This window comes from Streptomyces sp. NPDC020780 (genome assembly GCF_044334475.1).
Classification (GTDB): Bacteria; Actinomycetota; Actinomycetes; order Streptomycetales; family Streptomycetaceae; genus Streptomyces.
The window spans coordinates 173,014-282,896 of record NZ_JBIRTB010000004.1 but is presented as its reverse complement, the minus strand read 5'-3'; the positions used below and the strand labels follow the sequence as shown (position 1 = coordinate 282,896).

Sequence of the window (109,883 nt, the reverse complement as noted above, 5' to 3'; positions counted from 1 at the left end):
GCTGCTGCTGATCCTGGGGCCGGTGCTGCTCCCCGAGTACCGGGACCCGAACCCCGGCAGGATCGACCCCGCGAGCGTACTGCTGCTGGTGACATCCCTGCTGGCGACGGTGTACGGGCTCAAGGTGCTGGCCGGCAAGGGGTTCGACGTCCTGCCGGTGGTGCTGCTTCTCGCCGGACTCGCTCTGGCCGTGGTCTTCGCGGTACGACAGCGGCGCCTCACCCACCCCCTCCTTGACCCCGCTCTGTTCCGCGAGCGCACCTTCTCCGTCTCCCTCACCACCATGAGCCTCGCCCTCTTCGTGATGTCGGGCTCGCAGTTCTTCGTCGCGCAGTATCTCCAGATGGTGGTGGGGCTGTCGCCGCTGGAGACCGGGCTGGCATCCCTGCCCGGCAGTGTCGGCGGGGTGGCGGGTGCCCTGCTGGCCCCGCTGGCACTGCGCTGGATGCGGTCCGCGTACGTGATGACGGTGGGACTCGCCATGGCCGTGGTCGGTTTCGCCGTACTGACCCAGGTCGAGACGGAGAACGGACTCGTCCCGGTGATGGTCGCGCTCGGGATGCTCAACTTCGGAGTGGCACCGACCATCGCGCTCGGCACCGACATGATGATCGAGTCCGCGCCGCCGGAGAAGGCCGGGGCGGTCTCCGCGATCTCCGAGACCTGTCAGGAACTCGGCCTGGGCATGGGTATCGCGATCCTCGGCAGTGTCGGGACCGCCGTGTACCGCGCCGAGGTCTCGGACACCCTGCCCGCCGGCGTGGCCTCCCGGGCCCAGGACACCATCGGATCGGCCGTGTACGAAGCCGGTCGACTGCCGGACGAGGTCGGCGCGGCGGTCCTCGCCGCAGCCCGGGAGGCGTTCACGGACAGCCTCTTCTACGTCAGCGTCATCTGCGTGGTGGTCACACTGCTGGTCGTGACGACCATCGCGGTGTTGCGCCCGACGCCGGGGGGCGGCGATCACGGCCTGGACGGCGCCGAGGAGTTGGACGGCCACGGGGCCGCCGGTGGTTCGTCGCGTACCGGTCCCTGACAGGAATCGATGCGTCGGCGCGTGGCCCGCCGCCGGACGGCGGCACCGGATGACCGGAGCCATCGACCGACGTCATCGTTCGGTGCCACCAACGGTCCCCGCCGATCCGGTGAGGCGGGACTGGGGGAGGGGGAGGGCGGCGCGCGGGACCACGTCTTCTGCCGGGTGGCGATCGTGCGCGGGCGCCGGCCCGCGCCTGGCGCTCTCCGTTCGTACCTCACCACAGAGGGGTGTCCCGCACGTCCCGGTGGCTGAGAGTACGGCGTCGCCGGATGTGGTGCTTCGCCCGGCGGAGGAACGTCCGCGTACGGGAGGTAGGGGGCGTTCCTCCGACGCGGCGAGAGCCGTAGCTGTCGTCGCACGTCCGCCGGGAATGGCGAGACATCCCTCAGGCAGGTGGCCGGCGGATACCGGCCGACCGGTCGCCCGCGTCGCACACACCATGCCCCCTTGGGGCCGAGTGGATTCCCGCGTTCCGCCCGTGAAGGAAGGTCCGTGTAACAGCACCCGGCCGGAGCTTCCTTGAGGATTGAAACATCGTTAAAACTGACACGTTTCGACGCCCCCGGTATGACGTAGGCTTCCGATCTGCCGATGTCGGGCCAGTCGGTGAACGGTTGAGATCGAGTTGCGCCCAATTCCCGTTCGAAGCAAGGAGTCGCGTCAATGTCTGAACTGAACCGCCGGGGATTACTCACTCGTGCCGGACTTGTCGGGGCCGGTCTGGTCTCGGCGGACTTCTTAGCCGGAGGTGGCACCGCGGTCGCGGCGGGGACGAGTGCCGGGGAGTGCACGCCGGCGTTCGGCTCCGTCACCGTGCAGCCCGGGGACCCCCGGTACGACAGCTTCATGCGTGCGCACAACACCCGCTTCAGCAACCGTCCGGACCAGGTCACCATCGCGACCTCCTCGGCCCAGGTCGCCGAGGCGCTCGGCCGCGCCGTCGCGGCCGGCCGGCAGGTCGCCGTCCGCTCCGGCGGCCACTGCCTGGAGAACTTCACGACGTACTCCGGGGTCAAGCACCTCATCGACCTCTCGCAGATGTCGGACGTCTACTACGACGAGCGCCGGTGCGCCTTCGCCGTGGGCCCCGGCGCGATCGTGGCCCCGACGCAGAACACGCTCTTCAAGGGCTGGGGCGTGACGATACCCTCGGCCGGCTGCTCGGAAGTGGGTCTCGGCGGGCACATACTCGGCGGCGGTTACAACTTCTTCTCCCGCATCCACGGAATCGCCGTCGACCACCTCTACGCCGTCGAGGTGGTCGTGGTGGGCGCCGACGGTCAGCCCCGCACCGTCGTGGCGACCAGTCGGGCGGACGACCCCAACCGTGACCTGTGGTGGGCGCACACGGGCGGTGGCGGCGGCAACTTCGGGATCGTCACGCGGTACTGGATGCGTACGCCCGGGGTGGTCTCCACCGACCCCGGAAAGCTCCTGCCCCGCGGCTCGAACCAGCGGGTCCGCAACGTGCAGTGGTCGTGGGACAACCTGTCGCCGCAGGCGTTCAAGACGCTCGTGCGCAACTACTCCCAGTGGTACGAGCGCAACAGCGCGCCGGGCGCCAAGGAGGTCCAGGTGTGGGCCTCCTTCTCCGCCTCGCACCAGGCCGCCGGTGTGATCGGCCTGATGGCCGGTGTCTCGAAGGACATCCCGGACGGCGAGGCACTGCTCGACGGTCTCTTCGAGGCCACCACCGCCGGAGCCGGTGTCACCGCCGTCGCCGACACCCGGTACGAACTGCCGTGGCTCGACCGGGACAACTGGTTCTGGGGTCCTCCCGGACGCCAGAAGGACAAGACGTCGGACCTCAAGAAGAGTTACACCGACGAGCAGTTGGGCACGATCTACGACTACCTGACCGACGACTCCATCAGCAATCCGGGCGCCCAGGTGAACCTGGCCGCCCTCGGTGGGAAGATCAACTCGGTACGTCCCGACGCGACCGCCTACGTCCACCGGGACTCGATCCTGCGCGTCTACTTCACTCCCGGTGTGTGGCGCGAGGAGGCGGACGACGCCACGCACGTCGGGTGGGTGCGCAGGCTCTACCGTGACGTCTACCGCAACACCGGCGGCGTTCCGGTGCCCGACGCCATCAACGCCGGGGCGTACATCAACTACCCGGACGTCGACCTCGCCGACCCGGAGTGGAACACCTCCACCACCCCGTGGCACGGCCTGTACTACGGCGCCAACTACGCGCGGCTCCAGCGGGTCAAGGCGGCCTACGACCCGCGTGACGTGTTCCGCCACGCACTGTCGATCCGCCCCGCCTGATCCGGCATCGGCGCGGATTGCCCGCCGGACGGCCTCGTCCGTCCGGCGGGCACACCGGCCCCCTGCGCGGGGCCTGTCCCCCTCCGGACCGTCCCGCACCTCCCGGTGGATCGGCGGGCGGTGCCGGCTGTGGTGCAGCACACGGCGGAGGGACGTCCGCACACGGGATGCGCGGGGGGCGTTCCGGCAGCCCTCGGCTGCTCCTCGCTGTCGTCCCGCGTCCGCCGGGAAGCGCGGAGCAGCCCCCGGGCAGGTACGCCCGGGCATCGGCGACGGGAACCCGGGGAAGACCGCACCCGCACACCGGATTGCCCGGTGGGCGAATCCGGGAAATTCGCACATTCCCTTCCGCCGAACCGCCTTCTTTCGGCCAGAGAAATGCGAACGGGAGTATCGGGTCCGCCTTGACACCCCGTGCCTGCTATGAATTCGTTTGTGCTTGACAGAAAGTCTTCGAGCGCCCCGGCAGACCTCCGGCCTCGTACTCCGCACCGGACCCAGGCGGGCCCGACGGTGGTCCGGCCGAGCGTCCGGGGCCAAGGTGTCGCAGACAACAGGGAGATCGAAATGACTGCCGAGACGTCCGGCGTCGACAATGTCGCGAGTTTCTACGAGGGCCTCGGCCAGGTTCTCAATATCGCCTGGGGTGAGAATCTGCATTACGGCCTCTGGGAGAACGACGCCGACGACAGCACGGTCGAAGTCGCCACAGCCCGGCTCACCGACCTGCTGATCAGCATGCTCGACCCCGCGCCCGGCGCCTGCGTCCTCGACATCGGCTGCGGTGTCGGCAAACCCGCCCTGCAGCTCGTCGCGGCCAGGAAGACACATGTCACCGGCATCGATGTCAGCGATGCCGAGGTGAAGCAGGCCACCGAGCGCGCCGCCCGGGCGGGCCGGTCGGAGCTGACCACCTTCCGGAACGCGGACGTGAGGGAACTGCCCTTCGGCGACGACTCGTTCGACGGCGCATGGGCGGTCGAGTCCCTGCTCCACGTGCCGGACCGGAGCCGCGCGCTCGCCGAGACGGCCAGGGTGCTGCGGCCCGGCGGGCGGCTGGTGATCGCCGACACCGTCGAGCGGCCGCCGGTGGGGCCTGAGGCCCGTGCGGTTCTCGACGAGATCTGCGCCTCGTACCACGTGAGCGCCTACGCCACCGCCGACGAGTACAGAGGACTGCTCACCGCGAACGGGTTCGTCGACATCGACATCCGTGACATCAGCGACAAGGTCGCCCGGACAGGGATGATCATGGCCGATGCCGTCGAGGCCCGGCGCGAAGAACTGGCGCGCATTGACGGGCCGGAGCCGGTCGACCAGTACATCGGCCTCATGCGTCGCGCCGCGGCCAGCCCGGAGATCGGGTACCTGGCGATCGTCGCGACGCTGGCCCCGGCGTCCGGCTCCTGATCACGTCCGGCACGCGCCGGCTGCCCGGCACCCCTCCGTCACGTGGGGTGCCGGGCAGTCATGCTGCCGACCTCGGCGCGCCGGGCCCGGAGGGGCGGCCACTCGCGCACGTCCCAGGGCTCGGGAGCCCGTTCCCGAGCCCGTGCGCCCGCACCGCGGCGCGGGCGTCCCGTCCGGTCGGGTGAGGACCGACCCCCGTCAGCGCCCCGGCCCGTAAACGGTTCCCGTCACCGGTAGCCGGACGCGTCGGCGGGCTTGCCCGCCTCCTCCACCTCGACCAGATAGCGCCAGCAGTCGGGACGCGAGCCGTCGAGGTCGGTGAAGCCGTACTCCTGCGCGAGCTGCCCGCTGGACACCGACTGGCCGTTCCAGCGCGCGACCTCCGCGTCCCCCGCCAGCGCCGCCACCGCACGTCCTACGTACGAGGGGCTCTCCGAGATGCAGAAGTGCGGCACCTCGGTCAGCGCGTCGCGCCAGGTCTCCTCCGTGACACCGAGCGTTTCGAGCATCATCTCCGAACGCATCCAGCCCGGCGTGAGCGTCACCGCCGTCCCACCGTACGACTTCAGCTCGTGCGCGAGCACGAAGCCCATCCGCAGCACACTGTTCTTGACCAGGTCGTAGAAGTACGAATTGCGGTAGCGGCTGCCGTTGTACGCGGAGGTCCCGTCGGTCATCTCCACCACGAGCCCGCCGGGCCGGCGCACCAGAAGCGGCAGCAGGAAGTGGCTGGAGATCGCGTGGGTGTCCATTCCGAGCCGCATCAGCCGCAGCCCGTTGTCGAGATCGTGCTCCCACACCTTCTTGTCGAACTCGAACAGCCGCTCCCCGCCCCAGACGTCGTTGACCAGCACGTCGAGCCGCCCCTGCTCGGCGTCGACACGCTCGGCGAGCGCACGGACCTGCTCGGGAACCAGATGGTCGGTCGGCACCGGGATCCCCGTCCCACCCGCCTCGGTGACCAGCTCCGCGGTCTCCTCGATCGTCTCGGACCGGTTGTACTCCGAGCGGCTTTTCCGGGTCGTACGGCCGGTGACGTAGACCGTCGCACCGGCCGCGCCCAGTTGGACGGCGATGGCTCGTCCGGCTCCCCGGGTCGCACCCGCGACCACTGCGATCTTCTCCTGGAGGTCCGGAGCTGGTGTGTCGGACATGAGTCCCATGGAGTTCCCTCATCTGTCTGTGCGTTTCCGGCCCGCGTTCGTCCTGGACGCGAGCGGCTTCACACCATGATCACCTCTAAACCCGACAACCCCTGTCGTCTTTTTCGGCCGTTCTGCGCGAGCGGGGCGGAAGGGCCTTGTTCACCGCGTCGGCCGGGCGAGTCATCGGCCGTGTACTCGGGAGAGGCCGCGTCGGCGTCCCGCACAGCGGGACCCGGCCCGTGGAAGTCCCAGGCACCCTACGGAGGGAAGAGCGGGGTGGCTACAGTGTCAGCACGATCCTGCCGAAGACCTCACCCGCGTCCATCTTCCGGTGCGCCGGCGCGGCTTCGTCCAACGGCAGCAGTTCGTGCACCACCGCTTCGATCTCTCCACGAGCGGCTGCGGCGAACTGCTCGCCGCGCCTGGCAGGCCAAGGGGGCGTGCTTCGAGCTCGTCTCCCTGCACGTGACCGCCGGAGCGGACGTCGCCTTTGCCCACGCCCTCATCCGCTGCGGCACGCCGCAGGACCTGGCCGCCCGCCCGGACCGACGCCTGCGGCTCACCCTCGGGCTGCGCAAGGAGTCGGGCCGCTGGTGTGTCGCACACGAGCACCCCTCGTTCCCTCTCGATACCGGCGGCGAGGCCGAGCGGGTACTACAGGCGCTGCATCAGCGCTGGTTCGATGCCACTGCGGCGAAGGACCTGGACGTGATGACGGCCGACATTGCCGATGACGTCGTCTCGTACGAGCATGGCACGCCGTTGCGGTACATGGGGCTGCCGGCCGTCCGCGAGGTCTTCGACGCTTCCGGGGCCGTCGCGTGGACCAAGCCCGACCTGCAGATCCTGGTCCGTGGCGATCTCGCCGTTGCCTGGGGGCTGGACCGCATCACCGTCGAGCAGGGCGATGCGAGCGCCGAGAGCTGGTCCCGGGGCACACGCGTCTTCCGCCGGGCGGAGGACGGACAGTGGCGGATGGTCCTACCAGCATCTGTCCTACCCCGCGACCGGCGGACCGGCGAGGCTGGAACCGACCTGCGCCCCTGAGGAGCCGGGCGGGCGCGTGCCCTTCGACATCTGATGGCGGACCCCCGGTCGGCACGTCCGCCGACGGGCCCACCGAAACGGCCGGCCGATGGGGCCGGTCGGTCCTCCAAGGGGACCAGCGGCCCCTGCCAGGGGATCCCGCCGCAGGGAGAGGCTGAAGCCGGATCACCGACACAGGAGGTGGGCATCATGCCCCGCACGATCACCGTGGGACTCGACGGATCGCCCGAGAGCCGCGCTGCCGCCGAATGGGCCGCCCGCGAGGCGGCGCTGCGCGGCCTCGCGGTGAGGCTGGTCCAGGTCTGGCAGCCGGTGCCGGAGCCGATGGCCCAAGCCCCGCTCCTGGGTCCTGACACCCACCAGCACTGGACCGAGCGCATTCTCCGCGAGGCCGCCGGGGGCCTGAAGTTGCGCCACCCCGGACTGGACGTGGTCACCGAGCAGTGCTCGGGGACACCGGCCGAGGCTCTCGTGGGCGCGGCCCGCGAGGCGGAACTGCTGGTTCTCGGCTCCCGCGCGCTGAGCGGACTCGGCGGCTTCCTGGTCGGATCCGTCGGCCAGGCCGTCGTCGCCCGGGCCGATGTCCCGGTAGTCCTGGTACGGGCGGGGGAGCAGGCCGCCGACGAGCACGTCATGGACAGCGCCGGTATCCCGTCCGCCGCCACCGCGTTCCGGCCCGTCGTCCTCGGCCTGGACACCGGCCGCCCGGACGACACCGTCGTCGCCTTCGCCTTCGAGGAGGCTCAGCGCCGCGAGACCGCCCTGTACGCGGTCCAGGGCTGGAGCCTGCCACCGTACTTCGTCTACAGCATGGCCGCCGATGTCGACACCGCCGACGTCATCGCCCGGGAGGAGGCCGCGGCACTGTCCGAGGCCCTGCGCCCCTGGCGACAGAAGTACCCGGACGTCAAGGTCGCCGAAATATCTCGTCTCGGCAGCGCCGCCGGCCTCCTGATCGACGCCTCCCGCGACGCCTCCCTGGTCGTCGTCGGCCGGCGCGTGCGCCGCAGCCCGGTGGGCGCGCACATCGGTTCCGTCGCACACGCGGTGCTGCACCACTCGAGCGCACCCGTCGCCGTCGTCGCCCATTCCTGACACCGCCGATCACAGAGGGGAGCAGACTCCATGAAGGCAGCAGTGGTACGAGAGTTCGGTAAGCCCTTGGTCATCGAGGAGCGGCCCGACCCCGAGCCCGCCCCCGGCCAGGTCCGCGTACGCGTGGAGGCTTGCGGACTGTGCCACACCGATATCCACGCCGCGCACGGCGACTGGCCGGTCAAGCCGGCCCCGCCGTTCGTGCCGGGCCACGAGGGAGTCGGCCTCGTCGAGAAGCTGGGTGACGGTGTCACGCATCTGATCGTCGGCCAACGGGTCGCCGTGCCATGGCTGGGCCGGGCCTGCGGGCGGTGCGAGCACTGCCTGTCCGGGTGGGAGACGCTGTGCGAGAGCCAGGTCAACACCGGATACGGGTGCGACGGCGGATATGCGGAGAAGATGCTGGCCTGGGCGGACTTCGCCCAGCCCGTCCCCGACGGCATCAGCGCTGTCGAAGCGGCCCCGCTGACCTGCGCGGGCGTCACCACGTACAAGGCCCTCAAGGTCGCGGACGTCCGGCCCGCCCAACTCGTCGCCGTATCGGGTGTGGGCGGCCTCGGGCACCTGGCGGTGCAGTACGCGAAGATCGCCGGTGCTCGGGTGGCCGCCATCGACGTCAGCGACGACAAGCTCGAACTCGCCAGGGAACTCGGCGCCGACATCATCATCGACGCCCGAAGTCAGGACGTCGGGGTGGAGCTGAAGCGGCACGGTGGCGCCCACGCCGCCCTCGCCCTGGCAGTGAACCCCGCCGCCTTCGAGGCCCTCAACTCCGGTCTGCGGCGGGGCGGGAAGCTCGTCATGGTGGCGATGCCCGCGCACGGTGTCGTGCAGGTCCCGATCTTCGACACCGTACTGAACGGCACCTCGGTGATCGGTTCCATCGTCGGCACCCGCCAGGACCTCGCCGAAGTCTTCCAGCTGCACGCGGCCGGGCGGACGAGGGTCATCCACGAGACCCGCCCGCTCGCCGCCGTGAACGAATCCATCGACGAGGTCCTGCGCGGCCAGGTCAAGGCCCGGATCGTCTTCGACCTCGGCGCAGGAGGCTGAGAACGCGGTGCGTGCCGCGGTGCTCCCGCCCGGCCCGGGAACCGGGCTACGGTGGCGGGAGAGCACCGGTGCCGCACGGCATGCACGGCATAGCGGCGACGGCGATCACCTCCCCCTCAGGAAGGCATCCGAGGGGGAGGTGTCCGCACGTCAGGTGGTGGGTCGCAGTGAGTCCTTCCCGGCGCACTTCCTGCTCCCGGCCAGATCCAGGGTGTCCCGGGCGAAGCAGTCCCACGCACGGCCGAGCCCCGTAAGGCGTGTGCGCCGGTCGCGCGAGGATGTGCGGACGGCGGGCCGAAACACGCCGCCGTGCTGCTCGCGCCCCTGAAAACACTTGGACGCCGACAGTTCGGCCACGGGAGACTCTTCTCTCCGGATTTCCTGCCATGGACGCCCGGTGAGCCGTGGCCCGATGCGGAGGCGTGCGCCCTCAGGAGCGGCGTGCGCCACCTGACGGAGCCCGGAGCAACTGCCCGCGAACGGACGTGAGGTCGGCATGGGATCGCAGCAGTTCCGCAGTACCGGACCGGGTGAAGGCCCGGTCCGTATCGCTCTCCGCCACTATCTCCGGGAACTTTCCCGCCAGCGCTTACTCTCCGTACCGGCGCTCGCGCTCCCGGCTCTCGGCAACATCGGCATCACGTACGTCGCGCCCCTGGTCGTCGCCAAGCTCGTGGGCCGGATCGCCGACGACGGGCCCCTGGGCATCCGTGACGCTCTTCCCTACGTCGGCGTGTTCGCAGGCGTACTGCTCCTGGCGGAAGCCCTGTGGCGGCTGGGTCTGCACTGCCTCAACCGCGTCGACGCCCGTGGCATCGAGCACCTGTACGTCACCGGCATGGACGAGCTGTTCGCTAAGGACGCCGCCTTCTTCCAGGACAACTTCGCCGGGTCACTGACCAAGCGGGTGCTGAGTTTCGCCTCGCGTTTCGAGGAGTTCGTCGACACCCTCACGTTCAACGTGGTCGGAAGCCTGGCCCCGCTGCTGTTCGGCACGGTGATCCTCTGGAGCTACGACCCGCTGCTCGTGGCCGGACTCCTGATCATGATCACGTTGACGGCGGTGTGCGCCGCACCTCTCATCCGGCGCCGCCAGAAACTGGTCAACCGTCGCGAGGATGCGATCGCCCGCGTGTCGGGTCATGTGTCCGACGCGCTCATGAACATGGACACCGTGCGCGCGTTCGCCGCCGAGGAGCGCGAGGCCGCCGAACACCGGGCACGGGTCGCGGAGTCCCGTCGGTTGACGCTGCGCTCCTGGGACTACGGAAACCTCCGCATCGACACCCTCGTCGCGCCGCTCTCCGTCCTGACCAACGGGCTGGGCCTGCTCCTGGCCGTCGGCATCGGAGCCGGCGGCGGCAGCGTCGAGGCGATCGTGGTCGCCTTCACGTACTACACCGGTTCCACCCGCATCATGTTCGAGTTCAACCAGATCTACCGCCGCCTCGAGAGCTCGATGACCGAGGCGGCCCAGTTCACCGAGCTGTTGCTCACCCCGCCCACCGTGCTCGACCCGGTGGCACCCGAACCGCTGGACCCTCGGTCCGCGGATGTCCGCTTCGAACGCGTCACCTTCGCGCACGACGGGGGCGCCCCCATCTTCGACGGGCTGGAACTGGACGTGCCCAGCGGAGCGAGGATCGGTCTCGTCGGACGTTCCGGCGGCGGCAAGACCACACTCACCCGGCTCCTGTTGCGGATGGCCGACGTCCAGTCCGGCCGCATCCTGATCGGAGGTCAGGACATCAGCCGCCTACGCCAGTCCGACCTGCGGAGCCTGATCGCGTACGTCCCCCAGGAACCTGCCATGTTCCACCGCACCCTGCGGGAGAACATCCTCTTCGCGCGCCCGGACGCCACCGAAGCGGAGATCCGCGCCGCGGCCGACGCCGCACACGTCACCGAGTTCGCCGACCAACTGCCGGCGGGCTTCGACACGATGGTGGGGGAGCGTGGCGTCAAGCTCTCCGGCGGGCAGCGGCAGCGGGTCGCCCTGGCCCGTGCCATCCTGCGCGACGCGCCGATCCTGCTGCTGGACGAGGCGACCAGCGCGCTGGACTCCGAGAGCGAGACCCTCGTGCAGCAGGCTCTGTGGCAGCTGATGGAGGGCCGGACCGCGTTGGTCGTCGCGCACCGCCTGAGCACCGTGGCAGCCATGGACCACCTCATCGTCCTCGACCGCGGCCGCATCGTCGAGCAGGGTACCCACCACCAACTGCTGCGTACGGACGGCGCCTACGCCAAGCTCTGGCATCACCAGTCCGGCGGCTTCCTCGTCGACACCGTCGCCGGCCGGCCCGCCGACGCGGCCGAACCACGCTGACGGCCCGGAGCCCCGGACCGAGGGAGCCGAGCCCTCGACGCGGCAGGACAACAGGACGCGGAGGCTCGTTCAACGCTGCGACGCGGGGTTCCCACAGTCCCGTGGGAGCCCCGCGTCGTGCGGACAGGCGGAGCCTCAGCTCAGCGGTTCGATGCGGATGTTCCGGAACCGCACCTTGTTCCCGTGGTCCTGGAGGCGGATCGCTCCGGCTGACGGCCCTTCCGGCCGACCCGCGCCGGTCGGTCCGTCGATCGCGATGTCGTCATGGACCTTCCGGCCGTTCCACACCACGGTGACGCGCGCGTCGGCGGTCTTGCGGCCGCCCTCGTCGAAACGCGCGGCGCGGAAGGTGACGTCATACGTCTGCCAGGTCTCCGGGGCAGTCGCCGCGTTGATGTCGGGCGCCTTCTTCTGGTAGATCGCCCCCGCCTCGTTCGTGTCCGGGGTGGTGTCGCCGAACGAGTCGAGGATCTGGAGCTCGTAGCGGTCCTGGAGGTAGATGCCGCTGTTGCCCCGGTCCTGGCCGGTCACCTCGTCCGGAAGCAGGGGCACCCGGAATTCCAGGCTCAGTCTGAAGTCCTGGTAGGCGTCCTTGGTGCGGATGTCACCGCAGCACACCTCCATCGACCGCTCGGCGGTCAGCGGCCATTGGACGCGACGGCCGTCCGTGTGCTGCCACTGGTCCTGGGAATCGCTGGTGCCGTCGAAGAGGGAGACGGGCTCCCCGTGAGGGCGGACGGTGATCAGGTCGAGGTTGACATGACCGGTGTCACCGGCATCGAAGCGGTACGAGACGGTGTTCGCCCCGGCGTGCAGGCGGACCCGCTCGGTCCGCGTCGCCCAGTCGTCCCATGTGCCGGTCGAGGCGAGCGGGGTCTGTCTCACCTTCTGCCCGTTGACGTAGAGCGAGAGGGACTTGGTGCCCTGGTAGGGGTTGGGCCCGTTGGCGTAACGGAGGTTCACGTCGTAGTCGCCGACCGCGGGGACCGTGACGTCGAAGGTCGTGGCGGCCTTGCCCTCGGTGTTGTAGCGGTCGACGAAGCCGCTGCCCGAGTAGCCGGGATGATCGGTGTTGATACCGGCCGTACCGGTGAGACGTGCCTCCTCCGCCTCGTACAGGGTGGCCGCAGGCGGCTGCTTGCCCGGCAGGGCGTTCAGCGTGTACCAGGCTTCCGTGCTCCACAGCGCCTCGCCGGACGCGGAGGCGAAGGGGCGCGGCGAGCGCAGGTGCACCACCCGGCCGGGCTTGAGCCCGTCGAGCCGCAGACGTACCGTACGGCCGTCGTCGGCGAGTGCCGCGGAGCTGATGGAGAGCCGCTCCTCGGCGATCTTCGGGCCGCCGTAGTCGGACGTCGGGGTGTAACGCCACTGCTCCGCCCGGTAGCGGGACGCCAACTGCTCGGCGGTGTCCGCCGACAACGGCTGGGTGTACTCGAGGTCGAAGCCCCCCGGGACCGCCCGCATCTCCTTGATATCGAAGGTGTTGCCGCCGTTCGGTGTGAGCTTCTGCAGGCCGAACTTCAGCTTCTCCTGCTGGCCCCAGTTGCCGTCGGCGCCGAGGCCGCCGGTGTAGAGGGCACCGTCGGGTCCCATGGTGATGCGGTTGACGCCGGCTTCCAGCCCCTGCGTGTAGCGGAACACGGCTCCCTGGTACTCGCCCTTCACCTTCTCCAGGTACGCACGCTGGAGTCCGCCGTAGGTGACGTCACCGATCAACAGCTGACCCGCGAACCGCCCCTTCGTCAACTGCAGCGGAGTGCTGGGTGAGTTGGCTATCTCGTTCTGCGGCAGCCAGAGCACGGGCTGGGAGACGGGCCGGCTGTCGAACGGGCCCGACGGCTCGGTGTAGTGGTTGAAGAAGCGGTCCTGCCTGATGTGGACGAGCTTCGACGCGGGGAGCCAGCCACCCTGGTTGTCGGTGGTGAAGATGTCACCGCCGGGGCCCCAGCCGATCCCGTTCGGAGTCCGCAGGCCGCCCGCGACCGGCTGGATCCTGCCGGTCTTCCTGCTGACCTTGTACGTCGTGCCCCGGCCCGGTGCCGGCTGCGGAGTGGTGGTCGCACCACCGTAGTTGATGGCCACGGACAGGTTGACGTAGAAGTATCCGTCCCGGTAGAGCAGCCCGAAGGCGAACTCGTGGAAGTTGCCGCCGTAGGGCCAGGTGGCCACCGTGCGGTACTCGTCGGTGACGGAGTCCTGGTCCGTGTCGACGAGTTGTGTCAGCTCGTGCTTCTGCGAGACGTACAGCGATCCGTCGACGTACTTGATGCCCATCGGCTCCCGGAGGCCGCCGGCGACCTTCTTCACCGTCACCTTGTCACGGCTGGTGTCGCCGGTGACATGGTCGAGGAGGTACACCTCCCCGGCGCGATTGTCCGTACCGCCCCAGGTGGAGAGCGCCAGACGTCCGTCGGGAAGCCAGTCCATACCGGTGACCTGTGGTTCGAAGCCGTCCGGGCGCAGGTCGGTGAGGTCGAGGTCGGGGCGCACACCGGCGAGCGGCAGGCCGTCGCCGGGGCTGTCCGCCCCCGATTCGCATTCCTTGCGGCCCGGCGCCGTGACCCGGACGACCCCGGCGTCGGTGCTCAGGGACTCGCGCGGGACGACGGCGAAGTCACTCGCACCCGGGGGCCGCCACGCCAGAGTGAGTTGTTGCCCGCCGCCCGCCTCGAAGTAGTCGATGCGGAACGGGTGTGACCCGGCGCTGAGGTGGACGGACCCGTCCTTCGACTCGGCGCCGTGCAGACCGTCGTGGTCGATGACCTCCTGGTCGTCGACGGTGAGGCGCGAGCCGTCGTCGCTGGTGAGGCGGAAGGCGTACGTGCCGTCGGCGGGTACGACCAGATAGCCGGAGGCCTGGGCCATGAAGTTGTCCGCGTAGCCGCCGAAGTCGGCGACCGTGGACCAGTCCACGGTGGGCATCAGCGTGTCGTGGTTGGGCGTCTGACCCGGCTTGAGCGTGCACAGCGAGCTGAGTGGCACCTGGGTGTCGAAGACGCGAAGGGTGACACCCGGTTCCTGGGGCGGAATGTCGTCGGGGGCGGCGGCGGCCGGGAGGGCGGTCCAGACGCCTCCGGTCAGGAGGCTTCCGACGAGCAGGGCGGTGAGTCGTCTTCGGGCACGTGGGAACAGCCGTGGATGCATCGGTCCTCCAGAAGGGGGTCGCACTCCGGTGGGGCTGAACGGATCCGCGAAACAGCAGAACACCTGCGGTTGCGCCGCCACGCTAGGGGACTTCTGCTGAGGAAGTCCATACTTTGTCATCTCCGAACTCAAAGTGACCTCTCGGGCACCGGAGTTCGCGGTACGGGCGGTCCTGCGACCGGCCGACGCGGGCTGAGCGGGGAGAAGGCTGCGCCCCGGACCACGCCGGATGAGGGACCGGACTCCAGTGGAGGACGCGGGAACGACCTGACCGCGCACGTGCGGTCGCCGTACGAGGACGCCCCCTCTTCGGCGCCCCGCGGCCCGCCCGGGAGGTCGGCAACACGCCTACCCCCGGACACACCGAGGGCACCCACCCCGGACCTGCCCTGACCCGCGCTCTCCCGTGGTCGGAGGCCGCCGAGGAGCCCATCGAGCGGGGCGGGTGCGCGATCGGGAGCGAGCGCCTCGACGAGCACCCGACCGCGGCGCATCGTTCGGCCCTTCTTCGCCCCGAGGAAACGCAGCAACCGCCGCCGCACGGTGGGCCTTTGCTGCGCCGACCGACGCGTGAAGGTCAGCAGGGCACGGAGGTCGCCCTCCGCCGTCGCGCGCGTTCGCCGGGTCCAGGTGCGGTGACTCCCGTCGGTGGCCGCAGGGACCGAGCCGTGCCCCGCGCTCAGTGCCTGAGGGCCGACATCACGTCACGCATGTCGCTGATCATGGCCGCCCCGTAGGGGGACAGGTTCGGAACGCCCGGTGCGTCACCCCCGTCGGCCACGCCGCTGCCGTGCTGCTCGAACTGCAGGAAAGCGGAGAGGCTCAGCGAGAGGACCGCCCCACCCTCCCGCACGCGCAGCTCCGAGAAGCCTTCTTCCCGGGTCAGCAGATACGCCACGTCGCCGAGGCCGGGAACGGACTCCAGCTTCACGTCCGGGTCGACACCGACTTCGGTCACCCGTTGCCGCGCCTCGAACTCGGCACCCGGGTCGGTCTTCTTGTGCAGGGCCACCGTGATCCCGACCGTGTACTCGACGGACCAGCCCTTCCCGGATCTGTCCGCCCCGGCCGGAGGCCGAAGGGGAATAGAACACGTGATCTGGTCGAGGGCGGCATGCCGCAACATGTCCGCCCCGGTCCTGGCGGTGGGCTCTCTCGGCGCGAGCGCCGCGCCGATCGACTCCAGTCGCAGAGACGGGCACGGGTCCTGTTTCAGCCGGTACCCGTGCATATCGGGCTTCCGATCGCCCACCCCGTACAGGAACAGCGCCGCCGTCCAGAGAGCCGACGCCACCAGCATCCCGCCCATCGCCCACTCCCAGGGCCTGTGCGGACGCTGTTCCCCGAGGAACTCCTGGTCGAAGTCACCTATGTCCTCGCGGGTTCCGGCTCCACGGGAATCCCCCGCCATCTCCGGCTCAGAAATCATCCTGCTCCCCCTCGGCTGCGGCATCCGCCCACGCCACGATGATCGCAGAGGCGACGGCCAACGGAGTCGCGGACCTGATACGGACACGGCGCCGGCGTCCGGGGCATCCGACGCGGGCACGCTTCCGTCGAGCCCTGCCAGGTGGGCCGGGGCGCGCGGGTAGCCGAACCCCGGGATACGCGCAGGGCGGACAGGATGCCGTGAGGGCGGTGGTCAGGCCGGTACGTCGATCGGGAAATGGGCCGCGGGGAGCGCGTCGCCGCTGGGCAGGAGGTGGCCCCGCGCGATCGGGGAGGAGACCGTGCGCCCCGCCGGAACGAGCGTGAAGACCGTGGGCTCCGCGACGAGCGCCGAGCCGGACCGGTCTCCGCGTCAGGCCGGGTACGCGGGCGGAGCGCAATGGAGATCAGCGAGCTGAAGGCCGGCTTCCGCGTCAGGCCGGGTACGCGTGGGTCTGCGTGGCCTTGACCGCAGCCCAGACCGGTGCGCCCGGATGAAGGCCGAGTTCGGCGGCGGCGACGGCCGTCAGGTCGGCGACCAGCGGGAGCCCGCCGGTGAGGTCGGCGCGGATCCGGTCGCCGTGCGTCTCGAGTCCTGCGACCTCGCAGGGCCACAGGTTGCGGGCACTGGAGCCGGTGGGGCGCTCCCGGTGGAGGGTGACGGCGCTCGGCGGGAAGGCAACGAACGCCGGACCGGTGAGCTCCTCCGTGGTGGTGATCACGGGACCCGCTTCGAGCCGCACCGCCTGACCCTCGGCCCGCCCTTTGTACAGATTCAGGCCCACCAGTTGGGCGACGTAGTCCGTACGCGGACGGCGGGCGATGTCCGAGGGCGTGCCCTCCTGGACGACCAGGCCGTGCTCGATGACGACGAGCCGGTCGGCCAGCACCATGGCGTCCAGCGGGTCGTGCGTGACCAGTACGGCCACCGCCTCGAAGTCGGCGAGGTGCCGGCGGAGCTGGGTGCGCACGTCCAGGCGGGTACGGGCGTCGAGCGCTGCCAGGGGCTCGTCCAGGAGCAGCAGCCGGGGGCGGGTCGCCAGGGCGCGGGCCAGGGCGACGCGCTGGGCCTGACCACCCGAGAGACGGCGCGGTTTCACCCCGGACTGCTCCGCGAGGCCCATGCGGTCCAGCCACCGGGCGGCCTGCGCGCGGGCGTCGGCCTTGGAGGCGCCCTGGCAACGGGGGCCGAAAGCGACGTTGTCCAGAGAGGTCAGGTGGGGGAAGAGAAGGTAGTCCTGGAAGACCACGCCCACGGGGCGGCCCTCGGGCGGCGTTCCGTCCAACGCCGCTCCGTCCAGGCGCAGATGGCCGGCGCTGAGCGGGGTGAGCCCGGTGAGGGCACGCAGGGCGGTGGTCTTGCCCGCCCCGTTCGGCCCGAGCAGGGCGACGACTTCGCCGGGAGCGACCGACAGCGCCACATCGAGGCGGAAGATGCCCCGGTCCACGACGAGTCGAGCGTCCAAGCCCTCCGCGCGGGCCGCGCGGGAGCCGGATTCCTTGCCGATGTCGGTCATGAGACGGGCATCCCGTGGTCGGACGGTCCGGGGGAGACCGTGAAGGGTGGAGCGACGCCGCTCATGACACGGTCGCCCAGCGGTCCCGCAGCCCCGCGAGGACGGCGATGGACACGGCGAGCAGGACCAGGCTCAGCGCGATCGCGGCTGCGGGGTCGTTCTGCAGGGCGAGGTAGACGGCCAGCGGCATGGTCTGGGTACGGCCCGGGAAGTTGCCCGCGAACGTGATCGTCGCGCCGAACTCGCCGAGCGCCCGTGCCCAGGCCAGGACTGCACCCGCCGCGATGCCGGGCATGATCAGCGGCAGGGTGACCCGCCGGAACGCGGTGAAGCGGGAGGCGCCCAGTGTCATGGCCGCCTCCTCGAAGCGCGGGTCGGCGGCCCGCAGCGTGCCCTCCACGCTGATCACCAGGAACGGCATCGCGACGAACGCCTCCGCGACCACGACCCCCGCGGTGGTGAACGGCAGGGTGATGCCGAACCAGGAGTCCAGCCACTGCCCGACAACCCCGTTGCGCCCGAGCGCCAGCAGCAGCGCCACACCGCCCACCACCGGGGGAAGAACCAGAGGGAGCGTCACCAGGGCCCGTACGAGACCGCGTCCGCGGAAGTCGGCGCGTGCGAGCAGCCACGCCAGCGGCACTCCGAGGACCAGGCTCACGGCGGTGGCCGCGGTCGCGCAGATCAGGGACAGCCGCAGGGCCTCCCAGACTTCCGTGCTGGTCAGTTGTTCCGGGAGACTGCGCCAGGGGGTCCGTAGGAGGAGGGCGGCCAGCGGCAGCAGCAGGAACACGAGGCCGACGAGGGCGGGCAGCAGCAGCGGCAGGGGCACCCCGCTCCGTGCGCCCGCCCGGGCCCGCCGGCCGCGCGGCCCGCGCCGGGGCCCGGCATCCGTGCGGACCTCGGTCCCGGGGTCCGACCTGTACGGCGTACTCACGGCGTGAGGAATCCGGCTCCGGTCAGGACCTTCCGGCCCTCGGCGGACCGTACATAGGCGACGAACTCCTTCGCCCCCGCAGGATTGGGCGCGTCCTTGAGGAGCGCGATCGGGTAGTCGTTGACGGCGTCGGCCGACTCGGGGAAGTCCACACCCTCCACCTTGTCACCCGCGGCCTTGACATCGGTCCTGTAGACCACCGAGGCGTCTGCCTCCTTCAGCTCGACCTTCGTCAGCGCGCTCTTGACGTCCTGCTCGTAGGAGACGGGCGTGAGCTTCAGTTCCGCCGCGTCGAGGGCCTTCTGCGTGGCGGCGCCGCACGGCACCGTCCTGTCGCAGAGCACGACCTTGAGACCGTCTCCGGTGAGGTCCTGGAGTGAGGTGATCCTGTCCGGATTGCCGGGCAGGGTGGCGATCTCCAGCTGGTTGCGCACGAAGGTGGAAGGCGTCCCCGACACACCGCCCGCGTCGGAGACGACGGCCATCGTCCTGGGACTGGCGGCCGCGAAGACGTCGGCCGGCGCTCCGCCGGTGATGCCGGCGGCCAGGGTGTCGCTGCCACCGAAGCTGAAGGTGACCTTCGTTCCCGGGTGCGCCTTCTCGAAGTCCTTTCCCAGCACCGTGAAGCTCTCCTTCAGGGAGGCGGCGGCGAAGACCGTCACCGGGCCGGAGACGGTCCCGGACCCGTCCACGGAAGCCGACGACACCGACGAGCCCGACCGGGAGGGGGCGCCGGGGGAGGAGCAGGCACTCAGCGCCAGCAGTGCGGCTGCGCCTGCGCCGGCCGTCCGCAGGATCCGGCGTACAGCACGGGGTGTCATCACGGGTCTACTCCCTCTGACTCTTTCGGGTGCTCGCGTGTACGGAGTCCCGCTCCGCCGATGTCCGTCGGGCGGTCGCATTCCCGCCCCGATACGTGGGCATGCGCCGATCATACTGTCGCAGATTCGAGGCGGAAGCCCCTTGGAGCATCGCATGAGCTGGGAAGGAGGCGAACATGGGCTGCATGTGCGTTAGCTTGAGGGGCTGCCCCTGCGGCCCTTCCCTTGGAGGCGGCAGCCGTGAACCGGCCGCCGGTGGCGCACCGGACCGCGTGGCCTCAGGCGCGCGGCCCGGGCTGAGGGTGGCCGATCCGTTCGAGGGATCCCGGTGCCGACCGGGGGTCGACTGTGTCTCCAGCGGTATCCGGCACCATGCCCGGGGAGGCGTGACTGTACGACGTCCTCCACGCCGCAGGATCCGGCTTCGCCCTCTCCGACGCGAGGACCGGCCCTGGTCCCTGACCGCCGGGACGGGCGCGGACGGCCACCGTGTCCTGCTCTCCTGGGCGAAGACCGACCCCCGGACCTCGGACGGGCTCCGATGCCGCTCGCGGTGAGCATCGACGGCGTACCCACCGATCGGGCCGGCGCCCAGCTCGTCCTTCCCCGGATTGCTCCGTGCCAGGGTGCATCAGTGCCGTCAACGCTGTTGAGGCGGAAAGCCGTTACGTGCTGAGAGTGTGGAACCGGACAGAGACCGGCTTTCGTCCGGCCAGGCGAGCGCCGGGTCCGGAGCGCGGGAGTGCCGGCACCGGTACACGTGTGCACGGGGTGCACTCTCGCACAGGGCCCCGCCGGAGAGGTCAGGTCCGGTCGATGTGTACGTTCGTCGACTTCACGCGGGCGGTGGCCTCCATGCCGACCTCGAGGCCCAGCTCCTCCACGGCCTCCCGTGTCAGCAGGGACACCAGTCGGTGCGGCCCCGCCTGGATCTCCACCTGGGCCGCGACATCGCCCAGTTTGACGGCGGTGACGATGCCCGAAAAGGCGTTCCGCGCAGAGGTGTACGGGGTGTCGTCCTCAGCGGTGCTCCCGGCGATCTCCACCGAGAAGGCGGCCAGATCCCTGCCGTCGACGAGTCGACGCCCGCTCTCGTCGCGGTGAGTCGCCACCTTGCCCGCGTCCGCCCACCGGCGTGCCGTGTCCGGGCTCACGCCCAGCAGTCGCGCCGCCTGGCCGATCGTGTAGAACTGCATGCCGGTCAAGATAGCCTTGGGCGCTTGCATATGCAAACTAATAGGGGTCCGATAGTGGGCAGAAGCGGCGGCAGGGTGGTGCAGGGAGGAACCCTCACCGCGTTCGCGAGACCCGCAGCTCATCTCCGCTTCGAGTTCCCCCAGCCGACGCACGGTCCGATCCCTCCAGCCGCGCTGTACGTGAGCACCAAGGGGACGGGGCCCCGGGCGGCCCTTGACCGCCCGCGACCTGGGCGGCGTATCACCGGTCGGTGGAGGGACGACCGGCGTGTCTACGATGGGCCCATGCCCAGTCACGAGCTGTTCGCAGAGCCGCGCCCCCGGTCGTGGCACCGCGGGCTGCTGGTGCTCGGCCTGCTCGTCGGGCTGCTGGGCATGCACGGCCTCGGCTCCGTGCCGCAGGCACACGCGCGGACACACGCCCAGGCCCCGATGCGCGCGCAGACGCCCCAGGCGCACATGTCGCCGCTCCGTACGTACGCGCAGACGCACGGACCGCGGTCTCGCGCGTACGCGCATCCGGCCTCCGTCGCCTCCGGAGGCGGAGCCGGGCACACCATGGCGCCCATGGACCCGCCCGACGCCCGCGATCACGATGCCGGCGGGAAGGGCGGGCACCCGGAGCACGCCGACTCGACCTGCGCGTCGGGTGCGATCACCGGTTCTCCCGCGCTCGCCGCGCCCCCGGCCTCGGCGATCGGTGACGTCCCGCGCGCCCAGGAGTCGGAGACCGTTTCCTGGATCAGTACCGACGGGGGCCGCGCGCCGCCCTCCCTCGCGCATCTGCAACTCCTACGGATATAGGCGGGGCCGCCCGTCGCCGCAGCCGTGTCCCGCCAGGGGCCGTCGCCGCGGTGACGCCCGACGCCATGCTCTTCCGAACAGGAACCACAGGAGTGCTCCGCATGAACGCGCACCGACAGCTGATCCGCCGCACCGCCCTCGTCGCCGCCGCAGGAGTGGCGGCGCTGGTCCTGGCCGCCTGTGGCGGCGAGGACGACCACGACATGGGGTCCATGGGCGACTCCGGCTCGTCCCCGTCCGCCTCCGCCTCCGCCCCGGCCTCGGCCGAGGCCGGCGGGCACAACGCGGCTGACGTCTCCTTCGCCAAGGAGATGATCCAGCACCATCGCCAGGCGGTGGAGATGGCCGAACTGGCCGACACCCGGGCCGCGTCCGACGCGACCAGGCAACTGGCCTCGAAGATCAAGGCGGCCCAGGACCCGGAGATCAGGACGATGTCCGGCTGGCTCACCGCATGGGGTGAGGAAGTCCCCGCGGACATGTCCGGCATGGGCCATGACATGGCCTCCGCCATGCCCGGAATGATGAGCGGCGAGGACATGCGCCAGCTGGGCGAGGCGAAGGGCGCCGAGTTCGACACGATGTTCGCCGAGATGATGATCGAGCATCACGAGGGGGCCGTCGAGATGGCCCGGACGGAGAAGGCGGACGGTGCCTACGGCCCCGCCAAGAAGCTGGCCGACGCCGTGATCAAGACCCAGACGGCCGAGATCGACGAGATGAAGAAGATGCTCGGCACGAGCTGACCACCATCGCAACGGCGGCCGGCGGATCGCGTTCCGTCGGCCGCCCGGCGGCCCGGGGACGGACGCCCTACCCGTCCGTCCCCGAGCCGAAGCGGTCGCGGGACGACAGCGCCGGCCCGGGACACCTGCGACCGCCCCTCGCACGCGTGGCCGGTACGGGAGCACCATGCCGCCACCCGCCACCCGCCACCCGCCACCCGCCGCACAACGCGCGGAAGACATGCGGCGCCGCGCATACCCCTACGCCAGGGCCGCCGTGGATAATGCGGCGCATACCCCCCGAGAGCGAGCCCACGAAGGAGCCGTCCGTGGCACTGACCCGCGAAGAACGTGAGCGGTTTCTGGCCGAACCGCATGTCGCAGCCCTCGCTGTGGACTCGGGACAGAAGGGACGGGCTCCCCTCAGCGTGCCGATCTGGTACCAGTACGAACCGGGCGGCCATGTCTGGATCATGACGGGCCGCAACTCCCGCAAGGGGGTGCTGATCGCCGAAGCGGGCCGCTTCACGTTGATGGCCGACCGCCTGACGCCCACGGTCCGCTACGTCTCGGTCGAAGGCCCCGTCGTCGCCACGCTTCCCGCTACCCGCGAACAGCTGGTCGAGATCTCGGCGCGGTACCTCCCCGCCGAGAAGGTCGACGGTTACGTCGAATTCGCCTGGGCGAACCACGGTGAGCAGGTGGTCATCCACATGCGGCCGGAGCGCTGGCTCAGCTCGGACCTCGGCGAGACCTGAGGACGAGGGGCGGGAGGGCAGCATGGCGGCGGCGGTCCGGCAGCCGGCCTTGACGGCCGCACGGGTACGGCCGAGGCCGTCCGCACCGCCCCACTGCCCACGCCGCCCGCCCGGTCAGCCTTCGACGTCCGTCTCGTCATGTGCGGCACCCACAGGCTTCGACTCGGGCGATCCTTGCTGCCGCAGATAGATGGAGAAGACCGCCATCGAGGCGACGGCAAGCAGTTCGGGCTGCCGGTTCCGCAGCGTACGGCTCCAGAAGTCGGGCGGCACGAGGTAATCGGCCCACATCTGGGACGCCTCGTCCGTCGCCGCCCTGGACGTGATGCAGACGAAGTACGCGCAGCGCGGCAAGACGGTGGAGATCACGGGCCGCAACGCTCCCAGCGCCCGTATCCACGCCACCCTCAGCGGCGAACTCACCGGCGGCCACTGACCCGCCCCCGCTCACCGGCGGAGTCTCACCCGCGGAGACTCACCGGCGACCGCCTCCCCCGCCGGACCTGACTGACGGGCCGGCACGTCAGTCAGGTCCGGAGCGGGAGGCGGTGCAGCCGCACCTCGACGAGCCGCCCGCCCGCCACCTCCGCGGTCATGTAGGTGCAGTGCGGCTGCCGCCGCCTGTCGGTCGGTGATCCGGGGTTGAGGAGCCGTAGCCCGCCCGGAGCAGTCGTGTCCCACGGGATGTGGCTGTGGCCGAACACCAGGACGTCAAGACCGGGGAAGCGGTCCGCGCAGCGTCGCTCACGGCCCTTCGACGGGCCCGTCTCGTGCACGACGCCCAGGCGCAGCCCGTCGCACTCCACACGGGCCACCTCCTCCAGCCGGGCCCGCAGCTCCGGCCCGTCGTTGTTGCCGAACACACCGGCGAGCCGCCGCGCGCGGGCCTCGAAAAGGTCGAGGGTCGCCACGTCCACCCAGTCGCCCGCGTGGACGACGACATCGGCCACGTCCAACTCCGCGAGGAGGGGTGCGGGCAGCTCCCGGGCCCGCTTGGGCACGTGGGTGTCCGATGTCAGCAGCAGGCGCACGGCCCCGCTCCCGTCCGTGTGCTCAGCGGTTGACGACGTGCCGCTCGTCGGGCACGCAGTGCGTCATCGTCAGGCCCTCGACGTCACGCGGCGGGTTCTTGCCGAGGTTGGCGAGACGCTTGCGGTCGTCGTCCGACAGATCCTGGCTCGCCAGGGGCCGCAGCCCCGAGACGTCCTGCGGAGTGATACCGAGACCTTCGCCGACCCGCAGCCCCAGGTCGTTCTCGACGAGGAGGAAGTGCCACACCATCCGCTCCTGCACCGGCCGGTCACACTGCGAGAGCATGTCGACGAAGTTCGCCACCAGATCGTCCCGCTCCCAGTCCTCCATGAGCAGGTACCGCTGGCCCGCCTGCAGGTAGTCGTTCGTCCGGGAGATCCTCTTTCGAGTGAGTCGGCCGCGGATCTCGGGCCCCTGCTCGTCGTGGGCCGGATACTCGCCCTCGCGGAGCCCGCCGGTGATCGACGGCTCGTAGTTCACCTCGGGGTTCGCACCCTTGTGGCCGTTGTCGTACGCCATCAGCCCGTCGCGCTGGTTGGTGGCCACATGCGCGTTCTTGGCCTGGTTGACGGGGAGCTGAAGGTAGTTCGGGCCCACCCGGTAGCGCTGGGTGTCGCTGTAGGAGAAGGTCCGGCCGACCAACATCTTGTCGTCGGAGAAGTCCAGACCGTCGACCAGGACACCGGTACCGAAGGAGGCCTGCTCGTTCTCCGCGAAGTAGTTGTCCGGCACCCGGTTCAGCACCATCCGGCCCACCGGCTTCGGCGGGAAGTCCTGCTCCGGCCACGTCTTGGTGTCGTCCAGGGGGTCGAAGTCCAGCTCCGGGTGCTCGTCGTCGGACATCATCTGGACGACCAGTTCCCACTCCGGGTGGTCGCCCCGCCTGATGGCCTCGTAGAGGTCCTTGGTCGCGTGGCCCAGCTCTTCGGCCTGGACGTTCGCCGCGTCCTCGGCGGTCATGCTGCGCACGCCCTGCTTGGGGAGCCAGTGGTACTTGACCAGGACGGACTCACCCTCCGCGTTCACCCACTTGTACGTGTTGACGCCGAAGCCCTGCATATGACGGTAGTCGGAGGGGATCCCGCGCGGGCTGAAGAGATTGACGAGCATGTGCATGCTCTCGGGGGTCTGCGACATGAAGTCGAAGATCCTGCCCGGCTTCTGCTCGTGGGAGACCGGGTCGGGCTTGAGGGCGTGGATGACGTCGGGGAACTTGATCGCGTCCCGGATGAAGAAGACCCCGAGGTTGTTGCCCACGAGGTCCCAGTTGCCGTCCTCGGTGTAGAACTTCACGGCGAACCCGCGTGGGTCCCGTGCCGCCTCGGACGAGTCGCGTCCGCCGATGACGGTGGAGAACCGGACGGCCACGTCGGTGCGCTTGCCGGCCTCCTGGAACAGCTTGGCGCGCGTGTAGCGCGAGATCGGCTCGTCGCCCCACTTCCCGTACGCCTCGAAGTAGCCGTACGTCGTCACGCCCCGCGCGTGGACGACGCGCTCGGGGATGCGCTCCCGGTCGAAGTGGCTGATCTTCTCCAGGAACTGGTAGTTCTCCAGGGTGGCCGGGCCGCGGGCCCCCACCGTGCGCTGGTTCTGGTTGTCGTAGACGGGATGACCCTGCCGGTTCGTGAGTACCGGACGGTCGTCGTTCCGATCGGGCCCTGAGCTCGCTACGTCTGTCACAGCCACCTACTCCTTGTCGCTTCCGGGTGCGCGGCAGAGGTTGTGCCTCGTACCCCTGAGTCCGCTCGTGATGCGGTGGGGGCCGTCCCGGACTCCGGGGGCGTCGTGCCGTTCCGCCCGCTCCGCCGGGGGAGCGGGACTCCGGAACGGGTGCAGGCGGTCTGCCCGGCCCCGTGGCGGGGCAGGGCAGGGCCTACACGTGGACGGTCTCCGGGCCTCATGCTCGTGCCGCCGCCTCGGCCCCACCACCGGAGTGGCGCGAATGGAGGAGACCACCGGACCGGCCGCACACCCCGGGCGCCTCACCGTCCGGGGCGGTGGCCCTGCACACCCCCTCGGTGCCGGAGGTGCTGCGCGGGTCCTGCGAACCCGGGGTGACGCCACCGCGTCCCCCGGTTCCCCTTCACTGGCAGACGAACGCCTTGGCGGACAGGCCCCCGCTCAGCGCGCACGTCTTGCCCAGTACCGTTCCGCCCGCGTCCCGGAAGGCAAGGGTCCAGGTTCCCCCGGCATCGCGGAGATCCGCATATCCGAAGATGCCCAGGCCGCCCGGGGTCTGTTCCTGGGTGATCGACTGACGAACGGCCTGCGCAGGCGTGCCGATCATCTTCCCGACGACCTTGGAGTCGTCAGGCCCGTTGTCCAGCGGGCCGCCCGAGGACCCCACGGTCAGCTGGGGCGGACGGTGTGTGCCGAAGTCCAGCATCTGGTAGAGGTGAACGTGGCCCGACAACACCAGCCGTACCCTGTCGGCCAGAGCCTGCTGGTTGGTCCGGGCCACGGCCGCGTCGAGTACGTGCGTCAGCCATTCCACGTTCGAGGGCAGTGTGCCGGCCGACTTGACCATCCACAGGGGCTTGTGCGTGAACAGGAAGTAGTCGCCGTTGTGCTGCGACACGTCCTGGTTCACGGCGTTGAACTGCCTGGCGTAGATGCCCGCCTGCGCTGTGCTCCCGTTGTCGTTCGGGTCGGCGAGCGCGGAGTCCACCGAGACGAGGTTCAGGCTTCCGGCCCGGATCGGCGCGACGGGGCTGTAGAGGCTGCACGTGCCGTTGGAGCGGAGATCGTCGGCGAGGTAGCGGAACCACGCGCCTCCCGCGCCGCCCACCTGGGCCACGTTGCAGTCCTCGTGGTTGCCCCGTGTCAGCGCGATCGGCGCTGTGGCCAGCAGCGCTTCGGCGGGTCTGAAGAAGTCCGCGACCACACAGGCCCAGCTGGCGCTGTCGGTGGACTGCGTGCAGCCGGGATTCGCCGCTTTGTCGTTCTCCCTGCTCGGATCCTCCCGGTAGAGGTAGTCGCCGACGTGGATCACGAGGTCCGGCCGGGTGACGGTGGCGGCACTGGCCGCGACCCGGGGGAAGGGCCAGCCGGTCTGGTGGTTCGCGCAGTCCTGCACGGCGCCCGTCGTCGGCACCTCGCACCCGGTGTCCCCGAGGACGGCGATCCTGCCGGGACGCGTGGCGGCGGTCCAACTCGGCAGCGGAAGCTGACGATTCGCGGGGTGCACCGTGGCAGCCTGGACCGTCGAGGCTTCGATCACCGCGTCGGAGGCGGTGAGGGGCACCGCCAACTCGCAGACGGTGGTCGGGAACTGCTGCCCCATGGGGGTGCTCACCACGGTCATCCGGAACGGGGCCCTGGTGCCGCGCAGGGTGTAGCGCACGGCAGGACAGGTCTGGCTGGTGTCGGTGGACACATAGCGGATACGGGTCCCGCCGCTGGTCAGTTGGGTCCATGCCCAGGCCTCCCCGTTGGCTCCCCCGGGTGGGGGCGGCGTAGGGGGAGGCGAGGTCACGGGCGGACGCGGGCCCGTACCGCCCGGTCCGGTTCCCGCGGGCGCGGCGGCGGCCGCCCCTGTGACGAGCACCCCCGCCACGGCGAGAACGGCGATCCGATGAATCATGTGCACATACCTCCGGTCGCGTATCCCGGTCATCGGTCCCTCTCGTCGCCGGGGTCACACGTCGAATGGTCACCGGTGTTCCGGGCGCGCGCAGCGCCATGGAAGCGAACGGCTGACGACCGGATCCACGAGTCGGGCGGCCCCGGGGTCCCGCCGCTGCAGGTGGGTGGCCGGCCTCGCGTGACGAGGCCGCACGGAGTGGTTCCGCTTCCCCCGGGGCGCGCGGGTGGGAGTGACCGACTGCGGACGTGGGCTGCGCATCCGTACGCATGTCCGTGCGGATGCCGGGCATCCGGATGCATGACGCTCCCACGTGACGGAAGGGAACCACCGTGCTGATGCCTCACCCCACGATTCTCCGCGGACTCGTCGAACGGTACGCCGACCTCAGCGAGGCCCCCGGACGGGCCGGTGCGCTGGAGGACATCAGCTACACGCTGTGCGTCTCCACCGGCACCCGGACCGTCGAGGACGCACTCGCCGTCGCCGAGCGGTACCTGGACGAGGTGCTCGCCGGCGGCACGCCGGCCGGGCAGGCACTCGCGGGAGACGCGGCGGACCCCGACACGGTGATCCTCACCGCCTGACAGCTCGACGGCCGGGTGGCCGCGAGCGTCGGCCGCGGGCACCCGGCGGGGGGGACACGACCCCGATCCGAAAGGCCCACGCTTCATGCAGAAGAAGAACATCTTCGTCCTCGGCCTCGACGAGGCGAACCTGCCGACCCTGGAGAACGTACCCGGAGCCGAGTCCTACCGGTTCCATCCCCTCCTGAGCATCGCGGAACTGCAGGAGGGCGAGGTGTCGGTCTCCGCCCTCGCCGACCGTGCGCGCGGCGTGCTCGACGCTCACGAGGGCAGCATCGACGCCATCGTCGGCTACTGGGACTTTCCGGTCAGCACCCTCGTTCCGATTCTCGGACAGGAGTACGGCACCCGCACGACCAGCCTGGAATCGGTCGTCAAGTGCGAGCACAAGTACTGGAGCCGGCTCGAACAGCAGAAGGTCGTCGACGCGTACCCGCGCTTCGGCCGTGTGGACCTCGACAGTGACGATCCGCAGCCACCCGAGGGCGTCCGTTTCCCCATGTGGCTCAAGCCGGCCCTGTCGTACTCCTCCGAACTGGCCTTCGGTGTATCGGACATGACGGAGTTCCGGGCCGCCGTGGACGAGATCCGCGCAGGTATCTCGCGGGTGGGCAGGCCCTTCGAGGCCATCCTCGACCTCCTCGAACTGCCCCCGGAGATGGCCGACGTCGGCGGGCAGGTCTGTCTCGCCGAGGAGGCCATGACCGGCCTCCAGGTAGCCGTCGAGGGCTACGTGCACAACGGTGAGGTGACGGTGTACGGGGTCCTCGACTCGATCAACTACCCCGACTCCCCGTGCTTCCTGCGCCACCAGTACCCCAGCACCCTGCCGCCGCAGGTGATCGCGCAACTCCACGACGTCAGCAAGCGGACCATGCGCCGGATCGGCATGGACGAGGCGACCTTCAGCATCGAGTACTTCTACGACCCGTCCACCGGGCAGGTGAAGCTGCTGGAGATCAACCCGCGGCATTCCCAGTCCCACGCCGAGATGTTCGAGTACGTCGACGGGGTCGCCAACCACCACCGCATGATCAGCCTCGCGCTGGGTGAGGACCCGTCGGTGAAGGGCGGCCGGGGCGACTACCGCATGGCGGCCAAGTGGTACTACCGCTGGTTCGGCGACGGATCGGTGCACCAGGTGCCCACCCCCGAGGAGATCGCCGCGATCGAACGCGAGATACCCGGGGTGCGGATCGACGTCGTGCCCGCCGAAGGACAGAAGCTCTCGGCCCTGTCCGGCCAGGACAGCTACAGCTACGAAGTGGCCCACATCTTCACCGGCGGGGACGACGAGGAGGACCTGCGCCGTAAGTTCGACCGGTGCGTGGCGGCCCTCGGCCTCACCTTCGACGACACCGCACCGGGCGGACGCGACCGCAAGTCGGCCTGACCGCACCCGGCCGGAAGGAGCACCACACCGGTATGCGCTACGTGAACCAACTGCCGTACGCGACGAAGGAAGAGAATCACGTCACGATCCCCATGGCCGACGGGGTCCGGCTCTCCGCCCGTATCTGGCGCCCCACCGCCTCCGACCAGGAACCGGTGCCCGCCGTCCTCGAGTACATCCCGTACCGCAAGAACGACCTCACCTCCGTCCGCGACGCCATCCACCACCCCTACGTCGCCGGCCACGGGTACGCGTGCGTCCGCGTCGACATCCGGGGCACCGGCGAGTCCGAGGGCGTGCTGCGGGACGAGTACCTGGAGCAGGAGCAGCGCGACGCCGAGGAGGTCCTCGCCTGGCTCGCCGACCAGCCCTGGTGCGACGGCAACACCGGGATGATGGGCATCTCCTGGGGAGCGTTCGCCGCCCTCCAGGTAGCGGCACGGCAGCCACCGGGTCTGCGCGCCATCGCCGTCGCCTCCTTCACCGACGACCGCTACGCCGACGACATGCACTACATGGGCGGGGCGATGCTCTCCGACAACCTGGCAGAGGCCGGCACCATGTTCGCCTACGCCACCTGCCCGCCCGACCCGGCCCTCGTCGGCGACCGCTGGCGGCCCATGTGGCAGGAACGGCTGGAGGGCACCCGCCCCTGGGTACTGGAATGGCTGCGCCACCAGCACCGAGACGCCTACTGGCAGCACGCCTCGCTCTGCGAGGACTACGCGGCCCTGCGCTGCCCCGTCCTGGCCTCCAGCGGCTGGGCCGACGGCTACTCCAACGCGGTGACCAGGCTGTTGGGCAACGTCGACGTCCCTCGCAAGGGGCTGATCGGCCCCTGGTCGCACAAACTGCCGCACCTGGGGGAGCCCGGCCCGGCCATCGGCTACCTGCAGGAGGTCGTCCGGTGGTGGGACCACTGGCTCAAGGGCGTGGACAACGGGGTCATGGACGGGCCGATGCTCAGCGCCTGGATGCAGGAGAGCGTGCCGCCGTCCACGTCGTACGAGGAGCGGCCCGGCCGCTGGGTCGGCGAGCCGGCCTGGCCCTCACCGCACGTCAGCCAGGTGGCCCACCCGCTGCGCAACCGCACGGTGGTCCTCCCCGGGGCCCCGGGGGCCCAGGAGGGGCCGGCGAACCTGCCTGCCGCACGTGTGCACACCGTGCAGTCCCCCCTGTCCGTCGGCCAGTTCGCCGGCAAGTGGGCCTCGTACAACGCCCCGCCCGATCTGCCCTACGACCAGCGCGAGGAGGACGGCGGTTCGCTCGTCTTCGACACCCCGCCGCTCACCGAACGGATGGAGATCCTGGGCGCCCCCAGCGTCGATCTGGAGGTGTCGAGCTCGCAGCCGGTCGCCCAGGTGGCCGCGCGCCTCTCCGACGTCGCGCCGGACGGCCGGGCCACCCGCGTGACGTACGGGGTGCTCAATCTGACCCGCCGCGACGACAGGGAGACCTCCGAACGGCTGGAACCGGGCCGACGTTACCGGGCGACGCTCCAGCTCAACGGGGTCGCCCAGGCGTTCCCGCCCGGCCACCGCATCCGGCTGTCGCTCTCCACCTCGTACTGGCCGCTGGCCTGGCCCCCGCCGCGGCCCGTCCTGCTCACCGTGTACGAGGAGGGCTGCGCCCTCAACCTGCCGGTCCGCCCCCCGGACGAGCCCGACGACGTGCCCCGCAGCCCCTTCGGTGAACCCGAGGGCTGCGAACCGCCCGCCGTCACGCGGCTCTCGGGTCCCGAGGAACGTTGGGAGGTCTCCCGGGACCTCATCCACTACCGCTCGGCACTGGACATCGTCAAGGACCGCGGCCTGAACCGCTACGAGGAGAACGGCATCGACGTCGGACTCCGGGCCTGTGAGCGGTACACCAGCGTGGCCGACGACTTCGGGTCGGTGAGCGGTGAGTCCGCCTGGACCATGACGTTCCGGCGCGAGGGGTGGGACGTCCGCGTCGAGACCCGCACGGTCCTCACCTCGGACGAGGAGGAGTTCACGGTCTCGGCGACCCTGGACGGATACGAGGGCGAGCGGCGGGTGTTCTCCCGTACGTGGAACGAGAAGGTCCCCCGCGAGGACCTGTGAGACCGGCCGTCCCGGCCACGCGGCGGGCCGGGACGGCGGCCACCAGCCGGTGGCGCGGCGTCGGTCCGGGCAGTGCGGTGGCCCGCACGGGCGGCGCCCGTGGTGAGGCCTGCGCTCACCGCGCGGTCCCCGCAGGTGTTGCCGCGCCCGGATACATGCCGTGCCCGCCCTGGCCGGCCGTGACCAGCCTGGACAGACCCTCGGCCGTGGTGGGGCCGGCCCCCGGCCCCAGTCCGCCGGCCCGGCTCGGTGTTTCCGCGACAGCGGCACCCGAGCCGGGCCGGCCGCGGTCAGACCTTGCGGCCGGTGACCAGATCCCGGGCCCGGTCCACCAGGCCGGCGCCCGGGGCGAGGATTTTGTTGGCGGGCGGGGTGTCCGGGGCGGAGGGATGGGGGCGGGTCGGCGCCGTCTTCTTCGCCTTGCGGATCCGGTCGCCCAGTTCGTCCAGCGCCGCCGGGGAGCAGGCCGCCGCGAGCAGCGGAAAGAGCCGGTCCTCCTCGTCCCGCACGTGGGCGGTGACCTGGTACCTCAGCTTCGCGACCAGGTCGTCGAATGCCGGTTCGTCGGCGGCGCGTCCCTCCAGGTCCTTGAGCAGCCGTTCGACGGCGGCGTGGTCCTCGATCTCCTTGTCCGCCATGTCGTCCCCGTCGTCGACGTATCTCCGGACGGCGGGGTAGAGGTACTGCTCCTCGGCGACCGCGTGCCGTACCAGTTCCACCGTCAGTTCGTCGGCGAGTTCCCGGCGGCGCTCGTCGCCGACCGGCTGCTCCTCGATCCGGGCGAACAGGGAGTCCACCTCGCGGTGGTCCGCCGTGAGTTCGCTGATGACGTTTCCGCCGTGTCCCATGCTGGCTTTCCTCTCTCGATGGTCCGGTCGGGGGTGGCCGGACCGCCCCGCCGTCCGCCCGGTGCGTACCCGTCCCGGCGGCCTGCATCCACGCGCCCCACAGGACGGCAGTGCTGCCTCCCATCCCACCGCCCGGCCCCGGCACGGGCGACCGTCCGCGTCCACTCGGCCCAGGGACACGCCCGGCATCGGGGGGAGCCGGCGTACCGGGGCTCCTTCGTGCAGGGGGCCACCGTCCGGGCCCGGACCGTTCCGGCGGGGGCCCTTCAGGCGGTGGCGCCGGTCCGGGAAGGACGGCGAGCGGTACGGGGCCCTTCCGCAGGGGTCCGCTCGGCCGCGCGCCGCCAGGCCGACTCACGTAGCAGGCGCAGGCCGTTCAGGCCCACCAGGACCGTGGACCCCTCGTGCCCCAGGACACCGAGCGGCAGGGGGAGGTGGCCCGCCAGGTCCCAGACGACGAGGACGGAGATGAACGCACCGGCGATGACCAGGTTCTGCACGACCAGCCGCCGGGTCGCCCGGGACAGCGCGACCACGGTGGGCACGGCGGCGAGTTCGTCGCGGATGACCACCGCGTCCGCCGCCTCCAGTGCCAGGTCGGACCCGGCCCGCCCCATGGCGATCCCCACGTGGGCGGCGGCGAGGGCGGGCGCGTCGTTGACCCCGTCGCCGACGACCAGGACCCTGCGTCCGGCGGCCTCCCGTTCGCGTACGGCCGCGGCCTTGTCCTGGGGGAGCAGCCCGGCGCGGACGTCGGTGATGCCGGCCTCGGCGGCCAGACGGGCCGCGGCTCGCGGGTTGTCCCCGGTCAGCAGCATCGGTGGCCGGCCGGTCAGTGCGGCCAGCGCCGTGACGGTCCCGGCGGCGTCCTGCCGGAGACGGTCCGCGATGCCCAGGATCCCCACCGGGCGGCCGTCCCGCCGTACGAGCACGGCGGTGCGGCCCCGTTCCTCCAGTTCCGCGGCGACCACCGAGGCGAGGGCCGCCACGGGCGCCGAGGTGTCACGAAGGAGCCGGGCAGGGGCGCCGGCCTCGACACGGTGGCCGTCGACCGAGGCCGCCACTCCCGTGCCGGGTGCCGAGGTGAACTCCGTCGCGGGGGAGAGCGCCAGCCCGCGCTCCCGGGCGGCGGTCACGACGGCGCGGGCCAGGGGGTGCTCACTGGGGTGCTCGGCGGACGCGGCAAGGGCCAGGAGCGCGTCCCGGCCGAGCCCGGAACCGTTCAGGGGGCGGACGTCGGTGACCCTGGGCGTGCCTTCGGTGAGGGTGCCCGTCTTGTCCAGCGCCACCGCGTCGACCTGCCCGAGGCGCTCCATCACGACGGCGGACTTGACGAGGACCCCGTGGCGTCCGGCGTTGGCCATGGCGGAGAGCAGTGGCGGCATGGTCGCCAGGACCACCGCGCACGGGGACGCGACGATCATGAAGGTCATGGCTCGGAGCAGGCTGTCGGTCACGTCCGCGCCGAGGAGGAGGGGAACCAGGAAGACGGCCGATGTGGCGGCCACCATGGCCAGCGAGTACCGCTGTTCGACCTTCTCGATGAACAGTTGGGTGGGGGCCTTGGTGCGGGCGGCCTCCTCGGTCATGGCGACGATGCGGGCGATCACGGACTCCGAGGCGTCACGCGTGACGGCGACCCGCAGGGTTCCCGTACCGTTCACCGTCCCGGCGAAGACCTCGTCCCCCGCCTCCTTCGTCACAGGCAGTGGTTCGCCGGTGATGGTGGCCTGATCGACCTCGCTCGCCCCGTCCAGGACCCGGCCGTCGGCGCCCACCCGCTCACCCGGCCGGATGCGGATGAGGTCGCCGACCGCCAGGTCCTTCGTGGCGACCGTCTCCTCCCCGCCGTCGGGTGTGAGCCGGGCGGCGGTGGGCGGGGCCAGGTCGAGGAGGCCGCGGACCGCGTCCTGCGTACGGGCCGTGGCCAGCGCCTCCAGGGCTCCGGAGGTGGCGAAGATGACGATCAGCAGGGCGCCGTCCATGACCTGGCCGATCGAGGCCGCGCCCAGCGCCGCGACGATCATCAACAGGTCGACGTCCAGCACCTTCCCTCTCAGTGCCCGCACCCCGGCCAGGGCGGGCTCCCAGCCGCCGGCCGCGTACACGAGGGCGTGGAGCGGGCCCCACGTCCAGACGGGAGCGCCGGTGAGCTGCAGCGGCATGGCGATCAGGAAAAGGAGGAGCGCGGCCCCGGCCCAGCGGGCTTCCATCAGGGCGAACACCCGCGTACGGCGTCGTGGGACTCCGTCCGTACCGGAGAGGGCTCCACCGGGGCCGGCGGTGCGGGCGGACCGGGCGACGGCAGGAGACATGCGGGAGCAACCTTCGGAGGCAGAGGCCAGGGCGACACCGCCACCGTACAGGAATATATGAACAGGTCTTCATGTGTCATCCGTAGAATGGACGGCATGGGCCACGGACGCGACCAGCAGAGCACCGCCACCACCCGCGAGCGCCTGGATGCCGTGGGGGCGGCCGGCGTCGCCGCGACCCTCCAGGCGTTGGCCACCCCGTCCCGGCTCCGCATCCTGGCACGCCTCCAGGAAGGCCCCTGCGCGGTCGGCGACCTGGCGGAGGCCGTCGAGATGGAACCGTCCGCCTGCTCCCACCAGTTGCGTCTGCTGCGCAACCTCGGCCTGGTGGCCGGCGAGCGGCAGGGGCGCTCCATCGTGTACGCGCTGTACGACCACCACGTGGCCGAGCTGCTCGACCAGGCCCTCTTCCACGTCGAGCACCTACGCCTCGGACTGCGTGACGTGCCCGCCGAACCGGCGGCGGCGACCTCCGCCCGGTAGTAGACCCGGTAGATCCGGTCGGCCGCCCGGACTCACCGGAATCCACGGTCTGTATCACTGCCGGGTCAACGGGCGCTCACGCGTCGTCGGCGGCTCCGGGGCCCGGGGACGTGTTCGCCGAGCCGCTGCCAGGACGCCCGAACAGCAGGTCGTACCCCGGAGGGAGCTGCAGCAGCAGGCGCTGCAGCAGCTCCTCACCCGCCGCGTCGGCCACTACGCTCAGGACCGCGCCGGTGTCCCAAGCCGCGGTCTGCTCGCTGGCACCGTCGATCCAGGCGGCCGTCGCGCGTACGAAGCGGTCGGGCGCGAGGGGCTCCGCGGCCTGGAGCGGGTTGAGGAGGATGAGGGCGAAGGTCTCCGGCAGTCTGGCCGCCAGTTCGTTGCGCTCCTCACCGACCAGATGCGCCCCGAGCAGGGCCAGAACCACCCGGGACGCCCGCTCCGCTTCCATGGCGGAGGGATACTCGCCCCGCTCCCGGACCGCATCCAGGAACGCCTGCCATCTCATGTACGTCACCGGGTCCCCTTCGCGAGGAGCGGGGGCGGAGAACGGGGTGGGGGAGGGGAGACCGCACCCCGCCCTCCGCGTGTTCCACAGACGTCACCACAGTTCCGGTGATAACACCGCGGGCCGGGGACGGCAAGCCCGGCGGGTCTCTCCCGACCCGCCCGGTCCCCAGGACGACCCGGGGGCGGGGGACCGGGGGCGACTACTCGCAGGGATAGATGTCACCGCTCGCCATGCCACTGGCCTGCTCGCTCCGGGCCCGGAGGCGTCGGGCCTCGTCCCTGAGCCGCTGCTGTTCCTCGGGGTCGGCGGTGCGTTCCGCCGTGTTCTCGAGATCCTTCGCCCTGTCGCGCATCTTCTGCGCGCCGCCATCACTCATGATCACTCCTTCGGCCGTGCGGGGAGCACACCTCCACGGAACCAGGCTCCGGGGGGTGACCGCATCTCAGCGGGACCCCGCGGAGCGCGGAGTGGACGGAGTGCCCACGCCGGAGTGTCCACGCCTGAGCGGCGGGCGCCCGGACCGGCTCGGTCACTCGAACCGGGAGGTGTCGCCCGCGCCCCGGCGTACGATCTCCGTCTCGCCGCCGGAGAAGTCGATGACCGTGGTCGGCCGGGTACCGCAGTCGCCGGAGTCGAGCACGATGTCCACCACGTGGTCGAGGCGCTCCTTGATCTCCCAGCCCTGCGTCAACGGCTCCTCCTCGTCGGGCAGCAGGAGGGTGCTGGACAGCAGCGGTTCGCCGAGCTCGGCGAGAAGCGCCTGGGTGACGGCGTGGTCCGGGATCCGGACACCGACGGTCTTCTTCTTCGGGTGCAGCAACTGCCGTGGCACCTCTTTGGTGGCCGGCAGGATGAACGTGTAACTACCCGGCGTCGCCGCCTTGATCGCGCGGAAGACGTCGTTGTCGATCTGGACGAGCTGGCCGAGCTGCGCGAAGTTCTCGCACATCAGGGTGAAGTGGTGGCGTTCGTCGAGATCGCGGATCGACCTGATCCGGTCGATGCCGTCGCGGCTGCCCAGCCGGCAGCCCAAGGCGTAACAGGAGTCCGTCGGATACGCGACGAGCGCGCCGGACCGGATGCTGTCGGCCACGTTGCTGATGGTGCGCCGCTGGGGGTTCTCGGGGTGTACGTCGAAATACTTCGCCATCCGCCGAGTCTACGGCGGACGGCGGACCCGCCGCCCGGGGCGGGACCGCGCCCCCGCAACCCCCTGTCCGGGAGAGTTGCGGGGGCGCGGACGGCCGGCGGGTCAGGCTCCGGACGCGTCCAGCATGGCGCCGCGCTCGACGACCTTGATCCGCTCGCGGCCCTGTTCCGCGCCGAGGGCCTGCTCGTGGGCATCCAGACGGTGCCACCCGTCACGGGTGGTGTACCTGACGCCCCGCTGTTCCAGGAAGTCGACGACCGCGTCCGGCCCCGGCTCGGCGGGTTCCGGCAGCCGGCCGGCCGCGTGGTCCTCCAGCAGGCAGGCCACCGTCTCGTTGGCGTCGCCCTTGGTGTGCCCGATCAGACCGATCGGGCCGCGCTTGATCCATCCGGTGACGTACACCGAGGCCATCGGCTCCTCGCCGGCCAGGACGCGCCCCGCAGCGTGCGGGACGGTGCCGGAGACGATGTCGAAGGGCAGCTTCGGCAGCTCCTCCGAGTAGTAGCCGACCGCACGGTAGACGCTCTGCACGTCCCAGTCCGTGAAGCGGCCCGTGCCCTTGACGTTGCCCGTGCCGTCGAGCTCGGTCCGCTCGGTACGCAGGCCGGCGACGCGGCCGTCCTCGCCGATGACCTCCACCGGGGACTCGAAGAAGTGCAGGAACAGCTTGTGCGGGCGGTCGCCCGCGTCCCGGATCGCCCAGTTCTCCAGCGTGGAGGCGACCATGTTGGCCTGCTTGTTCTCCCGCCGGGTGGCGATCGAGCCCTCGTCGTAGTCGATGTCCTCGGGGTTGACGATGACCTCGATGTTCGGCGAGTGGTCCAGCTCGCGCAGCTCCATCGGGCTGAACTTGGCCTGCGCCGGGCCGCGCCGCCCGAAGACGTGCACCTCGAGCGCCTTGTTCGCCTTCAGCCCCTCGTACACGTTCGCGGGGATCTCGGTGGGGAGCAGTTCGTCCGCCGTCTTGGCGAGCATGCGGGCCACGTCCAGGGCCACGTTGCCCACGCCGAGCACGGCGACCTTCTCGGCCTCCAGCGGCCAGGTGCGGGGGACCTCGGGGTGCCCGTCGTACCAGGCGACGAAGTCGGCCGCGCCGTACGAGCCGTCCAGGCCGATCCCGGGTATGTCGAGCGCGCGGTCCGCGTCGGCGCCGGTGGAGAAGATCACGGCGTCGTAGAAGGACCGCAGATCGTCCAGGCCGATGTCGCGCGGGTAGTCGACGTTGCCGAACAGCCGCAGCTGCGGCTTGTCCAGGACCTGGTGCAGCGCCTTGACGATGCCCTTGATCCGCGGGTGGTCCGGAGCCACTCCGTAACGGATCAGACCGAAGGGAGCGGGCATGCGTTCGAACAGGTCGATGGATACACCCGGGTCCTGTGCGGCCTCGGACTTGAGCAGGGCGTCCGCCGCGTAGATTCCGGCGGGACCGGCTCCGACGATGGCGACGCGGACGGGGCGTGTCATGGAGTGTTGTTCCTTCGGGGCGGACGGGCACGGGCAGAGTGCGGCGGAGTAAGGCATGGCTTACTCCGCCGCATCTACGGTATGCCCTCCGGCCGGGCATACTCTGGCCGGGGCAAGGTCGCATATGGGTAGCAAGGACATGAAAGTGCCCATATCGTCTCGGATTCCCGGGCTGAGTGACGCCGGAAGCAGACATGAGATTCTCACCTTATGAGACAGTGTCTCATAAGGTGAGACGTCTGGGGGCGTGGAACGTTTCGGACGCCCTTGCGTGCATGCGTGATCACTGATGCGGCCATGATGGGGTGGAGACGCAGAATTCCAGGAGTGGACCTGGCCGGGCAGGACTCCGTGACTCGCGGCGGGGTGGCCGCACCGGCGAGGCGGGACCGCGCGCGACCTCAGCACTCCGACAAGCAGCCCGAGCGACTCGAGAGCTGTTCCGACGAAAGGACACGTGCCATGCCGATCGAGGGCGAGTACGAACCGAGCCCGACGCCCTGGGTGCGCGAGCAGGTCGAGCTCATCGAGAGCTCCGGCGGCACCGAGGGGATGACGATGCGGGGACTGCCCGTCGTCCTTCTGACGACGCGCGGTGCCAAGAGCGGCAAGATCCGCAAGACCCCCCTCATGCGGGTCGAGCACGAGGGCGAGTACGCCGTGGTCGCCTCCCTCGCCGGTGCTCCCAAGCACCCTGTCTGGTACTACAACGTGCTGGCCGACCCCCACGTCGAACTCCGGGACGGCACGGTACGCAAGGACATGGTCGCCCGAGAGGTCACGGGGGAGGAGAAGGCCGTGTGGTGGAGCCGCGCCGTCGAGGCGTTCCCCGACTACGCCGACTATCAGACCAAGACCGACCGGGAGATCCCCGTCTTCGTCCTCGCCCCCGCCCCCGCCCAGGACGAGTAGTCCGAACAGTCGAACAAGGCGCGCGGTCACTCCGCCCCCACGGCTCCAATGGACGGGTGACCGCGCCCCCCGACGACTGCCTCGCGCGCAACGAGTGGATCTGCGGCGCCTACCTCACCAGCCGGCGCGAGATCCTCTGGGACGCCACGCTCCAGCACCTCCAGCTGACGGCCGCCTCCGTCCTGCTCGGGCTGGTGATCGCCGTACCCCTCGCCCTGGCGGCCCGTCACCGGCGCTGGGCGGCCGGGCCCGTGCTCGCGCTGACCACCGTCCTCTACACGATCCCCTCGCTGGCCATGTTCTCGCTGCTGCTGCCGGCGTACGGGCTGTCCGCCGCGCTCGTCGTCGCCGGACTCGTCCTCTACTCGCTGACGCTCCTCGTCCGCAACATCCTCGCCGGACTGCGCGCCGTACCCGAGGAGACCCGGCAGGCGGCGCGCGGCATGGGCTACGGCCCTCTCCGCATGCTCCTGACCGTGGAGCTCCCGCTCGCCCTGCCCGCCGCGATGGCGGGGCTGCGCATCGCCACCGTCTCGGCGGTCTCCCTGGTCACCGTCGGCGCCATCGTCGGCTTCGGCGGGCTCGGCAACCTCATCTACGCGGGCATGAACACCTACTTCAAGGCCCAGGTACTCACCGCCTCCGTCCTGTGCGTCGTCATCGCCGTCGCCGCCGACCTGCTGCTCCTCGCGGTGCAGCGGCTGGCGACACCCTGGATCAGGAGAGGCCGGTGAGCACCCTCGCGGACGCCTGGTCCTGGCTCACCGCACCCGCCCACTGGCCGGGCCCCGACGGCATCGGGAGCCGGCTGGCGGAGCACCTGTTCCTCACCGTCGTCTGCCTGCTGATCGCTTGCGCCGTCGCCCTGCCGGTCGCCCTCGTACTCGGTCACCTCGGCAGGGGCGGTGCCCTCGCCGTCAACATCTCCAACATCGGCCGGGCCGTCCCCACCTTCGCCGTCCTGGTCCTCCTGCTGCTCACTCCGGTCGGCAGGTTCGGGCAGGGGCCGACCGTCATCGCGCTGGTCCTCTTCTCCATCCCGCCGCTGCTCACCAACGCCTACGTCGGGATGCGCGAGGTCGACCAGGACGTCGTACAGGCAGCCCGGGGCATGGGCATGACCGGTACGCAGGTGCTGCGCCAGGTCGAACTGCCCCTCGCACTCCCGCTCGTGATCACCGGAGTACGTATCGCGGCCGTCCAGCTCGTCGCCACCGCCACCCTGGCCGCACTCGTCGGTGGCGGTGGGCTCGGCCGCATCATCACGGCGGGCTTCAACCTGGCCTCCACCCCGCAGGTCGTCGCCGGAGCCGTCCTCGTCGCCGCGTTCGCTCTGGTTGTCGAAGGGATCTTCGAGGCGGGGCAGAGGCTGCTCCCGGACCGGACCCGCTCCCGGAAGCGGTCATGAGCCGGCCGCGACAGGCCGCCCGCACGGTGGCGGCGCTCCTGCTCCTCGTCCTCACCGCGTGCTCCACCGGCCCGAGTCTGGAGAGCCGGGCAGACGTCACCGCGCCGCCCGGGGACAGCAGGCACCTGACCGTCGGATCGGCGGGCTTCACCGAAAGTGACCTGCTCGCCCGGATGTACGCGCTCCTGCTGGAACGGGCGGGCTACTCGACCAGGATCCTCTCCGTCGGCAACCGCGAGATCTACGAACCCGCCCTGGAGAGCGGCCAGATCGACGTCGTACCCGAGTACGCCGCGACCTTCGCCGACTGGCTGAACGCCAAGGCCAACGGCGCCGACGCCTCCCCGGTGGGCTCACCCGACCTCGCCACCACCATGAAGGCCCTGCGCGCCCTCGCCGCACCCCGCGGCCTCACCGTCCTCCCCCCGGGCCGCGCCGTCGACCAGAACGCCTTCGCGGTCACGGAGCGGTACGCCGCCGAACACCGGCTGCGCACCCTCAGCGACCTGGGCCGATCCGGCCTCCCCGTACGCCTGGCCGCAGGGGACGAATGCGTACAACGCCCCTACTGCGCCCCCGGGCTGAGGAAGACGTACGGCATCGACATCACCGCCGTCGACCCGAAGGGCGTCGGCACCACCCAGGCCAAGCACGCCGTCCGGAACGGCGCCGACCACATGGTCCTGACCACGACGACGGACGCCACCCTCGACGACTTCGGGCTCGTCCTCCTCGCGGACGACAGGCACCTGCAGAACGCCGACCACCTGGTACCGGTCGTCAACCGGTCCCGGGCCGGCAGCGCCGGGGTGCGCGATGCCCTCGGGCGGCTCAACACCGTACTGACCACGGCCGACCTGGCCCGGATGAACGAGCAGGTCGACAGCTGGCGCAGGCTTCCCGAGGACGTCGCCCGCACCTACCTGGAATCCAAGAAGCTCGTCCCGAGGAGCTGAGCCGTTCCAGCCGACGGGAGGGGCCGTCGAGGGGCCGGAGCTGACGGGCGGCCGGTCCCCGTGGCCCGCGTACGGCGGCGAGCACGACGGGGCGGACGGGCATGCGACGCCGCGCGCCTCCGGCAGGTCGAGAGGGGTGTGCCGGGCCCAGCCGTCAGCCCTTCAGCAGCCTCGGCAGCCTGGCCAATTGCACCGCCTGCTGGAACGGGCCGCCACCCTCGTGGTCGTTGAAGTCGTAGACCTCGATCTCCTTGTCCGGGTGCGCGTACGCGTTGAAGGCGGCGAAGACCGTGGAGGGCGGGCAGGTCTGGTCCTCCAGCGCCGCCGAGAAGAGCGCGGGCGCCCGCCCGCGGGCCGCGAAGTGCACCCCGTCGAAGTAGGCCAGCGTCGCCCGCGCCCGCTCGGCGCTGTTGCGGTGCGTCTTCAGGTAGTTGCCGATCTCCCGGTAGGGGAGCCGGTCGGTCAGCCTCGTCGCCCGGGGGAAGTCGCAGAGGAACGGGACGTCGGGGGCGATGGCCGCCAGGTCGGGTATCAGCCCGCCGACCGCGACGGTGAGGCCGCCGCCCTGGCTCACGCCGATCACGGCGGTGCGGGCCGCGTCGGTCAGCGGATGCGAGCGGGCCGCCTCCACCGCGCGTACGGCGTCCGTGATCAGCCGCCGGAAGTAGTACGCGTACGGGTCCTCGATGCCCCGCGTCATGAACCCGTTGAACGCCGGCCCGCTGCCCACGGGGTCGGCGGTGTCGCCCGGCGCCCACCCGCTGCCCTGGCCGCGGGTGTCCATCACGAAGTGGGCCGTACCTGCCGAGGCCCAGAGCAGGTGCGAGTGCGGCAGGCCGCGCCCGCCTCCGTAACCGAGGAACTCCACGACCAGCGGCAGCGGTTGTGTGGTGCCCGCGGGCAGGACGAGCCAGCCTTTGACGGGGTGGCCGCCGAAGCCGGCGAACGTCACGTCGTACACCTCGACCGTCGACAGGCCCGTGTCGGCGAGCAGCTCGAAGCGGGCGTCGAGGTCGTGGGTCCTGGCCTCGTCCAGGGTGGCCGACCAGAAGGCGTCGAAGTCCTCCGGCTCCACCGACCGGCTGCGGTAGGAGCGCAGCTCTTCCAGAGGGAGATCGAACAGGGCCATGCGGGACCGCCTTACGTCATCAGCTCAGGTGAACGGTCATACCGTACGGCGGACGACCCGGAGCAAGAAGTGGTGTCCGGCCTCCTGGCCCCGGCGCGAGCGGCCCCCTCCGACCGCCGGGCGGCCGTGGCGTCGCACCGGTACCCGCGCCAGCCGTGACGGGACCGCCCTACCGGGCGGGTGGGTGCGGCGGAGGCCCGGGGGGACCGCCCGCGCGCGGTCTCAGTTGACGGTCTCGGGGTTCGGGCCTGTGCGCATGCCCCGGTCCAGGCCGGCAACGGCGTCCATCTCGGCGTCCGAGAGCTCGAAGTCGAAGACGTCGATGTTCTGCCGGATGCGGGCGGGCGTGACCGACTTGGGGATCACGACGTTGCCGAGCTGGAGATGCCAGCGCAGCACGACCTGGGCCGGCGACTTCGCGTGGTGCCCGGCGATCGTGGTCAGCACCTCGTCGTCGAGCAGCGCACCCTGGGCGAGCGGGCTCCAGGCCTCGGTGACGATGCCGTAGCGGGCGTGCAGAGCGCGCAGTTCGGTCTGCTGGAGACCGGGGTGCAGCTCGATCTGGTTCACCGCGGGGACGAGGGAGCTCCCCTCGATCAGACGGTGCAGATGGGCCGGCTGGAAGTTGGAGACCCCGGCCGCCCGGATCCGGCCGTCGGCCGTCAGCTTCTCCAGGGCGCGCCATGTCTCGGGGTAGAGGCCGCGCGCCGGAGTGGGCCAGTGGATGAGGTAGAGGTCCACGTGGTCGAGGCCGAGCTTGCGGAGGCTCACGTCGAAGGCGGCGAGCGTGGCGTCGTAGCCCTGATCGCTGTTCCACACCTTCGTGGTGACGAACAGGTCGTCCCGCGGCAGTCCGGAGTCGGCCAGCGCACGGCCCACGCCGACCTCGTTGCCGTAGACGGCGGCGGTGTCGATGGAGCGGTAGCCGGCGTCGAGCGCCTCGGTCACCGCCGTGGTGGTCTCGTCGTCGGGGATCTGGAAGACACCGAAGCCGAGCTGGGGGATGGTGACACCGTTGTTGAGCGTGAGCGTGAGGGTGGGGACCGGGGGCATGAGAGGCCTTTCCTTGGGGTGCGGGGGTGCGGGGGTGCGGATATCCGGGCGGACCCGGCGGCGACCGCACTTCGCATTTACTTGCGTGCGATGTTTACCGCTGCTGACAATAATTGCATACGCGGGCTAGATGCCCGATCGGGGGACACCTCTCCGGTTCGGCGGATCCGCTACGCGTCCGCGATGGAGTCGAACGGCACCTGCACCCGCCGGACGCCCCGCGCGTCCGCGTCGACCGACCGCCGCAGCGCCTCGTGCAGCTTCGCCGGGGTCAGGACGCCGAGGAACCGTGCTCCGTCGAGTACGGCCACCCACCCGGCGTCGTGCTGCAGCATCTCGCTGAACGCCTGCTTCAGCGGCGAGCCGACAGGAACCCACGCGTCCATGCGCCGGGCCAGGTCGCCCACGGTGCCGTGCTGCCCGGCGGTCCGCAACGCGTCCGCCGCCACCCAGCCGTGCAATTCCCCCGCACCGTTCAGTACGACCGCCCACCGCGCGCCCAGCGCACCGAGCCTGGCGGCGGCCGTGCCCGCAGGCTCGTCCAGGCGCGCGGTCGGGGGCTCCTCCAGGTCATCGGGCTCGATCGCCGTGACCGACAGCCGTTTCAGACCGCGGTCCGACCCCACGAACCGTGCCACGTACGGGGTCGCGGGAGTCCCGAGCACCGCTCCCGGAGTGTCGTACTGCTCGATGCGCCCTTCGCCGTACACGGCGATCCTGTCGCCCAGACGCACCGCTTCCTCGATGTCGTGCGTCACCAGCAGCACGGTCTTCCTGACCGCCGCCTGCAGGGTGAGGAACTCGTTCTGCAGCCGCTCGCGCACCACCGGGTCCACCGCCCCGAACGGCTCGTCCATCAGCAGCACCGGTGGGTCGGCCGCCAGCGCGCGGGCCACCCCCACCCGCTGGCGCTGGCCGCCGGAGAGCTGGGCGGGATAGCGGGAGCCGTACGTCTTCGGGTCGAGCCCCACCAGGTCCAGCAGCTCGGCCGCCCTCGCCCGGGCCCTGGCGCGCTTCCAGCCGAGGAGGACGGGGACGGTCGCGGTGTTGTCCAGCACGGTCCGGTGGGGGAAGAGGCCGACCTGCTGGATCACGTAACCCATCCTGCGGCGCAGCACGACCGGGTCCATCGCGGAGACGTCCTCCCCGCCCACCAGGATCCGTCCCGACGTCGGTTCGATCAGCCGGTTGACCATCATCATCGTGGTCGTCTTCCCGCAGCCGGACGGCCCGACAAGGGTGACCAGCTCACCCTCTCCCACCTCGAAGGACAGGCCGTCCACCGCGGTCGTGCCGTCCGGGAAGACCTTGCCGACGTCCTCGAACCGGATCATGAGTGCACGGTAGGAGCAGCGGCGGCCGGGCGCACACGGGCCGGGGCCGCCCGGGTCACGGCCCGTGTGCTGGACTGTCCGGGAAGCACCGGACACAGGAGCACCTTTGAACAGCTATCGCCATCCCGGCCTCGTCCTCACCGACCACCGGTTCACGGTCCCTCTCGACCACGCCGACCCGGGCGGGAAGACGATCGAGATCTACGGCCGGGAGGCCGTCGCAAGCGAGAAGGCGGACGGGGACCTGCCGTGGCTCCTCTACCTGGAAGGCGGCCCCGGCTTCGGCGCCCGCCGCTTCATCGGCACGGAGGCCTGGCTGGGACGCGCGGTGCGCGAGTTCCGGGTCCTGCTCCTGGACCAGCGCGGCACCGGCCTGTCCACCCCGGCCAACCGGCAGACCCTGCCCCTGTGCGGCGGCCCCCGCGAACAGGCCGACTACCTGGCCCATTTCCGCTCCGACAGCATCGTCCGTGACTGCGAACTGATCCGCCCGCGGCTCACCGGCGGCACACCGTGGACCGTTCTCGGGCAGTCCTTCGGCGGGTTCTGCGCGGTGCGGTACCTGTCAGCCGCTCCCGAAGGCCTGGAAAGGGTACTGATCACCGGCGGACTGCCGTCCCTGGACGCCCACGCGGACGACGTCTACCGGGCCGCCTACCCGCGGATCGAGCGAAAGGTCGCCGCGCACTACGCCCGCTACCCGCAGGACGTCGCCCGGGCCCGGGCGATCGCCGCGTACCTCGCCGAGCACCGGCCCGACTACGGCGGCCACCACCTGACACCCGAAGGATTCCGGTCGCTCGGCATCCTGCTGGGCGGCGGCAGCGGCAGCCACCAGCTGCACCACCTCCTGGAGAACGCCTTCGTCACGGGTCCGGACGGCACCGAGCTCTCCGACGCCTTCCAGGAGGCCATGCGCGCGGCCACCTCCTTCGCCGGCCACCCGCTGTACGCGCTCATGCACGAGGCGATCTACGGTCAGGGTGCTCGACCCACGGCATGGTCCGCCGAGCGGGTGCGCGCCGAGTTCCCGCAGTTCGACGCGGGCGCGGGCGAGGGCCCCGTGATGTTCACCGGCGAGAGCATCCACCCGTGGCACTTCGAGGTCGACCCCGCGCTGCGACCGCTGCGCGAGACCGCCGAACTCCTCGCCGCCCGGACCGACTGGCCCGCCCTGTACGACCCGGAGCGGCTCGCGGCCAACGAGGTACCCGTGGCGGCGGCCGTGTACCACGACGACATGTACGTCGACACGGCTCACTCGCTGCGCACCGCCGCCTCGATCCGCGGGCTGCGCACCTGGGTCACGAGCGAGTTCGAGCACGACGGACTGCGAGCGGGCGGGCCCCGCGTTCTGGACCGGCTGCTCGCCCTCGTCCGGGGTGAGTGCGACCGCTGAGGGCTGTCCGTGACGGGGGATCCACGCGCGGCGTCGGATGCGGTGCCTCGCACGGCGTCCGCATGTGCGACAGAGGGGGCGTCCGGCGACGCGGCGAGGTGCCGTGGCTGTCGTCGGGCGCCCGTCGGGAAGCCGGTACAGCCTCGGCCAGGCCGGACGTCCTGATCACGAGCGTCGTCGACTCGGCGGCTGACCCCTCGTCCGGACCCGGACCCGCGAACCGGCCCGGTCCGGATGGGAACCCTGGGCGGGGGTTCCGGCGCGGGTCAGCGCTGCAGGGCGTCCAGGGTGGCGTCCAGGTCGTCTGCGCCGCGCGGCGCACGGTTGTACGGGAGCCTGGACAGCGCGGCCGCCATGCCGCAGGTGTTGCTCACCGCGGAGTAGACGAGGCCGGCGCCGATGCCCGCCGACAGCCAGCGGGCCGCCGGGAAGCGGGTGCCCGCCAGGAGACCGGCGACCACGAGGGAACCAGCGGCGAAGCGCACCTGGCGCTCCATCGCCCAGGTCACCGAGCCGCCCTCCGGCCGGTCCAGGCCATGCCCGTCGTTCTCCCACGCGGACGTCCCGCCGGACAGGGTCGCGGCCTGGATGTCGGCGTCGGACAGGATCTCGCAGGCCCGGGTGGAGCGGACGCCGGAGGCGCACACCACCAGCAGCGAGCCGCGGGCCGAGGCGGACTTCAGCGCCGGGACGGCCTCGGGGAGACGGTCGAGCGGGATGTTCAGAGCGCCGGGCACGTGGCCCGAGGCGTATTCGCCCGGCGCGCGGACGTCGATGACGGTGAACTCCGTCAGACGGGCTGCGGCCTGGGCGGGGGAGAGGGAAGCGGTGCTGGGCACGAGCGGGTTCCTTTCGTTCGCCGGAGCGGAGCAGGGGCAGGGCGGGTGCGGGGCGGTGCCGGTCCCGCCTGCTCCGGCCACCCACGATACCCGGAGGGGTATGGGAACCATCGCCTCGCGCGGATCCGGCCGGTCCGTGCCCCGCCCGATGTCACTGCCCCTGCCCGGATCCGCCTACGGAATGCGCCGTCCGTCACACCCGCCGTGGATAGCCTGGCCGGTATGACGGAACACCTGGAACCCATGCCCTCGGACTGGCGGCGGGCGCTGGCCGTCGTCGCGCACCCGGACGACCTGGAATACGGCTGCGCGGCGGCCGTCGCCGCCTGGACGGACGGGGGGCGGGAGGTCACCTACCTGCTGGCCAGTCGCGGCGAAGCCGGCATCGACACGATTCCGCCGCAGGAGTGTGCCCCGCTGCGGGAGCGGGAGCAGCGTGAGAGCGCGGCGGCCGTCGGCGTCCGCGCCGTCGAGTTCCTGGACCACCGGGACGGAGTGATCGAGTACGGACCGGCACTCCGCCGTGACATCGCGGCCGCCGTTCGCCGCCACCGTCCCGAACTGCTCATCACCCTCAACCACCGCGACACCTGGGGAGGGACGGTGTGGAACACCCCCGACCACCGTGCCGTCGGCCGGGCGGCCCTGGACGCGGCGGGCGACGCGGGCAACCGCTGGATCTTCCCGGAACTGACCGAGCAGGGGCTTGAACCGTGGGACGGGGTGCGGTGGGTGGCGGTGGCCGGTACCGACCGGCCCACCCACGCGGTCGACGCGGCCCCCGGATTCGAACGGGCTGTCCGCTCGCTGCTGGCCCACCGCACCTACATCGAGGTCCTCACGGACGAAGACCCGGAGACGTACTGCCGCACCTTCCTGACCGGTACGACCGGTGCTCTTTCCGAACGCTTCGGCGGCCGTCCGGCCGTCGCCTTCGAGGTCTTCGCCCGCTGAGGCGTACCGCGCGCCGGTCCTGCGGCGGCAGGTGACGGCCCCCGCTCATGGCCACGAGCGGCGGACAGGCCGTCCTGCCCCGGCGGCGAGCGCGTACGGCTTGGTCCGCCCGCCCGCGCCGGGAAGGCGGAGCGCCTGGACGACCACGAAGAGGCGGGCACACCCGTGGTCGGGACCGGCCGGCGACGAGACCGCCGGCTCGTGCACCGTCGCCAGGCCGGTGAGGAGCGCGGTGGCCGACGGAAGTCCCGCGGGCCGCGACGCGGAGCGGGCGCGTCGGACCACCCCCGTCGTCGGGCCGGGAGAGTGGACGATCACGCGTACGGTGACCGTGACCCGGAGCAGGTGGGAACAGCCCGGTGTCCGTACCCGGCCGACGCGTCGCCTCCAGCCCGCCGGGGCGCCCGGACCGGCCAGGGTCCCCTGCGGGCCGACGTGTCCTCCGTGCTCCTGCCCTTTTCCGGATTGACAAAGGGGTTTGCCGAACCTGCAATGGCCTCATGAAGGAACGAACCCAGGACGAACCGGAGCTCGACGCCGTACTCTCCGGAGTCGGCCCCAGGCTGCGCCGACTGCGCAAGGACCGGGGGGTGACGCTCTCGGCCCTCTCCGAGGCGACCGGCATCTCCGTCTCCACCCTGTCCCGGCTGGAGTCGGGCGGCCGGCGCCCCAGCCTCGAACTGCTGCTCCCCATCGCCCGGGCCCACGAGGTGCCGCTCGACGACCTGGTCGGGGCGCCGCCCGTCGGCGACCCCCGGGTCAGGGCGAAGCCGATCGTCCACGGCAGGAAGACCTCCCTGCCGCTCACCGGCCGGCCGGGCGGCCTGCAGGCGTACAAGGTCGTGCAGGAGGCGCCCTGCGAAGAGGTGCCCGAGCAGCGCACCCACGAGGGGTACGAGTGGCTGTACGTCCTCTCCGGGAAGCTTCGGCTCCTGCTCGCCGACCACGACCTGGTGCTGGTCCCCGGTGAGGCGGCCGAGTTCGACACCCGGCTGCCGCACTGGTTCGGGCCGGTGGGCGACGATCCGGTGGAATTCCTCAGCCTGTTCGGGCCGCAGGGTGAACGGATGCACGTCAGGGCGAGGCCGAAACGGGCATGAAGGGACTCCGGTCCGCCCGCCCCGAAGTGTTCCCAGGGAGGCAAGCGACTGCTTAGTATGCGCCGGAGCAGTGGTAACGCCGACAGTGTTGTGGAGGCCCCTCATGCAGGCATGGCGAGTGCACCGGAACGGCGAGCCGGGCGAGGTGATGGAGCTCGAAGAGACGGACCGGCCGGTCCCCGGCGACGGACAGGTGCTGCTGAAGGTGCGCGCGGCGAACATCAACTTCCCCGACGCCCTGCTCTGCCGCGGCCAGTACCAGGTCAGGCCCCCACTGCCCTTCACCCCCGGCGTGGAGATCTGCGGCGAGACGGCGGACGGGCGCCGGGTGCTCGCCACCCCCGCCCTGCCGAACGGCGGCTTCGCCGACTACGTCGTCGCCGACGAGGCCTCCCTGCTCCCCGCTCCCGACAGCCTGGACGACGCCGAGGCGGCCGCCCTGCACATCGGCTACCAGACAGGCTGGTTCGGGCTCCACCGCCGCGCACGCCTGCGGGCGGGCGAGACGCTGCTCGTGCACGCCGCGGCGGGCGGTGTCGGCAGCGCGGCCGTCCAGCTCGGAAAGGCGGCGGGCGCCACCGTCATCGGGGTCGCCGGCGGCCCCGAGAAGGCCGCGACCGCCCGCGAGCTGGGCTGCGACCTGGTCATCGACCGGCGGAGCGAGGACATCGTGGCGGTGGTCAAGGAGGCCACCGCAGGACGCGGTGCGGACGTCGTCTACGACCCCGTCGGCGGTGACGCCTACGCCGCATCCGTCAAGTGCATCGCGTTCGAGGGCCGCGTCGTCGTCGTGGGGTTCGCGAGCGGCACCATCCCCGCGCCGGGCCTCAACCACGCCCTGGTGAAGAACTACTCGATCGCCGGACTCCACTGGGGCCTGTACACCACCAAGGACCCGGCCGCCGTCCGCGCCTGCCACGACGAACTGACCGCACTCGCCGAACAGGGGGTCGTCAGGCCCCTGGTCAGCGAGCGCGTCCCGATGGCCGGTGCCGCACGCGCCGTCCAGCGCGTCGCCGACGGCACCAGTACCGGCCGCATCGTCGTCCTGCCGGCGGGAGGCACCCGATGAGCACCGCCCCCGACGCGGCGGAGATCCGCCGCCGCACCCGAGAACTGCTGGCCACCCACCCGCCGGCCACCACCGTCCCGACCGACTTCCTCACGGCGCGCTTCGACGCCGGACTGGCCTGGGTGCACTACCCCGCCGGCCTCGGCGGACTCGACGCGCCACGCTCCCTGCAGCCCGTCGTCGACGCCGAACTCGCCGCCGCCGGGGCCCCCGACAACGACCCGCGCCGCATCGGCATCGGCCTCGGGATGGCCGCTCCCACCCTCCTCCGGTACGGCACCGACGAGCAGAAGAAGCGCTTCTTGCGCCCGCTCTGGGTCGGTGAGGAGGTCTGGTGTCAGCTCTTCAGCGAGCCCGGCGCCGGCTCCGACCTGGCCGCCCTCGGCACGCGTGCGGTACGGGACGCGGGGGGCGACTGGGTGGTCGACGGGCAGAAGGTGTGGACCTCCAGCGCCCACGTCGCCCGCTGGGCGATCCTGATCGCACGCACCGACCCGGACGTGCCCAAGCACCGCGGCATCAGCTACTTCATCTGCGACATGACCGACCCCGGCGTCGAGGTCCGGCCGCTGCGCCAGATCACCGGTGAGGCCGAGTTCAACGAGGTCTTCCTCACCGGCGTGCGCATCCCCGACAGCAGGCGGCTCGGCCCCGTCGGCGACGGCTGGAAGGTCGCGCAGACCACCCTGATGAACGAGCGCGTGTCCATCGGCGGCGCCCGTATCCCCCGCGAGGGCGGCATGATCGGGACCGTCGCCAGGACCTGGCGCGAGCGCCCCGAACTGCGCACCCACGACCTCCACCAGCGGTTGGTCACGCTCTGGGTCGAGGCCGAGGTCGCCCGGCTCACGGGCGAGCGGCTGCGCCAGCAGCTCGTCGCCGGCCAGCCGGGCCCCGAGGGCTCCGGCATGAAGCTCGCCTTCGCGCGCCTCAACCAGGAGATCAGCGGCCTCGAGGTCGAACTCCTCGGTGACGAAGGCCTGCTGTACGGGGACTGGACCATGCGCCGCCCCGAGCTGGTCGACTTCACCGGCCGTGACGCCGGGTACCGCTACCTGCGCTCCAAGGGCAACTCCATCGAGGGCGGTACGAGCGAAGTCCTGCTCAACATCGTCGCCGAGCGTGTCCTCGGCCTGCCCGCCGAACCGCGTACCGACAAGGACGTCGCCTGGAAGGATCTCGCCCGATGAGCGCACCGACCGAAGCCGCACCGACCGGGGCCGCACAGAACGCACCCGGACGCCCCGACCTGCTGTACTCGGAGGCCGAGGACGACCTGCGGTCCGCCGTGCGCTCGCTGCTCGCCGACCGGGCCGGCGCGCCGGCCGTGATCGCGGCCACCGAGTCCGGCACGCCGTACGACCCGCAGCTCTGGGAATCGCTCGCCACCGGGATCGGAGCGGCCGGACTGCTGGTCCCCGACGAACTCGGCGGCCAGGGGGCGAGCCACCGCGAGGCCGCGGTGGTCCTGGAGGAACTCGGCCGGAGCGTCGCGCCGGCCCCGTACCTGACGAGTGCCGTCGTCGCCACCGAGACCCTCCTCGCGCTCGGTGCGCCCGGCGGGCCCGCGGGTGAACTCCTCGGCGACCTGGCGGCGGGCCGCAAGGTCGCCGTCCTCGCCCTCCCGTTCACCGCTTCCGCCGCCGATGCCGGCGTGGCGATGGCGGGCACGCTCGAGCGGACCGTCGCCGGTGTCGCCGAGGCGGCGACGGCCGATGTGCTCCTGGTGCCCACCGGCGAGGGGCTGTTCGCGGTCGCCGCCGCGGGGGAGGGGGTCGCCGTCCGGCCCCTGGTCCCGCTCGACCTGACGCGGCCGCTCGCCTCGGTCACCCTGACCGGGGCCGGCGGAACCCTGCTGGCCGGACCCGAATCAGCGGCCGGGGCCGTGTCGAAGGGGCTGCGGGCCGGGGCGGGGCTGCTCGCCTCCGAGCAGCTCGGCATCGCCGAGTGGTGCCTGACGGAGACCGTCCGGTACACCCGGGAGCGCCACCAGTTCAACCGCCCGGTCGGTTCCTTCCAGGCGCTCAAGCACCGGATGGCACAGCTCTGGCTGGAGGTCGTCTCCGCACGCGCCGCCGCCCGCAACGCCGCGGACACGCTGGCCTCCGGCAGCCCGGACGCGCCGCTCGCGGTGGCCGTGGCCCAGGCTTACTGCTCCAAGGCCGCGGTGCACGCGGCGGAGGAGTGCGTCCAACTGCACGGCGGGATCGGCATGACCTGGGAACACCCCGCGCACCTGTACCTGAAGCGGGCCAAGGCCGACTCCCTCGCGTACGGAACGGCGGGACGCCACCGCGAGACCGTCGCCGAGCTGATGGAACTGCCCGCGCCGTGACGAGGCGCCGAGGGGCGGGGGCATGCGAGGCCGCGTGCCCCCGCCCCGGCATGCCCGGGTAACAGCGGGCACAGCGCAGCCGACGCGCGGACGACGACGGATCCAACTCTTCGGCAGGTACCTGCCTTTCGGGTCTCCCGGGGCTCCATACTCGTCGCGTTCCCCAGCCCGTTCCGTCCGCCCGACCGCTTCCGGGAGACCCCATGGCACACCTGACCCGTCGCAGAGTCGTCACCACCGCCCTGGCCACCGCGGCCGCGGGCGCCTTCATCCCCGCCCAGTCCGCCACCGCCACGCCCGCCCGTCCCCGGGGTCCGCGTCCGCTGGAGCGCGCCCACGCCCACAACGACTACCTCCACGCCCGCCCTCTCCAGGACGCGCTCGCGCACGGGTTCACCAGTGTCGAGGCCGACGTCTTCCTCGTGGACGGCGAACTGCTCGTCGCCCACGAGTTCGCGGACCTCGACCCCTCCCGCACGCTCACCTCGCTCTACCTCGACCCGCTGGCGGCCCTCGTCCGGGCGAACCACGGCCGGGTCCACGCCGGATATCGCACACCCCTGCAACTCCTGGTCGACATCAAGGCCGACGGCGCCGCAGCCTACCTGGCCCTCGACCGGGTGCTCCGCCGCTACCGCCCCCTCCTGACCCGCTCGGTCCGCGGACGCGTCCACACCGGCGCGGTCACGCCCGTCATCTCGGGCGACCGCGCCGCCCGGCTCCCGATGGAGGCCCAGACCACGCGGTACGCGTTCTACGACGGCAGGCTCGAGGATCTGGGCACCGCGGCGCCCGCCTCCTTCGCGCCGCTCATCAGCGCCAACTGGACCCAGAACTTCTCCTGGCAGGGCACCGGCCCCTTCCCCCCGGCCGAGCGGGAACGGCTGCGTGCCCTCGTCTCGGCGGCCCACCGGGAGGGGCGGCGCCTGCGCTTCTGGGCCACCCCGGACACCGCGGGGCCGGAGCGCGAGGCCGTGTGGTCCGAACTCCTCGCCGCCGGCGTCGACCACCTGAACACCGACGACCTGGCGGGGCTCGAAGCCTTTCTCCGCCACCGCGACCGCGACGGCCGCGAGGGCGTCTGACCACGTCCCGACGAGCACCCCCGATCACTGTGCGTCACCACCCGTTCGGCGGGCCCGCCGGTCCGCCGAACGGCTCCTCAGCTACGCCACACTGGCGGCCGAATGCCGCAATTCAGACGCGGCGGAGGAGGTTGGCCATGGCCGTTTCGATCTCGTTGGTGCTGCTCCTGGTGGTCCTCGCAGCGATCTTCCTGCGCAACGGCGGGCTGAAGGTATCGCACGCCATCGTCTGCGCCCTTCTCGGCTTCCTGCTGGCGAGTACGCGCATGGCGCCCACCATCCACGAAGGGATCACCGCCACCGCGGACGTGGTGAGCGGCCTCAGGCCCTGATCCGCGCCGCCCTCCAGGTGCGGGAGAATGTCTCCGGTCGCGGCGGAGCGCCGCGCGCGACCCGCAGAGGGCGATACGGTCGTCCGCGGGCCCCGCACGTCGCTCCGCCGACCGGCCGGGCCCCCGGCCGTCCACGCCCCGCACCTGGAGAACGCACCGATGTCATTCCCGCCACCCGGCAGGCAGTCGGGAGCCGCCCACCACGAGTACTGCGACAACGCGCTCTGCTGCCGCTGCCAGCAGCGCCGGTGGACCACGAAGCTCGGTGACGAACGCCTCTGCGGCCCCTGCGCCGCCTGCTGCCGCGACTGCGGCCGGGCCCCCGCGCCCCATCTGGACGGACTCGACGACGGACTGTGCGCCGAGTGCCGCGGTGTGTGCGGCCGCTGCCGGGGCCCGCTGCCCGCCGAGGGGCCGTGTGCCTGCCGCAAGTGGCGGGAGCGGGCGGGCGGGGACCCCGTCACCTACGTCCTCCAGGCCCTGCCGCAGCCCCTGCTGCAGGCACTCGGCCACCGCATGCCGCGCACCGTCCACGACCTGATCCACCGGGAACTCGCCCGGCGCACCCCCGATCAGCTGCTGGAACGCCTCGAGCGCCGCTGGAACGTCCGCTGGTCCCACGCCCTGCACGAGAAGGACGAGGAGGGCCTGCGCCGCTGGGCCCCGCAGGAGATCGCGGAGGCCCTCGTAGGACCGGGACCCTGCTCGCACCCCCAGTGCGAGGACGGCTACCTGCTGACGACGGACACCCCCTGCGGGCGCTGCCTGCGGCCCACCCACCGCTTCGTCACCTCGGTGGCCGACCGCACGGCGACCACGGAGCACGCGCGGGCCACCGCAGCCGGGATCCGGCGCGCGCTCGTGGAGGGCCGCTCCGTCAAGCCGGGCGGCAGGCGGCCGAAGGGCTGACCCCCGGACTCACCTCTTGTCCAGCGCCGCGCGCACCAGCGCCGCGGCGAGCACCGCCGGGTCGCACCCGTCCGCGAGGCCCGTCAGCTTCCCCGGCGAGGTGGGCAGCCCGAGCCGCTCCGCACCCTGGAGCGCCTTGGAGTCGAGGTAGGGCGCGAACTCCGGCCACACGGCCTGCACCTCGCGCAGGAAGATGTCGGTGCCCATCGGGCCCACCCCTGGATAGCGGCGCAGTCCCTCGCGGAGCGCGGCCACGTCACCGTCCGCCTCCCGGCGCAGGCGGCGCAGATCACCGCCGTACGCGTCGAGCAGCAGCTCCGCGCCCTCCCCGAGCTGGGTCGCCGTGCGCTCGTCGTAGCGGCGGTAGCCGCCCTCGCCCAGCGCGTCCACCCGCTGCTGCCACGTCGCGTCGGCCATGCGCCGCGCGTCGCGCATTCCGTGGGAGAACAGTGCCCGCGCCGCGGCCACGGCTACCGAGGCGCGGATCCGCGCGCTCAGCAGGTGGCTGAGCACCAGGAGCTGGTACAGCGGCTGGGGAGTGTCGCGCAGCGTGATGCCGGCCTCGGCCGCGTAGGTCGTGCCGTGCCGCTTCAGCAACCTCTCCAGCGTGTCGCGGTCGCTCATCCGAAGCCGAAGATCCGGGCGAGGAAGAATGCGGCGACGACGACCGCGACGAGCAGCACCAGGCCCGCCCAGAAGACGGGATGCTCCCAGATCCCACCGTCGGGCCGTTCGATGTGCGCCTCGCTGATGCATCCCTCCGCCGGGGGAGTCTCGGTCGGGGGTGTCAATGAAATAGCCATACCTCCACCATCTCTCCGTCCGGCTCTCCCGGCACGTGCTCGTTGGCGGCACGCATACATCCGTACGGAGTTCGCCAGGCCGGAAAGCGCTGCGACCGCCCGGTTCGGGGCACCGTCTAGGAATGCCTGCCGTATCCGCGCCCGCACCCGTCGTCAAACTCGTCCAGCGCACCACCGAGCCGGCCGCCGCGCAGATCTTGCGGTCGACTGCGGCCGCCGTCATCGCCTTCGCGGTCGCCAAGTTCGTCCTGCCCGCTCCCCACCCAGCTCCCCTGACCGCTCCGCTCACGGCGCTGCTGGTGGTCCAGGTGACCCTCTACGCCACGCTCACCACGGGCATCCGACGGGTCAACGCGGTGGTGGTGGGGGTCCTGATCGCCAGCGGTTTCAGCTCGCTGGTGGGCCTCAGCTGGTGGAGTCTCGGGCTGACGATCTTGGCCTCGCTGCTCATCGGCCGGGTGGTCCGGGTCGACGAGTTCGTGCCGGAGGTCGCGATCAGCGCCATGCTGGTCCTCGGCGTCTCGCAGGTCGCCAACACGGCGTGGGAGCGGGTGCTGGAGACCCTGATCGGCGCCGGTGTGGGACTGCTGTTCAACCTCCTGTTCGCGCCTCCCGTATGGGTGCAGTCCGCAGGTGTCTCGATCGGTGGCCTGGGGGAGCGCATGGGCACCATGTTCCGGGAGCTGGGCGACGAGATCGGCGGAAACCATCCCGTACCGCAGGCCGCCGCCCGCCTGCACGAGGCGCGGCGGCTGGACCACGACATCGTCGAGGTAGACGCCTCGCTGCGCCAGGCCGAGGAAAGCCTGATGCTCAATCCCAGGGTCCGGCAGGGCCTCCTCTACCGGGTCGTGCTGCGGACCGGACTCGACACGCTGGAGATCTGTGCCGTCGTTCTGCGTGTGCTGACGCGTACGGTCACGGACCTGGCGAAGGCCCGCACCGACGAACCGCTCTTCCCCCAGGACGTGGCCGTACTGCTCAGGGAGCTGTTCGGTCACATGTCCGACGCCATCGAGGGCTTCGCCGTGATGATCACCACGCCGATCGCCGCGAGCGGCGAGGAGGCGGAGGAACGGCTCGCCGACGCTCTCGCACGCAGCAGGGCCACCCGCGATCTCGTTGCCGACCTGCTGCTGGAGGATGTCCAGGAGCACCCGCGGCAGTGGCAGCTGCACGGAGCCCTGCTCGCCGAGGTCGACCGCATCCTCGACGAGCTGGACATCGACAAGCGCACGGAACGCCTCGCCGAGGAACTCGACCGCAGGTCGACGCAGGTCCACGAGCGCCATCCCCGGCTGCAGGCGGCGATCCGCCGACTGCGGGGGGCCACGGGCACCACCGGAACGGCCGCCGAGGGCTGAAACGCACGGCGAGGGTCGAACGCGCCTCAGAACGGTACAGACGGCAGACCAGGACCGAGCGTAAAAAGGAACAGGCACGGGAACGGGACAGAGCCCCTGGCGGTGCAGGCCGCCGGGCGGTACAGACCCAGGGCGATACGGAGCCGGCGGAACGCGTCCCAGGCCCGTACCGCGCGCCATGGCGGCCTCAGCAGGCCGGGCCGTCCCCGGCCTCCCCGCCCTCCTCGCGCCTGACCCGGCGCCGGTGGCTGGTGTCGCACCAGGGGTACATCCGGCTGCGGCGGCACGTGCAGACAGCGACCACGAACCGGTCGGAGACGGCCACACTGCCGTCGGGGCACGTCACCTCCACGGGCCCCTCCACGAGCATGGGGCCCTGGTCCTCGACAGAGATCTTCCGGCGGCGTTCAGGGGCGTTCGGCACGGATGACCACCAGCTCCTCCAGCATGTCGCCCGCCTTCAGCAGGCCTCTGTCCCTCAGCCAGTGCAGCCGCGAGCGGAGCACGGGCCCCAGGGGTACGAACGCCCGCTCGGTGACGCGGGCGCTCAGTCCGGCCTCCGACAGATGGCGCAGGGTCACGTCGCTGTCGCACAGACCGGAGTGAACGATCAGCAGGCGGCCGCCGGGACGCAGCGCCACCGGCGCCGTCTCACACAGGCGATCGAGAATGGCGCGCCCGTCACGGCCGGCGTCCCAGGCACGCGCGGCACCGTGCCCGGGAAGCCGGCCGAGCGGGGAGGGCACGTACGGCGGGTTGCAGACCACCAGGTCGTAGGAGCGGCCGGGCAGCGACGACAACAGGTCGCTCCGCTGCACGGTGATGCGCCGCCGGCGCAGCAGCGCGTTGAGGCGCGCGGTGACCACGGCCCGCCGCGAGATGTCCACCGCGGTCACCCGGGCACCCAACTGCGCCGCGTGCAGGGCGAGCGCCCCGCTGCCCGTTCCGAGGTCCAGGACATCGGTGCCCGCTCCGACCCCCTCCTTGTCGAGGGCCGCCATGAGCAGGCGGGTGTCGTGCTGCGGCGCGTACACCCCGGGAAGGGTCACGATCCGGGCGCTCCGGGCGTCCTCGGCCATTTCTGCGTACATCTGCGACTCCCTTGCGAACGGGTGCGTACACGCGTCTGTCTCCTAGACTGTGCCGGGCAGTCCCCGGCCACCACCTCTGACATCCCTCGACGGGACCGCCGAGCGGAGATCCCCGCTCAGACCCGCCACTGCGTGAGCAGGCGGTCTTCGAGCCGGTCCTCCAGACAGGAGGTCGCGGTGATACCGAAGGCGATGTCGGCGGCCAGTCCCGGCTCCTCGTCCAGCAGGCCGCCGATCACCTCCCGGCGGACCACCTGCTCGTGGACGGCGTCCGCCTCGACGTGCTCCGTGTAGAAGAACTCCGCGGCACGGCCCGCGCCCGCACGTGCCATGGCACGGGCCAGACGCCGTGAAGCCGGGGACGAGGTGATCTCGACGGCGGCGAAATGCCCCACGAGCGCCCCGCGCAGCCGCCGGTGCAGCCCGAACAGCGACATCAGGTTCACGAGGGCCAGCATCTCCGCGTACCCCTCGTCCAGATAGCGCCCGTACGCGGTGTCGAGCTCCAGGTCCGCCATGAGATCGGCGAACAGCTGAGCGTGGACCCGTTCCGCACGCCCCGCACCGAACTCGTCGTACTCGATCGCCGCCATCCCGGCCTTGGCCCGTCCCCACAACCGGGGCAGCACCCAGGCGTGCGGGTCGGCCTCCTTCAAGTGGTACAGGGACCGCTGCACCGCATACTCACGCAGGTGCCACAGCTCGCCGTTGTCCTGGAGGAACCAGGAGAGCCCGGTCCCGTGGACAGGCTCCACCAGCAGCCCGGCCAGGACCTCGTCCAGGCCGGCCGTCCCCGTGGCATCCCGCCGCAGGGCGGTCAGGAAGCGTTCCTCCAGTGCGCCGCGCAGCGCCAGCAGCGCGGGGTCCCACTCGAGTTCCGGCCGGACACCGGCGAACCCCCGGTAGTGCAGCTCGTAGCAGACGTACAGGGCCAGCTGCAGGTCGTCACCGTACGGATCGGCGTCCCGCGCCGCGCCGGGGCCGGGCAGCGCGCCCTCGTCGCGGAGATGGGCGACCACCCCGGCGGAGAGCACCCCGCGGGACCGTGGAAGAGAAGGTTCCGTGCGTTGATCGGACATGGACCGCTCCTGCCCCGTGATCCGGCGGAGTCACACCTGCCATTTCGCCCGACTTTACGCCGCGGCGCCGACGGAAGCCGCTCGAGTACGCCGCCGGGGCCACGCCGCGCGTGCCGGGCGGCCCCGCCTGGCGGACAATCGACACAGGCGGGTACGGCTGTCCCGCCGGACGCCCAGGTACTCCGGCGCCGAGGAGCCCCCATCATGTGCGCTGACCGGAGCAACCGGGACGGCGATCCCGCAGCGGCCGGCTACGAGGTGGACGAGGAGGTCCAGCACGCCCTGGACCGGCTGACTGTGCTGATCAACGCGGCGGAGGCGCTCGGCAGCACGCTGGACGAGGAGGAGGGGCTCCGCCGCCTGTGCCGCACGCTCGTCCCCGGGCTCGCCGACTGGTGCGCCGTCGACCTACTGGACACGGACGGACGGCTGCGCCGCGTCGTCGTCGAGCAACGCGAAACCGACCGGCTCCCCTCCGGGCTCCACGAGGGACTGCTGCCCCCGACGGCGGGGTCGGCCGCGGCGACGGCACGGGCCCTGCACCTGACCGGTCCGGTGCTTCTCACCGAGTTCCCACCGCCCCGCACGGCCTCGGATCCGCTGCGCGCCCGGGAACTCGAGTTCTTCGACCGGATGACCGCGGACACGGCGGTCATGGCCCCGCTGCGGGCACGGCGCCAGGTCCTCGGCGTCATCACCCTCGTACGGACCACCCGGGCGGCAGCGCTGGACGACGACGTCCTCGCCCTGGTCGAGGATCTCGCCCACCGGGTCGCCCTGGCCGTCGACAACTCGCGCCTCCACTACGACGCCCAGCACACCGCCGAGCGGCTGCAGCGCTCGCTCCTGCCCGACCTCCCCGACCAGGGTCCCCTCCAGATCGCGGCCCGCTACCGGTCGGCCGTGGCGACGGCCCAGGTCGGCGGCGACTGGTACGACGCGTTCGTGCTGGCGGAAGGGGCCACCGCGCTCATCATCGGCGACGTGGCGGGCCACGACCTGCGCTCCGCGGTCACCATGAGCCAGATGCGCAACATGCTGCGGGGCATCGCCTGCGACCGGAAGGAGCCCCCCGGAAAGATCCTCGCGCGACTGGACGCCGCCATCGGCATCCTCTACCCGCACCAGACACTCACCTGCATCTACGCCCTGGCCGAGAAACCCACCGCCCCCGACCCGTGGCAGCTGCACTACGCCGTGGCGGGGCACCCCCCACCGCTGCTGGTGACGCCGGAAGGCGAGACCCGCTTCCTGGAAGGCGGCCGGAGCATGATGCTGGGCGTGAACCCCGGCGAACACCGGCCGGACGCGTGGGACGTGCTCCCGCCGAGCTCGACCGTGCTCCTGTACACCGACGGCCTCATCGAACGCCGTGACGAGGTCCTGGACCGTGGGATGGCCCGTCTGCGGCGTCAGGCGGCGGGCCTGGCCCGTGAACCCCTGGAGACGTTCTGCGACGAACTGCTCGGCGGACTCGCCACGGCAGGCACGGACGATGTCGCGCTCATCGCTGTCCGCGTCGCACCGCCGCACGCCGGTCCTCCCACCGCGAAGGCCGAGTGAGCGCGACTCCCCGCGGCCGAAGACACCTCGCCGCGGGGTGGGAACGTCCGCGTGAATCCAGCATGCGGGCGCTGCTCCGCCCCACGACGCACCGCATCGTGGACACCGCGCGCCGATCCCCCCGGAACCGCGACAGCCTTACCCCCGCGATTTCCGCTCCGTCCGGTCCAGAAGGCGTCGAGCTGTCCAGGTGTTGATGACCCGCTCAGGCGCGACCTCGCACTCCTCGGCTCGGGAGCAGCCGTACGCCTGCCAGTCCAACTGGCCCGGAGCATGCGCGTCGGTGTCGATCGAGAAGAGGACCCCCGCCGCGACAGCCTTCCGGAGCAGCCCGCGCGGAGGATCGAGCCGCTCCGGCCGGCAGTTGATCTCGACAGCAGTCCCCGCCTCCGCGCACGCGGCGAACACCTGGTCCGCGTCGAACGACGACGGCGGCCGCGTACGTCCGGAGAGGAGCCGCCCGGTGCAGTGACCCAGTACGTCCGCCCGTGGATCGCGCACGGCCGCGATCATCCGGGCCGTCATGGCCTTCGCGTCCATGCGCAGCTTCGAGTGGACCGAGATCACGACGACATCGAGCCGGTCGAGCAGTTCGGGCTCCTGGTCGAGCGAGCCGTCGTCCAGGATGTCGCACTCGATGCCCGTGAGAAGACGGAAGGGAGCCCACTCCTCGTTGAGCCGCGCCACGACGTCCAGTTGCCGCCGGAGCCGCTCGGGTGACAGACCGTTGGCCACGGTCAGCCTGGGCGAGTGGTCGGTCAGTACCGCCCACTCGTGGCCCAGCTCCGCGGCCGTGCGGCCCATCTCCTCGATGCCGCTGCCCCCGTCCGACCAGTCCGAATGCAGGTGGCAGTCACCGCGCAGCGCCGCCCGAAGAGCCTCGCCACCCGGGACCGGCGGCGCCGATCCCTCCTCCTCCAGCCGTTCGAGGTACCGGGGCGTGCCCCCGGCCACCGACTCCCGGATCACCTGGGCCGTCTTCGGCCCGATCCCCCGCACGGTCTCCAGCGATCCGTGCGTCATCCGCTCCGTCAACTCGTCGCCGCCCATGGCCGCGACCGCGTCGGCAGCCGTACGGAACGCCCTGACCCGGTAGGTGGCGGCCTGGGAGCGTTCCAGGAGGAAGGCGATCCGGCGCAGCGCGGTGACCGGTTCCACGGTCAGGGCCCTTCGGTGTGCTGGGGGTGCCCGTGCGTGCGGCGGGCCTGCTTCATCTCCGCCTCGTACAGGTGGCGGCGCCCGGCCGCGAGCTCCTGCCGCACCCGCTCCTCGACCTCGACGAACGGCCGGTAATAGGTGGCGTCGTACGCCTCGACCACCTGAAAGGTCCAACAGCCCGGAATGACGTTCCTGCCGAGGATCTCCCGCTCCACCAGGTCGGCATGGTCCGCGTGGCCGGCCGCCCGGAGCAGCTCCACCGCCCTGTCCAGCGTCAGGTCCGCGCCCCCGGTCAGCTGATGGAACGCGTACAGATGGCCCCTGGCCCGCTCCACCGTCTCCAGTGCCTCTGACAGTGCCCCGAGTCCCTCGACCGTGGTGTCTGCGACCCCGGAGGGGCGCTCGTGCCCCTCGTCGCCTGCACCCACCTCACGATTTCCGCTCATGACTACGACTGTGCACGCGTCCCGCACCCGGCGTCCTGCCGGAACGGCGAAGGGGTGAGGACGGCGTGGGGGTGAGAACGGCTTCCTGAGCAGGCTTCGAGCGCTCGGGATGCGGCGGGGGGGTTTGTGTCCAAACCTGGTCCCATGGCAGAGAAACGTCGCGCGCACGCCGATCGGCCGACCAAGACGGCTGCGCCCCGAACCTCGTCCGCACGAGGTCCCGAGCACGCCGCCCGTGTCGCCTCCGAGAGCCTCGAACGGCTGATCTGCCATCCGGCGGAAGGCGTGTCGGCTGTGCGGCGCCACGACGACGGATGGTGCGTCGTCGTGGACGTGCTCGAAGTACCCCGCATCCCGGACACCACGAGTCTGCTGGCCTCCTACGAGGTGCGGCTCGACGACCGGGGCGAACTCATGGAGTACAGCAGGGTCCGCCGATACCGGCGGGGTGCCGCCGACGAGTGACCCGTTGCTCCCACCATCCGGAAGGACGCTCCATGACCATGACCACGACCACGTACGCCGACGAGATCGCGCCGTGCCCGCCTCGTGCGGGCACCCTCTACGACGTTCTGGAACTCATCCTCGACCGCGGCATGGTCATCGATGTGTTCATCAGGGTGTCCCTGGTCGGCATCGAGATCCTCAAGATAGACGCACGGATCGTCGTCGCGAGCGTGGACACCTACCTGCGCTTCGCCGAGGCCTGCAACCGGCTCGATCTGGAGCGGGATTCGGGTAGCACCACCGTCCCCGAACTGTTCAGCGGACGCGCGGCCAAGTCGATGGGCAAGCGCAAGGTCCGCAAGGCCGCGGACACACTCGGGGACACGGTGCGCAAAGCGGTCGGCGGCGACGAGCACGACGGGTCGGAGGAGCGGCGCGAGCGGCCGAGGAAGCGCCGGGCGCCCGCACGCGACGGAGCTGACCGGCGCCGCCGCGTGGAGGCGTGAGCCGTGGCAGCGAACGGAATTTACGTCTACGCCATCATTCCGACGGGCGAATCGCTTCCGCCGGACGCTGCCGGCCTGGGTAGTCCCCCGGCGACGCTGCGCCTGGTGGGACAGGGGCGGGTGACCGCCGTCGTCAGTGACGCGCCACCCCAGCTCCGTGCCAGACGGCGAGATCTGATGGCCCATCAGGAGCTTCTGCTGCACCTCACGGACCGCGGCCCGGTGCTGCCCATGCGGTTCGGCATGGTCGCCCCGGACGAGGACACGGTGCGCGCACAGTTGGCCGGGGCGGAGGCCGATCACCTCGCTACCCTCCGGCACGTTGCCCGGCGCGTGGAGATCAACCTCAAGGCGCTCCCGGCCCAGAATGCGCTGGCGGCCGTCGTTGCCGAGGAGAAGACCGTACGCCGGCTCCGCGAGGAGGTGCGCCGGCGCCCCGGCTACGAGGCGAGCGTCCGGCTCGGGGAGGCCGTGTCCGGCGCGCTGACACGCAGGGCGGCCGAGGCGGGAAAGAAGATCCTTCGCACCCTCACCCCCCTGGCCCGTGCGGTGGCACCCGGTCCTGAGGTCCACGGATGCGCGCTGAACGTCTCGTTCCTCGTCGACCGCGGCGACAGTGACGATTTCCGGGAGGCGGCCGAGCGATTCGCCGCCGCCCACCGGACCCATGTGGAACTCCGGGTTGCCGGGCCACTGCCCTGTTACAGCTTCGTCTCGCGCCGATCTGCCGCGGGACTCTGACATGGGGCTGCTCAGCGGAGTGCTCCTGCTGCCCCTCGCACCGGTCCGCGGCGTGATCTGGGTGGCGGAGAAGGTGAACGACGCGGCCGACCGCGAGCTGCACGACCCCCACGTCATCCGGGCACAGCTGGCCGCACTGAACCAGGAACTCGAGGACGGCACCATCAGTCCGGAGGAGTTCGAACGGGAAGAGGAAGAGCTGCTCGACCGGCTGCACGCCGTTCGAGTCCGCCCCGCGCCCAACCATCGAAGGTGACGCACTCATGGAAGACCAGACAAAGGTGACGCTCGCAGCCGCCGTGGTGGGCGGCTACGTACTCGGCCGGACGAAGAAGGGCCGCGTGGCCCTCTCCGTCGCGACCTACCTGGCGGGCAGGCGCTTCGGCCTGGAGCCACGCCAGCTCGCCGCCGAGGGGATGCGCAGGCTCGGTGAGATGCCGCAGTTCGCCGGACTCCAGGACCAGTTGAAGGGCGAGGTGCTGGAGACCGGCCGGAAGGCCCTCAGCGCAGCGGCGGACCGGGGCATGAGCTCCCTGGCCGACGCCCTGAGCAACCGTACGGCACGACTCGGCGAACGCGACGAGGAGACGGGCGAGGAAGAGGAGTTCGAGGGCGAGTACGACGAGGAAGAGCCGGACGAGGAGTACGAAGAGGAAGAGGGACCGGAGGAGGAGGAAGAGGAGCCGGAGGAGGAAGAGGAGCCGGAGGAGGAAGAGGAGGAGGAAGAGGAGCCGGAGGAGGAAGAGGAGGAGGAAGAGGAGCCGGAGGAGGAAGAGGAGCCGGAGGAGGAACCCACGCCGGCGCCGGCGAAGAAGGCCGCCCGGAAGAGGTCCGCCGACAAGGAGGCTCCTCCCGCGAAGAAGGCCCCCGCGAAGAAGGCCCCCGCGAAGAAGGCACCGGCGAAGAAAGCCCCGGCCAGGGAGGCCCCCGCCAAGAAGGCGGCCCCGGCGGGAGGATCCGCTGCGAAGAAGTCGGCTCCGGCCAAGAAGTCGGCTCCCGGCAAGAAGACGGCGCCGGGCAAGAAGGCCGCAGCCAAGAAGGCGCCGGCCAAGAAGTCGGCTCCGGCCAGGAAGTCGGCAGCCAAGAAGACGACGACATCGAAGCGGTCCGCGCCCCGGCGCGGCGCACGGCAGAGGTAGGCAGCCATGGCCAAGACGGACAGGGACGGACCCGAGTCGCAGGAGTCGGGCATGGACCGCCTTCGCGGGGAGCTTTCCAACTACCTCGGCGCCCAGGCGGGGAGGCTCGCGGAGAAGGCCGGGGAGAAGCTGTCGGGTGTCACCGGGCAGCTCTCCGACATCGCCGAGAACGGCGGCTCACTGCCGGCGATCGGCTCTCGCATCCTCAAGGGCGAGTCGCCCGTGAAGGCGCTGGTGGCGGGAAAGGCCAAAGGCGTCAAGGACAACGTCGTCGACAAGGTCAAGGGCACGTTCGGCGGTGGGGGCAAGGGGAAGGGGGGCAAGGGCAAATCCAGTGGTGGCAAGTCCATGAACATCATCGAGGTACTCGATGTGGGAGTGCCGCTGCGCACCGCGTACGACTACTGGACGCAGTACGACAAGTTCAGCAGCTTCACCAAGGGCGTGCAGAGCGTGTCGATGGGTGACGAGATGTCGAGCGACTGGAAGGTCAAGATCGGCCCGTCATCGAGGAGCTTCAAGGCGACGGTCCAGGAGCAGATTCCGGACGACCGCATCAGGTGGACCTCCGAGGGTGCGAAGGGCTCCACCCGTGGAACGGTCAGCTTCCATGAACTGGCGCCCAGTCTGACCCGGATCGTGCTGGTGGTGGAGTACTACCCGTCAGGCTTCTTCGAGAAGACCGGCAATCTCTGGCGGGTCCAGGGCCGTCGCATTCGGCTGGACTTCAAGCTCTTCCAGCGGTTCGTCACGCTCACCGACGAGGAGCCCGAGGCCTGGCGCGGTGAGATCCGCGACGGGGAAGTCGTCGTGTCGCATGAGGACGCCATGCAGAAGGAGGAAGAGGAGAAGGAAGGCGAGGAGGGCGAGGGCGAGGAGAAGGAAGAGGAAGAGGGCGAGGAGGAGGAAGAGGAACCGGAGGAGGAGGAACCGGAGGAAGAGGGCGAGGAGGAGGAAGAGGGCGAGGAAGAAGACGAAGAGGGAGAGGACGAAGAGGGGGAGGACGAGGAAGACGGAGAGGAGGAATACGACGAGGACGAGGAGCCGGAGGACGACGAGGAGTGGGAGGGCGAAGAGGAGGAAGAGGACGAGGACGAGGAGGACGTCTCTCCGAGGCGCGGACGGAGGCGTCGCGGTGACTGACCTCGACCTCGAGCGGGAGGCCTATCCCGTTCCCGGGCCGCCGAACAGCAACCTCGCCGACATCCTCGAACGAGTCCTCGACAAAGGCATCGTCATCGCGGGTGACATCAAGATCGACCTCCTCGACATCGAACTGCTCACCATCCGGCTCCGCCTGTTCGTGGCCTCCGTGGACACGGCGAAGAAGGCGGGCATCGACTGGTGGGAGACGGACCCCGCGCTCAGTTCACGCGCCGCCCGCGACGCGCTCCAGAGCGAGAACCGCGAACTGCGCGAGCGTCTAGAGGCGCTCGAGTCCACGAACGACTGCTCGCGGACCGGACAATGAACAAGGAGAACCGAGTCACATGACGGAGTGGGGAGCCGACCCCTCGGATGCCGCCGCGCTGTACGTGTTCGCGGTCTGCGACGCACCGGATCCGGCGCTGTTCGCCGATGTGCCGGGCTTCGCGGGGGGCGGCCCGCTGTGGGGACTGCGGTGCGGAGAGCTTACGGCGATCGCTCAGACCGTGCCCGCCGCCGACTTCACGGACGAGGCGTGGCAGACCCGTATGTCCGACCGCGGCGAACTCGAACGGTACGCACGCGCCCATCACCGCGTCGTGTCGGCTGCCGCGGCCGTGTGCCGCACCGTTCCCCTGCCGTTGGCCACCCTCTACCACGGTGAGGACCGGGCCCGCCAGGCACTGATCGCCGAGACCGAGCGGTTCCGGGCCGCACTGCAGCGTACGGCGGACCACTCGGAGTGGGGCGTGAAGGTCTACGCGCCCCCACCTCCCGCCGAGGAGCCGAGCCCCGCGCCCCGCGCGGCCGGGAGCCCGGCCGGCCGGTCCCGCCCGGCGCCCGGAGCCGGTCTTGCCTACCTGGACCGGAAGCGCGGAGTGCAGGTTCGGCGCGAACGACGCCACGAGGAGTCGCTCCGCGTCGCCGACACGGTGGACGCGGCGTTCCAGAACGTGGCCGCGGCGGTCCGCCGGCTGCGGCTCCACGGCCCCGAACTCACCGGGAGAAGCCGGCTGCAGATCCTCAACGCCACCTACCTGGTGGCGGAACACAGAGCTGCCGAACTCGGTCTGCTCGCCGGGGAACTACGGAAGACAACAGGTGCCGAGATCGAACTTTCGGGGCCCTGGGTCCCGTACTCCTTCATCGGGGAGGTGTAGCCCGTGTCGCACGAAGTCGTCCCCTGGGACAACCCGGAGCCCCTGACGGGCCCCATCGGCGTGCCCCTCGTCGACCTGCTGGACCGGCTGCTCGCGACCGGGGTGGTGATCAGCGGAGACCTCGTGATCGCGATCGCCGACGTGCCGCTCGTCCGGCTGTCGCTGCACGCCCTGCTCTCCTCGGTCAACGAACGCATCCCCGCACCGTGGGCGGACGGAGGGCCGCTGTGACGACCTCACGACTCGACGTGGACTCCGACCGATTGGGGCATGATCTCGTCGCGCTGGTGCTGACGGTGGTGGAACTCCTGCGTCAGCTCATGGAGCGCCAGGCCATTCGCCGTATCGACCAGGGCGACCTGTCCGACGGGCAGATCGACGAGATCGGGACGACCCTCATGCTGCTCGACGAACGCATGGCGGAGCTGTGCGAGCAGCACGGGGTGCGTCCTGAGGAGCTGAATCTCGATCTTGGTCCGCTGGGCACCCTGCTGCCTCGCGACTGACAACTGACAGCCGCACGCCACTGTGGGCCCACCGGAGTATCGGCGGGCGCACAGTGGCGTGCGTCGGTTTCCGCACCCGGAGCGGCAGTGCTCAGCGGGAGGTCCGGCTCCGGCCGGCGGCCGTCTTCCTGGCGCTCGTCTTCTTGGCCGTGCTCTTCTTGGCCGCGGACTTCTTCGATGCCCTGCGCGGAGCCTCCGCCATCTCGGCGCCGGCCTTCGCCGCCCGGGCCGCCTGCACCTCGCGCTCCGAGCCGGCGGTGCTGAGCCGGCCCGAACTCGTCTCGAGGTGGGCCCGGACGAACCACTGGAACTTCTCCAGGTCACGAAGTTGGGAGATCAGGAGGTCCTGGGTGACGGGGTCGGTGTCCTCGGTCTCGTGGACCGCGAGCCGGTGCGACTCGATCAGGCCGGTGTAGACCAGGTCGAGGGCGCCGAGGTGGGCGATGGCATCGGCCCGGCCGATGCTGTAGTCGTCCCAGGAGCGTTCGTCGACCAGTACGCCCGGAGTTCCCTGAGGCTCGCCGCCCAGGGCCGAGATGCGTTCCGCCACGGCGTCGGCCATCTCCCGCACCGCCGACGTCTGTGGGTCGAGCATCTCATGAACGGCGATGAAATGGGGTCCGACCACGTTCCAGTGGATGTGTTTGAGCGTGAGCGCGAGGTCGTTCAGAGCGTGCAGACGCATGCCGAGCAGGGCGATGACCTTGCCGCCCTGCTCGATACTCAGACCGGGGACGGTGTAACGGGGGGTGACGGCAGAGGGGGACATGATGCTCCAGCGCTATCGGGGGGTTTTTCCGCGGCTCCGAACGGCCCGCCTTCTCCCCTTTATGCCGACCGGGGACCGTACGCGCCAATGCTGATGGACCGTTCCGGTAGAACATATTTCGCCACGTCTGGGAAATCGCGCACACACGGCATATCCTCATAAGTGCATACAGCTTTTTCGCGCGAGGTGCGTGACCGGAGGCAGCCATGATCATCGTCGGAGCCATCCTCCTCATCATCGGCCTGGTGACCGGTGTCGGCGTTCTGTGGACCATCGGTGTCATCCTGCTGGCGATCGGGGTCGTTCTGTGGGTGCTGGGCGCCGTGGGTCACGCTGTCGGAGGCCGCCGCCACTACTGGTGACACCAGGAGTCAGCGAGCCCGGGAGCCCAGGGCCGAGCGTTCCGTACGGGCGCTCGGCCCCGAGCCGCCCGGGTCGTGTGCCCGGCCCCTGTCATGAGGATTCCACCAGCGCGTATGCCCGATCGGAAGCCGCTGCGGCGAGGTTCCCGGCGCGCTCACCCCCGTCGCCCGCACGGGTCCCATCGGCCCGTCTGTCGCGTCCGAAGGTCCCCTCCGCGGTCTCGGCACTGATCGACTAGCGGGGTGGTCCCGACCGTCCTAACGTCGATGGGTGAACGTCGACGTCCTCTACGGATCCGAAGCGCACCCCTCGTCACGACGGGACTGCCGGTGAAGCCATCGCGCACTGACGACACTTCCCCGCGGGGCCGCGGTAACGGCATGGCCCTTTTCGTGATCGCGTCCTGCCAGTTGATGGTGGTTCTCGACATCACCATCGTGAACATCGCACTTCCGCACATTCAGACGTCGCTGGGATTCTCCACCGAGAATCTCTCCTGGGTGATCAACGCCTACACGCTGACCTTCGGCGGACTGCTTCTGCTGGGTGGGCGGCTCGGCGATATTCTCGGGCGCCGGAGAGTCTTCGTCTTCGGTGTCCTGCTTTTCGTCCTCGCCTCACTGCTCGGCGGTATCTCGCAGGAGTCCTGGCAACTGCTCGCCGCCCGTGCTCTCCAGGGCGTCGGCGGTGCCATCGCCTCTCCCACCGCCCTCTCCCTCATCACGACGACCTTCCGTGAGGGGCCCGACCGGAACCGGGCCTTCGGCGTGTTCGCCGCCGTGTCCGCCGGAGGCAGTGCGATCGGACTGCTCGCGGGCGGCATCCTGGTGGAGTGGCTCGACTGGCGATGGGTCTTCTTCGTCAACGTCCCCATCGGCCTGCTGATCGCCCTTGCGACGCCCCGGTACATCAAGGAGTCCGAGCGGCATCCCGGCCACTTCGACCTCCTGGGTGCGCTCACCTCCACCCTCGGCATGGTGCTGCTCGTCTACGGCTTCATCCGCGCCTCCGAGGACGGCTGGAGCGACAGCCTGACGATCGGGGCATTCGCGGCGGCGGTGGTGTTCCTCGCCCTGTTCCTCGCGGTCGAGCGCGGATCGAAGCAGCCCATCACGCCCCTGCGCATGTTCCGCGACCGCAACCGTGCCGGCACCTACGGCATGATGCTCAGCCTGGCAGCCGCGATGTTCGGCATGTTCTTCTTCCTGACCCTCTTCGTGCAGAACGTGCTGGACTTCAGCCCGCTGCGCGCCGGACTGGCATTCCTGCCGTTGAGCGCGATCATCGCCGTCAGCGCGGGATTCGCCTCCCAACTGCTCCCCAGGTGGGGCCCCAAGCCCTTCATGGTGACGGGTGCGCTCCTCGCTGCGGCGGGGCTCGCCTGGCTCACCGCGACCGATGTCCACAGCAGCTATCTGGGGAGCATCCTCGGCCCCACACTGGTCTTCGGCTCCGGTATGGGCATGCAGTTCGTCTCGCTGACGCTGATGGCGGTCTCGGGAGTGGTCCCCCGCGAGGCGGGTGCCGCGTCCGGTGTCCTCAACGCCACCCAACAGGTGGGCGGGTCGCTCGGGCTCTCCATCCTGGTCACGGTCTTCGGTACGGCCAGCCGCAACGAGGCCGTGGACCAGGTGCCCCGTTTCCTGGCGGAGGCCACCCCGGCCCAGCGGCTCGAGTTCCGCCGGACCGGCGCGCTGCCGGGACGCTGGGGCGACGAGGTGCTGGCCTCCGGTGTGTCGAGCGCGTTCGTCGCCGCTACGGCCATGGCGGTGGTAGCCGCACTGATCGCCCTCTTCGTCATTCAGGTCCGCGCCAGTGACCTGGAACGGCTGCGCGGTGCCACCACGGGGCCGCCGGTGGCCGGGGAAGGCGCGGACGAGAGCCGGGTGGACGGGGGGCGGGGTGCGGGTGCTCCCGCCCCGAAACGTGACGCGGGTGACGACAAGGCCCCGGGCGGTTGACCGCACGGGAGGGCCGGGGGCCGAACGGCCTCCCGTGGGCAGCGCGCCGCTCACCATGTCACTCACCGGCAGCGGGGCGACCGTGCGCCCGCCCTCGTGCACAGCTGCCGAGCAGGTGGCCGCGACCGAGGCGGCACCGCCCGTCCTCCCGCCGGTCGGGCCTCGACGCGGGCCACATCTGAGGGTCCGGCGCGGCGCGCCCCCTGAGAGTTGGTTGCCGGAGTGCCGCCCCCGATAGGCGGTTGCCGGAGTGCCGGGCGCCGTGTGCGGCGCGCTCCCTCACAGCAGGTTGACGAGGCGTATGTAGCGCACCCAGTCCCAGTTGGCCCCGGGATCGGTGTGGTCGCTGCCCGGGACCTGGTGGTGGCCGATGATGTGCGCGCGGTCCTTGGGTATGCCGTGACGGTCACAGATGTCCGCCGTCAGCCTGGCCGACTGTTCGTACATCGCGTGGGTGAAGTACGCCGGCTGGTCCACCCAGCCCTCGTGTTCGATGCCGATGCTGCGGGTGTTGTAGTCCCAGTTTCCCGCGTGCCAGGCGATGTCCTTCTCGCGCACGCACTGCGCCACGAATCCGTCGCCCGACCGCACCACGTAGTGGGCCGAGACCTGTTTGGCCGGATTCTGGAAGATGCCGATCGTCTCGGAGAACGTCTGCTGGGCGACATGGACGACGACGAAGTCGACCCGGTAGGCGGCGGGACGGTTCGACACCGTGTAGTTGGACGTGGACGCCGGAGCCCATTGGGCCGACGGGTAGTCGGTCCCCGCGGCAGGAGCGGCCGCGGCGCGGACCGAGGCGGGTAGAAGGGCCGCGGCGGCGGCTACCGCGCCGCCCTGAAGGATCCGTCTGCGCTGCATCGGCACTCCTGTGGGTGAGGGACGTCCGTCGTGGGCGACGCGCTGTCCGGCATGCGGGCGGACAGCACGCCGCCCCACCGTAAGGGGTGCCGTGCGAGGGGCGAAAGACTGCCTGACGAGGTATCAGAGAGCTTTCTGCACCCGACACTTCGGGTAGGTGGCGGCGACCCACAGCCGACCGAGCGGCCGCTCACCCTGGAGGGCTTTCCCGTCCGGCGTGCCGGAGCCGTGGTCGCCGGCACCGGCACGCGGGACGGTCTCAGGCGTCGGCGGAGGCTCCCGCCAGCGCGGCAGCCGGATCGTCGTCCGCCGGCCCGGCAGGTACCCAGCGGGACCGTTCCTTGCGGTACGGCCACCACCGCCCGTCGCGCCCGTACCGCAACTGCAGGCCCTCTCCCACCACGGTCCAGCGGTTGTGCGTGGCCCGCAGCCTCGGGCCCTCGCCCTCCTCCCACGCCGCGGCGAGCCGGGCGTGGGCCCGCGCGAGCTCCTGGGGATCCGGCTGCCACTCCTCGTCGTACACCGCTAGTGCGGCGGCCCGACCGTACCGCCAGGCCGTCACGGCGGCGTCGAGCTCGGCCCGCTGCCGTCCCGCGGCGGCGGCGAGGCGGGCACTCATCCCCGCGTCGGGCCGGGCGTCGGCGGCCAGCCGTACGACATCCTGCTCCGGTGTCGGGGCGGGTGGTACGGGCTGCTCCCCGTGGTCCCGGGCGAGAGCGTCGGCCAGCATCCTGCGGGCCCGCACGGCACTGTCGGCCGCCAGGAACTCCAGCGCCCCGGGATCGACACCGGCCGCCGGACCCGTCTCCGTGTCCAGCGACGGCGGCGCCCCGGGTGCATCCGGCAGCGGCGGGGGAGGAGGCAGCGGCGGCAGGATGTCCCGGGCCGCGAACGCCTCGTCGGCCCGGACACCGCGCGATGGACCGGGGCCCGGCGCGGGCGTGGCGCGCCGCGTCGTACCGGCCGCCCGGGCCGTGCTGCGCAGCTGCAGCTCGTCCAGCAGCCGCTGTTCCTCACGTCCCCGCACCAGCAGCAGGAGGAAAGGGTCCTGGTCCAGCAGCCGCGCCACCTGATAGCACAGGGCCCCCGAGTGAGCGCAGTGGTCCCAGGCCTCGCAGCTGCACTCCGGCTCCAGGTCGCCGATCCCCGGCAGCAGGTGGACGCCGGCGGCCGCCGCGTCCTCCACCAGATGCGGTGGCATCTCACGGTCGAGCAGCGCGGCGATGTGGCCTGCCCGTTCGGACGCCATGTCCAGGAAGCTGTCCCACTCCTCCTGGCTCAGCCGCTGGAGCAGCACATCGCTGCGGTACGCGGTCGAGTCCTGATCCTGGACGACCGCGGTGATCCGGCCCGGCCGGACCGAGACCGCGCCGACACCGCCCGCACGGGCCAGCGCGCGTCCCTTCTTGAGCTGCCTTCCGTCCAGCGCGGTGTCCTCCAGCGCCTTCAGCCACGCCTGTCCCCACCATGTGGAGGCGAATGCGCGGCCGGGCGCCGGCGGCAGCGCGGCGAAGGTGCGTTCCGGTTCGCCGGTGTCGTTCATCGCGTGTTCCCCCGCAGCTCTACGAGTTCCGCCAGTTCGGCATCGGTCAGTTCCGTCAGCGCGCTCTCGCCGCTGCCGAGAACCGCGTCGGCGAGCCCCTGCTTGCGGGTCAGCATGGCGGCGATCCGGTCCTCGACGGTGCCCTCGGCGATGAACCGGTGCACCTGCACCGGCCGGGTCTGCCCGATCCGGTACGCCCGGTCGGTCGCCTGTGCCTCGACGGCCGGGTTCCACCAGCGGTCGAAGTGCACCACGTGCTCGGCCCGCGTCAGGTTGAGGCCCGTACCCGCCGCCTTGAGCGACAGCAGGAACACCGGGGCCGCGCCCGCCTGGAAACGGTTCACCATCGCCTCCCGCTCGGCGACCGGGGTGCCGCCGTGCAGGAACTGCGTGGGGATGCCCCGGTCGGCCAGATGGCTCTCCAGCAGCCGCGCCATCCGCACGTACTGCGTGAACACCAGGACGCTCGCCTCCTCGGCGAGGATCGTGTCGAGGAGTTCGTCCAGGAGTTCCACCTTCCCCGAGCGGTCCTCGATCCGGGGTGCGTCCTCCTTCAGGTACTGCGCGGGGTGGTTGCAGATCTGCTTGAGCGCCGTCAGCAGTTTCATGACGAGTCCGCGCCGTGCGAAGCCGTCCGCGCCGGTGATCTCGGCAAGCGTCTCCCGCACCACCGCCTCGTACAGGCCGGTCTGTTCGGCCGTCAGCGACACGGTGCGGTCGGTCTCCGTCTTGGGCGGCAGCTCCGGGGCGATCCCCGGGTCCGACTTACGGCGCCGCAGGAGGAACGGGCGCACCAGTGCGGCCAGCCGGTCGGCGGCGGCGGGGTCGTCGCCGCCCTCGACCGCACGCGCGTACCGGCTGCGGAACGTGCCGAGCCTGCCCAGCAGCCCCGGGGTCGTCCAGTCCAGGATCGCCCAGAGCTCGGAGAGGTTGTTCTCCACGGGCGTACCCGTGAGTGCGATCCGGGCCCGCGCCCCGATCGTCCGCAGCTGCCTGGCGGTCGCCGAGTGCGGGTTCTTGACGTGCTGCGCCTCGTCGGCGACGACCAGACCCCACGGCGCCTGCGTCAGCCGCGCCGCGTCCAGCCGCATGGTGCCGTACGTGGTCAGGACGAACTCACCGTCGGCGAGGTCCTCCAGAGAGCGCGTCGCGCCGTGGAAGCGCCGTACCGGCGTACCCGGGGCGAACTTCTCGATCTCACGTTGCCAGTTGCCCATCAGGGAGGTGGGACAGACCACGAGTGTCGGTCCGGCAGCGGATGCGTCGGTCTGCCGGTGAAGATGGAGAGCGATCAGCGTGATGGTCTTGCCGAGCCCCATGTCGTCGGCGAGACAGCCTCCCAGACCCAGTGACGTCATGGTGTGGAGCCAGTTCAGACCACGCAGCTGGTAATCGCGAAGGCTGGCCGCCAGGGCGGCCGGCTGGGTGACCGTCTGCGCGTCCCGCGACTCCGGATCCGCGATCCGTTCCCGCAGGTGGCGGAGCCAGCCCGTGGCGGTCACCTCGACCCGGCGGCCGTCGACGTCCGTGCTGCCGGTCAGCACAGCGCTCAGCGCGTCAATGGGTGTGACCTTGCGGTCGCGGGACTCGCGGGCGCGCCTCGCGTCCTCCGGGTCGATGAGCACCCACTGATCGCGCAGCCTGACCAGAGGTCTGCCCGACTCCGCGAGCCGGTCGAGCTCCGCCCGGCTCAACTCCCGGTCGCCGAGGGCGAACGACCAGTCGAAGGCGAGCAGGGTGTCGGCCGACAGGAAGGACGGTGCCCCGGAACCGGCGCGGCGGGAGCCCGCGTCGGTGTCCTCGGGGCCGTCCTCCTGCCCAGGCCGGCCGATCACCGCACGGGCGGTCAGCTTCCCGGCGAACTCCTTCGGCCAGTGCACCCGCACGCCGGCCGCGGCGAGTGCGCGGGCGGCAGGGCCCAGCAACTCCGCGATCTCCTCGTCCGCCGGTTCGACCGAGTCCGGTACCGGTGCGGACAGCAGTGGCGTCAGGGGAGGCCACGCTCTGGCCGCCCGGCGCAGTGCCAGCAGGGCGTCCATGCGGGCACGCGGACCGAACAGCGCGGCGGCGGGGCCGCTGCCCGCCCACACCTCCGCCGCGTCGGCGACCAGCGCCGGATCCTGGACACTGTGGATCTGCAGGACGGCACGGAAGGAGGGGCCGCCCGCACCGGCCTCCTCCGCGCTCCCCTCCGGGAGCCGCGCCACCTCGACGCGCAGGGAGAGCCGTACGCCCGCGTCGTGCCCTGCCGCCACGTCGGCGGCCCATGGCCGCAGTTCCGGCAGGTGCTGGGCCGCCGGTGCGGCGAACGCCGGCCCGCCGGTGGCGAACACGGCGGCCGGGGAGCGCGGCAGCCCGTCGGCGACCGCGTCGAGGAACGACCGCAGCAACGACTCGGGTTCAGCCAGCATCACCGGATCCGCGGCGGCCTCCAGCGGCACCGCGTGGGCTGCGGGCGGCATGGAGGCCGCCAGCACCCGCACCCGTTCCAGATCGTCCGCGGACAGTGGCCCCACACGCCAGGTGTCGTGGTCGGTGGCGCTCAGGCCGGGCAGCAGCAGCCCACGCGCCACGAGTTGGAGGGCCAGCACTCCCGCGGCGCCCCAGAATGCGGCCGCGGGCGAGGCGTATGCGGCGGCGCGCGCCCGTGTCAGAACCGGCAGGGCGTCCCGTACGGGGGTGAGCAACGCCGGTACCACGTAAGGGTGGATGTCGCTTCCGACCACGGTCAGCTCCTGCTGGCTCCCGGGACCACCGGGCGGGGTGCTACCGTCCGGGTTCCAGAACGCGATCCGGCCGGTACGGGCCGGGTCCGCGGGGAGGAAGACTGCGGAGCAGCGGGACAGTTCAGAGATCTCGTCGAGTGTTGCCGCAGGGAGCCTGTGCACAGCGATGTCAGATTCCTCAAATTTGACTAGTGAGCTCGGGGTCGCCGAGGGTACCCCATCCGCGGCCCGTCCCGGGAAAGCTACGCAGTGATCCACGTCACTCGTTTCTGCCTTCTGAGGCCTGGGGTGCAGCGCGCACCACCACGGGACGCGGGGGCTTTCCCCCGCACCACCGGGGTGATGGCGCCATGGCTGCCGCAGGCCCGCCTCCGTACGTTTGACGAGGTCAGCGCAGATGCCCAGAAACCGGAGACGTCATGCCCCAGGCGGTAGCCACCGTTGCCCCGAACACCCGCGAGGGATCGGAGAGTCCGGGAGGCCCCAAGGCCACCGGAAGTGACTTCGCACCCCTTCTGAAGACGGTCAGGAGCCAGGGGCTTCTGGAACGCCGCACGGGCTGGTACGCGGCGGGCATCGCCGCCAACCTGATCGCCCTCACCACGGTGGTCACCGGCATGGTGCTCCTCGGCGACACCTGGTGGAACCTGCTCCTCGCCCTGCCGCTGGCAGTCCTGTGGACCCGTACCGCCTTCTTCGGGCACGACGCCGGACACGCGCAGATATCCGGCGGCCGCAAGGCGGGCCGGGCCATCGGCCTCCTGCACGCCAACCTGCTCCTGGGCATGAACGAGGCCTGGTGGAACGACAAACACGTACGTCACCACGCCAACCCCAACCACATCGACAAAGACCCCGACGTCGGTGTCGGAGCACTGGTGTGGACGCAGAAGCAGGCCGCGCAGCGTGAGGGCTTCTCCCGCTGGCTCACCCGCAACCAGGCGCGCCTCTTCTTCCCGATGCTGCTCCTCGAGGGCATCGCCCTCAAGATCTACGGCTTCCAGTTCCTGCGGCGCCAGCCCGTCCGGGAGCGCGCCCTGTCCGCACTGCTGCTGGCCGGCCACCTCGCCCTCTACGCGACGCTGCTGCTCGCCGTCATGTCGCCCGGCAAGGCCGTCGTCTTCGCCCTGGCGCACCACGCGCTCTTCGGTCTGCACCTGGGGATGGCCTTCGCGCCGAACCACAAGGGCATGGAGATGCCCGACCCGGACGGCGACCGCTGGGGTCACCTGCAGCGTCAGGTGCTCACCTCGCGCAACGTACGCGGCGCCGTCCTCACCGACTGGCTCCTCGGCGGCCTCAACTACCAGATCGAGCACCACCTCTTCCCGAACATGCCCCGGCCGCACCTGCGACTGGCGCAGCCCCTGGTGAAGGCCCACTGCGCCGGGATCGGGATGCCGTACGCGGAGACGGGCCTCATCGAGTCCTACCGACAGGCTCTGCGGCACATGCACGAGGTCGGCGAGCCGCTGAGGTGACGGCGGCCGGGCTCCCTGGAACCGATGGACGGGCGCAGGCGTTCTCTCCACAGGAGCGGCTCGGCCGCGAAGGAGGCACGGATCATGTCGAACGGTGCAAAGATCGCCATCGGGGGAGTCATCGCGGCAGTCGTCCTGATTCCGTTCATCGGATTCTGGTGGTCGCTGCTCGTCCTCGTCGGGGTGCCCGCACTGGGCTACCTGGCGCTCGACCCCTCCCAGCGGCGCAGGCTCCGCCGGATCACCCGTAAGGAGATAGGACGCTGAACAGCACGGTCGCAGCAGTGAGCAGTAGCGGCGCGTATTCCTTCACCAAGCCGAACAGGGACAGCATCACGCTGCTGACCGGACTCGGGGTGGAGGGGGACGTCCACGCCGGTGTCACGGTCAAGCACCGCTCGCGCGTCGCCCAGGATCCGACACAGCCCAATCTGCGCCAGGTCCACCTCATCCACCAGGAGCTCTTCGCCGAGCTGCGGGACGCCGGTTACGAGGTCGCACCAGGAGACCTCGGGGAGAACGTCACCACAAGCGGCATCGATCTCCTCGCCCTTCCGGTGGGCACGCTGCTGCACCTCGGCGACGAGGCCGTCGTCGAGGTCACCGGCCTGCGCAACCCGTGCCTGCAGATCGACAACTTCCGGCACGGACTGCTCAAGCAGGTCGTCGGCCGGGACGAGGACGGCACCCTCGTCCGTAAGGCGGGGATCATGGGCGTCGTCGCGGCCGGCGGAGTCGTCCGGCCCGGCGACCCCGTCAAGGCCGAACTGCCCGCCGGGCCGCACCGGCCGCTGGAGCGGGTGTAGGACCCGCCCCGCGTGGCCCGGGCGGGCGCAGATCTCCCCGGCCTGCCCGGACGGAGTGCCGGGGGCTCAGGAGGGCCGGACGGATATCGCTTCGAGCGCGCTGAGCAGCCCGGGCAGTTCGGGGCCGCGCCCGACCGGCAGGACCTCCCCCGGCTCCTCGTCCAGGAGGACGAACGCGATGTCGTCGGTCCGGGCGACGAGGGACCAGCCCGGACCGTCGGCGCGCAGCGTGCGCGCTCCGCCGGGTGCGAAGGCCGAGCGTATCCGCCCGGGCGGCGGCGGGGCGGCCACGTAGGCGCGGGCCTCGTCCAGCACCCTGCGGACGCCCGGGTGCCGCCCCGACGGGGCCTCCCCGCCGCCGGAGCCGTCCGGTTCCACGGCAGGACCGACCGCCTCGCCCCCACCGCCGGCCCCGTCCGCCCCCGCCGCCTCGCCGGACCGGCCGAAAGCGGTCTCGTCGTCGACCTGCTCCCGCCAGGCCGCCCACTGCAGGGCGATCTCGTCCGCGCCCATGCGCCGCTGGGCCGGGCCCCACGTCTCGGTGTCCGGTGGGGTCAGCGGCGCCCGGTCCGTGCCCTGGGCCGCCGGGTCCGGCCCCGGGTCATGGGGAGCGGGGACGCCGGGCGCGGCGACCGCCAGCGCGAGCGGCCAGCCCGGCAGGGCGCAGACCACCGAGCGGTCGTCGGGGGAGAGGTCGTACTCCATGCCGCAGTCCCACGAGGCGATGGCGACGGCCACGAGCGAGACGTCGTCCACGACCACCGTCCAGCGGGCGCCGGCGCCGTCCTGGCCGAGCACCAGACCGTACCCCTCGGCGTACGGCTCGAGGCCGAGCACGGCGCACGCGGCGACGTAGTCGTCACCGAGCACGCTCGGGAACTGCGCGGGGGTCAGCAGCACCGCGGTCAGCACGAACAGCGCGTCCTCGTCGGCGACCATGTCCTCCGTCCCGTCCACAGCACCCTCCTCCACTCTCGTCGCTTGGCCCGTCGGCGCACCTTAACTACTCGGTAACCTCCCCGTCGAGGCCCTGACAAGCGACAACGGCACCGCGACCAGAGCCTCCCCAGGCCGTTCCGGCACCCCGGTGCGCCCCCACGCCGTGGTGCCGGGCGGGCCGCCGCCCGTAGGGTTGTTCCTCCGGCTCTCACGAGGGGGAAAGCATGCTGAAGCGGTACGAGCGGCTCAAGGAGATCCTGCGGCTCGACCCGGAGCGGGACTTCCTGGAGATCTACCGGCTCACCGTGACGTACGAGTTCCCCTGGGACATCACCCGCGCTCTCGAACTCGCCCTGTACCGCACCTATGCCGTGCCCAGCATCGGTCGGCTGCTCGCCGAGACGGGAGAACTGACGGAACGTTCACAGAAGCGGTACGACGACACCGCACTTCTCCTCGACACCGTGGTCGAGCACGGTTTCGAGAGCGAGGAGGGACGCACGGCCATCCGGCGCATCAACCGCATGCACCGGAGCTACGACATCAGTAACGACGACATGCGTTATGTGCTGTGCACCTTCGTCGTCACCCCCAAGCGGTGGCTCGACGTGTACGGGTGGCGCAAGCTCAGCCGCCACGAGCTGCGCGCGTTCACCGCCTACTACCGCACTCTCGGGGCGCACATGGGCATCAGGGACGTGCCCCGTACGTACGAGGAGTTCGAGCGCACGCTCGACCGCTACGAGGACGAGCACTTCGGCTGGGACGAGGGCGCCCGCGCGGTCTCCGACGCCACCCTGGCCCTGATGGGGTCCTGGTACCCGGGTCCGCTGGCCGCCGTGGTGCGGGGGGCCGCTCTCACGCTGCTCGACGACTCGCTGCTGCGGACCTTCCGCTACCGGCGCCCGGGCCGTGTCGCCAGGGGTCTGACCGGCGGGGCCCTCCGCCTGCGGGCCCGTGCCGTACGGCTGCTGCCGCCGCGCTCCACCCCGCACTACGCCCGGCAGAACCCCGAGATCAAAAGTTACCCGGGCGGGTACGACGTATCCCGGCTCGGCGCGTTCCCCGTCCCGGGCGTCCGCGGCTGCCCCGTCGCGTACGGCCGGCCCTCGGAGACGGCGGCCGAGTGAGCCCAGGGCGATCCGCAGCCCGCGCGCCCGCGTCGGGGCTCCCGCCCGCCTGACGGCGTCTGCGCCCTGGTGGGAGGAAACGTCCTCCGGTGGGCCGGGACGCACGGATCGGGAGGACCGCCGGGAATCCCGAAGGACGGCCGCCGGTCAGCCCGTGCGCACGGCCAGCACCAGGAAGCGGTCGTCCTCGTCGGTGTACGAGGCCGGCCGCCACCCCGAACGGACCAGCAGGGGGGCCAGCCGCGGTTCGGCCCGCAGATCGCCGTCCGAGAGGAGACGCCCGTGCCGGGCGGCCAGGGCTGCCCGGCCGATGGGGTGGAACAGGGCCAGCCGGCCGCCCGGGCGCACCACCCGTGCCAGCTCCCGGAGATCACGCTCGGGCTGTGCCAGATGCGAGATCAGCCCGGCCGCGAACACCGCGTCCAGCGTCCCGGTGCGCAGGGGCAGCCGCGCCACGTCGGCCAGCATCAAGGAGCCGCTTGCCGCGCGCCCCGCCCGTACCGCGGCCGCCAGCATGGCCGGTGTCAGGTCGGCCCCGACCACCGTGCCGTCCGCACCGACGGCGGCCCTGAGGGCCGGCAGCGCACGTCCCGTCCCGCAGCCGGCGTCGAGCACGGTGTCACCGGCCCGGAGGCCGAGATCCGCGACGGCCGCGGCGTAGGCGGGCCCGTCATCGGGGAAGCGGCTGTCCCAGTCCGCCGCTCGCCCGGTGAAGAAGTCCTGGACATGTGTGGGGTCGTCGGCCATACGGACATGATCCCGCAGTTCCGCCCCCGAGCGTGACGGCGAGAGCCGGTGGACCCGTGCACACTCCTGCCCCGTCGCGCGGAAGCGTCGGTGACCGACAGCCCGGAGAGGTTGTGAAATCCCGGGACGCCGCGCGCCCGTTTCCCATGACGAAGCGCGATCATGCCGGGGAGAGGTCAGTCCGCCACCTCGGACACCGCGAGCACCGTGTCCATGTGCAGGCGGACCAGCAGCTCGCCGGGCACCCCGTTGCGGGCGCCGAACTCCTCGGCCGCCTCCGGGCCCATGTACCGGGCCGCGATCCGGGTCGCCCAGTCCCTGAGTTCGGCGGGGTCCTCGCTCAGGGACGCACGCCCCTGGACCACGGCGAACGAGAACGGGGGACGGTCGTCGTCGACGCAGACCGACACCCGGCCGTCACGTGCGATGTTGCGGCCTTTCACGGTCTCCTTCCCTGTGTTGAAGACCAGGTCGTCGCCGTCCAGCAGGAACCAGACGGGGGCGATGTGGGGGCTGCCGTCCGCCCGGACGGTCGCGACCTTGCCGGTACGGGTGCCCTCCGAGAGGAATCCCCGCCATTCGTTCTCTGCCATGTGGTGTGCCATGCCCCCCATCCTCGGCCGGACGGCCGGGCATGGCGTGAAGCCACGCCCCGGTAACCGGGCGGCGCTTGCCCCCCGGGAAGCCGTAGGCGAGGCTTACGCACGACGCGGGGGCAGCGAACGGGGAGGACGAGCACATGGCGATGGACCGGAGACTTGACTGGCTCCTTGACGAACTCACCGGCCGGGTGGAGCACATACGGCACGCGCTCGTGCTGTCGAACGACGGACTGGTGACGGGAGCGAGCACGACCCTGGCCCGGGAGGACGCTGAGCACCTGGCAGCGGTCGCGTCCGGTCTGCAGAGCCTGGCCCGAGGCTCGGGGCGGCACTTCGGAGCCGGAAGAGCGCGTCAGACCATGGTGGAGTTCGACGAGGCCCTGCTCTTCGTCACTGCGGCAGGGGAGGGGAGCTGCCTGTGCGTCCTCAGCGCCGCGGAGGCCGACATCGGACAGGTGGCGTACGAGATGACACTCATGGTGAACCGGGTGGGAGAACACCTCGGTGTGGGCGCACGGCAGGGCGCCCAGGGATCCGAGCCGTTCTGACCGGTTCCACCTGGCCCTACGCGCCCGCCGCCGGAGTTATCCACAGGCCACGCGCGGATATTGCCGTCCGCGCTACCGTGATCACGGAGAGTCAACACGGATCACGGGGGAGGATGGTCATGACCCTGAGAGAAGCCACTCGCGCACGGACGGCCGCAGGTCGGCGGCGACGGGCGGAAGCACGGGACGGCACGGAGCCCACTAGGGACGTGGGGCCGGCCGGAGGTGCGCATGCCGTAGGGGGCGTCGGGCCGGCCGGCGCGCCCGTGCCGCAGACCGCGGCGCACGGGAGCTCCCTGACCTCGGCACGCGCCGCTCAGGAATTGGAGCTGAAACGCGGAGAGTTCGAACTCGCCCTCCATCTCGGCCTGATTGCCGCCGAGTCCGCACCGGACGGTGGGCGGCCGAAGGTGCGCCGGGAGGAGATCGACCGGCTCCGCGCCACGCCGGGGTTCCCCGCAGAGTTGCGCGACCGGGTGCGTACGGCGGGGACGGCGGAGGGTGCCGCACTGCTGGGCATCAGCCCGGTCCGCTTCACCGGCCTGGCCCGGATCGGGTGCGTGTCCCCGGTCGCCTTCTACCTGAACCGGTATCGCGCGGTGGTCTGGCTCTACCTCGTCGACGAGCTCCTCGCCTTCGCCGAGAAGGAGCCGGAGCTGCTCGCCGGCAGGAGTCCGGCCGGGATGCGGGCCATGCTGGAGGCCGGAACCGACTGGCGGGCGCGCAACTGGCGGGCACGCAGGATCGACAGGCTGCTGAGTCGTACTCAGGACCCATGGGTCCGCGCGGCCCTCCAGGCGTCGGCCTTGGACCCGGTACAGCTCGCCGAGATGGTGGACGACCCCTACGAGCGGGCTTACCTTGCGCGGGTGCGGCCGTACCTCGCCGATGGACGCCCGGTGTCCGTCTCGGGGAAAGAGGCCATGGGGCAGCTGATGCTCGCCGACGATCCGGATGAGATCCTCTGGCGGCGGGTCAACCTGGCGATGGAGCTGGACCTCGCGCGCGACATCCGTCCCGCTCCCCGCCCTGGCGGCGGGACCGCGTTCCGGACCGCACCGACGACGGCAGGAGTGGCCGGACACGGAGGTGGCGACTACGGGACCGGCAGCCTGCCCGGAGCGGCCCGCACCTTTCCCGATGCGTTCGGTGCGACCGTAGGGGCCTGCTCCGTGCCGGGAGTGCCCGGCGTCTCGCCCCGCGTCCGGTGGCGGTTGCTCGCGCGGATCGGGCTGGGCCGACAGCGGGGCGGAGATCGTTAATCCCTTGCGTGCGGCCGGGCCCGCAGGCATCTTTGCAGGCATGCTGATCAGGAGAGCTACCGCAGAGGACTGGCCCGCCATCTGGCCGTTCTTCCATGACATCGTCAGAGCGGGCGAGACGTTCACGTATCCCCTCACCCTGGGCGAGGAGGAGGCTCAGGGCTGGTGGCTCATCCCGGAGCCGAGCCGTTCGGTCGTAGCGGTCGATGACGCGGGGACTGTCCTGGGCACGGCCAAGATGAACAGGAACCACATGGGCAACGGCTCGCACGTTGCCAGCGCCAGCTACATGGTCGATCCCCGGCACTCCGGGCGGGGAGTGGGGCGCGCGCTGTGCGAGTACACCGTGGACTGGGCGCGTAAGGCCGGTTACCGCGCCATGCAGTTCAACGCGGTGGTGGAGACCAACACCCGTGCGGTGCGGCTCTATCGCTCTCTCGGCTTCGAAGTGATCGGAACCCTTCCCGAGGGCTTCCACCACCCCACCGAGGGATACGTGGGCCTGCACATCATGCACAAGGCGCTCTGAGCACACGACGACAGGGTCCGGGGCGGGCGGCTACCGGGTGGCGCGTTCCTCGCTCCGAAGGAGCACCCGCTCAGTCGGTTCGGCGCGCCGACGGAGCGATGCCTTCCGGCCATCTTCGGCCGGGCTCCGGCGCGGCAGGTGGCCGGGGGCCGTACCGCCCGGTGGCGGGAACGTGCCGGGCGGCTCTCGCGCGTACCGGCACCTGCCGCACGCGCCGGTCCGTCGCGACCGCCGGGACCCAACGAGTGATGAGCGGTGGGTAGTTGAGGTCCCAGGGACTCCTGGAGGCGAGGCGGACAGGGAACCGGTGGCAGTGCTGTGAGCCTCAGCACCACCCCCGGTGGTGCACCCTCTGGAAGAAGGCGGCTGTCGCCGTGCTCCTCGTGGGAGGCGGCATCCCGGGGCCCGTCCGCGAGCGCCCCGACGTCCTGCGCACTCAGCTGACGGCCCCGGGGCACGCGGCACTGATCCCCGCGCACCCCGGACACGGGGCGGGGGACACCGCAGGGCCGGGCGGGGGTGTACCGCCTCCTGTGCGGTGCGGTACACGCCCGTCGCGGGAGATCATCGGAGGCAGAGGGATCACCGGGGGCCGAAGGATTACCGGGGCCGATCTCGCACCGGACGGCCTTGCCTCCCCGCGTGACTCGATGCCCCGGCGCAGGCGACCGCGTCGAGTGGGCCGGCGTCTTCGCCCCGGACGTCGGCGCCTCGGCCCGTGAGGCGGCGATGCGGGCAGGGCCTGGCATCCGGATGCCACTCGATGCTCCCGGTCCGGTTCAGGACAAGACGTTCAGCGGTCCTCGACCCACTGCTGAGCCCTCGGTCGAACGGGAGCGGCCGCGGGACCGAGGCCTCTGCACACGCCGGGAGTCGCTCATGCGCTCCGAGGATGACCCGGCCGGGCGATCGGACGTCGCCGCCCCTTCGGTAGCAAGATGTCGAGCCGGTGGGGCGGGCCCCGGCGGTCCTCCAGGCCCCGGCTCCGGGCCCCCGCCACGCGGGTCGCAGAATGGCAGGCAGGGAAATTCCACCGGCTGACCGGAGCGCACTGATGAACGACGACGAGCCCGTCCTGCTGCACACCGAGGGGCACATCCTGCACATCCGGCTCAACCGCCCCCGGGCCCTGAACGCGCTCACCCACACCATGGTGCGGAGCATCCACGACGCGCTGACCTCGGCCGCCGGTGACGACACGATCACCGCCGTGGTGCTCGACGGAGCCGGCGAGCGCGGACTGTGCGCGGGCGGTGACATCCGGTCCATCTACGAGGACGCCAGCGCGGGCCGGCAGGCGTCCGTGGACTTCTGGCGCGACGAGTACCGGCTCAATGCCGGGATCGCCCGGTTCGCCAAGCCGTACGTCGCACTGATGGACGGCATCGTCATGGGAGGCGGCGTCGGCATCTCGGCCCACGGTGACGTCCGTGTCGTCACCGAACGCTCAAGCGTCGCCATGCCGGAGACCGGGATCGGATTCGTCCCCGATGTGGGAGGCACCTATCTGCTGGCCGCCGCTCCCGGCGAGCTCGGCACCCACCTCGCCCTCACGGGGCGCGCCGTGAACGCGGCGGACGCCATCCTGTGCGGGCTGGCCGACCACTTCGTGCCCTCCCACCACCTGACGGACCTCACCCGGGCCCTCGCCCGCAGCGTCACGCCCACCGAGGTGCGGGACACGGTGCTCGGATTCGCGCACACTCCGCCGGAAGGGGAGCTCGCCGCGTCGCGCCGGTGGATCGACGACTGCTACGCAGCGGACACCGTCGAGGAGATCCTCGAGCGGCTCCTGGACAGCGGCTTGCCCGCGGCGAAGGAGACCGCCGCCACGCTGATGACCAGATCGCCCACCGCATTGAAGGTCACCCTCGAAGCGGTACGCCGGGCCAGGGGGCTCAGCACTCTCGAAGCGGCGCTCGACCAGGAGTTCCGGGTGTCCTGCCGTGCCTTCACCGGCCATGACCTGGTCGAGGGGGTGCGGGCCCAGATCATCGACAAGGACCGCAGCCCCCGCTGGGCTCCCGCTGAACCGGCCGAGGTCACCGACGCCGAGGTCGCACGGCACTTCGAGCCGCTCGGTGAGCGGGAACTCGGCCTGGCCGCCGGCTGACCTCCCAGGCCCGATCGCGCACGGGGAGCTGACCCTTCCCCGGCCCGTTCGCGCCCGGGGTCGTGGTCGCGCCGCCGGCCCGGTCGGCGCCCTGCGCTTCCCGGGGCCGTCAGGCGCGTGCCGCCGTCAAGCGGTCCGCGGCCCTGTCCCAGGCCGACTCGTTCCCCCGCGGGCTGTAATGGCGCAGCTCCTGGGTGCGTGCGACCAGCCGTCGCATGTCCGCCAGGCCTCCGACCAGCCCGTGAGCTCGCGCCTGGAGCAGCACATTGCCGAGCGCGGTCGCCTCGGCGGGCCCTGCGGTCACCGGCATCCCCGTCGCGTCGGCGGTCCACTGGCACAGCAGTTCGTTGCGTGAACCCCCGCCCACCAGATGGACCCGGGTCACTTTGCGTCCCGCCAGCCGGGCCGCCTCGCGCAGCGTCCGGCGATGGGCCAGCGCGAGGCTCTCCAGTACGCACCGTACGTATCCGCCCGGGCCGTCCGGCAGCGGCTGGCCCGTGCGCGTGAGGGCCTCGTCGATCCGCGACGGCATGTCACCCGGGGCCAGGAAGACCGGGTCGTCCGGGTCCACCACCGAGGCGAACGGCCGGGCACGCGCCGCGTCGGCGAGGAGCGCGGTCAGGCTCGGGGACACACCGTTTCGCTCCCAGGTACGACGGCACTCCTCGAGCAGCCACATGCCCATGATGTTGCGCAGGTAGCGGACCGTGCCGTCCACCCCGCGCTCGTTGGTGAAGTTCGCCGCCCTCGACTCCTCGGTGAGTACGGGCGCGTCCAGTTCGAGACCGGCCAGCGACCAGGTGCCGCTCGAGACGTATGCGAACCCCGGTTCGACGGCGGGGACCGCGGCCACCGCCGAGGCGGTGTCGTGCGAGGCGACCGTCGTCACGGGAGTGTCCGCCGGCAGACCGGTGAGTTCGGCCACGTGCGGCAGGAGCGTCCCCGCCCGTCCGCCCGGCTCCCGCAGCGGAGGGAAGAGCGAACGCTCCAGCCCCAGCCGCTCGATCAGCGCGTCGGACCAGGTGCCGGAGCGGGCGTCGAGGAGACCGGTGGTCGATGCGTTGGTGACCTCCGCGCCCACCGTCCCCGTCAGCCAGTACACCAGCAGATCCGGCATCAGCAGCAGCGTCCGGGCCGCCGCCCACTGCGCGGTGGAACGATGGGCGGCGAGCTGGAAGAGCGTGTTGAACGGCAGGTGCTGCAGCCCGCTGACGCCGTACAGTTCCTGCGTGCCGATGCCGGCGAGTATCTTCTCCGCTGCCGCCGCGTTCCGCCCGTCGCGATAGTGGAACGGGATGCCGAGCAACGCTCCCTCGGCGTCCAGCAGACCGTAGTCGACGGCCCACGTGTCGACCCCCACCGAGGTGAGAGGACCGCCGCGCGCCGCCGTACGCAGTCCGTCGATGATCCCCTGGTACAGGGCGAGCACATCCCAGCGCAGCCCGTCGGGGAGCCTGACCGGGGTGTTGGCGAAACGGTGCGCCTCGGTCAGCGCCAGCGTGTCGGGACCCACCGCGGCGGTCATGACCCGGCCGCTGGTGGCCCCGAGATCGACCGCGGCGAACACCGGGTCGTGTCGTGAAGTAGCAGGCATGTGCATCTCATCCGATCCGGGCGGGGCCGCGCCCCCCGCCGTTCACGGGAACGGCGTACGGGGACGCGGCGGACCGCGCGTGGGCTCAGCGCAGGAAGGCCGCCGCCACGCCGGCGTCGACGGGGACGTGCAGTCCGGTGGTGTGGGTGAGGTCGCCGCCGGTCAGCGCGAAGACGGCGTTGGCCACGTGCTCCGGGAGCACCTCGCGCTTGAGGATCGTGCGCTGGGCGTAGAACTCCCCGAGCTTCTCCTCCTCGATGCCGTACGTCGCCGCACGCTGGGCCCCCCACCCCGCGGCGAAGATCCCGGAACCGCGCACCACGCCGTCAGGATTGACACCGTTGACGCGGATCCCGTACTCGCCGAGCTCGGCGGCCAGCAGCCTGACCTGGTGCGCCTGGTCGGCCTTCGTGGCTGAGTAGGCGATGTTGTTCGGGCCCGCGAACACGGCGTTCTTGGACGCGATGTAGACGATGTCACCACCGAGCTTCTGCGCTTGCATCACCCGCGCCGCCTCCCGGGAGACCAGGAAGGAACCGCGCGCCATGATGTCGTGCTGCAGGTCCCAGTCCCGGGCGGTGGTTTCCAGCAGGGGCTTGGAGATGGAGATCCCGGCGTTGTTGACGACCAGGTCCACCCCGCCGAAGGCCAGCACCGCGGCCTGGAACGCGTCGGTGATCTGCTCCTCGTCCGTCACGTCGACCGTGACCGCCACGGCCTTGTCCGTGCCGCCGAGCTCCTCGGCGACCGCGGCGGCGTTCTCCCCGTTCAGGTCCGCGACGACGACACAGGCGCCCTCCGCCACGAGCCGGTGCGCGATGGCCCTGCCGATGCCCGACCCGGCCCCGGTCACCAGGGCGACCCGGGTGGCCAGCGCCTTCGGAGCGGGCATCCGGCGAAGCTTCGCCTCCTCCAACTCCCAGTACTCGATGCGGAACTTCTCGGATTCCTCGATCGGTGCGTAGGAGGAGACGGCCTCGGCACCCCGCATCACGTTGATGGCGTTGAGGTAGAACTCCCCGGCCACCCGGGCCGTCTGCTTGTCCTTCCCGAACGAGAACATCCCGACACCCGGCACCAGCACGATCGCCGGGTCCGCGCCGCGCACCGCGGGCGAGTCGGCCGTGGCGTGACGCCCGTAGTACGCGCGGTACGCCTCCCGGTACTCCTCGTGGAGCACCTCGAGCCGGGCGACCGCTTCGTCCAGCGGCGCGTCGGCGGGCAGGTCCAGGACGAGCGGGCTGACCTTCGTACGGAGGAAATGGTCGGGGCAGGAGGTGCCGAGCGCGGCGAGGCGCGGGTGTTCGGCGCGCGAGAGGAAGTCCAGTACGGGGGGTGCGTCGGTGAAGTGCCCGACCTGCGGGCGGTCCGTGGACGCCAGGCCGCGGATCACCGGAGCCAGGGCGGCGGCCCGCTCTCGGCGCGCCCCCTCCGCAAGGGGCTGGTGACCGGGGAGGACAGGTCCGAACGGCTCCGCTGCGCCCTGCTCCGCGAGGAAGGTCTCGGCGGTCCGGATCATCCAGAGGGCGTTGCGTTCGCACTCCTCGGAGGTGTCGCCCCAGGCGGTGATGCCGTGTCCGCCCAGCACCACGCCGACGGCCTGCGGATTGGCCTCCTTCACGGCGGCGATGTCCAGGCCGAGCTGGAAACCGGGCCGGCGCCAGCCGACCCAGGCGACCTTGTCACCGAAGCACCGCGCGGTCAGTTTCTCGCCGTCGGCCGCGCATGCCAGCGCGATGCCCGAGTCCGGATGCAGATGGTCGACGTGTGCGGCGTCGACGAGGGCGTGCATCGCCGTGTCGATCGACGGGGCCGCGCCGCCCTTGCCGTGGAGGCAGTAGTCGAACGCCTGGACCATCTCGTCCTCGCGTTCCACCCCCGGGTACACGTCCTTGAGCGCGCGTACCCGGTCCAGCCGGAGCACGGCGAGCCCCGCCTCGGTCAGCGTGCCCAGGTCGCCGCCCGAGCCCTTCACCCAGAGCAGTTCGGTCTCGCCGCCGGTGACCGGGTCGGTCTCCGAAGCCTTGGCGGAGGTGTTGCCGCCGGCGTAGTTGGTGTTGCGCGGGTCGGAGCCGATCCGGTGGGCGCGCTCCAGGAGCGCGGCGACTTCGGCGTGCGTCGCGGACGTCATGAGGGTTCCTTCGCGGTGATGGGCGGGCGGGTGCCGGGACGTACGGTGCGGGAAGGGGGCTCAGGCGCCCCAGCCTGCCTGCTCTCCGCCGACCCGGCCGGCGGCGATGCGCTCCTGGTTGCCGGAGGCGAGATACGCGGCGAACGGGTTCCGGTCCAGGCCCAGTTCCTCGCGCACCTCGGCGAGCAGCGGGCGGACGTCGGTGTTGTACGCGTCCATCAGCACACCGTTGGCGGCCAGGACGTCGCCGGACCGCTGCGCCGCGGCCAGCGCCTCGGTGTCGATGAGCAGTGCCTTCGCCGTGGCTTCCTGCACGTTGGTGACGGAGCGGATGACGGCCGGGATCTTGGCCTCGATGTTGTGGCACTGGTCGAGCATGAAGTTGACGTTGGTCTCGGCCTTCAGACCACCGTTCTTGACCACCTCGTGCATGATCCGGAACAGCTGGAACGGGTCGGCGGCCCCCGCCATCAGGTCGTCGTCCGCGTAGAAGCGGGAGTTGAAGTCGAACGCGCCGAGCTTTCCCTCGCGCAGCAGGAAGGCCACGATGAACTCGATGTTGGTGCCCGGCGCGTGGTGGCCGGTGTCCACGACGACCTGGGCCTTCGGGCCGAGCTTGAGGCAGTGGGCGTACGAGGTGCCCCAGTCCGGCACGTCGGTGGTGTAGAACGCCGGCTCGAACAGCTTGTACTCCAGCAGCATCCGCTGGTCGTCCCCGAGCCGTTCGTACACCTCGGCGAGGGCCTCCGCCAGCCGGTCCTGACGGCTCGCGATGTCGTCCTGACCGGGGTAGTTGGTGCCGTCGGAGAACCACAGCTTGAGGTCGGGGGAGCCGGTGGCGTCCATGATGTCGACACACTCGAGCAGGTGATCGGTGGCCTTGCGCCGGATCTCGGGGTCCGGGTGGGTGACCGAGCCCAGTTTGAAGTCGTCGTCCTGGAAGACGTTGGAGTTGATGGCGCCGATGCGCAGTCCCAGATCCTCCGCGTGCCGGGTGAGCGCGGCGTAGTCCTCGACCCTGTCCCACGGGATGTGCAGCGAGACCTTCGGCGCCACTCCGGTGTACCGGTGAACCTGGGCGGCGTCCGCCAGCTTCTCGAAGGGGTCGCGGGGGACGCCGGGCTGGGCGAAGACCTTGAAGCGGGTCCCGGAATTGCCGTACCCCCAGGACGGCGTCTCGATGACCTGAGACTTCAGGGCTGCCTTGACGGCCGACACATCAGACATGAACACCTCGTAAGCAGAGTCATCCGGCGACCGGTCAGGATCGGGGATGTGAATCGTTTCATCCGGACCGTACGCTAGGTTTCCGCAGTGTCGCTAGTCAAGCGGTCCGTCTGGTTCTTCTTTGTTTGAATCAATTCACATTTGCGCCCGCGCAGGGCTCCGGACGTCCCCAGCTCCCGCCGGCAGGTGCCCAGGTGGTCACCTGTTCGCGGACGCACGGACCAGGTGGTCGAAGCTGGCCGCCCCCACACGTCGCAGCCTGCTCGACGAGCTCTTCCGGGGCGACGGACAGACACTGAGTGTGTGGGAAGGGTGCTTGGACACCGCCCGCCTCGCGGTGAGGAAGCACCTCGGCGTACGAGGCGGGGGGTCCGGTAGACACCCGGCGGCGCGGCCGGGACACGCTCCACTTCCCCGCCCCGGTGCCCATCCGGCTCGTCCACGACCGATGGGCGCGCACATCCGCTGAGCCCTGGGCGGCAGGGCTCGGCGACTTCGAGAGCCGACGGGAGAACCCATGGAAAAGGTCTTCGAGCTGTACATCCGCACCACCGCCGAGCGCCTCTGGGAGGCGATCACCGACCCCGGGATCAGAAGTACGTACAACTTCGGGGCCCGCGTCACCTCCGACTGGACACCGGGCTCGCACTTCGAGATGAGTGCCCCGGGGGCCGGCGGTCCACTCGGTGAGGGCCGGAATCTGGAGGTCGACCCGCCCCGCAGACTGGTCCAGAGCATGGTGGCCCTCTGGAGCGACGCCGTGAAGAGCGAAGGGCCGACCCGCGTCACGTGGGAGATCGAGCCCGTCGGTGACTCCTGCCGCCTGACCGTCACCCACGACGAACTGCGCGAGGGTGCCGACGAGCAGCTGTACGGTGGCTGGCCGATGATCCTCTCCGGGCTGAAGACCTGGCTCGAGACGGGTGAGCTCCTGACGACACCCGGCTCGCTGATGTACAGCGGCCAGTAGCCGCTGTCGAGCCGCGGTGGTGATCCCCGCGCTGGGTGAGCGGACCACCACCGCGGCCCCCGCACGGTCCCCGAACCGGATCCGCTCAGCGGTCCGAACCGGTCAGGCTCGGCTGCAGAGCCCGTACGGCGGCGAAGAGCCGCTCCTCGTTCCCTGCGAAGCCCGCGCTGCGCAGAGCCTCGTCCGCCTCCTCGATCGGGGAAGCCAGCAGCGGCATGTACAGGGGGGCGTCGGACGGTTCGGCCAACGCGGCGCGCGTCGCCTCCAGTAGACGGACGTACGCCTGGGCCGCGGCGATCTCGTCGTTGCGCATGTCAGCATCTCCCGCTCAGAGGTGTCGGACCGTCAAGCATCTCCCATGGGTCTGACAACGCGCCCTCCCGCCGGGAAGGAGCCGCTCAGACGTGCCCGCCGGGCCGGTCGGCGGGCGGGGGTTCCACCTCCAGGAAGCGCCGCCGGCGGGGCCCCCGGTACAGCAGGACCGTCCAGCCGAGCTGCCGCAGCACCGTCATGCACCCGGCCAGCGCCCCCTCCTCCTCCTGGGCCGCTCCACCGCCCGGCGGACCGGCCCACTCGACCCGCGCGGAGCCAGGCGCCTCGCCCTCGCACACGCGGTACCCCGTGGCCGTCCGCCGCCCGGACGGACCCACCGCGGAGGCGGACATGCCGGCGGCCTCCAGCGCCAGTGCCACGGCCCGCACCGGCCGGTGCAGCTCCCACTGGGCGGGTACGCGCTCCGGGTCGGGGTGGCGCGCGTTCGTGAGCCGCCTGATCTGCAGCATCCCCTCGAAGGCCGTTCTCACCGCCCCCTCACGTCCACCCCCCGGGACGATCACGGCCGGTCCGTCCCCGGTTGCCGGATCGAACCCGCTCTCCCGCGACATCTCCATGTGCCCCCCTCCTTCGCCCACTCCGTGCCAGTGTGCGCCCGCCCACCGACAACGGCCTGACCCCCTGGAGTCGCACCCCGATAAACTCGGGCTCCCAGCACCCACCGGAGGAATCGCGCACGTGCCCGACAACGATCCGATCGCCGCGCCCGCCACCGACCGGGCCTCTCTGCGTGCCGACTGCGCGAACTGCTTCGGGCTGTGCTGCGTCGCCCTGACGCTCACCGCGTCGGCCGACTTCGCGATCAACAAGGCCGCGGGCGAGCCGTGCCGCAATCTGCAGGACGACTTCCGCTGCGGCATACACACCCGGCTGCGGCCGGCGGGCTTCTCCGGATGCACGGTGTACGACTGCTTCGGCGCCGGCCAGAAGGTCTCCCAGGAGACCTACGGCGGCACGGACTGGAGGCGCGCACCGGACACCGCGCCGCAGATGTTCGAGGTCTTCCCCGTGATGCGGCGGCTCCACGAACTCCTCTGGTACCTCACCGAAGCTCTCATGCTGCCCGCGGCCGCACCCCTGCACCCGGAGCTCAGCGGCGCCCTGGCCGCCACCGAACGTCTCACGCACGCCGGCGCGGAGAAGCTCGCCGTGCTGGACGTCTCCGCACACCGCGAGCAGGTTGCCGCGCTACTGCTGCGCACCAGCGAACTCGTGCGTGCCACGGTTCCCCGGGCCAAGAAGCGTGACAAGCGCGTCCGCCGGGGAGCCGATCTCATCGGCGCCCGCCTCAAGGACGCCGATCTGCGCGGCGCCGACCTGCGCGGGGCCTACCTCATCGCGGCCGACCTGCGGGGGGCCGACCTCCGCGGCGCGGACCTCATCGGCGCGGACTTCCGTGACGCCGAGCTCTCGGACGCTGACCTCACCGGAGCGCTCTTCGTCACCCAGGCCCAGCTGAACGCGGCGAAGGGCAACACCGCCACCCGGCTGCCGCGGACCCTGGACCGGCCCACCCACTGGTCCGGCGCCGGGCCGGAGGCCGGCTGAACGGTGCGTCGGGCCGCGCCGGCACCAATGCCTGCGCGTCCTGACCGCCATCCCTGCCTGTGCGGGCCGCCCGGGGCGCACTCCGGCGCGTTCCGGCGTGCGCCGGTGCTCCTCGACCGCGGCACGCCGGTGTTGTGGGTGTGACGAATCGGTTCTGCGGTCGGCGGAGCGGATGGGTGCATTCCCCGTGGGCACCTATGGGGAGAGAAAACGGAATCACAGTGCCCCCCTGGGAGGTGGTGGCCGTGCTGCACGGCGTCGATGTGAGCTCCTATCAGACCGACTTCGACACGGACGGGCTGGACTTCGTCTTCATCAAGGCCACCGAAGGCCGTTCGTACGTCAATCCGAGACTCCAGGGTCAGGTCGCGCGTGCCAGGAAGGCGGGATGCGTGGTCGGCTTCTACCACTTCCTCTGGCCGGGGAACGCCGAGCGGCAGGCCGCCTACTTCGTCGAGGGGACACCGGAGAAACCGGGCGACCTCCTCGCCGCCGACTGGGAGCACACCGGCGAGGGCACGCACGCGAGCAGCAAGGACAAGGACCGCTTCATCCGTGAGGTGAAACGCCTGAGGCCGGACCACCGCGTCCTGCTCTACTGCAACCGGTCCTTCTGGCGCACCTACGACACGAGCTCCTACGCGGGCGACGGGCTCTGGATCGCCGACCACGTGCCGGCCGGGGAGCCGCGCATCGAGGCGCCCTGGCTCCTGCACCAGTACACCGACAGGCCGCTGGACAAGAACGTGGCCGACTTCCCTTCGCGGGACGCCATGCGCTCCTGGGCCGGCGCCTGAGAGGCACGTCAACACGCGCGTCTCCGCCATCGGCCAATCGGGTGTCCTTTGCCAGCCGGTGGGGGAGCGCTGACGGGGATAGCGCGCGGTTCCGCAGAAGGCGGGTCCATCCTGGTCGCCGAGTACGCATCCGGCCGTCGACCGAAGGAGTGCCGCAGTGACGACGAGGGGCCCCTCAACATCGGTGGAAGCCGATACCGCCTACGAGGACGAACTGCCCGTTCGGAGTCGTCGGCCGGGAAACGTGGTCGTCAAGTGGATGACCACCACGGACCACAAGACGATCGGCACGCTCTACCTGACCACCTCGTTCGCGTTCTTCCTCTTCGGCGGGGTGCTGGCCCTCGTGATGCGCGCCGAACTCGCGCGTCCCGGAACGCAGTTGATGTCGAACGAGCAGTACAACCAGGCGTTCACGATGCACGGCACGATCATGCTGCTGATGTTCGCGACGCCGCTGTTCGCAGGCTTCGCGAACTGGATCATGCCGCTGCAGATCGGGGCGCCCGACGTGGCGTTCCCGCGGCTGAACATGTTCGCCTACTGGCTGTACCTCATCGGGTCGAGCATCGCGGTGTCCGGGTTCCTGACCCCGCAAGGAGCGGCCGACTTCGGCTGGTTCGCCTACACACCGCTGTCCGACGTGATCCGCTCACCCGGCGTCGGGGCCGATCTCTGGATCATGGGTCTGGCCTTCTCCGGCTTCGGCACGATCCTCGGCTCGGTCAACTTCATCACCACGATCATCTGCATGCGCGCCCCCGGCATGACGATGTTCCGTATGCCGATCTTCACGTGGAACGTCCTGCTGACCGGTGTCCTCGTCCTGCTGGCCTTCCCGGTCCTGGCCGGTGCGCTACTCGCGCTGGAGGCGGACCGCAAGTTCGGCGCACACATCTTCGACCCTGCCAACGGTGGCCCGTTGTTGTGGCAGCACCTCTTCTGGTTCTTCGGCCATCCAGAGGTGTACATCATCGCCCTGCCGTTCTTCGGCATCGTTTCCGAAATCATTCCGGTCTTCAGCCGGAAGCCGATCTTCGGCTATGTCGGTCTGATCAGCGCGACGATCGCCATCGCCGGCCTTTCCGTGACGGTGTGGGCGCACCACATGTTCGTCACGGGCGGCGTGCTGCTGCCGTTCTTCTCGTTCATGTCGTTCCTGATCGCGGTGCCGACCGGTGTGAAGTTCTTCAACTGGATCGGCACGATGTGGAAGGGCTCGTTGTCCCTCGAGACGCCGATGCTGTGGTCGATCGGCTTCCTCGTCACGTTCCTCTTCGGTGGCCTGACCGGCGTCCTCCTGGCCTCGCCGCCGCTGGACTTCCACGTCTCCGATTCGTACTTCATCGTCGCGCACTTCCACTACACGGTGTTCGGCACCGTGGTCTTCGCCATGTTCGCCGGCTTCTACTTCTGGTGGCCCAAGTTCTCCGGCAAAATGCTCGACGAGCGCCTGGGGAAGATGCACTTCTGGACGCTGTTCGTCGGCTTCCACGGCACGTTCCTGGTGCAGCACTGGCTGGGTGCCGAGGGCATGCCGCGTCGTTACGCGGACTACCTCGCCGCCGACGGCTTCACCGCGCTGAACACCATCTCGACGATTGCCTCGTTCCTGCTGGGATTGTCCATGCTGCCGTTCCTCTACAACGTGTGGAGGGCCACCCTGTACGGCAGGAAGGTCGAGGTCGACGACCCCTGGGGATACGGCCGTTCGCTCGAATGGGCGACGTCGTGCCCGCCCCCGCGGCACAACTTCCTGACACTGCCGCGGATCCGCTCCGAATCCCCGGCGTTCGACCTGCACCACCCCGCGATCCGTGCGCTCGAGGAAGCGGTGACCCGTCCCGACCAGTCCGTCACGGTGGCGCCGGGTGACAAGCAGGTCTGAGCGTCCGTGGACGACTACCCCTTGAGAGGTGGACGGCATGAAGCGGGACGAGGAGACCGCACGGGGCCTGGCCCAGGTGGAGGGCTACCTGCTCTGGAACGCCGAGGTGGAGGAGGCCCGCCGTCAGGCAGGCCGCTTCACCGATCAGCTGCCGTGGCTCACCGCGGCCCAGCGGGAGGATGTCGAACGCGTCTACGTGACGGACCGGGTGGCAGTCTGCCGCGAGGCGCTCACGAGGATCGCGGGCCGGGCCACCGAACTCCGGGGTGAGTACACCGCACGGTACGAGCGCCTCAGGGCGCGTTGTGTGGCCGCGTCCGTCATGACGGTGGGCGCGGTGAGCGGCGCGTGCGCGGCGGTGTCACTGATCAGCCGCTGACATACGTGTGGCCCGCGGGGTCCGAAAGGAACGGCCGCGCCGGGTACGCCGGGATTCCCGCCCGGGCTCCTGCGGCGGACGGCCGCGCGCCGTCAGTGCCGGACCAGGCAGAACGGATGACCGGCGGGGTCCGCGTAGACGCGCCAGCGGCGTGTGCCCGGGCCGGCGTCCAGCAAGGTGGCGCCGAGAGCGAGCACCTGCTCCTGGGCGCGGTCCAGATCGGCCACCTCGAAGTCCGGATGAAGCTGCTGCGGGCCGTCCGGATCCGGCCATCGAGGGGCCTGGTAGTCCTTGACCCGCTGAAAGGCGAGGACGGTCCCGGCCGGTGTGTGAACGGTCGCCCAGTCGGGTCCGAGGGACCACCGCGGGTCGGGCTGATCCACGTGCCCTCCGAGGACGGCTCCGTAGAAGCCGGCCAGTCGTGCCGGGTCGGGACAGTCCATTACCACGCACTGCAGTTCGGCGATCACGCCGCTCATCGTACGAGACCGGCGAACGCGACGACGAGACCAGCGAACGCGATACGAGGCCAGCGAACGCGCGCGTGTGGGCGAAGTGCCTCGCAGGGCAAGTAAGTAGGCCGCGGTGGCCCAGCGAACGCGCGCGTGTGGGCGAAGTCCTCTGCCAGGGTGCCCGCATGGGCGACCTCACGGCGAACGAACTCTCGCGTTCCGCCGCCGGGCGCGCTTGGCCGAGGGGCGACGGGACGGCGGGAGGATGACGGGCGCTCAGTCGCACGGGCCGAGCCCGCGACCGTATCCGCCGCGGCAGGGGCGGTCGTACGTCCTGGAGGCCGGCTCCGTCACCCGGCCACCGCGGTCCGGGCGGACACCGACCTCACCCGGTGGAGCTCCGACAGGTGGGCTGCCAGTCGCTCGGCATGGCGCGGCGGCAGTCCGGCCGACGGTTCGGCGAGCTGCACCGCACACGCGGTCGTCGTGTCGACGAGCCGTTCCACCGCGCTCACGACCTCCTCCGAGCCCGCGGAATGCCGTGCCACCGAAGGAAGTTCGGCCGACGAGAGATCGATGGCCGTACGCGCAACCGCCAGCGAACGGTACGCGTCACGCCGCAGCGTGCCGCGCTGCGTGGCGTCCTGCGGGGCGTCCAGGACGTGCCCGAGGTAGCGGTGCGCCGCTCCCACCGCCGTGTCGACGGCGGCCCGTACGGCGTGTCCCCGTCGGCCGGGCAGCGGTAGATGCCCGACGAGCAGCACCGTCGTGCAGGCGAGGAGGGACTCCACGACCCGCTCCCCGGAGGCGGAGGGCTCACCGCCCAGCAGCACGAGAGCCAGCACCAGCACGGTGACCACCGCCGTCTGCACCGCGAAGTGGCGCGTGGCCACCGGCAGCAGCGCCCCGCACGCCGCCACCAACGCGACCAGCGCGAGCGGACCCGGCAGCAGCAGCGCCAGAGCCGCGAAGACCCCGGCCCCCACAACGGTCCCCGCGGCTCTGCAGAGCACGCGTGACGCCAGCGGACCCAGATCCGGCTTGACGAGGAACACGGTGGTGGCGGGCAGCCAGTACCAGTGCTCGTGCCGCAGCAGCTGTGCCACGGCCGTGCTCGTGGCGCAGCAGACGGCCACCCGCAGGCCGTACTCCCGCCCCGCGGCGCTCCAGGCCCGGCTCGCGACCGACGCGTGGGGACCGGTCTTCCGCGTGGCCGGCGACACGTCCCCCGGGCAGTCGAAGACCGCCGCGGCCGCCAACAGGGCATCGTCCAGCGCACGGAGCCCGGCGTCCGTGCGGGCGGGGGCCGGGAGACTCCCGCAGGGTTTACCGTCGCGCACCGCGTCCGCCAGTCTGCGCGGGCCCTCCACGACGCGGGCGGGCAGCGGAACTCCGGCCCAGGCCAGCGCCGTCGCGGCCTCCGCCAGCGGCAGCGCGGCCGCGTACCGGGCATGCAGCCGCCGCTCGGCGGCGGTGCTCGCGTCGCGGCGCAGCCGCGGTCCCCTCAGAGCGTCCTGGGCATGATCCAGGGCCGCGCTCAGCGCCCTGCGCTCGGCCGGGGCATGCGGGCCGCCCGTCGCCCGCAGCAGTCGGGCCACGGCCTCGTACATCGCGGCGACCGCCTCCCGTTCACCGTCCAGGCGGTACGGTCCGCTGCTGAGCCGGCCCGGCGAGGGGAGCACCAGACGGAGCAGCAGCAGCCAGCCCGCCCCGGTCAGATACAGGAGCGCCCGCAGCGGGCCCGGTTCCGGCAACGGCATACCGGCCCCGATCACGGCCGCGACCAGCAGCTGCGTGCCGCAGGCCGAGGCGACGGGTCCCGTCGAACTGAGGGCGCCCGCCACCAGCCCGAGGACGCCCAGGAGGAGGGGCAGGACGATCAGCGGCCGCCCGGCTCCGGCTGCCGCCGCGAGCACCGTGCCCAGGAGCAGCCCGGCCGAACCCGCCACGGCCGGGACCCCGAGACGGGTGACGGAGGCTCGGCGGCTGCCGGGGCGGTCGTTGATGCCGGCCAGCATCGCGCCCAGCGCGGCAGGCACCCCCGCCGTCGGCCTCTCGGCGAGGACGGCCACGAGCATCGGCACACAGGCCAGCGCCCCACGCACGACGGCATTCCACGGAAGAGGTCCGCTCTGGGTCCGCAGTACGTGCCCGAGCCATGGGGGGAGTGGAGGAAGAGCGGGAGTCACACCGGGCTCCTGTTCGCGCGGGGAAGTACGTCATCTCGCCGGCGGACGCCTTCGGCCTGGGCGCGAACCCAGCGTAGAGCCCTGGTATGGAGGGGGTGCTACCTGATCGTTTCGGGAACGTGACGGCCGGCCGGACCGGCGGTGCCCCTCGGGCGGTGCTGCCAGGCCGCGGTGGCGCAGCGCGGCCCGAAGGCCTGCGTCCGGACGGAGCCGGAGGACGAGCCCACCCTCCCGATCCCCCTCTCCCCGAACGTGCCTCACCGCGTTCGAGCACTCCGTGTGCCCGGCCCGGCGGCGGGTTGGGGCCTGCCTCCGGGCCGGGCACGCACGAGAGGGCAACGCAGGGGCCCGCCGGTGTTCCCGGCCGGCGGGACGTGACGGTCAGCCGCGCGACGGGTCGTCCGGGTCCCGGTCCGAGTCGATCTGCTGGTGGAGCTTCTCCTGCCCGGTGTCGACGTGCTTGCTGTACTTGCCCTGCGTCCGGTCGTCGATCATGTCGCCGCCCTTGTCGACACCCTTTCCTGCCTGGTCCTCGTGGCCCTTGAGCAACTTCTTGATCTTGTCCATGGCGGACATGTCGGATCCTCCTCCGCTCGGCGTCCCCCTCCTCCAGGGTCTCGGCACCCGGCGTGTACCGCATCCGCGGGCGTGAGTCGGCGTTTCCGGGCCGTGCGGGACGTGTGAAGGGCGCCCGGGTGGGCAGATACCGGGGACCTGAGGAGGTGGTGGCCGTGGGCCGCATCCAGATCGTCCGCCGTCCCAGGCCCCCCGCGGGGCCGCCCCCGCCGGATCTGCGTACCCCGTCCGGACGCGTACTGCCGTACTGAGTCCCGCCCGCCCTCAGGACGCTCCGGCGGCCTGGAGGTGGGCGTGCGAGCTTTCCGAGCCTGCGAGGGGCCTGCGTGTGGGCGAGCGTAAGCTTCGGACGCATGATCGATCACTCGGGGTGCGCCCCGGCCGTCCGGCGGACCAACTGGGCCGGGAACATCGCGTTCGGCGCACGGCGCCTGCACACACCTGCCTCGGTGGCCGAGCTCCAGGACGTCGTGGCCGCCGCCGACACGGTGAGGGCGCTCGGCACCGGGCACTCCTTCAACACGATCGCCGACACGACCGGTGATCTCGTGTCCGTCGCGGGCCTGCCCCGTTCGATCGAGATCGACCGGGATGCCGCCACCGCGACGGTGAGTGCCGGACTGCGCTTCGGCGAGCTGACCGACACGCTCCACCGGAACGGATTCGCCCTGCACAATCTGGGTTCGCTGCCCCACATCTCGGTCGCGGGGGCGTGCGCGACCGGTACCCACGGATCCGGCGTCGGCAACCGTTCCCTGGCCGGGGCCGTCCGGGCGCTGGAACTCGTCACCGCGGACGGTGACCTGGTCGCCCTGGAGCGAAGCCACGAGGACTTCGCCGGTGCGGTCGTCTCCCTGGGCGCGCTCGGGGTGGTGACCCGCGTCACCCTGGACCTCGTGCCCGCGTTCGGCGTACAGCAGTGGGTCTACGAGGGTCTGCCGCGGGACGAGGTGATCGGCCGGTTCGACGCCGTGATGTCCGAGGCCTACAGCGTGAGCCTGTTCACCGGCTGGCGGGACGATCCGGTCGACCAGGTGTGGCTCAAGCGACGGATCACGGGCGACGGGCCGCTCGTCGCGCCGCGGCGCTGGCGGGGTGCGACGCTGGCCGACGGGCCGAGGCATCCGGTCCCGGGCATGCCGGCCGTTCACTGCACGCAGCAGGGGGACGCCGGCCCGTGGCACGCACGGCTTCCCCACTTCAGGCTCGAGTTCACCCCCAGCAACGGGGAGGAGCTCCAGTCCGAGTACTTCGTGGCCCGGCACGACGCCGTGGCGGCCTACGAGGCGCTGGAGCGGATCCGCGGAGGCTTCGCGCCGCTGCTGCAGATCGGCGAGATCCGCACCGTGGCCGCGGACGACTTGTGGCTCAGTCCGGCCGAGGGGGGCGACGCCGTGGCGTTCCACTTCACCTGGGTCCCGGACACGGCTGCCGTCACGCCCGTCCTCCATGCGATCGAGGACGCGCTGGCGCCCTTCGGAGCCAGGCCGCACTGGGGCAAGGTGTTCACCACGGATCCCGGCAGGCTGCGCGAGCTGTACCGGCACTACGCGGACTTCGAGGAACTGATGACCAGGTTCGACCCCACCGGCACCTTCCGCAACGACTTCCTCGCCCGCCACTTCCCGCGGGCCGGCGACGCGCAGGCCGGCTGAGGGGAGCGTGGCAGCTCAGGGCGGGCCGCGTTCCTCACCGGGCCCGGGCGGCCGGTTCTTCCCCGTCGGCCGTGGCGCGAGCTCCTCGACGAGAGCCGCGAGTTCCTCGCACGCCCGTTCCGTCTCACGGCGGATGTTGTTGTGCTCGGTGACGATCGCGGCCAGCAGAAGGGCTGTGAGGGCCACACACCCGTTCAGAATGGTGAGGTTGAGCATGACCCCGAGCACGGTGTGGTCGGCGAACGGTCCCACCCCGTCGGTTCCGGCGACGATCGCCATCACGGACATCAGCAGGGCACACGGTGCGCTGCCCGCCAGTTGGAAGCGCAGGGCAGCCCAGATCAGGACCGGGAAGAGCAGATAGATCATGGAAAGGGTGCTCCTCGTCGCCACGACCGTGACCCCGACCGCGACGACCGCCAGCGCGAGCGCCTCCCCCCACCGGTCCCCCCTGCGGGGCAGCCGCACCGTGCGCAGGACGAGCAGTAGCGGGGTGACCGTGAGTACGCCCATGGCGTCCCCGGCCCACCAGGCCGACCAGAGCGGCCAGAACTGCAGGGTCGGCAGATCACCGCTCAGCGCCTGGACACCGACGCCCACGGTGGAGCTGAGGACCATTCCGGCCATGGCCCCGAGGAACACCAGGAGGACGCCGTCGCGCAGGCGGTCCAGTTCCTTGCGGAAGCCCACCGCCCGCAGGGCGAGATAGGAGCACAACGGGGCAACGGTGCTGCCCACCGCGATACCGAGACCACCGGGCGTGAGACCGTCGCTGATCCAGACGACCATGAGCAGCGCGCCGACCGCGATCGCCGCGAGGGCGCGGACGCCCAGGTACAGCAGGGCCGCCAGGGCAATTCCCGTGGGCGGCCACAACGGGGTGACGACCGAATTGCCCACCTCCACCTGCCGGAGCAGGCCAAGACGCCCGGAGCCGTAGTAGGCGGCCGTGATGCCCGCCATCTGCAGAACCACCAGGGCTCGGCGTCTGGTTTCCTTGCTGCGGATCACGCGTCTCATCAGACACCGCTCATGGCGGCGGGCGGCCGTGACACGCGGCAGGCGGCCCGCCTCACGAGGGGCCGGGCAGAGGGAGCGCGTCGTGGCGCAGGACCAGCACGGCGGCGTCGTCCTCGTGGCCGGTGCACACGGCGGCTTCGAGGAGTCTGTCCGCGATTTCCTCTGCGGTGTCACCGATGTGGGAGCTCAGCAGGCTTCTGATGCGCTCGAGCCCGTCGCCGATCGGCAGCGAGGGCCCTTCGATGACACCGTCCGTGAGCAGGACGAGCGCGCCGTCGCCGGCGAGCGTGCGTCGGGTGACCGGATAGTGCTGACGGGGCGCGATGCCCAGCGGGAGTCCGCCCGCGTCCGCGGTGATCCCCGACCGGCCGTCCGCGGTGGCCCACACGCACGCCACGTGTCCGGCCCGGGCGCTCTCGAGCTCCCGGGTGACGGGATCAAGTCGGAAGAAGGAGCAGGTCGCGAAGAGGATGGGGTCCATGGAGAGGATCAGGTCGTTCGTACGGGCCATCACCTCTCCGGGGTCCTTCGCCGTGCTGGCGAAGGCTCGCATGGCGATGCGTATCTGTCCCATGAAGGCGGCCGCCTCGACGTCGTGGCCCTGCACGTCCCCCACCGCCAGGCCGAGTGCCCCGTCGGGGAGCAGGAAGCCGTCGTACCAGTCGCCGCCGATGTCGAGACCGTCCCGTGCGGGGGCGTAACGTGCGGCGGTCCGCAGCCCCGGAAAGGTGGGCAGCGTGGCCGGGAGCATCTTGCGCTGCAGCGCCTGGGCCAGCTCGACCCGCGCCTGATGCAGTCCCACTTCCTGCCGTGCGCGGGCCGTCAGGTGCTGCAGTGTGCTGAGCAGGTCCTCGGCGCTGGCCGACCGGGGATTCCGACGCCGGTTCATGGGCCGCTCCGCGTTACGTCGATTTTCTGCATCCTATTTCGGCGGCCGGCGTCCTGCGAGCGCTGAGCGTGGCCCCGGAAAGCCGAGCACGTCGGCGGCGCGGCTCTCGGGAGTGGTGGGCGGGGGCCGCCCGTACGCGCACCAGGTGCGGGGAGGGCGCCCGTCCGTGTGTCAGACCGCCCGGCTCAGGGAAGCCGTGAGGCGACCAAGGGTCCGCTGCAGCGCGACGATCTCCTCGACCGGCAGGCCCGTGGCCGCGAGGATCGTGCGGGGGACGGGCAGCGCGCGCTCGCGCAGACCGGCTCCGGCGTCCGTGACGTGGACGACCACCGACCGCTCGTCCTGGGCGCTGCGCTCCCGCCTGACCAGTCCGGCCGTCTCCAGCCTCTTGAGCAGGGGGGAGAGGGTTCCGGAGTCCAGATGGAGCCGCTCCCCGATCGACCTGACCGGCAGGGGACCGTGTTCCCACAGGACCATCATCGCGAGGTACTGCGGATAGGTCAGCCCGAGTTCCCTCAGCGCCTCCCGGTAGACGCCGCCGAAGGCACGGGAGGCCGCCTGGAGGGAGAAGCACACCTGATGGTCCAGGCGCAGCAGCTCGCTGTCCGGCAGGTCGGTCGGGCCGGGGGAGGGAGGCAGCGATGACGTCATAAGCCCAGGGTAGCGCGCTGGGGGCGGTCGGTTGTGCGCAATTGAATTGTGTGCAATTCTTTTTCCGGTGACCGGCCCGCGGTCACCGCGTAGAGAGAAGGTCACCCATGGACGCGCTGTACACCGCTGCCGCCACCGCGAACGGCCGTGAGGGCCGGGCGGTGAGCTCGGACGGCCGACTCGACCTCGCGCTGGCCCTGCCGCCGGCGCTCGGCGGCAACGGCGAGGGCACCAATCCCGAGCAGCTCTTCGCCGCCGGGTACGCCGCCTGCTTCGCCAGCGCGATGAGCTCGGTCGCCCGGGAGATGAAGGTGGACACCAAGGACGTCGCCGTGACGGCGGAGGTCTCGATCGGCAAGGACGACACGGGCTTCGGCCTCGCCGTCGTCATGCGCGTCGAGCTGCCCGAGGCGCTCGAGGGGGAAACCGGCCGCCGCCTGGTGGAGGCGACCCACGCCTACTGCCCCTATTCCAAGGCCACCCGCGGCAACATAGACGTCGAGCTCGTCATCGAGTAGCCGTTCCCCTCGGCGGCCGGGGCGGGGGGACCGGTGCGGCAGGGGAGACAGGAGTCGAACCGGCGGCGTCCGGCTGCGGAGACCGGCGCTCCCGGCTTCTGGGCCCCCAACGCTTCGAGGCCCCCTCACGCCCCTGCCGTGCGTCCCGCCGCGCCGCAACGGTTATCCCGGGTACCCCCGCCCGGTTCCCCGGCCCCTCCCTTCGCCGGTCCGGCGGGGAACGCGTAGACTCGGCCGCCGTTTCCGCCGACCGGCGGGCACCAACCGATGAATAGGCAGTTCGACGTGAGTTTCGCAGACAGCACCGAGGCGCCGATCTACGCCGGCCTCGTCGAGGAGCAGGGTGACGTACCGGCGGAGGTGCGGCGGGTGGCGGAGGAGACCCTGCGGGAGGTGGACCGCGTCCTCGACTTCAGCTCGATGCGCAGGCCGGCCGCGATGCGGTAGGGCGGCAGGTCCGGTCCGGGGCGGCAAGCCGCCCGCAGCATCCCTGCCACCCGTCCGGAGGACACCGTGACCATCAGCCTGCATCGCTCGGCAACCGTCCTGTTCCAGGGGGACAGCATCACCGAGGTGGGCCGGCTGTCGGAACCGGACTTCCCTCTGGGGCACGGCTACGCACGACTGGCCGCCGACCGTGTCCGCGCCTTGCGGCCGGACAGCGGCATCACCTTCGTCAACCGAGGAGTCGGCGGCGACCGCGTGTCGGACCTGCGTGCCCGGTGGCGTGAGGATGCGCTCGACCTCGAGCCGGACGTGGTGTCCGTACTGATCGGTGTGAACGACACGTGGTGCCGCTACCGGGCGGGCGAGGTCACCTCGCGACGGTCGTACGAGGACGACTACCGCGCCCTGCTCACGCCGTTCCGGGAGCGTCCGGACGCACAGCTCGTCCTCATCGAACCCTTCCTGGTCCCGGTGACACAGGAGCAGTGGGCCTGGCGGGAGGACCTCGACCCCAGGATCCACACCGTCAGGAGGCTGGCCGAGGAGTTCGACGCCGCTCTGCTGGCTGCGGACGGCCTGCTCAACCAGGCCGCGCGTACCGCCGGAAGCGCTGAGCGCATCGCGGGCGACGGAGTCCACCCGACCCCCCTCGGACACAGGCTGCTGGCCGAGGCGTGGACGGCACTGGTCGGACTCTAGCGGCCGTCGGCCCGCCGAACGGCGGCAGCACACGGGGTCGAGCGTTGTCAGGTTCCGGCGCCGCGAACCCACGCACAGGAACCCGCGCACAGGTGCAAGCGGTGCCCGGCCGATTTCGGCCAGAACGGGGGCCGGCTCGTGCCACGCTCCCACGCGGGGCGCGCCGCGCCCTCCCGGATCCCCGGCTCTCCCGCGGCAGACACCGGCCAGTTGTTCCCCCGCAGGGCCTGCGACCACCGCACCTTCGCCGTCCGGGGTGTGCGTGCAATTGCATCCGAAATTGCATAACGGGAGCGATCACGGGGTAGCCGTTCCTCCGGCACCGGTCCTGGCGGCGCGTCGGGGCCCTCGAGCGTGGAAGCCGTAAAGGAATGGACGCGATGCAGCACTTCGACAACGGCGTACCCGCCAACTCCCTGACCGGCGTGGAATGGACGAAGAGCCATCACAGCAACCCCAGCGGGAACTGCGTCGAGATGGCCCAGCTGCCCGGAGGGGAAGTGGCCGTACGCAACTCCAGGCACCCCGACGGGCCGGCGCTCGTGTACACCCCGGACGAGGTGCGTGCCTTCCTCGCGGGCGTCAGGGACGGCGACTTCGATCGCATGATCGGCTGAAAGCACACCGTGGCCCTCCGCGGACCCGCTCCCCCGGAGGGTGCCTGATGGCAGACTGGCGTTCCCACGTCCGCCTCCAGGAGCCCGCATGCCCGGCATCGAACCGCTTCAGCCCTCACGGAAGCCGACCCTGGCACCGGCCGCGGGAGCAAGTCCCACGGCACTGCGCCTGGTTCTGGGAGCTCAGCTCCGGCGGATGCGCGGCGAGGCGGGCATCACCGCCGAAGTGGCGGCCGCCCGGATCCGCTGCTCCACGGCCAAGATCAGCCGCATGGAGACGGGGCACTCGCCGTGCAAGGAGCGCGACGCCGCCGATCTGCTCGCGCTCTACGGCGTCACCGACGCCGTGCGGACGGCGGAGTTCGTCGATCTGGTGCGCAAGGCCGGACAGCGCGGCTGGTGGCGGACTTACGCCGACGTGCTGCCGGACTGGTTCGAACCCCTTGTGGGCCTGGAGGAGGCCGCGGCCTCCATCCGGACCTACGAGGGGCACTACGTCCCCGGGCTGCTCCAGACGGCCGAATACGCCTATGCGGTGGTCCGCTCCGGGCACCACCTGGAGCCGGAGGAGACCACGCGCAGACGAGTCGAACTCCGTCTCAAGCGGCAGCAGTTGTTGCGCCGGCCGGACGCGCCGAGGCTCTGGGTGCTGCTGGACGAGGCGGTGCTGATGCGGCCGACCGGCGGTGTCCGTGTGATGCGTGAGCAGCTGGCCCACCTGCTGGCGATGACCGAGCTGCCCCACGTGACCGTGCAGGTCGCCCCCTTCGAGGTGACCGCTCACACCTCGCCGGGCAACGGCATCACCTACCTGCGGTTCGCCATGGAGGGGCTCCCCGACGTCGCCTACATCGAGCACCTGACGAACGCCATGTCGGTCAACAAGCAGGAGAGCACCGACGAGTACCGGTGGATCCTCGACTCCCTCAGTGCACAGTCGCCGAGCCCGGCCGACAGCAGGCTGCTGCTGGAGCAGGCACTCGCGCGCTACAGCTGACCGGGGTGGCGGGCCAGAGGTGCGAGCACCTCACCACTTGCGGCCGACACCGCCGTACTCGATCCACTCCCGAGTCGCCTGCTTCGGTGCCAGGTCCGAATCAGGCCGCCACGTCGAGACCTCGACGAGGCCGGGCTCCAGCACGTCCAGACCTTCCAGGAAGACACCCACGTCCTCCTGCCGACGTACCCTGCCCCACTGGTTGTTCGTGCTCCTCGCCATGAAATCCGTGACGAAGTCGCGGGTGGCGGCGTCCTCGCTCACGAGCTGGCACACGACCAGGAAGCTCCCGGGTGCCAGCCGGTCCGCGACGCGGCGCACCAGGCCCGCGGGATCGTCCGAGTCGGGAATGCAATGGAGCACGGACACGAAGAGGGCGGCCACCGGCTCGTCGAAGTCGATGAGCCGGCCGACCTCGGCATGGCCCAGGATCGTGTCGGTGTCGCGCATGTCGGCCTGGATGACCGCTGTTCTGTCGTTCTCCTCGAGTATCGCCTTGCCGTGGGCCAGGACGATCGGGTCGTTGTCGACGTAGACGACCCGTGCGGACGGGTCCACGAGCTGGGCGACCTGGTGGACGTTGTCCTGGGTCGGCAGGCCGGATCCGTGGTCGATGAACTGGCGGATGCCGTACTCGGACGCGAGGTGGTGCACGACTCGCCGGAGGAACCGCCGGTTGTTCACCGCCAGCACCTTGGTGCTCGGGACGACCTCCAGCAGCTCTTCGCAGGCGGCCCGGTCGGCCGGATAGTTGTCCTTGCCGCCCAGGTAGTAGTCGTACATCCGCGCGACGCTCGGCACGTTCACGTCGATGTTCGTCGGAATGGAGGTGTCCCCGTGGCTCATCCAGCCCCTCGCCGGTCCAGTCGAAGTAGTCCGTGTGCGGTGAGGAGCCATGCTAGGGATCTCGCCGGAGCGCTGACAGCCCTCCAGGCAGTGTGGCGGAATGCACAGCAGTTAATCGGCCAGAGATGGCAGGGCCGGGACGGGCGCGGAGCGCCGTCTGCCGCGCCCGGCGTGTGCCTACGCCGTCGTAGCAGTGCCCCGTGCCGACAACTCTCCCTGGTGGGCAGCGTGTACGGATCACCGGCGCCTGCCGCAGGGTATCGAGGGCGGGGAATCCGCCGTCGTTTCAATGCGGCCTGAAATCGCCGTGACCTGCCGACGTCAGCTGCCCCGCCGCCCCTCCCCGTCCGCCCCCGGAGGCGGTCGCCGCTCGCGCCCGGCGCACTACCGTGGACGGCATGTCCGCCGCCGCGCTGATCCGCGTCGCGGCAGGCCCGTCCTCGGACGCATGAGCGATCCGACCTGCCGGACCCGCCGCAAGCTGATCGACCGCATCGTTCGCCGAGCCGACACGGGACCCGGCGCGTGCCCGGCCGGCCACGCCCTTCCGCGTAGGGTCGTGGCCATGGTGCACGTACTGAGCAGCCGGGTCCTGCTGAGGCCCCGTGACCCGCAGGCCTCCCGCGACTTCTACGGGGACGCGCTCGGACTGGCGGTCTACCGGGAGTTCGGCACCGGCCCGGACCGCGGGACGGTGTACTTCCTCGGTGGCGGATTCCTCGAGGTGTCCGGACGCTCCGACGGCCCGCCGACGGCCACGCTGCGGCTGTGGATGCAGGTGGCCGACTGCTCGGCTGCACACGGGGAACTGGAGGGACGCGGGGTGCGCGTACTCCGTCCGCCGGTACGCGAACCCTGGGGCCTGATCGAGATGTGGATCGCGGATCCGGACGGACACCGCATCGTTCTGACCGAGGTACCCGCCGATCACCCGCTGCGCTA

107 protein-coding genes and 4 pseudogenes (2 of these 111 only partly in view) are annotated in these 109,883 nt (G+C 71.2%); 63 read left to right on the top strand and 48 right to left on the bottom strand.

What is annotated here, in order from left to right; translation table 11 throughout:
* From ACH4VO_RS10100 to ACH4VO_RS10090, 3 genes are all read left to right on the top strand, one after another.
* Positions 1 to 1,036, top strand: partial view of an MFS transporter gene (locus ACH4VO_RS10100; protein WP_360988393.1) — the 3' portion only. Its footprint begins 554 nt before the window's first position; 1,036 of the gene's 1,590 nt are visible here — the last part of the coding sequence; its start codon lies off the left edge, out of view; it ends in the stop codon at positions 1,034 to 1,036.
* An 849-nt stretch (positions 1,037 to 1,885) separates the two neighbouring features.
* Entirely contained in the window at positions 1,886 to 3,316 is a 1,431-nt protein-coding gene (locus tag ACH4VO_RS10095; RefSeq protein ID WP_360988396.1) for a BBE domain-containing protein, read from the top strand.
* A gap of 567 nt (positions 3,317 to 3,883) precedes the next feature.
* Positions 3,884 to 4,726 (top strand): methyltransferase domain-containing protein, encoded by an 843-nt coding sequence (locus ACH4VO_RS10090; RefSeq protein WP_360988398.1) that lies wholly within the window; start codon positions 3,884 to 3,886, stop codon positions 4,724 to 4,726.
* Positions 4,727 to 4,953: 227 nt separating this feature from the next.
* On the opposite strand, the gene ACH4VO_RS10085 is transcribed toward ACH4VO_RS10090, so the two are convergent.
* Together ACH4VO_RS10085 and ACH4VO_RS10080 are read right to left on the bottom strand one after the other, a co-directional pair.
* A complete protein-coding gene (locus ACH4VO_RS10085) occupies positions 4,954 to 5,880 on the bottom strand; it encodes an SDR family oxidoreductase (protein ID WP_398440914.1) in 927 nt (308 codons plus the stop codon).
* Positions 5,881 to 6,151: 271 nt separating this feature from the next.
* Positions 6,152 to 6,292, bottom strand: a pseudogene (locus ACH4VO_RS10080) (zinc-binding dehydrogenase); the annotation flags it as partial.
* Between ACH4VO_RS10080 and ACH4VO_RS10075 the strand changes: the two are divergent.
* The 5 genes and pseudogenes from ACH4VO_RS10075 to ACH4VO_RS10055 all read left to right on the top strand — a co-directional run.
* Positions 6,292 to 6,495 (top strand): annotated as a pseudogene (locus tag ACH4VO_RS10075) (nuclear transport factor 2 family protein); the annotation flags it as partial. The pseudogenes ACH4VO_RS10080 and ACH4VO_RS10075 sit on opposite strands and share 1 nt — an antisense overlap.
* A gap of 87 nt (positions 6,496 to 6,582) precedes the next feature.
* Complete coding sequence (locus ACH4VO_RS10070; RefSeq protein WP_398440922.1) at positions 6,583 to 6,918, top strand: YybH family protein; 336 nt, start codon at positions 6,583 to 6,585, stop codon at positions 6,916 to 6,918.
* 189 nt (positions 6,919 to 7,107) lie between these two features.
* Positions 7,108 to 8,013: a universal stress protein gene (locus ACH4VO_RS10065; RefSeq protein ID WP_360988402.1), complete on the top strand. Its 906-nt coding sequence runs from the start codon at positions 7,108 to 7,110 to the stop codon at positions 8,011 to 8,013.
* Between the two features lie 30 nt (positions 8,014 to 8,043).
* Positions 8,044 to 9,066, top strand: a complete 1,023-nt coding sequence (gene adhP, locus ACH4VO_RS10060) for an alcohol dehydrogenase AdhP (RefSeq protein ID WP_360988404.1) — start codon at positions 8,044 to 8,046, stop codon at positions 9,064 to 9,066.
* Positions 9,067 to 9,562: 496 nt separating this feature from the next.
* On the top strand, positions 9,563 to 11,392 hold the full coding sequence (locus ACH4VO_RS10055) for an ABC transporter ATP-binding protein (protein ID WP_360988406.1): 1,830 nt from the start codon (positions 9,563 to 9,565) through the stop codon (positions 11,390 to 11,392).
* A 135-nt stretch (positions 11,393 to 11,527) separates the two neighbouring features.
* Here the strand turns inward: ACH4VO_RS10055 and ACH4VO_RS10050 are convergent, their stop codons facing one another.
* The 6 genes from ACH4VO_RS10050 to ACH4VO_RS10025 form a co-directional block, all read right to left on the bottom strand.
* Positions 11,528 to 14,536: a family 16 glycoside hydrolase gene (locus tag ACH4VO_RS10050; protein WP_360988408.1), complete on the bottom strand. Its 3,009-nt coding sequence runs from the start codon at positions 14,534 to 14,536 to the stop codon at positions 11,528 to 11,530.
* A gap of 679 nt (positions 14,537 to 15,215) precedes the next feature.
* Entirely contained in the window at positions 15,216 to 15,965 is a 750-nt protein-coding gene (locus ACH4VO_RS10045; RefSeq protein WP_360988410.1) for a hypothetical protein, read from the bottom strand.
* A 433-nt stretch (positions 15,966 to 16,398) separates the two neighbouring features.
* Positions 16,399 to 17,481, bottom strand: coding sequence for an ABC transporter ATP-binding protein (locus tag ACH4VO_RS10040; RefSeq protein ID WP_360988412.1), 1,083 nt, complete (start codon positions 17,479 to 17,481; stop codon positions 16,399 to 16,401).
* 61 nt (positions 17,482 to 17,542) lie between these two features.
* Entirely contained in the window at positions 17,543 to 18,418 is an 876-nt protein-coding gene (modB, locus tag ACH4VO_RS10035; protein ID WP_398440913.1) for a molybdate ABC transporter permease subunit, read from the bottom strand.
* Positions 18,415 to 19,239: a molybdate ABC transporter substrate-binding protein gene (gene modA, locus ACH4VO_RS10030; RefSeq protein ID WP_360988416.1), complete on the bottom strand. Its 825-nt coding sequence runs from the start codon at positions 19,237 to 19,239 to the stop codon at positions 18,415 to 18,417. Before modA ends, modB begins: the two co-directional genes overlap by 4 nt.
* Positions 19,240 to 20,042: 803 nt before the next feature.
* Positions 20,043 to 20,435 (bottom strand): helix-turn-helix transcriptional regulator, encoded by a 393-nt coding sequence (locus tag ACH4VO_RS10025; protein WP_360988418.1) that lies wholly within the window; start codon positions 20,433 to 20,435, stop codon positions 20,043 to 20,045.
* Between the two features lie 285 nt (positions 20,436 to 20,720).
* Here ACH4VO_RS10025 and ACH4VO_RS10020 point away from each other — a divergent pair, with 285 nt between their 5' ends.
* The 3 genes from ACH4VO_RS10020 (at position 20,721) to ACH4VO_RS10010 (ending at position 22,722) form a co-directional block, all read left to right on the top strand.
* Complete coding sequence (locus tag ACH4VO_RS10020; RefSeq protein ID WP_360988420.1) at positions 20,721 to 21,239, top strand: DUF6153 family protein; 519 nt, start codon at positions 20,721 to 20,723, stop codon at positions 21,237 to 21,239.
* Positions 21,240 to 21,340: 101 nt separating this feature from the next.
* The gene (locus ACH4VO_RS10015) at positions 21,341 to 21,985 is read left to right on the top strand and encodes a DUF305 domain-containing protein (RefSeq protein WP_360988422.1); all 645 of its coding nucleotides are present in this window, start codon (positions 21,341 to 21,343) and stop codon (positions 21,983 to 21,985) included.
* Between the two features lie 308 nt (positions 21,986 to 22,293).
* Complete coding sequence (locus ACH4VO_RS10010) at positions 22,294 to 22,722, top strand: pyridoxamine 5'-phosphate oxidase family protein (RefSeq protein ID WP_360988424.1); 429 nt, start codon at positions 22,294 to 22,296, stop codon at positions 22,720 to 22,722.
* A gap of 114 nt (positions 22,723 to 22,836) precedes the next feature.
* Here ACH4VO_RS10010 and ACH4VO_RS10005 read toward each other — a convergent pair.
* Positions 22,837 to 23,010, bottom strand: a pseudogene (locus ACH4VO_RS10005) (DUF6766 family protein); the annotation flags it as partial.
* Here ACH4VO_RS10005 and ACH4VO_RS10000 point away from each other — a divergent pair.
* A pseudogene (locus tag ACH4VO_RS10000) lies at positions 23,003 to 23,158 on the top strand (sodium-independent anion transporter); the annotation flags it as partial. The pseudogenes ACH4VO_RS10005 and ACH4VO_RS10000 overlap by 8 nt on opposite strands.
* A gap of 91 nt (positions 23,159 to 23,249) precedes the next feature.
* Here the strand turns inward: ACH4VO_RS10000 and ACH4VO_RS09995 are convergent.
* From ACH4VO_RS09995 to ACH4VO_RS09985, 3 genes are all read right to left on the bottom strand, one after another.
* A complete protein-coding gene (locus ACH4VO_RS09995; protein ID WP_360988428.1) occupies positions 23,250 to 23,753 on the bottom strand; it encodes a metallophosphoesterase in 504 nt (167 codons plus the stop codon).
* Between the two features lie 22 nt (positions 23,754 to 23,775).
* Positions 23,776 to 25,434, bottom strand: coding sequence for a catalase (locus ACH4VO_RS09990; RefSeq protein WP_360988430.1), 1,659 nt, complete (start codon positions 25,432 to 25,434; stop codon positions 23,776 to 23,778).
* A 403-nt stretch (positions 25,435 to 25,837) separates the two neighbouring features.
* Complete coding sequence (locus ACH4VO_RS09985; RefSeq protein ID WP_360988432.1) at positions 25,838 to 27,337, bottom strand: metallophosphoesterase; 1,500 nt, start codon at positions 27,335 to 27,337, stop codon at positions 25,838 to 25,840.
* A 338-nt stretch (positions 27,338 to 27,675) separates the two neighbouring features.
* On the opposite strand from ACH4VO_RS09985, the gene ACH4VO_RS09980 reads away from it, so the two are divergent.
* From ACH4VO_RS09980 to ACH4VO_RS09970, 3 genes are all read left to right on the top strand, one after another.
* Entirely contained in the window at positions 27,676 to 27,924 is a 249-nt protein-coding gene (locus ACH4VO_RS09980; protein ID WP_360988434.1) for a DUF5133 domain-containing protein, read from the top strand.
* An 85-nt stretch (positions 27,925 to 28,009) separates the two neighbouring features.
* Complete coding sequence (locus ACH4VO_RS09975) at positions 28,010 to 29,317, top strand: ATP-grasp domain-containing protein (protein ID WP_360988436.1); 1,308 nt, start codon at positions 28,010 to 28,012, stop codon at positions 29,315 to 29,317.
* Between the two features lie 32 nt (positions 29,318 to 29,349).
* Positions 29,350 to 31,401, top strand: coding sequence for a CocE/NonD family hydrolase (locus tag ACH4VO_RS09970; RefSeq protein ID WP_360988438.1), 2,052 nt, complete (start codon positions 29,350 to 29,352; stop codon positions 31,399 to 31,401).
* 290 nt (positions 31,402 to 31,691) lie between these two features.
* Here the strand turns inward: ACH4VO_RS09970 and ACH4VO_RS09965 are convergent, their stop codons facing one another.
* A complete protein-coding gene (locus ACH4VO_RS09965) occupies positions 31,692 to 32,249 on the bottom strand; it encodes a hemerythrin domain-containing protein (protein WP_360988440.1) in 558 nt (185 codons plus the stop codon).
* Positions 32,250 to 32,515: 266 nt separating this feature from the next.
* Positions 32,516 to 34,564 (bottom strand): heavy metal translocating P-type ATPase, encoded by a 2,049-nt coding sequence (locus tag ACH4VO_RS09960; protein ID WP_398440912.1) that lies wholly within the window; start codon positions 34,562 to 34,564, stop codon positions 32,516 to 32,518.
* A 96-nt stretch (positions 34,565 to 34,660) separates the two neighbouring features.
* Here ACH4VO_RS09960 and ACH4VO_RS09955 point away from each other — a divergent pair, with 96 nt between their 5' ends.
* Positions 34,661 to 35,047: a metalloregulator ArsR/SmtB family transcription factor gene (locus ACH4VO_RS09955; protein ID WP_360988442.1), complete on the top strand. Its 387-nt coding sequence runs from the start codon at positions 34,661 to 34,663 to the stop codon at positions 35,045 to 35,047.
* 76 nt (positions 35,048 to 35,123) lie between these two features.
* Here ACH4VO_RS09955 and ACH4VO_RS09950 read toward each other — a convergent pair whose 3' ends face one another.
* The 4 genes from ACH4VO_RS09950 to ACH4VO_RS09935 all read right to left on the bottom strand — a co-directional run bounded on the left by ACH4VO_RS09950 (position 35,124) and on the right by ACH4VO_RS09935 (position 38,172).
* On the bottom strand, positions 35,124 to 35,555 hold the full coding sequence (locus ACH4VO_RS09950; protein WP_360988812.1) for a DUF2267 domain-containing protein: 432 nt from the start codon (positions 35,553 to 35,555) through the stop codon (positions 35,124 to 35,126).
* Between the two features lie 202 nt (positions 35,556 to 35,757).
* The gene (locus ACH4VO_RS09945) at positions 35,758 to 35,934 is read right to left on the bottom strand and encodes a DUF6381 family protein (protein WP_360988444.1); all 177 of its coding nucleotides are present in this window, start codon (positions 35,932 to 35,934) and stop codon (positions 35,758 to 35,760) included.
* A gap of 153 nt (positions 35,935 to 36,087) precedes the next feature.
* Positions 36,088 to 36,708: an L-threonylcarbamoyladenylate synthase gene (locus tag ACH4VO_RS09940; RefSeq protein WP_360988446.1), complete on the bottom strand. Its 621-nt coding sequence runs from the start codon at positions 36,706 to 36,708 to the stop codon at positions 36,088 to 36,090.
* A 102-nt stretch (positions 36,709 to 36,810) separates the two neighbouring features.
* Positions 36,811 to 38,172 carry an FAD-dependent oxidoreductase gene (locus ACH4VO_RS09935; protein ID WP_360988448.1) on the bottom strand — a complete coding sequence of 454 codons (1,362 nt, stop codon included), beginning with the start codon at positions 38,170 to 38,172 and terminating at the stop codon, positions 36,811 to 36,813.
* Between the two features lie 462 nt (positions 38,173 to 38,634).
* Between ACH4VO_RS09935 and ACH4VO_RS09930 the strand changes: the two genes are divergently transcribed.
* From ACH4VO_RS09930 to ACH4VO_RS09915, 4 genes are read left to right on the top strand one after another with little or no spacing between them, the layout of a single operon-like run.
* On the top strand, positions 38,635 to 39,084 hold the full coding sequence (locus tag ACH4VO_RS09930) for a nitroreductase family deazaflavin-dependent oxidoreductase (protein ID WP_360988450.1): 450 nt from the start codon (positions 38,635 to 38,637) through the stop codon (positions 39,082 to 39,084).
* A gap of 56 nt (positions 39,085 to 39,140) precedes the next feature.
* On the top strand, positions 39,141 to 39,818 hold the full coding sequence (locus ACH4VO_RS09925; protein WP_360988452.1) for an ABC transporter permease: 678 nt from the start codon (positions 39,141 to 39,143) through the stop codon (positions 39,816 to 39,818).
* The gene (locus ACH4VO_RS09920) at positions 39,815 to 40,492 is read left to right on the top strand and encodes an ABC transporter permease subunit (protein ID WP_360988454.1); all 678 of its coding nucleotides are present in this window, start codon (positions 39,815 to 39,817) and stop codon (positions 40,490 to 40,492) included. Before ACH4VO_RS09925 ends, ACH4VO_RS09920 begins: the two co-directional genes overlap by 4 nt.
* Complete coding sequence (locus tag ACH4VO_RS09915; RefSeq protein ID WP_360988456.1) at positions 40,489 to 41,448, top strand: ABC transporter substrate-binding protein; 960 nt, start codon at positions 40,489 to 40,491, stop codon at positions 41,446 to 41,448. Before ACH4VO_RS09920 ends, ACH4VO_RS09915 begins: the two co-directional genes overlap by 4 nt.
* A gap of 154 nt (positions 41,449 to 41,602) precedes the next feature.
* Here the strand turns inward: ACH4VO_RS09915 and ACH4VO_RS09910 are convergent, their stop codons facing one another.
* The 3 genes from ACH4VO_RS09910 to ACH4VO_RS09900 all read right to left on the bottom strand — a co-directional run bounded on the left by ACH4VO_RS09910 (position 41,603) and on the right by ACH4VO_RS09900 (position 44,964).
* A complete protein-coding gene (locus ACH4VO_RS09910; protein ID WP_360988458.1) occupies positions 41,603 to 42,577 on the bottom strand; it encodes an acetylxylan esterase in 975 nt (324 codons plus the stop codon).
* Positions 42,578 to 42,799: 222 nt separating this feature from the next.
* A complete protein-coding gene (locus ACH4VO_RS09905; protein ID WP_360988460.1) occupies positions 42,800 to 43,630 on the bottom strand; it encodes an aldo/keto reductase in 831 nt (276 codons plus the stop codon).
* Positions 43,631 to 43,800: 170 nt separating this feature from the next.
* Entirely contained in the window at positions 43,801 to 44,964 is a 1,164-nt protein-coding gene (locus tag ACH4VO_RS09900; RefSeq protein ID WP_360988462.1) for an ATP-binding cassette domain-containing protein, read from the bottom strand.
* A gap of 106 nt (positions 44,965 to 45,070) precedes the next feature.
* Between ACH4VO_RS09900 and ACH4VO_RS09895 the strand changes: the two genes are divergently transcribed.
* The gene (locus ACH4VO_RS09895) at positions 45,071 to 46,363 is read left to right on the top strand and encodes an alpha/beta fold hydrolase (protein ID WP_360988464.1); all 1,293 of its coding nucleotides are present in this window, start codon (positions 45,071 to 45,073) and stop codon (positions 46,361 to 46,363) included.
* A gap of 266 nt (positions 46,364 to 46,629) precedes the next feature.
* On the opposite strand, the gene ACH4VO_RS09890 is transcribed toward ACH4VO_RS09895, so the two are convergent.
* A complete protein-coding gene (locus ACH4VO_RS09890; protein ID WP_360988466.1) occupies positions 46,630 to 47,202 on the bottom strand; it encodes a rhodanese-like domain-containing protein in 573 nt (190 codons plus the stop codon).
* A gap of 222 nt (positions 47,203 to 47,424) precedes the next feature.
* Here ACH4VO_RS09890 and ACH4VO_RS09885 point away from each other — a divergent pair, with 222 nt between their 5' ends.
* The 8 genes from ACH4VO_RS09885 to ACH4VO_RS09850 all read left to right on the top strand — a co-directional run bounded on the left by ACH4VO_RS09885 (position 47,425) and on the right by ACH4VO_RS09850 (position 54,989).
* Positions 47,425 to 48,156 (top strand): PIG-L deacetylase family protein, encoded by a 732-nt coding sequence (locus ACH4VO_RS09885; RefSeq protein WP_360988467.1) that lies wholly within the window; start codon positions 47,425 to 47,427, stop codon positions 48,154 to 48,156.
* A gap of 500 nt (positions 48,157 to 48,656) precedes the next feature.
* Positions 48,657 to 49,256: an XRE family transcriptional regulator gene (locus tag ACH4VO_RS09880; RefSeq protein WP_360988469.1), complete on the top strand. Its 600-nt coding sequence runs from the start codon at positions 48,657 to 48,659 to the stop codon at positions 49,254 to 49,256.
* A 103-nt stretch (positions 49,257 to 49,359) separates the two neighbouring features.
* Positions 49,360 to 50,328, top strand: coding sequence for an NADPH:quinone oxidoreductase family protein (locus tag ACH4VO_RS09875; RefSeq protein ID WP_360988471.1), 969 nt, complete (start codon positions 49,360 to 49,362; stop codon positions 50,326 to 50,328).
* Positions 50,325 to 51,518, top strand: a complete 1,194-nt coding sequence (locus ACH4VO_RS09870) for an acyl-CoA dehydrogenase family protein (protein ID WP_360988473.1) — start codon at positions 50,325 to 50,327, stop codon at positions 51,516 to 51,518. Before ACH4VO_RS09875 ends, ACH4VO_RS09870 begins: the two co-directional genes overlap by 4 nt.
* Positions 51,515 to 52,663, top strand: coding sequence for an acyl-CoA dehydrogenase family protein (locus ACH4VO_RS09865; protein ID WP_360988475.1), 1,149 nt, complete (start codon positions 51,515 to 51,517; stop codon positions 52,661 to 52,663). The genes ACH4VO_RS09870 and ACH4VO_RS09865 overlap by 4 nt, the downstream gene beginning before the upstream one ends.
* Before the next feature lie 203 nt (positions 52,664 to 52,866).
* Positions 52,867 to 53,748, top strand: coding sequence for a phosphatidylinositol-specific phospholipase C/glycerophosphodiester phosphodiesterase family protein (locus ACH4VO_RS09860; RefSeq protein ID WP_360988477.1), 882 nt, complete (start codon positions 52,867 to 52,869; stop codon positions 53,746 to 53,748).
* A 137-nt stretch (positions 53,749 to 53,885) separates the two neighbouring features.
* Positions 53,886 to 54,080, top strand: a complete 195-nt coding sequence (locus ACH4VO_RS09855; protein ID WP_069170121.1) for a hypothetical protein — start codon at positions 53,886 to 53,888, stop codon at positions 54,078 to 54,080.
* A gap of 159 nt (positions 54,081 to 54,239) precedes the next feature.
* Positions 54,240 to 54,989, top strand: coding sequence for a hypothetical protein (locus ACH4VO_RS09850; RefSeq protein ID WP_360988479.1), 750 nt, complete (start codon positions 54,240 to 54,242; stop codon positions 54,987 to 54,989).
* Positions 54,990 to 54,998: 9 nt separating this feature from the next.
* Here ACH4VO_RS09850 and ACH4VO_RS09845 read toward each other — a convergent pair whose 3' ends face one another.
* Positions 54,999 to 55,613, bottom strand: a complete 615-nt coding sequence (locus tag ACH4VO_RS09845; protein ID WP_360988481.1) for an endonuclease — start codon at positions 55,611 to 55,613, stop codon at positions 54,999 to 55,001.
* Entirely contained in the window at positions 55,610 to 55,792 is a 183-nt protein-coding gene (locus tag ACH4VO_RS09840) for a DUF6480 family protein (protein WP_360988483.1), read from the bottom strand. The genes ACH4VO_RS09845 and ACH4VO_RS09840 overlap by 4 nt, the downstream gene beginning before the upstream one ends.
* A gap of 122 nt (positions 55,793 to 55,914) precedes the next feature.
* Here ACH4VO_RS09840 and ACH4VO_RS09835 point away from each other — a divergent pair, with 122 nt between their 5' ends.
* Entirely contained in the window at positions 55,915 to 57,156 is a 1,242-nt protein-coding gene (locus ACH4VO_RS09835; RefSeq protein ID WP_360988485.1) for an aromatic acid exporter family protein, read from the top strand.
* 187 nt (positions 57,157 to 57,343) lie between these two features.
* On the opposite strand, the gene ACH4VO_RS09830 is transcribed toward ACH4VO_RS09835, so the two are convergent.
* From ACH4VO_RS09830 to ACH4VO_RS09820, 3 genes are all read right to left on the bottom strand, one after another.
* Complete coding sequence (locus ACH4VO_RS09830; protein ID WP_360988487.1) at positions 57,344 to 57,580, bottom strand: CDGSH iron-sulfur domain-containing protein; 237 nt, start codon at positions 57,578 to 57,580, stop codon at positions 57,344 to 57,346.
* Positions 57,564 to 58,247 (bottom strand): HemK2/MTQ2 family protein methyltransferase, encoded by a 684-nt coding sequence (locus tag ACH4VO_RS09825; protein WP_360988489.1) that lies wholly within the window; start codon positions 58,245 to 58,247, stop codon positions 57,564 to 57,566. The genes ACH4VO_RS09830 and ACH4VO_RS09825 overlap by 17 nt, the downstream gene beginning before the upstream one ends.
* A 116-nt stretch (positions 58,248 to 58,363) precedes the next feature.
* On the bottom strand, positions 58,364 to 59,326 hold the full coding sequence (locus tag ACH4VO_RS09820; RefSeq protein ID WP_360988491.1) for an iron-containing redox enzyme family protein: 963 nt from the start codon (positions 59,324 to 59,326) through the stop codon (positions 58,364 to 58,366).
* Between the two features lie 204 nt (positions 59,327 to 59,530).
* Between ACH4VO_RS09820 and ACH4VO_RS09815 the strand changes: the two genes are divergently transcribed.
* Positions 59,531 to 60,889: a GAF domain-containing SpoIIE family protein phosphatase gene (locus ACH4VO_RS09815; protein ID WP_360988493.1), complete on the top strand. Its 1,359-nt coding sequence runs from the start codon at positions 59,531 to 59,533 to the stop codon at positions 60,887 to 60,889.
* Between the two features lie 138 nt (positions 60,890 to 61,027).
* Here the strand turns inward: ACH4VO_RS09815 and ACH4VO_RS09810 are convergent, their stop codons facing one another.
* Positions 61,028 to 62,047 carry a PHP domain-containing protein gene (locus tag ACH4VO_RS09810; protein WP_360988495.1) on the bottom strand — a complete coding sequence of 340 codons (1,020 nt, stop codon included), beginning with the start codon at positions 62,045 to 62,047 and terminating at the stop codon, positions 61,028 to 61,030.
* 2 nt (positions 62,048 to 62,049) lie between these two features.
* Entirely contained in the window at positions 62,050 to 62,493 is a 444-nt protein-coding gene (locus ACH4VO_RS09805; RefSeq protein WP_360988497.1) for a hypothetical protein, read from the bottom strand.
* A 144-nt stretch (positions 62,494 to 62,637) separates the two neighbouring features.
* Here ACH4VO_RS09805 and ACH4VO_RS09800 point away from each other — a divergent pair, with 144 nt between their 5' ends.
* Genes ACH4VO_RS09800 through ACH4VO_RS09755 form a run of 10 tightly spaced genes read left to right on the top strand, consistent with a single transcriptional unit; the run spans position 62,638 to position 68,138 of the window.
* Complete coding sequence (locus ACH4VO_RS09800) at positions 62,638 to 62,958, top strand: gas vesicle protein (protein WP_360988499.1); 321 nt, start codon at positions 62,638 to 62,640, stop codon at positions 62,956 to 62,958.
* Between the two features lie 38 nt (positions 62,959 to 62,996).
* Positions 62,997 to 63,446: a gas vesicle protein GvpJ gene (gvpJ, locus tag ACH4VO_RS09795; protein ID WP_360988814.1), complete on the top strand. Its 450-nt coding sequence runs from the start codon at positions 62,997 to 62,999 to the stop codon at positions 63,444 to 63,446.
* A gap of 3 nt (positions 63,447 to 63,449) precedes the next feature.
* Positions 63,450 to 64,187: a GvpL/GvpF family gas vesicle protein gene (locus tag ACH4VO_RS09790; RefSeq protein WP_360988501.1), complete on the top strand. Its 738-nt coding sequence runs from the start codon at positions 63,450 to 63,452 to the stop codon at positions 64,185 to 64,187.
* A 1-nt stretch (position 64,188) separates the two neighbouring features.
* Positions 64,189 to 64,443, top strand: coding sequence for a gas vesicle protein GvpG (locus ACH4VO_RS09785; protein WP_360988503.1), 255 nt, complete (start codon positions 64,189 to 64,191; stop codon positions 64,441 to 64,443).
* Between the two features lie 7 nt (positions 64,444 to 64,450).
* The gene (locus tag ACH4VO_RS09780) at positions 64,451 to 65,326 is read left to right on the top strand and encodes a histone protein (protein ID WP_360988505.1); all 876 of its coding nucleotides are present in this window, start codon (positions 64,451 to 64,453) and stop codon (positions 65,324 to 65,326) included.
* A 6-nt stretch (positions 65,327 to 65,332) separates the two neighbouring features.
* Complete coding sequence (locus tag ACH4VO_RS09775) at positions 65,333 to 66,469, top strand: SRPBCC family protein (RefSeq protein ID WP_360988507.1); 1,137 nt, start codon at positions 65,333 to 65,335, stop codon at positions 66,467 to 66,469.
* A complete protein-coding gene (locus ACH4VO_RS09770; RefSeq protein ID WP_360988509.1) occupies positions 66,462 to 66,797 on the top strand; it encodes a gas vesicle protein in 336 nt (111 codons plus the stop codon). Before ACH4VO_RS09775 ends, ACH4VO_RS09770 begins: the two co-directional genes overlap by 8 nt.
* Positions 66,798 to 66,816: 19 nt before the next feature.
* On the top strand, positions 66,817 to 67,632 hold the full coding sequence (locus ACH4VO_RS09765) for a GvpL/GvpF family gas vesicle protein (protein ID WP_360988511.1): 816 nt from the start codon (positions 66,817 to 66,819) through the stop codon (positions 67,630 to 67,632).
* A gap of 3 nt (positions 67,633 to 67,635) precedes the next feature.
* Entirely contained in the window at positions 67,636 to 67,863 is a 228-nt protein-coding gene (locus tag ACH4VO_RS09760; RefSeq protein WP_360988513.1) for a gas vesicle protein, read from the top strand.
* Complete coding sequence (locus ACH4VO_RS09755) at positions 67,860 to 68,138, top strand: gas vesicle protein K (RefSeq protein WP_360988515.1); 279 nt, start codon at positions 67,860 to 67,862, stop codon at positions 68,136 to 68,138. The genes ACH4VO_RS09760 and ACH4VO_RS09755 overlap by 4 nt, the downstream gene beginning before the upstream one ends.
* 91 nt (positions 68,139 to 68,229) lie before the next feature.
* Here ACH4VO_RS09755 and ACH4VO_RS09750 read toward each other — a convergent pair whose 3' ends face one another.
* Positions 68,230 to 68,907, bottom strand: coding sequence for a DNA starvation/stationary phase protection protein (locus ACH4VO_RS09750; RefSeq protein ID WP_360988517.1), 678 nt, complete (start codon positions 68,905 to 68,907; stop codon positions 68,230 to 68,232).
* Between the two features lie 206 nt (positions 68,908 to 69,113).
* Between ACH4VO_RS09750 and ACH4VO_RS09745 the strand changes: the two genes are divergently transcribed.
* Positions 69,114 to 69,269, top strand: a complete 156-nt coding sequence (locus ACH4VO_RS09745) for a DUF6131 family protein (protein WP_360988519.1) — start codon at positions 69,114 to 69,116, stop codon at positions 69,267 to 69,269.
* 381 nt (positions 69,270 to 69,650) lie between these two features.
* A complete protein-coding gene (locus ACH4VO_RS09740) occupies positions 69,651 to 71,231 on the top strand; it encodes an MFS transporter (protein ID WP_398440911.1) in 1,581 nt (526 codons plus the stop codon).
* A gap of 279 nt (positions 71,232 to 71,510) precedes the next feature.
* Here ACH4VO_RS09740 and ACH4VO_RS09735 read toward each other — a convergent pair whose 3' ends face one another.
* The 3 genes from ACH4VO_RS09735 to ACH4VO_RS09725 form a co-directional block, all read right to left on the bottom strand.
* A complete protein-coding gene (locus ACH4VO_RS09735; RefSeq protein ID WP_360988521.1) occupies positions 71,511 to 72,092 on the bottom strand; it encodes an N-acetylmuramoyl-L-alanine amidase in 582 nt (193 codons plus the stop codon).
* A gap of 259 nt (positions 72,093 to 72,351) precedes the next feature.
* A complete protein-coding gene (locus ACH4VO_RS09730) occupies positions 72,352 to 73,635 on the bottom strand; it encodes an SWF or SNF family helicase (RefSeq protein ID WP_360988523.1) in 1,284 nt (427 codons plus the stop codon).
* The gene (locus tag ACH4VO_RS09725; protein WP_360988525.1) at positions 73,632 to 76,523 is read right to left on the bottom strand and encodes a DEAD/DEAH box helicase; all 2,892 of its coding nucleotides are present in this window, start codon (positions 76,521 to 76,523) and stop codon (positions 73,632 to 73,634) included. The genes ACH4VO_RS09730 and ACH4VO_RS09725 overlap by 4 nt, the downstream gene beginning before the upstream one ends.
* A gap of 257 nt (positions 76,524 to 76,780) precedes the next feature.
* Between ACH4VO_RS09725 and ACH4VO_RS09720 the strand changes: the two genes are divergently transcribed.
* The 3 genes from ACH4VO_RS09720 (at position 76,781) to ACH4VO_RS09710 (ending at position 78,648) form a co-directional block, all read left to right on the top strand.
* A complete protein-coding gene (locus tag ACH4VO_RS09720) occupies positions 76,781 to 77,842 on the top strand; it encodes an acyl-CoA desaturase (RefSeq protein WP_360988527.1) in 1,062 nt (353 codons plus the stop codon).
* An 84-nt stretch (positions 77,843 to 77,926) separates the two neighbouring features.
* Positions 77,927 to 78,109 (top strand): hypothetical protein, encoded by a 183-nt coding sequence (locus ACH4VO_RS09715; RefSeq protein WP_360988529.1) that lies wholly within the window; start codon positions 77,927 to 77,929, stop codon positions 78,107 to 78,109.
* Positions 78,106 to 78,648 carry an MOSC domain-containing protein gene (locus tag ACH4VO_RS09710; protein ID WP_360988819.1) on the top strand — a complete coding sequence of 181 codons (543 nt, stop codon included), beginning with the start codon at positions 78,106 to 78,108 and terminating at the stop codon, positions 78,646 to 78,648. Before ACH4VO_RS09715 ends, ACH4VO_RS09710 begins: the two co-directional genes overlap by 4 nt.
* A gap of 66 nt (positions 78,649 to 78,714) precedes the next feature.
* Here the strand turns inward: ACH4VO_RS09710 and ACH4VO_RS09705 are convergent, their stop codons facing one another.
* Positions 78,715 to 79,587 carry a hypothetical protein gene (locus ACH4VO_RS09705; RefSeq protein ID WP_398440921.1) on the bottom strand — a complete coding sequence of 291 codons (873 nt, stop codon included), beginning with the start codon at positions 79,585 to 79,587 and terminating at the stop codon, positions 78,715 to 78,717.
* 224 nt (positions 79,588 to 79,811) lie between these two features.
* Between ACH4VO_RS09705 and ACH4VO_RS09700 the strand changes: the two genes are divergently transcribed.
* The gene (locus ACH4VO_RS09700) at positions 79,812 to 80,717 is read left to right on the top strand and encodes an oxygenase MpaB family protein (RefSeq protein WP_360988533.1); all 906 of its coding nucleotides are present in this window, start codon (positions 79,812 to 79,814) and stop codon (positions 80,715 to 80,717) included.
* Positions 80,718 to 80,864: 147 nt separating this feature from the next.
* On the opposite strand, the gene ACH4VO_RS09695 is transcribed toward ACH4VO_RS09700, so the two are convergent.
* A complete protein-coding gene (locus ACH4VO_RS09695; protein WP_360988535.1) occupies positions 80,865 to 81,464 on the bottom strand; it encodes a methyltransferase domain-containing protein in 600 nt (199 codons plus the stop codon).
* A gap of 176 nt (positions 81,465 to 81,640) precedes the next feature.
* Positions 81,641 to 82,069, bottom strand: a complete 429-nt coding sequence (locus ACH4VO_RS09690) for a PPOX class F420-dependent oxidoreductase (protein WP_360988537.1) — start codon at positions 82,067 to 82,069, stop codon at positions 81,641 to 81,643.
* 134 nt (positions 82,070 to 82,203) lie between these two features.
* Here ACH4VO_RS09690 and ACH4VO_RS09685 point away from each other — a divergent pair, with 134 nt between their 5' ends.
* The 4 genes from ACH4VO_RS09685 to ACH4VO_RS09670 all read left to right on the top strand — a co-directional run bounded on the left by ACH4VO_RS09685 (position 82,204) and on the right by ACH4VO_RS09670 (position 86,518).
* Positions 82,204 to 82,614 carry a roadblock/LC7 domain-containing protein gene (locus ACH4VO_RS09685; protein ID WP_360988539.1) on the top strand — a complete coding sequence of 137 codons (411 nt, stop codon included), beginning with the start codon at positions 82,204 to 82,206 and terminating at the stop codon, positions 82,612 to 82,614.
* 119 nt (positions 82,615 to 82,733) lie between these two features.
* Positions 82,734 to 83,876: a DUF6397 family protein gene (locus ACH4VO_RS09680; RefSeq protein WP_360988541.1), complete on the top strand. Its 1,143-nt coding sequence runs from the start codon at positions 82,734 to 82,736 to the stop codon at positions 83,874 to 83,876.
* A gap of 40 nt (positions 83,877 to 83,916) precedes the next feature.
* Entirely contained in the window at positions 83,917 to 84,405 is a 489-nt protein-coding gene (locus tag ACH4VO_RS09675) for a GNAT family N-acetyltransferase (RefSeq protein ID WP_360988543.1), read from the top strand.
* 1,054 nt (positions 84,406 to 85,459) lie between these two features.
* Complete coding sequence (locus ACH4VO_RS09670) at positions 85,460 to 86,518, top strand: enoyl-CoA hydratase/isomerase family protein (protein WP_360988545.1); 1,059 nt, start codon at positions 85,460 to 85,462, stop codon at positions 86,516 to 86,518.
* A gap of 109 nt (positions 86,519 to 86,627) precedes the next feature.
* Here the strand turns inward: ACH4VO_RS09670 and ACH4VO_RS09665 are convergent, their stop codons facing one another.
* The 3 genes from ACH4VO_RS09665 to rhaI form a co-directional block, all read right to left on the bottom strand.
* Positions 86,628 to 88,112 (bottom strand): rhamnulokinase family protein, encoded by a 1,485-nt coding sequence (locus tag ACH4VO_RS09665; protein ID WP_360988547.1) that lies wholly within the window; start codon positions 88,110 to 88,112, stop codon positions 86,628 to 86,630.
* A gap of 85 nt (positions 88,113 to 88,197) precedes the next feature.
* The gene (locus ACH4VO_RS09660; RefSeq protein WP_360988549.1) at positions 88,198 to 90,243 is read right to left on the bottom strand and encodes a bifunctional aldolase/short-chain dehydrogenase; all 2,046 of its coding nucleotides are present in this window, start codon (positions 90,241 to 90,243) and stop codon (positions 88,198 to 88,200) included.
* A gap of 60 nt (positions 90,244 to 90,303) precedes the next feature.
* The gene (rhaI, locus tag ACH4VO_RS09655) at positions 90,304 to 91,470 is read right to left on the bottom strand and encodes an L-rhamnose isomerase (RefSeq protein ID WP_360988551.1); all 1,167 of its coding nucleotides are present in this window, start codon (positions 91,468 to 91,470) and stop codon (positions 90,304 to 90,306) included.
* 517 nt (positions 91,471 to 91,987) lie between these two features.
* On the opposite strand from rhaI, the gene ACH4VO_RS09650 reads away from it, so the two are divergent.
* The gene (locus ACH4VO_RS09650) at positions 91,988 to 92,440 is read left to right on the top strand and encodes an SRPBCC family protein (RefSeq protein ID WP_360988553.1); all 453 of its coding nucleotides are present in this window, start codon (positions 91,988 to 91,990) and stop codon (positions 92,438 to 92,440) included.
* An 85-nt stretch (positions 92,441 to 92,525) separates the two neighbouring features.
* On the opposite strand, the gene ACH4VO_RS09645 is transcribed toward ACH4VO_RS09650, so the two are convergent.
* Both ACH4VO_RS09645 and ACH4VO_RS09640 read right to left on the bottom strand, forming a co-directional pair.
* The gene (locus tag ACH4VO_RS09645) at positions 92,526 to 92,753 is read right to left on the bottom strand and encodes a hypothetical protein (protein WP_360988555.1); all 228 of its coding nucleotides are present in this window, start codon (positions 92,751 to 92,753) and stop codon (positions 92,526 to 92,528) included.
* An 85-nt stretch (positions 92,754 to 92,838) separates the two neighbouring features.
* Entirely contained in the window at positions 92,839 to 93,330 is a 492-nt protein-coding gene (locus ACH4VO_RS09640; protein ID WP_360988557.1) for a hypothetical protein, read from the bottom strand.
* 121 nt (positions 93,331 to 93,451) lie between these two features.
* Between ACH4VO_RS09640 and ACH4VO_RS09635 the strand changes: the two genes are divergently transcribed.
* The 4 genes from ACH4VO_RS09635 to ACH4VO_RS09620 all read left to right on the top strand — a co-directional run bounded on the left by ACH4VO_RS09635 (position 93,452) and on the right by ACH4VO_RS09620 (position 97,385).
* Positions 93,452 to 94,321: a pentapeptide repeat-containing protein gene (locus ACH4VO_RS09635; RefSeq protein WP_360988559.1), complete on the top strand. Its 870-nt coding sequence runs from the start codon at positions 93,452 to 93,454 to the stop codon at positions 94,319 to 94,321.
* A 245-nt stretch (positions 94,322 to 94,566) separates the two neighbouring features.
* Positions 94,567 to 95,118 carry a glycoside hydrolase family 25 protein gene (locus ACH4VO_RS09630; protein ID WP_360988821.1) on the top strand — a complete coding sequence of 184 codons (552 nt, stop codon included), beginning with the start codon at positions 94,567 to 94,569 and terminating at the stop codon, positions 95,116 to 95,118.
* Positions 95,119 to 95,275: 157 nt separating this feature from the next.
* Entirely contained in the window at positions 95,276 to 97,006 is a 1,731-nt protein-coding gene (ctaD, locus tag ACH4VO_RS09625; protein ID WP_360988561.1) for a cytochrome c oxidase subunit I, read from the top strand.
* Between the two features lie 37 nt (positions 97,007 to 97,043).
* Positions 97,044 to 97,385: a hypothetical protein gene (locus ACH4VO_RS09620; RefSeq protein WP_360988563.1), complete on the top strand. Its 342-nt coding sequence runs from the start codon at positions 97,044 to 97,046 to the stop codon at positions 97,383 to 97,385.
* A gap of 92 nt (positions 97,386 to 97,477) precedes the next feature.
* On the opposite strand, the gene ACH4VO_RS09615 is transcribed toward ACH4VO_RS09620, so the two are convergent.
* The 3 genes from ACH4VO_RS09615 to ACH4VO_RS09605 all read right to left on the bottom strand — a co-directional run bounded on the left by ACH4VO_RS09615 (position 97,478) and on the right by ACH4VO_RS09605 (position 100,602).
* Positions 97,478 to 97,855 carry a VOC family protein gene (locus tag ACH4VO_RS09615; RefSeq protein WP_360988565.1) on the bottom strand — a complete coding sequence of 126 codons (378 nt, stop codon included), beginning with the start codon at positions 97,853 to 97,855 and terminating at the stop codon, positions 97,478 to 97,480.
* Positions 97,856 to 98,187: 332 nt separating this feature from the next.
* A complete protein-coding gene (locus tag ACH4VO_RS09610; protein WP_360988824.1) occupies positions 98,188 to 99,915 on the bottom strand; it encodes an FUSC family protein in 1,728 nt (575 codons plus the stop codon).
* A 492-nt stretch (positions 99,916 to 100,407) separates the two neighbouring features.
* Positions 100,408 to 100,602 carry an antitoxin gene (locus ACH4VO_RS09605; RefSeq protein WP_360988567.1) on the bottom strand — a complete coding sequence of 65 codons (195 nt, stop codon included), beginning with the start codon at positions 100,600 to 100,602 and terminating at the stop codon, positions 100,408 to 100,410.
* A 353-nt stretch (positions 100,603 to 100,955) separates the two neighbouring features.
* Here ACH4VO_RS09605 and ACH4VO_RS09600 point away from each other — a divergent pair, with 353 nt between their 5' ends.
* On the top strand, positions 100,956 to 102,257 hold the full coding sequence (locus ACH4VO_RS09600) for an FAD-binding protein (RefSeq protein WP_360988569.1): 1,302 nt from the start codon (positions 100,956 to 100,958) through the stop codon (positions 102,255 to 102,257).
* A gap of 15 nt (positions 102,258 to 102,272) precedes the next feature.
* Here ACH4VO_RS09600 and ACH4VO_RS09595 read toward each other — a convergent pair whose 3' ends face one another.
* The 3 genes from ACH4VO_RS09595 to ACH4VO_RS09585 all read right to left on the bottom strand — a co-directional run bounded on the left by ACH4VO_RS09595 (position 102,273) and on the right by ACH4VO_RS09585 (position 104,817).
* On the bottom strand, positions 102,273 to 103,268 hold the full coding sequence (locus tag ACH4VO_RS09595; RefSeq protein ID WP_360988826.1) for an MASE1 domain-containing protein: 996 nt from the start codon (positions 103,266 to 103,268) through the stop codon (positions 102,273 to 102,275).
* Between the two features lie 61 nt (positions 103,269 to 103,329).
* Complete coding sequence (locus tag ACH4VO_RS09590) at positions 103,330 to 104,166, bottom strand: PP2C family protein-serine/threonine phosphatase (RefSeq protein ID WP_360988571.1); 837 nt, start codon at positions 104,164 to 104,166, stop codon at positions 103,330 to 103,332.
* Positions 104,167 to 104,337: 171 nt separating this feature from the next.
* Entirely contained in the window at positions 104,338 to 104,817 is a 480-nt protein-coding gene (locus ACH4VO_RS09585) for a MarR family transcriptional regulator (RefSeq protein ID WP_360988573.1), read from the bottom strand.
* A gap of 107 nt (positions 104,818 to 104,924) precedes the next feature.
* Between ACH4VO_RS09585 and ACH4VO_RS09580 the strand changes: the two genes are divergently transcribed.
* From ACH4VO_RS09580 to ACH4VO_RS09560, 5 genes are all read left to right on the top strand, one after another.
* Positions 104,925 to 105,335, top strand: coding sequence for an organic hydroperoxide resistance protein (locus ACH4VO_RS09580; RefSeq protein ID WP_360988575.1), 411 nt, complete (start codon positions 104,925 to 104,927; stop codon positions 105,333 to 105,335).
* 267 nt (positions 105,336 to 105,602) lie between these two features.
* Positions 105,603 to 105,782: a hypothetical protein gene (locus ACH4VO_RS09575; RefSeq protein ID WP_398440910.1), complete on the top strand. Its 180-nt coding sequence runs from the start codon at positions 105,603 to 105,605 to the stop codon at positions 105,780 to 105,782.
* A 66-nt stretch (positions 105,783 to 105,848) separates the two neighbouring features.
* Complete coding sequence (locus ACH4VO_RS09570; RefSeq protein WP_360988579.1) at positions 105,849 to 106,481, top strand: SGNH/GDSL hydrolase family protein; 633 nt, start codon at positions 105,849 to 105,851, stop codon at positions 106,479 to 106,481.
* A 380-nt stretch (positions 106,482 to 106,861) separates the two neighbouring features.
* Positions 106,862 to 107,098 carry a DUF397 domain-containing protein gene (locus ACH4VO_RS09565; protein ID WP_360988581.1) on the top strand — a complete coding sequence of 79 codons (237 nt, stop codon included), beginning with the start codon at positions 106,862 to 106,864 and terminating at the stop codon, positions 107,096 to 107,098.
* An 88-nt stretch (positions 107,099 to 107,186) separates the two neighbouring features.
* Positions 107,187 to 108,095 carry a helix-turn-helix transcriptional regulator gene (locus ACH4VO_RS09560; protein WP_360988584.1) on the top strand — a complete coding sequence of 303 codons (909 nt, stop codon included), beginning with the start codon at positions 107,187 to 107,189 and terminating at the stop codon, positions 108,093 to 108,095.
* A gap of 30 nt (positions 108,096 to 108,125) precedes the next feature.
* Here ACH4VO_RS09560 and ACH4VO_RS09555 read toward each other — a convergent pair whose 3' ends face one another.
* Positions 108,126 to 108,941, bottom strand: a complete 816-nt coding sequence (locus tag ACH4VO_RS09555) for an SAM-dependent methyltransferase (RefSeq protein ID WP_360988586.1) — start codon at positions 108,939 to 108,941, stop codon at positions 108,126 to 108,128.
* 565 nt (positions 108,942 to 109,506) lie between these two features.
* On the opposite strand from ACH4VO_RS09555, the gene ACH4VO_RS09550 reads away from it, so the two are divergent.
* Positions 109,507 to 109,883 carry the 5' portion of a glyoxalase superfamily protein gene (locus ACH4VO_RS09550; protein WP_360988588.1) on the top strand. It continues 10 nt past the right edge of the window, so only the first 377 of its 387 coding nucleotides appear in the window; its start codon is at positions 109,507 to 109,509; its stop codon lies off the right edge, out of view.

Excerpts from the sequence above, each read along its gene's own strand:
- ACH4VO_RS10095 (WP_360988396.1), top strand. The coding sequence starts at position 1,886 with ATGCGTGCGCACAACACCCGCTTCAGCAACCGTCCGGACCAGGTCACC.
- ACH4VO_RS10090 (WP_360988398.1), top strand. The coding sequence starts at position 3,884 with ATGACTGCCGAGACGTCCGGCGTCGACAATGTCGCGAGTTTCTACGAG.
- ACH4VO_RS10085 (WP_398440914.1), bottom strand. The coding sequence starts at position 5,880 with ATGTCCGACACACCAGCTCCGGACCTCCAGGAGAAGATCGCAGTGGTC.
- ACH4VO_RS10070 (WP_398440922.1), top strand. The coding sequence starts at position 6,583 with ATGACGGCCGACATTGCCGATGACGTCGTCTCGTACGAGCATGGCACG.
- ACH4VO_RS10065 (WP_360988402.1), top strand. The coding sequence starts at position 7,108 with ATGCCCCGCACGATCACCGTGGGACTCGACGGATCGCCCGAGAGCCGC.
- adhP (WP_360988404.1), top strand. The coding sequence starts at position 8,044 with ATGAAGGCAGCAGTGGTACGAGAGTTCGGTAAGCCCTTGGTCATCGAG.
- ACH4VO_RS10055 (WP_360988406.1), top strand. The coding sequence starts at position 9,563 with ATGGGATCGCAGCAGTTCCGCAGTACCGGACCGGGTGAAGGCCCGGTC.
- ACH4VO_RS10050 (WP_360988408.1), bottom strand. The coding sequence starts at position 14,536 with ATGCATCCACGGCTGTTCCCACGTGCCCGAAGACGACTCACCGCCCTG.
- ACH4VO_RS10045 (WP_360988410.1), bottom strand. The coding sequence starts at position 15,965 with ATGATTTCTGAGCCGGAGATGGCGGGGGATTCCCGTGGAGCCGGAACC.
- ACH4VO_RS10040 (WP_360988412.1), bottom strand. The coding sequence starts at position 17,481 with ATGACCGACATCGGCAAGGAATCCGGCTCCCGCGCGGCCCGCGCGGAG.
- modA (WP_360988416.1), bottom strand. The coding sequence starts at position 19,239 with ATGACACCCCGTGCTGTACGCCGGATCCTGCGGACGGCCGGCGCAGGC.
- ACH4VO_RS10025 (WP_360988418.1), bottom strand. The coding sequence starts at position 20,435 with ATGCAGTTCTACACGATCGGCCAGGCGGCGCGACTGCTGGGCGTGAGC.
- ACH4VO_RS10020 (WP_360988420.1), top strand. The coding sequence starts at position 20,721 with ATGCCCAGTCACGAGCTGTTCGCAGAGCCGCGCCCCCGGTCGTGGCAC.
- ACH4VO_RS10015 (WP_360988422.1), top strand. The coding sequence starts at position 21,341 with ATGAACGCGCACCGACAGCTGATCCGCCGCACCGCCCTCGTCGCCGCC.
- ACH4VO_RS09985 (WP_360988432.1), bottom strand. The coding sequence starts at position 27,337 with ATGATTCATCGGATCGCCGTTCTCGCCGTGGCGGGGGTGCTCGTCACA.
- ACH4VO_RS09980 (WP_360988434.1), top strand. The coding sequence starts at position 27,676 with ATGCCTCACCCCACGATTCTCCGCGGACTCGTCGAACGGTACGCCGAC.
- ACH4VO_RS09975 (WP_360988436.1), top strand. The coding sequence starts at position 28,010 with ATGCAGAAGAAGAACATCTTCGTCCTCGGCCTCGACGAGGCGAACCTG.
- ACH4VO_RS09970 (WP_360988438.1), top strand. The coding sequence starts at position 29,350 with ATGCGCTACGTGAACCAACTGCCGTACGCGACGAAGGAAGAGAATCAC.
- ACH4VO_RS09965 (WP_360988440.1), bottom strand. The coding sequence starts at position 32,249 with ATGGGACACGGCGGAAACGTCATCAGCGAACTCACGGCGGACCACCGC.
- ACH4VO_RS09960 (WP_398440912.1), bottom strand. The coding sequence starts at position 34,564 with ATGTCTCCTGCCGTCGCCCGGTCCGCCCGCACCGCCGGCCCCGGTGGA.
- ACH4VO_RS09955 (WP_360988442.1), top strand. The coding sequence starts at position 34,661 with ATGGGCCACGGACGCGACCAGCAGAGCACCGCCACCACCCGCGAGCGC.
- ACH4VO_RS09950 (WP_360988812.1), bottom strand. The coding sequence starts at position 35,555 with ATGAGATGGCAGGCGTTCCTGGATGCGGTCCGGGAGCGGGGCGAGTAT.
- ACH4VO_RS09945 (WP_360988444.1), bottom strand. The coding sequence starts at position 35,934 with ATGAGTGATGGCGGCGCGCAGAAGATGCGCGACAGGGCGAAGGATCTC.
- ACH4VO_RS09940 (WP_360988446.1), bottom strand. The coding sequence starts at position 36,708 with ATGGCGAAGTATTTCGACGTACACCCCGAGAACCCCCAGCGGCGCACC.
- ACH4VO_RS09935 (WP_360988448.1), bottom strand. The coding sequence starts at position 38,172 with ATGACACGCCCCGTCCGCGTCGCCATCGTCGGAGCCGGTCCCGCCGGA.
- ACH4VO_RS09930 (WP_360988450.1), top strand. The coding sequence starts at position 38,635 with ATGCCGATCGAGGGCGAGTACGAACCGAGCCCGACGCCCTGGGTGCGC.
- ACH4VO_RS09915 (WP_360988456.1), top strand. The coding sequence starts at position 40,489 with ATGAGCCGGCCGCGACAGGCCGCCCGCACGGTGGCGGCGCTCCTGCTC.
- ACH4VO_RS09910 (WP_360988458.1), bottom strand. The coding sequence starts at position 42,577 with ATGGCCCTGTTCGATCTCCCTCTGGAAGAGCTGCGCTCCTACCGCAGC.
- ACH4VO_RS09905 (WP_360988460.1), bottom strand. The coding sequence starts at position 43,630 with ATGCCCCCGGTCCCCACCCTCACGCTCACGCTCAACAACGGTGTCACC.
- ACH4VO_RS09900 (WP_360988462.1), bottom strand. The coding sequence starts at position 44,964 with ATGATCCGGTTCGAGGACGTCGGCAAGGTCTTCCCGGACGGCACGACC.
- ACH4VO_RS09885 (WP_360988467.1), top strand. The coding sequence starts at position 47,425 with ATGACGGAACACCTGGAACCCATGCCCTCGGACTGGCGGCGGGCGCTG.
- ACH4VO_RS09880 (WP_360988469.1), top strand. The coding sequence starts at position 48,657 with ATGAAGGAACGAACCCAGGACGAACCGGAGCTCGACGCCGTACTCTCC.
- ACH4VO_RS09875 (WP_360988471.1), top strand. The coding sequence starts at position 49,360 with ATGCAGGCATGGCGAGTGCACCGGAACGGCGAGCCGGGCGAGGTGATG.
- ACH4VO_RS09870 (WP_360988473.1), top strand. The coding sequence starts at position 50,325 with ATGAGCACCGCCCCCGACGCGGCGGAGATCCGCCGCCGCACCCGAGAA.
- ACH4VO_RS09865 (WP_360988475.1), top strand. The coding sequence starts at position 51,515 with ATGAGCGCACCGACCGAAGCCGCACCGACCGGGGCCGCACAGAACGCA.
- ACH4VO_RS09860 (WP_360988477.1), top strand. The coding sequence starts at position 52,867 with ATGGCACACCTGACCCGTCGCAGAGTCGTCACCACCGCCCTGGCCACC.
- ACH4VO_RS09855 (WP_069170121.1), top strand. The coding sequence starts at position 53,886 with ATGGCCGTTTCGATCTCGTTGGTGCTGCTCCTGGTGGTCCTCGCAGCG.
- ACH4VO_RS09850 (WP_360988479.1), top strand. The coding sequence starts at position 54,240 with ATGTCATTCCCGCCACCCGGCAGGCAGTCGGGAGCCGCCCACCACGAG.
- ACH4VO_RS09845 (WP_360988481.1), bottom strand. The coding sequence starts at position 55,613 with ATGAGCGACCGCGACACGCTGGAGAGGTTGCTGAAGCGGCACGGCACG.
- ACH4VO_RS09840 (WP_360988483.1), bottom strand. The coding sequence starts at position 55,792 with ATGGCTATTTCATTGACACCCCCGACCGAGACTCCCCCGGCGGAGGGA.
- ACH4VO_RS09835 (WP_360988485.1), top strand. The coding sequence starts at position 55,915 with ATGCCTGCCGTATCCGCGCCCGCACCCGTCGTCAAACTCGTCCAGCGC.
- ACH4VO_RS09825 (WP_360988489.1), bottom strand. The coding sequence starts at position 58,247 with ATGTACGCAGAAATGGCCGAGGACGCCCGGAGCGCCCGGATCGTGACC.
- ACH4VO_RS09820 (WP_360988491.1), bottom strand. The coding sequence starts at position 59,326 with ATGTCCGATCAACGCACGGAACCTTCTCTTCCACGGTCCCGCGGGGTG.
- ACH4VO_RS09815 (WP_360988493.1), top strand. The coding sequence starts at position 59,531 with ATGTGCGCTGACCGGAGCAACCGGGACGGCGATCCCGCAGCGGCCGGC.
- ACH4VO_RS09805 (WP_360988497.1), bottom strand. The coding sequence starts at position 62,493 with ATGAGCGGAAATCGTGAGGTGGGTGCAGGCGACGAGGGGCACGAGCGC.
- ACH4VO_RS09800 (WP_360988499.1), top strand. The coding sequence starts at position 62,638 with ATGGCAGAGAAACGTCGCGCGCACGCCGATCGGCCGACCAAGACGGCT.
- gvpJ (WP_360988814.1), top strand. The coding sequence starts at position 62,997 with ATGACCACGACCACGTACGCCGACGAGATCGCGCCGTGCCCGCCTCGT.
- ACH4VO_RS09785 (WP_360988503.1), top strand. The coding sequence starts at position 64,189 with ATGGGGCTGCTCAGCGGAGTGCTCCTGCTGCCCCTCGCACCGGTCCGC.
- ACH4VO_RS09780 (WP_360988505.1), top strand. The coding sequence starts at position 64,451 with ATGGAAGACCAGACAAAGGTGACGCTCGCAGCCGCCGTGGTGGGCGGC.
- ACH4VO_RS09775 (WP_360988507.1), top strand. The coding sequence starts at position 65,333 with ATGGCCAAGACGGACAGGGACGGACCCGAGTCGCAGGAGTCGGGCATG.
- ACH4VO_RS09765 (WP_360988511.1), top strand. The coding sequence starts at position 66,817 with ATGACGGAGTGGGGAGCCGACCCCTCGGATGCCGCCGCGCTGTACGTG.
- ACH4VO_RS09750 (WP_360988517.1), bottom strand. The coding sequence starts at position 68,907 with ATGTCCCCCTCTGCCGTCACCCCCCGTTACACCGTCCCCGGTCTGAGT.
- ACH4VO_RS09745 (WP_360988519.1), top strand. The coding sequence starts at position 69,114 with ATGATCATCGTCGGAGCCATCCTCCTCATCATCGGCCTGGTGACCGGT.
- ACH4VO_RS09740 (WP_398440911.1), top strand. The coding sequence starts at position 69,651 with ATGGCCCTTTTCGTGATCGCGTCCTGCCAGTTGATGGTGGTTCTCGAC.
- ACH4VO_RS09735 (WP_360988521.1), bottom strand. The coding sequence starts at position 72,092 with ATGCAGCGCAGACGGATCCTTCAGGGCGGCGCGGTAGCCGCCGCCGCG.
- ACH4VO_RS09730 (WP_360988523.1), bottom strand. The coding sequence starts at position 73,635 with ATGAACGACACCGGCGAACCGGAACGCACCTTCGCCGCGCTGCCGCCG.
- ACH4VO_RS09720 (WP_360988527.1), top strand. The coding sequence starts at position 76,781 with ATGCCCCAGGCGGTAGCCACCGTTGCCCCGAACACCCGCGAGGGATCG.
- ACH4VO_RS09715 (WP_360988529.1), top strand. The coding sequence starts at position 77,927 with ATGTCGAACGGTGCAAAGATCGCCATCGGGGGAGTCATCGCGGCAGTC.
- ACH4VO_RS09705 (WP_398440921.1), bottom strand. The coding sequence starts at position 79,587 with ATGGTCGCCGACGAGGACGCGCTGTTCGTGCTGACCGCGGTGCTGCTG.
- ACH4VO_RS09700 (WP_360988533.1), top strand. The coding sequence starts at position 79,812 with ATGCTGAAGCGGTACGAGCGGCTCAAGGAGATCCTGCGGCTCGACCCG.
- ACH4VO_RS09695 (WP_360988535.1), bottom strand. The coding sequence starts at position 81,464 with ATGGCCGACGACCCCACACATGTCCAGGACTTCTTCACCGGGCGAGCG.
- ACH4VO_RS09690 (WP_360988537.1), bottom strand. The coding sequence starts at position 82,069 with ATGGCACACCACATGGCAGAGAACGAATGGCGGGGATTCCTCTCGGAG.
- ACH4VO_RS09685 (WP_360988539.1), top strand. The coding sequence starts at position 82,204 with ATGGCGATGGACCGGAGACTTGACTGGCTCCTTGACGAACTCACCGGC.
- ACH4VO_RS09680 (WP_360988541.1), top strand. The coding sequence starts at position 82,734 with ATGACCCTGAGAGAAGCCACTCGCGCACGGACGGCCGCAGGTCGGCGG.
- ACH4VO_RS09675 (WP_360988543.1), top strand. The coding sequence starts at position 83,917 with ATGCTGATCAGGAGAGCTACCGCAGAGGACTGGCCCGCCATCTGGCCG.
- ACH4VO_RS09670 (WP_360988545.1), top strand. The coding sequence starts at position 85,460 with ATGAACGACGACGAGCCCGTCCTGCTGCACACCGAGGGGCACATCCTG.
- ACH4VO_RS09665 (WP_360988547.1), bottom strand. The coding sequence starts at position 88,112 with ATGCCTGCTACTTCACGACACGACCCGGTGTTCGCCGCGGTCGATCTC.
- ACH4VO_RS09660 (WP_360988549.1), bottom strand. The coding sequence starts at position 90,243 with ATGACGTCCGCGACGCACGCCGAAGTCGCCGCGCTCCTGGAGCGCGCC.
- rhaI (WP_360988551.1), bottom strand. The coding sequence starts at position 91,470 with ATGTCTGATGTGTCGGCCGTCAAGGCAGCCCTGAAGTCTCAGGTCATC.
- ACH4VO_RS09650 (WP_360988553.1), top strand. The coding sequence starts at position 91,988 with ATGGAAAAGGTCTTCGAGCTGTACATCCGCACCACCGCCGAGCGCCTC.
- ACH4VO_RS09645 (WP_360988555.1), bottom strand. The coding sequence starts at position 92,753 with ATGCGCAACGACGAGATCGCCGCGGCCCAGGCGTACGTCCGTCTACTG.
- ACH4VO_RS09640 (WP_360988557.1), bottom strand. The coding sequence starts at position 93,330 with ATGGAGATGTCGCGGGAGAGCGGGTTCGATCCGGCAACCGGGGACGGA.
- ACH4VO_RS09620 (WP_360988563.1), top strand. The coding sequence starts at position 97,044 with ATGAAGCGGGACGAGGAGACCGCACGGGGCCTGGCCCAGGTGGAGGGC.
- ACH4VO_RS09610 (WP_360988824.1), bottom strand. The coding sequence starts at position 99,915 with ATGCTCGTGGCCGTCCTCGCCGAGAGGCCGACGGCGGGGGTGCCTGCC.
- ACH4VO_RS09605 (WP_360988567.1), bottom strand. The coding sequence starts at position 100,602 with ATGTCCGCCATGGACAAGATCAAGAAGTTGCTCAAGGGCCACGAGGAC.
- ACH4VO_RS09600 (WP_360988569.1), top strand. The coding sequence starts at position 100,956 with ATGATCGATCACTCGGGGTGCGCCCCGGCCGTCCGGCGGACCAACTGG.
- ACH4VO_RS09590 (WP_360988571.1), bottom strand. The coding sequence starts at position 104,166 with ATGAACCGGCGTCGGAATCCCCGGTCGGCCAGCGCCGAGGACCTGCTC.
- ACH4VO_RS09585 (WP_360988573.1), bottom strand. The coding sequence starts at position 104,817 with ATGACGTCATCGCTGCCTCCCTCCCCCGGCCCGACCGACCTGCCGGAC.
- ACH4VO_RS09580 (WP_360988575.1), top strand. The coding sequence starts at position 104,925 with ATGGACGCGCTGTACACCGCTGCCGCCACCGCGAACGGCCGTGAGGGC.
- ACH4VO_RS09575 (WP_398440910.1), top strand. The coding sequence starts at position 105,603 with ATGAATAGGCAGTTCGACGTGAGTTTCGCAGACAGCACCGAGGCGCCG.
- ACH4VO_RS09565 (WP_360988581.1), top strand. The coding sequence starts at position 106,862 with ATGCAGCACTTCGACAACGGCGTACCCGCCAACTCCCTGACCGGCGTG.
- ACH4VO_RS09560 (WP_360988584.1), top strand. The coding sequence starts at position 107,187 with ATGCCCGGCATCGAACCGCTTCAGCCCTCACGGAAGCCGACCCTGGCA.
- ACH4VO_RS09555 (WP_360988586.1), bottom strand. The coding sequence starts at position 108,941 with ATGAGCCACGGGGACACCTCCATTCCGACGAACATCGACGTGAACGTG.